Origin of the sequence: Bauldia sp. (assembly GCF_020442045.1) — a bacterium.
In the GTDB taxonomy this organism is placed as follows: Bacteria; Pseudomonadota; Alphaproteobacteria; order Rhizobiales; family Kaistiaceae; genus Bauldia.
Window position 1 is genome coordinate 1 of record NZ_JAGRLA010000025.1, and the last position, 105,965, is coordinate 105,965.

Below are 105,965 nucleotides of genomic sequence, written 5' to 3' on the forward strand. Positions count from 1 at the left end.
ACGCTCTCGGTGAACCCGAGCTCCTCGAGCGTCATGCCGGCCATGACCTTCGCGCCGATCATGGCGAGCGGAACGCCGATTGCCTTGCTGACGAAGGGGATGGTCCGCGACGCGCGCGGGTTCACCTCGAGGAGGTAGACCTTCCCGTCCTTGATCGCGAACCGGATGTTCATGAGCCCGCGGACCTTCAGCGCCTTGCCGAGGGCGCGGGTCTGCTCGCGGAGCTGGCCGATCAGGTCCTTGGAGAGGGTGTACGGCGGGAGCACGCAGGTCGAGTCGCCGGAGTGGACGCCGGCCTCCTCGATGTGCTCCATGATGCCGCCGATGACGCAGCGCTCCCCGTCGCAGACCGCGTCGACGTCGACCTCGATCGCGTTCTCGAGGAACTTGTCGATGAGGATCGGGGCCTCCGGCGCGACCTCGGCCGCGATCTCCGCGAAGCGCTCGACCGACTGCCGGTTGTAGGCGATCTCCATCGCGCGCCCGCCGAGCACGTACGACGGCCGCACCACGACCGGGTAGCCGATCCGCGAGGCGATGCGCACCGCGTCCGTCGCCGACGTGGCGGTGTCGTTGTCCGGCTGGCGCAGCCCGAGGCGCTTCAGCACCTTCTGGAACTGGTCGCGGTCCTCCGCGAGGTCGATCGACTCGGGCGAGGTGCCGATGATCGGGACGCCGTTCTGCTCGAGCGCGCGCGCGAGGTTGAGCGGGGTCTGGCCGCCGAGCTGGACGATGCAGCCGTCGATCTTCTGGCTGCGGAACACCCCGAGCACGTCCTCGAGGGTGAGCGGCTCGAAGAAGAGCTGATCCGCGGTGTCGAAGTCGGTGGACACCGTCTCGGGGTTCGAGTTGACCATGATGGTCTCGAAGCCCATCTCCTTCAGCCCGATCACCGCCTGGACGCAGCAGTAGTCGAACTCGATGCCCTGCCCGATCCGGTTCGGGCCGCCGCCCAGGATCATGATCTTCTTCTGGCCGGAGTCCTTCACCTCCGAGATGCGCTCGTAGGTGGAATAGAAGTACGGCGTCGAGGAGTCGAACTCCGCCGCGCAGGTGTCCACCTTCTTGAACACAGGCTCCAGGCCGATCGCCTGCCGCCGCGCCCGGACCTCCGCCTCCGTGCCGCCGGTGAGGGTCGCGATCTGGACGTCGGAGAAGCCGAGCCGCTTGGCCCGCCGCAGCACGTCGTCGGGCACCGCCGACGGGCCGGCGTAGCGCGACAGGTCGTCCTCGAAGTCGACGAGCTCCCGCATGTTCTCGAGGAACCAGGGGTCGATCTTGCACAGGTCGTGGATCTGGGCGGTGGTCATGCCGGCCCGCATCGCGTGGCGGATCGAGAAGATGCGCTCGCAGTTCGGGCGCGCGAGCGACCGACGGACCTCCTCGATGTCGGGCACGCCCTGGCGGCGGTCGACGGGGTCGGCGCCGAAGCCGAAGCGCTTGGTCTCGAGGCCGCGCAGCGCCTTCTGGAACGCCTCCTTGAAGGTCCGGCCCATGGCCATGGTCTCGCCGACCGACTTCATGGAAGTGGTGAGGGTCGAGTTGGCGGCGGGGAACTTCTCGAACGCGAACCTCGGGATCTTCACCACGGTGTAGTCGATCGTCGGCTCGAAGCAGGCCGGCGTCTTCTCCGTGATGTCGTTCGCGATCTCGTCGAGCGTGTAGCCGATCGCCAGCTTGGCCGCGATCTTCGCGATCGGGAAGCCGGTCGCCTTCGACGCCAGCGCGGACGAGCGCGACACGCGCGGGTTCATCTCGATGACGACCAAGCGCCCGTCGGCCGGGTTGACGGCGAACTGCACGTTCGAGCCGCCGGTCTCCACCCCAATCTCGCGCAACACCGCGATCGAGGCGTCGCGCATGATCTGGAATTCCTTGTCGGTCAGGGTCAAGGCCGGCGCGACGGTGATCGAGTCGCCGGTATGGATGCCCATCGGATCGACGTTCTCGATCGAGCAGACGATGATGCAGTTGTCCGCCCTGTCGCGGACGACCTCCATCTCGAATTCCTTCCAGCCGATGACCGATTCCTCGATCAGCACCTCGGTGGTCGGGGAGGCGTCGAGGCCGCGCTCGACGATCTCGAGGAATTCCTCGCGGTTATAGGCGATGCCGCCGCCGGTGCCGCCGAGGGTGAAGGAGGGGCGGATGATCGCCGGCAGGCCGACGACGTCCATCGCCTTCAGCGCATCGACCAGCGAATGGGCGAGCTCCGAGCGGGGCGTCTCCAGCCCGATCCGCTGCATCGCCTCGCGGAAGCGCTCGCGGTCCTCGGCCTTGTCGATCGCATCGGCGGTGGCGCCGATCAGCTCGACGTCGAACCTGTCCAACACACCTTCCCGCCGCAGCGACAGGGCGCAGTTGAGCGCCGTCTGTCCGCCCATGGTGGGAAGCAGCACCAGCTTCTCCTCCGGCCGCTCGGTGCGCTCCTTCTCGATGATCTTGGCGACGAGCTCCGGGGTGATCGGCTCGATATAGGTGGCGTCGGCGATCTCCGGGTCGGTCATGATCGTCGCCGGATTCGAGTTGACCAGGACGACGCGGTAGCCTTCCTCCTTCAGCGCCTTGACGGCCTGGGTTCCCGAATAGTCGAATTCGCAGGCCTGACCGATAACGATCGGGCCCGCGCCGATGATGAGGATGGAGTCGATGTCGGTGCGTTTCGGCATGGGTTCCGGCGCGAACGAAACCCCGGCGCGGCGATTCCGACCGGGGCGGATCATGGATGTTGCAGGCTAGGCGCGGCTTATAGGGGAATTGGCCGGTCGGGGGAAGGGCGACGACGATGGCTACGGGATATTCCGGGGTTCACGCGCCGGTCGCGGACGTCCTGCGAACGGCGAGCAGAACAGGCCGGCAGGAACCAGGTCGATGGCCGATCTTGCCGGTGTCGGCAATAACGGCCATTTCGCGCCGTTCGCCTGGTGGCCTGACCATGCCGGCCCGGACCGCCGCGATCGCGGGTGATTGACGTATCGGCCGGCACCACCGCAAATAGCGATGGAATCAGACCGAGGAGGGTGGCCGTGCAGTGGCGTGGGCGACGGCAGAGCAGCAATATCGAGGACCGTCGCGGCAGCAGCGGCGGTTTCGGCGGCTACGGGCGAAGCACCGGCCCCCGGATCGGGGTTCCCGGCGGCAGGGTCGGGCGGGGTGGCGGCATCGGGATCGGCGCCATCGTGGTGATCCTGGTCATCGGCTGGCTGACCGGCATCAACCCGCTCGCGTTGCTCGGCGGGGGTGGCACGGGTGGCGGACCGGTGATCACCTCGGGCAGCCAGCCATCCGGCCAGACCGGAACGCCGGATGACGAGGGCGGCCAGTTCGTCGCGGTGGTCCTCGCCGATACCGAAAGCACCTGGCAGCGGATTTTCAGGGAAGGCGGCAAGACCTATCGCGAACCCGTTCTGGTGCTCTTTTCGGGCTCGACATCCTCGCCCTGCGGCATGGCCAGCGCGGCGACCGGGCCGTTTTATTGTCCCGGCGACCAGAAGGTCTATATCGACCTCGCCTTCTATCGGGAACTCAGGACGCGCTTCAAGGCGCCGGGCGACTTTGCCCAGGCCTACGTGGTCGCCCACGAGATCGGCCACCATGTCCAGAACCTGCTCGGCATCCTGCCGAAGGTGAATGCCGCCCGCCAGCAGGTGAGCCAGGTCGAATCCAACGAATTGTCCGTCCGCCTGGAGTTGCAGGCGGATTGCCTGGCCGGCATCTGGGCGCATGACGCGGAATCGCGAAATGTCCTCGACGTCGGCGATATCGACGAGGCTCTGAACGCCGCCGCCCAGATCGGCGACGACGCCATCCAGCGCCGGACCCAGGGTTATGTGGTACCGGACAGCTTCAACCACGGTTCGTCGGCGCAGCGCAGCCGCTGGTTCAAGATCGGCTATCAGGAAGGCAGGCTCGACGCCTGCGATACCTTCGGCCAGGCGAATATCTGACCGTCCAGGCCGGAGCGGCTCGACACGGGGAGGATGCCATGCGCAAAGCGACAGGGGCCGCGCTTCTCTTGTCGGCGGGACTCGCGCTTCCCGCGGTGGCGCAGACCGCCCCGCCCGACCTGACCGGGGACTGGGTTTGCGAGCCGGCCGCAATGCTGATCCGGGATGAATGGACGACGCTGACCTACACCTTCGCCGTCTCGGAGCAACGCGACGCGCTGTTCAGGGCGGTGATGCACTGGTCGCTGCCGCCCGAAGCCGGGGCGGAGGGCAACCAGGGCGGCGCGGACTCCTATAGCGGTACGGTCAAGGTGCTCGGCGTGATCGACTTCGACAATCGCGGCATCGAGATGGTCGCCTATGGCGACGGGCATCGGCACCGCGGCACGCTGATCCATCCGGACACGATCGCGTTCGTGCACAGCGAGACCGGCGACAATGCCTGGGTCAGCCGTTCGACCTGCCGTCGGAGCAGGTAGCCGCCGCAGTCCCGTCCCATGTCTCGTTGGGCCAGAACACAGGGTTAGACCATGTCCGCCGACACGATCCTCGATCTCGCCAGCCGGCTGCTCGAACTCGACAAGGGCGACCTGACGGCGCGGGAGAAGTCGGTGATCGAGCGGGCGGCAAGGCGCCTCGCTGTCTCGCGCAACGTCAATGTCGAGTTCCAGCAGAGCGCCACCTTCGGCCAGCGGATCGCCGACCGCGTCGCCGCAATCGGCGGCTCCTGGCGTTTCATCATCGGCTTCGCGGCGGTCGTCGTCGTCTGGGTGGCCGTCAATTCGGCGATGATGGTGGCCCATCCCTTCGACCCCTATCCCTATATCCTGCTCAACCTCTTCCTGTCGCTGCTCGCGGCGATCCAGGCGCCGATCATCCTGATGTCGCAGAACCGGGCGGCGGCGCGTGACCGGCTGGAGGCGGCGCACGACTACGAGGTCAACCTCAAGGCCGAGATCGAGATCGCGGCACTGCATGCCAAGATCGACGAGATCAGGACGAACGAGCTGGCGACGCTGCTTGACAGGACGCCCGCGGACCGGTGAGGCAAGGAAGGACGGGCCGCGGCCGGCTCAGCCCCTGGCGTCCATCATCTCGACGAAGCGCTGGAAGAGGTAGCGCGAGTCGCGTGGGCCGGGAGAGGCTTCCGGGTGATACTGGACGGAGAAGACCGGCCGGTCGCCAAGCCGCAGCCCGCAATTCGAGCCGTCGAAGAGCGATACATGGGTCTCCTCGACGCCCTCGGGGAGCGTTCCGGTGTCGACCGCGAAGCCATGGTTCATCGAGGTGATCTCGACCTTGCCGGTGGTCAGGTCCTTGACCGGATGGTTCGCGCCGTGATGGCCCTGATGCATCTTGACCGTCTTCGCGCCGAGGGCGAGGCCGAGCATCTGGTGGCCGAGGCAGATGCCGAAGGTCGGCGTGCCGGAGTCGATGACCTGGCGGATCGCCGGCACCGCATATTCGCCGGTGGCGGCCGGGTCGCCGGGACCATTCGACAGGAAGACGCCGTCCGGCTCGTGGGCGAGGATCTCGTCGCCGGTCGCGGTCGCCGGCAGAACGGTGACCCGGCAGCCGTGGTCGGCGAGCAGCCGGAGGATGTTCCGCTTGATGCCGTAGTCGATGGCGACGACGTGATGGCGCGGCGATTCCAGCCGTCCGTAACCCTTGTCCCATTGCCAGGAGGTCTCGTCCCAGGTGTAGGTCTGGGCGGTGGTGACGTCCTTCGCGAGGTCCATGCCGACAAGGCCGGGCCAGCCCCGCGCCTCGGCCTTGAGGCGGGCCAGGTCGAAGGCGCCACCGCGGTCGTGGATGATGATCGCGTCGACGGCACCCCTGGTGCGGATCAGCGTGGTGAGCGCCCGGGTGTCGACGCCGGCCATGCCGACGATGCCGCGCGACTTCAGCCATTTGTCGAGGTCGCGCGCCGCGCGGTAGTTCGACGGATCGGTGATGTCGGTCTTGAGCACGCAGCCGCGGACGCCCGAAGCGGCCGCCATGTTGACCGTCTCGATGTCCTCGTCATTGACGCCGACATTGCCGACATGGGGGAAGGTGAAGGTGATGATCTGCCCGGCATAGGAGGGATCGGTGAGGATTTCCTGATAGCCAGTCATCGCCGTGTTGAAGCAGACCTCGCCGGTCGCCTCGCCTTCGGCCCCGATCCCATGGGCCTCGATCACCGTGCCGTCGGCCAGCACGAGCAAGGCAGTCGGGCGTGACTCATTCCAGCCGGAAGCGACCATCTTGATTTCCGCGATCAAAGGGACCATATGACTGCGCCGGTGAGCAACCGGCGCGATGCGCTGGAAGCGCGCGGCGAAGTTAGGTTAGCCGCATCATCGCGTCAACTGTGGACCAAAAAAATAAGTCCAGTTGAATCAGTCAGTTACAGAATAGCGAAAAGTTGCACGCGGCGCGGCGTGACGGTATCCTCGCGCGTCGCGTCCTCAGGAGGCTCGGAATGCGTGAGCGGATCAATGCGGCTCTTAAACAGGCGACCCTCGACCAGAACAAGAGGCAGATTTCGACACTACGCCTGATAAATGCGGCAATTCTGGACCGCGACATCGCGGCCCGCGCGGCGGGCAAGGACCCGGTCAGCGACGAGGACATCCTCGAAATCCTGACCAAGATGATTCGCCAGCGACTCGAATCGGCCAAGACCTACGAGGAGGGCAACCGCCTCGACCTCGCCGAGCAGGAGCGCGAGGAGATCGCAATCATCAAGAAATTCATGCCGGACCAGCTCAGCGACGAGCAGGTGCGCAGCGCCTGCGCGCAACTGGTCAAGGAGACCAACGCGCACGGACTGCGCGACATCGGCCGCTGCATGCAGGAACTGAAGTCGAAATATCAGGGCCGGATGGATTTCGGCAAGGCGAGCACGGTCGTCAAGGGCCTGCTCTCCTAGCCTAGCGGACCGCGTGCCGGGCGCGGGCGCCGCGCTCGATCGCCGCCACCACCAGCTTCTCGAGGTCGAGACGGTCCCTCAGCAGCTGCAGGAAGCGCAGCTCTTCCTGTTCGACATGGAGATCCGCCGCCGCGACATCGACGGCCAGGGCATAGGCGGTCTCGTAGAGCTTGGGCGGCAGCGAGGCGGCGATGACGTTGAGCACGGTGCGCAAGCCATCGTCGCCCTGCATCAGGCTCCCGCAGGCCTCCGCGGTCTCGACCAGCCTCTCCTTGTCGAAATCAACGAAGATCGGCAACGTCTGGACGATATCGCCGATCGTCTTGAGCTCGCGGTCGGTCATCGTCCGGTCGGCCGCCGATATCGTGACCATGGCATAGATCAACGCATCGTGGTGCGGAACGGTCTTGACCTGCTGATTCATGGTATTGCCTCGGTATCCGGGTGTTGCCCGGAACGTATGGCCTTGGCCGCCCCGAAGCAAGCGCGCCGCAACCGCGGCCTTGAGCCCCTCATATAGATTTCGGAGAGCCCGTTCCAATACCCGGCCGGCCGACCTCCATGACACAATCGGGGCTTGATCGCCGGCAGGTTTGTTCTAGGGTCCGCCCGCTCCTGACAACCGGTGACGACAGATGCCTTCGTTCAACCCTCCGCCGATACAAATCACGCCTGACATCGCGGCTTCGGCGCAGCAGTCGAAGGCCTGGCCCTTCGAGGAAGCGCGAAAGATCGTCACGCGGATCGACGGCGCGGGCGGCAAGCCTTCGGAGGTCATATTCGAGACCGGCTACGGCCCGTCGGGACTGCCGCATATCGGCACCTTCGGCGAGGTGGCCCGTACAACGATGGTGCGAAACGCCTTCCGCCTGCTTACCGGCGACGCGATCCCGACGCGCCTGATCTGTTTCTCGGACGATATGGACGGACTGCGGAAGGTCCCCGACAACGTCCCGAACCGGGAGATGATGGCGGGCTACCTGAACCAGCCGCTGACAAGCGTGCCCGATCCCTTCGGCGAATATGAAAGCTTCGGCGCCCACAACAACGCCCGGCTCCGCCGCTTCCTCGACCGCTTCGGCTTTGCCTACGAATTCCAGAGCGCGACCGAGACGTACCGGTCGGGCGGCTTCGACGCCATGCTCCTCAAGATGCTCGAAGCCTATGACGAGGTCATGGCGATCATGCTGCCGAGCCTCGGTGAAGAGCGGCGCGAGACCTATTCTCCCTTCCTTCCCGTCAGTCCCGAAACCGGCGCGGTGCTCCAGGTCGCCATCCTCGAGCGCAAGCTCGACGCCGGCACCATCGTCTATCGCGATCCCGAGACGGAGAACCTGGTCGAGCAGCCGGTGACCGGCGGCCAGGTCAAGTGCCAATGGAAGGCCGATTGGGCCTTGCGCTGGGCGGCGCTCGGCATCGACTACGAGATGTCGGGCAAGGACCTGATCGACTCCGTGCGCCTGTCGAACCGTATCTGCAAGCTGCTCGGCGGCCGGCCTCCGGAGGGCTTCAACTATGAACTCTTCCTCGACGAGACCGGCCAGAAGATCTCCAAGTCCAAGGGCAATGGCCTGACGATCGAGGAGTGGCTGACCTATGCCTCGCCGGAAAGCCTGTCGCTCTTCATGTACCAGAAGCCGAAGGCGGCGAAGCGGCTGTATTTCGATGTCATCCCGCGGGCAGTCGACGACTATTTCTCGTTTCTCGGCGCTTTCGACGGCCAGGAGGCCGACAAGCGGCTCGGCAATCCCGTCTGGCACATCCATTCCGGTGCGCCGCCGTCGATCGACATGCCGATCAGCTTCGTCATGCTGCTCAACCTCGCGGCCGCCTCCAATGCCCATGAGAAGGACGTCCTCTGGGGCTTCATCACCCGCCACGTCGAAGGGGTGACGCCGGAGACGCATCCGAAGCTCGACGAACTGGTCGGCTACGCGGTTCGCTACTACGACGACTTCGTCGCCCCGACGAAAAGGTTCCGCGAGCCGGATTCGGAAGAGCGCGACGCCTTGCTTGCCCTCGACGAGGCGCTTGCCGGGCTCCCGCTCGATGCCGAAAGCGGCGACATCCAGAATGCGGTCTACGAGGTTGGCCGTTCCTTCGCCCGTTTCCAGGACGCCAGGAAGACCGGGCCCGACGGTCGTCCGGGTGTCGCGTTGACCTGGTTCGCGACCCTTTACGAAATTCTGCTCGGCATGGAGCGCGGCCCGCGGTTCGGGTCCTTCGTGGCGATCTACGGCATTCCGGAGACCCGGACGCTGATCGCCCGGGCGGTCGCCGGCGAGCTGGTCACCTAGGCCGGATCACGAGGGCGGGGGATCGTCCGCCGGTTTGCCGGGACAGCCGGGGTCGGCCTCGCTTCCCCGCCACATCCCGACCCGATCGCAGCGCGCGTCGTGGGCGGCGGTCCGGTATTCGTCCGTCGCGTTCTCGTCCGGCGTCGCCCAGCCCTGACGGAGCAGCCAGCGCCCTACGTCGATGCTGCCGACGCGGCACGGGGCGACGGCGCGGTCGATGCCGTCGGGATTGGGAAGCAGGCACTCGACCGCCCGGCCACGCAGGAACATGCGGAGCGAGAAGAGAGCGGTGCGGCCGCACGGCCATTCTTCGCCATCCATCCGCCGGCAGATCTGGTCGAGCGGTGGCGGCGTCACGCCAAAGACCTTGATGACCAGGTGGTTCCTGGTGACGAAGGTTGCGCCGTCGGTCGTCTTCGGCAGGAAGAAGCGCCGCCAGCGGGGCGGCGCCGGCGGCGGTGGCGGCGTCGGCTCGCGATAGAGCGGGCCGTCGACCTGGGGGCCCGGCAGGATACCGGGAGGCGTGACGTTGCGGGCGGGTGGCGGCACCACCTCGAGCTCCTCGGCCGAGAGCCCGCCGCAGCCCGCCGCCAGGATCGCATTGGCGAGGATCAAGAGAAGCGCCAGGGGTCCGCCGGACCGACGCCCCGCCTTTGCTCCGCTGTCGGCCGCAGCGCCGAGGCGGAGCGTCACTGGCTCGCCCAGACGATGCGCGCCATCCATTCGATATCCGCCGGCGACAGGGTGCGATCGGCATGGGCGGGATTGAACGAGGCAAGCTCGACGACCTTGGTCGTCTTGCGTTGCAGGATCTTGGCCATGACCTCGCCTTCCGTCGTCTTGACGACGACGCGATCGCCGCGCCGGCACTCGGCCGAGGGCGATACGATGATGATGTCGCCGTCCCGGTAGAGCGGCGTCATCGAGTCGCCGGTGACCTCAAGGGCGTAGGCGCCGTCGCCATTCGGCCCCGGATAGCTGATCTGGTCCCAGCCCTGGCCGGCGGGGAAGCCGCCATCGTCGAAGAAACCGCCGGCGCCGGCCTGCGCAAGCCCGAGCAACGGCACCTGCCTGAGCGACGCCTCGCGTCGCGCGCGTCGCGGCCTTTCGCCGACGAGGCCGAGGAAGTCGCCGAGCGAGGTCCCGGTCGCATGCAGGATCTTGGCGATGCTCTCGGTGGAGGGCCAGCGCTCGCGGCCGTCCGCCGCCACCCGCTTGGAGCGATTGAATGTCGTTGGATCGAGCCCGGCGCGCCGCGCCAGCCCCGAGGCGGTCAGTTTCTTGCGCTCGGCGAGCCGGTCGATGGCTCCCCAAATCTGTCCGTGTGACAGCACGAGACCCCTCCGTGCCGTGGTCCCCTGCAAGGCAGGAATAAATACCTTTTTGGTTTATCCCCGCTTGGCCGCTTTGTCGAGTCCCCGGTGAAAATAGCCGCGTGCCGGTGGACAGCCATCGATTTTCCCGGCGCGGTCGAGGGCATTTCCGGTTCAGTGGAATGCCGATTGTCCCCGCAATCAAGCGTTGAGGCTTGTTACCGGAGTTTTGCGCCCCGGCCGAAAGGTTAACCCCGTGTTTACCATGTTGGGAGAAGGCTTGGGGCGTCGGAACGGGCGCCGAATCCCTTCTGCGCCCTGCGGCGAATGGTCTGGATTCGCTGTGTTTTCCGGCTTCGGGGGTGCCGCGGGCGCGGCGGGGCATGGATCGATGAAGTCGGGTATGTCGTGGAGCATAAAGGTCGACGAGGACGCGCGCGCCGCAGCGCAGGAAGCCGCTCGTCAGGCCGGCATGTCGCTCGATGAATGGCTCCGCGATGCCATTGCCGCGCGGGCGGCCGAGACCGGGTCTTCCGAAGCGATGTGGTCCGTGCGTGACGCCGCCGCCGGGCTCGAAACGCTCACCGAGGCCACGGCCGTTCTGGCGCGCAGGATCAGGGCGATGGAGCGCGGTGGTGGATCGCCGGTATCCGGACTTGTCGATCGGCTCGTTGAAATCGAAGCCGCCCTCGGCCGGGCCAGCGACACGGTCACTATCGCGAGTGCACGGACGCGCGGCGAAACAATCGGGGAACTTGCCGGGATGATCGATCGCCTTGCCCGGGATCTCGACGATACCGACGAGTCGGCCCGAACGACGATCGAAGGCCTGCGAACGGCGCGAAGGGGCGGACAGATGGATTCGACGAGCGGGGTCGCCGATGCGATTCGCAGGCTGGACGAAAGGATCGCGCGCATGACGGAGCGCCGCCCGCTCCCGCCGTCCGGCAACGATTCCCTCCACGAATTGCGGACGCAGCTCGAGGGGTTGCTGGCCGCCAGTCCGAAGCCGGCGAGCGAGCCGCGGGCTTCGGCGGCAAGCCTCGACAGGACGCTCCGGGATCTGGAGGCGCGAATCCGGGAGGCCGGCGAGCGCTCCGAGCGGAATCAGCGGGGCAGGGCGACCGACAGGATGGAGCAGGATCGCATCCGGCGCATCGAGGAAAAGCTCTCGGAAATCGCCAGACGGCTCGTTTCGGAAACGCACGCCCGGCCTGCCGCGACCGCCCGGGGCGACGACAGCCTGAGAGCGGAGATCGCCGAAATCGTCGACCGCCAGGGTGGACGGGCCCGCTCGGGCCCCGCGCCTGATGCGATCGCTCCGGGCGCCCTTCGCGCCCTGCGCGATGACATCGCCCGGCTTGAGCAGCGGATCGTCGAATCCGCCGCCGGCCCCATGGAAGACGGATATTCAGGCCTGGTCAGACGGATCGAGGCGCTTGCCGCCGAGGGCCCGGTCGATCGCGGCCTGCTGAACGAAATCCGCGACGAACTCGGCACACTCGGCGCGGCGGCGCGGGGCACCGCCCGCGAAGCGACCCTGCTCGACCGCTTTGACGATCTGGTCCGGCGTCTGTCGGATGGCGGAGCGGTTCCCGCCGGGCTCGCCCGTGAGGATACGATGCTCGACCGGTTCGCCGAACTGGCGCGGCGGCTTCCCGACCGGGGCAAGCTCGATGCGTTGGGCGAGGAGGTCGCGTCGCTGCGCTGGTCGCTGGAAAGCGACGACAGCCCCCAGGCCGTCTCGCGGCTTGAGATGCGCGTCAACGAACTCGCCCGGACCATCGAGACGACGCTGACCGCCAGGCAGGCCAAGTCCGAGGCGATCGCGGTTGGAATGGCGTCCTCCCTTGCCGATATCCGCGGCGCGCTCGAGGATCTCGTGGCCTCCCGCGGCGCCGGCCCGGACATGGCGGCGATTCCGGGGCTCGCCGCCAGCCTCTCGGAAATCCGCAGCACGCTCGAGGACGTGACCTCCCGCCGGATGATGTCGCCGGACGGTGCGACGATCGCCGACCTGGCCGCGGAGGTGGCTGAAATCCGCGACATGCTGGACGCCCGCGAGCGCACCGCCGCCGAGCGCGAGACGGCCGCCTTCGGTCGTCTCGAAAACCGCTTCGACGACATATCCGCCCGCCTCGACAATGCCTTCGCCCAGCTTCCTCCGCCGGGCCTGATCGATGGTCTCCAGGATCGTCTCGAGCGGCTCGCCGAGGCGATCGAGGCCCTCAACCTGCACGCGGCCGATCCGGCGGTGCTTGAAGAGCTCCGCGAGGAGATCGCGACCATCCGCCGCGAGATCGCCGAGCGCGAGCCGCCGCGTCTCGACGATCTGGAAAGCCAGATCCAGGACCTTGCCACCCGGATGGAACAGGCTTCGCGGCCGGAAGCGGATGCCGGCCAGCTCGGCGAGCTCGAGGCGCGGATCACGGCGATTGCCGCCGAGCTCGATCGGGCCACGCCGCGCACCGAAGCGCTGGTGACGCTGGAGGAGAACCTGCTTCGCCTCCAGGCGGGGCTCGCCGATGGCCGCGAGGAATCGCTCGAGGCGGCTCGGTTGGCGGCCCGCGACGCGGTCCGCGATTTCGCCGAGAAAGGCGCCGACCACGAACTCCTCGAGGCCTTGCGTGGCGATCTCGACCAGATCAGCAAGGCGGTCGAAGATACGGGCGAGCGGACGAACGAAACCATCGGATCGCTGCAGGGGTCGCTTGCGTCGATCGTCGAACGTCTCGGACGGCTGGAGGCGGAACCCGCGGCGGAGGACGCACAGGCCACCATCTCCGCGACGGCAGCATATGGAGCAGTCCCGGAGGTCCGCGACGCCGGAGTGCCGTCGGCCGGGCCGGTGGTCAAACCGCCCGAAGAGGCCCGTGTCGACGCTCCGCGCCAGGAGGTGCGATCGGTCCGGGCCGATCTCGCCGCGTTGCGCGAGCTGACGGCGGGCTCTGCCGATCCGGAGCGCAAATCGGCCGACCGGCGGGCGGATTTCATCGCCGCGGCGCGGCGCGCGGCACAGGCCGCGGTGGCGGAAGCCGACATCGAGGCACAGGTCGAGGAGACCGAAGCCGAGCCGAAAGCCAGCCCCTTCGCCCGCATCGGGCATGCGATCCGCAACCGCAAGAAGCCGCTGTTGCTGGCGGCGGCGGCGATCGTGCTGGCATTGGGTGCCTTCCAGGTCTTTGGTCCGCATGGCAGCGGCGCCAGGAATACGGCAGCGGTGAAGCCGACCGCCGTCGAGCGCCCGGCGGACACGCCGAAGACGGTGGCGCGCGCCGCCGATCGCGCCAGCGCCCCGACCGTGCCGCAGGTCGACGAGCCCGCCCTGGTGGCGCCTCCGCCAAATGCCAGGGCCGCGATGGAGCTCGCCAATGTCGCGACGATCGATGATCGGTTCAGCGGCGCCTTCCAGGGTGGCGAGACGCTGGGCGCCGAAGCGGCACCGGTGCCGGCGCACGCCGTATCCGCCACCATCCCCCAGGATCCGAAGCTGCCGATGGTCGGGTCGGATCGCCTGCGAGCCGCCGCCACCGAGGGGGACCCGGCCGCGGCCTTCGAGATCGCCAACCGCTTCGCCGAGGGGCGCGATGTCGCCAGGGACCTCGCCGCCGCCGCCAGGTGGTACCGGCGTGCCGCCGAAGCGAATCTTGCCGTCGCCGAATACCGGCTTGGCAGCCTCTATGAACGCGGCCAGGGGGTCGACAAGAATATCGACGAGGCGGTGAAGTGGTACCAGCGCGCCGCCGATCAGGGCAATGTCGGTGCGATGCACAACCTCGCCGTCATGCTGAGCGAGGGGGTCGGCGACGGTCCCGACCATGCCAAGGCGGTCGAGTGGTTCCTTGCCGCAGCCAATTACGGCGTCAAGGACAGCCAGTATAATCTCGGCGTCATCTACGCGCGGGGGCTCGGGCTCGATCAGGATTTCGCCGAATCCTACAAGTGGTTCGCGGTTGCCGCCGCGGCCGGCGACGGCGACGCGGCGGCCCGCAGGGACGAGGTTGCCGGCCTGCTTTCGCCCGACGAACTCGCCACCGCGCGCGCCGCGGTGCAGGCGTGGCGGGCGAAGCCGCCGCTCGCCACCGCCAACACCGTGGCCGTGCCGGAAGGCGGCTGGGGCGACGGGGGCAAGACCGTCACCGCCGAGGACCAGAAGGCGCTGGTCATGAAGATCCAGGCGCTGCTGGCCGAGCAGGGCTACGATCCCGGTCCCGCCGACGGGATCGAGGGACCGAAGACCCGTGAGGCGGTACGCGCCTTTCAACGCAGGATCGGCGTTGCCGATACCGGCGTCATCGATGGCAGCCTGGTCGTCGCGCTCGATGGCGGAGCAAACGGGTAGGACCCGGGCCTTCCCGCCCCGTCCCGCGTTGACAGGGCGGCGGTTGCGGCGCTTTATCGATTTCGTGTCCGTGCGTGACCGCCCACGCTTCGAATCCCTTGCTCCGACTGGCGTTTCACCGTGCTGATCTATCTTCCCATTGCCGGGCTTTCGGTGAACATGTTCATCATCTTCGGCATGGGGGGAGCGGTCGGCTTCCTCTCCGGCCTGTTCGGCGTCGGGGGCGGATTTCTGCTGACGCCACTGCTGATCTTCTCCGGTATCCCGCCGGTGGTATCGATCGCCACCGTCGCCTCCCAGATCGTGGCCTCGTCGTCCTCGGCGGCGCTCAGCTATTGGCGCCGTCGCATGGTCGACATGAAGCTCGCCGCCGTGCTGATGCTGTCCGGCGCGGTCGGCACGCTGATCGGCGTCGTCGTCTTCAACGCCCTGCGCAAGCTCGGCCAGCTCGACCTGATCATCGGCATCAGCTACGTCACCTTCCTCGGCCTGATCGGCATCCTGATGCTGCGCGAGTCGGTCCGCGCGATGATAAACGCCCGCAAGGGCCGGCCCGCCCCGCTCCGCCGCGCCGCCCAGCATAACTGGGTGCATCGGCTTCCTTTCAAGATGCGCTTCAAGCGCTCGAAGCTCTATGTCAGCGCGATTCCGGTCGTCGCCCTCGGCCTTGGCATCGGCTTCCTTGGCGCGCTGCTCGGCATCGGCGGCGGCTTCATCCTCGTGCCGGCCTTGATCTATCTTCTCAGGGTACCGACCAATGTCGTGATCGGTACGTCGCTGATCCAGATCGTCGCCACGATGGCGATCGCGACGCTGCTCCACGCCTTTTCCAGCCAGACCGTCGATATCGTCCTTGCCATCATCCTGATGGTCGGCGGCGTCATCGGCGCGCAATTCGGCGTGAGGGTCGGCCAGAACCTTCGAGGCGACCACCTCCGCGCCCTGCTCGCGCTGCTGGTGCTGGCGGTCGGCGCACGCTTCTTCATCGGCATGGTCACGCCACCAGCGGAACGCTACTCGCTGACCATCGTGACCGGTGGTGCGCTATGAGACCCGCCGCCGCGCTCTTCTGCTGGTGCCTGTTCGCCGGAAGTGCCGAGGCGGAGCAACTGACGATCGCCCTGTCGACCGGCGAGATCAACGTCGATTCCACCTTCAGCGGCGATACGGTCACGCTGTTCGGCGTGATCGAGCGGGATGCCGCTACGGTGTCGCGCAATACCGACTATGAAATTGCCGTCGTATTGCGGGGACCGCCCGAGACGGTCGTGGCGCGCCGCAAGGACCGTATCGCCTTCATCTGGGTCAACAGCGCTTCGGAAACGATCGGCGACGCGCCAGCCTTCTATGCGCTCGACACCTCGAGTGAGCTCGGCGAGATCGCGACGCCCGCGCTTCTCGAACGGCACCAGATCGGCTTCGACGCCATCCAGTTCACCTATGACGGCCGCGCCGCCGCCAATGACCCGGCCGCGGCGGAATTCCGCGATGCCTTCATTCGCCTCAAGCAGAATGCCGGGCTCTATTCGGAGCAGCCGGCGGGCGTTTCCTTCATTGGCGCGACAGACAACGTCTTCCAGTCCGCCATGTGGATTCCGGCCAACGCCCCTGACGGCCACTACAAGGTCGACGTCTATCTCTTTTCGGGAAATGCGCTGCTCGCCCACGAGGAGGGCAAGCTCGACATCACCAAGGTCGGCTTCGAGCAGTTCATGTACGCCGCCGCCCACCAGCATGTGCTGCTCTACGGGCTCGCCTGCGTCCTGCTGGCGCTTTCTACCGGCTGGCTCGCCGGCGTCATCTTCCGGCGCGACTGAGCGCGCCCGGTCTCGCTCAGTCGGGGCGCAGCGCCTTCCGGCCAACCGCGTAGACACGATCCTCGCCGAGCACGAAGGCCCGGAAGCCTGGGGCCGCGAACAGCCCGGCGAAGGCCCGGTCGAGAACATTGAGGCCGCCGGCATAGGCGCCGAAGGCCGGCATTATCAACCGGTTGCCGTCGCCGGCAAAACACCGCCGCCGGACCCACTTGCCACGGCCCGCAACGCGCGCGGCGGGATGCAGGTGGCCGGCGATCTCGCCCGCGGCATCCTCACCGGTCGCCGGGTCGTGGCGGAAGACCAGCGGTCCGATCGCCAGCGTGTCGGCATGCATGCCCGCGAGGTCCGCCGGCATCTCGCGGTCGTGGTTGCCGGCGATCCAGATCCATTCCCGGCCGGACTGGAGCGTGGCAAGGGCCGCCCGATCCCGCGGCAGGAGCCGTGCCGCTCCGCCATCGTCGTGGAAGCTGTCGCCGAGTGCGATGACCGCCGCCGGATCGAGCCGTGCCATCAGGCGCGAGAGCCTCGCAAGCGTCTCCGCCGTGTCGTAGGGCGGCAGCATCTGGCCGCGGCGCGCGAAGGAGGAGCCTTTCTCGAAATGGAGGTCGGCGACCACGAGCAACCGCCTGTCGGCCCACCATAGACCACCATCGGCGAACGCCTCGAGCACGACGCCGGCCACCGCGACGAGCGTCGGTCCGGGCTCGTTCTCACTCTGTCGCGCCGTCCCAGCGATCATCCGTCGCCCATCGCCTCGTTGATCAAATCCTCCGCCGCCTCGCGCAGGACGTCTTCCTGCGCCTCGCCGGCGATCACCTCCCGCCCGATCTCGAGCATCACCGGCAGCGCCAGCGGCGAGATGCGATCAAGCTGTTTATGCACGATCTTGCCCTTGATTCGCGACAGCATCTCGCCGAGCCGCGCGACGTCGAGCTGGCCGGTCGCGGCATCCGCCCAGGTCGCCTGCATCAGGATATGGTCGGGCTCATGGGCGCGCAGCACATCGTAGATCAGGTCCGAAGAGACGGTCATCTGCCGGCCGGTCTTTTCCTTTCCCGGATGGCGCTTCTCGATCAGCCCGGAAATCAACGCACAGCTCCGGAAGGTGCGCTTGAGCAGGTAGCTGTCGGCCATCCAGGCATCGAGGTCGTCGCCGAGCATGTCCTCGTCGAAGAGCTCGGCGAGGCTCGGCTTCCCGCGCGCGAAGGCGAGGCCGAGATTGCCGAGCCCCCAGACGGCCAGCGAATAGTCGGTCGCGACGAATCCGGTCGGCCTGAGGCGCGCCCGCTCGAGCCGGCGGGTGAGCAGCATGCCGAGCGTCTGATGGGCGAGACGCCCCTCGAAGGGGTAGGAGACGAGGTAGAAGCGGTTGCCGCGCGGGAAGGTCTCGACGAGCAGCTGGTTCCGCTTCGGCAGGATCGAACGCCGCCGCTGGATCTTCAGCCAGTCCGAGACCTGGACCGGCAGGTTGGCCCATGTCTTCGGGTCGGCAAGCATCGCGCGGACGCCGGTCGCGAGATAGGTGGTGAGCGGAAACTTGCCGCCGGCATACATCGGGATTTTCGGCGTATCGTCGGCGGTGCGGGTGGCGATCGCCTCGTTCTCGCGGATACCCTCGAAGCGCAGCACCTGGCCGGCGAAGAGGAAGGTCTCGCCGGGAGAAAGCTGCTCGATGAAATATTCCTCGATCTTGCCGAGCGTCCGCCCGCCGCGCCCGGCGAAGCCGGCTCGCGCTGAGCGGCCGACCCTGACGTTGAGCATCGGCGCCTCGATGATGGTGCCGACATTCAGCCGGTATTGCTGCGCGAAGCGCGGATGGGAGACCCGCCACAAACCGTCCGGACCCTGGCGGATCTTGGCGTAGCGCTCGTAGGTCTTGAGCGCGTAGCCGCCGGTGGCGACGAAGGCGACGACGCGGTCGAAGGTGTCGCGGGCGAGGTTGCGATAGGGATAGGCGGAGGTGACTTCACGGTAGGCGTCGCCGGCGTCGAAAGGCGCGGCGCAGGCCATGCCGAGGACATGCTGGGCGAGGACGTCTAAGCCGCCGTCGCGGATCGGCGGCGTATCCTGCGCGCCGAGATAATTGGCGTCGAGCGCCGCCCGGCATTCGAGCACCTCGAAGCGATTGGCCGGCACCAGCAGGGCCTTCGACGGCTCGTCGAGGCGATGGTTGGCGCGGCCGATGCGTTGGGCGAGGCGGCTCGCGCCCTTCGGCGCGCCGACATGGATGACGAGGTCGACATCGCCCCAGTCGATGCCGAGGTCGAGCGTCGAGGTTGCGACGACGGCGCGGAGCTTGCCGGCCGCCATCGCCGCCTCGACCTTGCGGCGCTGGGTCGGGTCGAGGGAGCCGTGGTGGAGGGCGATCGGCAGGGCGTCGGCATTGATGCGCCACAGCTCCTGGAAGATCATCTCAGCCTGGCTGCGGGTGTTGACGAAGATCAGCACCATCCTGTGGGCCGCGATCGTCGCGTAGATGTCGGCGAGCGCATAGCGGGCGGCGTGGCCGGACCATGGCACGCGTTCCTGCGAATCGAGGATGGTGATCTCCGGCTTGGCGCCGCCGGCGACGGTGATCAGGTCGGCGCGGGAAAGCCGGCGAGGGCGCGACTTGCGCCCCGCGGTGGGGGGCTTCCCCTCCGGCCGCTCATCCCCGCGCAAGCGGGGACCCAGCGGCTTGCCCTCTGATGCAAGGCTCGGCACCTCTGGGTTCCCGCTTTCGCGGGGATGAGCGGGGGAGAGGGACTGCCCGACAAGCCAGCCGCGAAGCTGGTCCGGCTCGGCGACGGTCGCCGAGAGCCCGATCGCCTTGAGCCCGGGAGCCAGGGTTCGCAGCCGCGCGAGGCCGAGGGACAGCAGGTCGCCGCGCTTGCTGACCACCAGCGAATGGAGCTCGTCGAGGATCACCGTATCGACGTCGGCGAAGAAGCGCCCGGCGTCGGTCGCCGAGATCAGCAGCGCCAGCTGTTCCGGCGTCGTCAGGAGGATGTCCGGCGGCTTGAGCTTCTGGCGCTGGCGCTTGTGGAGGGGCGTGTCGCCGGTGCGGGTCTCCATCGTGACCGGCAAGCCCATCTCGGCAACCGGCTGCTCGAGGTTACGGGCGATGTCGACGGCAAGGGCCTTCAGCGGCGAGATGTAGACGGTGTGCGGTCCGCGCCCGCCGACCGGCGCTTCCTTCGGTCGTTCATGCAGGGAGACCAGCGTCGGCAGGAAGCCGGCAAGCGTCTTGCCGGCGCCGGTCGGCGCAATCAGCAGGACGGAACGTCCGGCGCGGGCCTTCGCCAGCAATTCGACCTGATGCGGCCGGGGCGTCCAGCCGCGCGACGCGAACCATCCGGCGAACGGAGGGGGGAGGAGCGTCACAGCATCTTTGACGTCGGCACGCGCGGTCATGGTCCCAAGAGGTAACGCCGCGACGGACCGAGGTCCACGTTTCGTTCTTGTCGGGGGACCGATGAGGCCCCACACTGCCTTGATGCGCGCCGAAGACCTCCTCTGTCCGACCCCGGCCGGCCTCTATTCGAAGGCCGGAGACTTCCATGTCGACCCGACCCGGCCGGTGCCGAGGGCGCTGATCACCCACGGCCATGCCGACCACGCGCGGCCGGGGCACGGAGCGGTGCTTGCCACTCGCGAAACGCTGCGAATCATGGAGTCGCGCTATGGCGAAGGCTTTGCCGGGACGACGGAGGCCGCGAGGCTTGGCGAGACCATGGCGATCGGCGACGCGGCGGTGACCTTCCAGCCGGCCGGCCACGTGCTCGGCTCTGCCCAGATCCTCGTCGAGGCGGACGGGCTGAGGATCGTCGCCTCGGGCGACTACAAGCGCAGCGCCGACCCGACCTGTCGGGCCTTCGTGCCGGTTCCCTGCGACATCTTCATCACCGAGGCGACCTTCGCGCTGCCGGTCTTCCGCCATCCCGACCCGGAGGCCGAGATCGCCAAGCTCCTCTCGTCGCTCGCCCGTTTCCCCGAGCGCGCCCACCTCGTCGGCGCCTATTCGCTCGGCAAGGCGCAGCGGGTCATCCGCATGCTGCGCGACGCCGGCTACGAGCGGACCATCTACCTCCATGGGGCGATGGAGAAGCTCTGCCGCCTCTATGAAGAGGAAGGCGTCGCGCTCGGCGATCTCGCCCCCGCCACCGTCGCGACCGGCAGGAAGGGCGATTTCGCCGGCGCCGTGGTGATCTGCCCGCCGGCCCAGATCGCCGAGCGCTGGGCGCGGCGCTTTCCCGATCCCGTCGCCTGCTTCGCGTCGGGTTGGATGCGAATCCGCCAACGCGCCAAGGCCTCCGGCGTCGAGCTGCCGCTGATCCTCTCCGATCATGCCGACTGGGACGAGCTGACCGCCACGATCACCGAGCTCGCGCCCCGCGAGGTCTGGGTCACCCACGGCCGCGAGGAGGCGCTCGTCCGCTGGTGCGAATTGCAGGGCATCGCCGCGCGGCCGCTGCATATGGTGGGCTACGAGGACGAGGCGGAGTGAGGAGCGAGTGGGCATGGCCGAGTGCAAGATCATTCACGGCGGGACCGGTTTCCATGGCAAGCAGGGGCTCGACTATTTCTCCGGGATCTCCGCGGAATCTGTGGGGGCGAAGGCGATCTGCATGCATCTCCTTGAAATGCCGCCCGGCGCCATGGCCAAGCCCCACTATCACGAGGCCCACGAGACCGCGATCTACGTCCTGGAGGGCTCGGCCGAGATGCGCCATGGCCCGAACCTGGAGCATGTCATGCGCGTCGAGGCGGGCGACTACCTCTACATTCCCGCCGGCGTCCCGCACCAGCCGTATAACCCGACCGACAAGCCGGTTCGTGCCGTGATCGCGCGCACCGACCCCAACGAGCAGGAAAGCGTCGTCCTGCTCGAAGGCTGACCGCGAATGCCTAACGCCCCTCCGCCCAGTAGCGGATCAGCCCATGGGCGATGGCGATCGGCGGCGGGCATTTGATGCTCGCATGGGTGCCGGCGAGGATCGATCTGACCTCGCCGCGGGGGAACCACCGCGCGTCCTCCAGCTCCACCTCGTCGCGGGTGATGTCGGTGGTCAGCGCCTCGCCGTGGCAACCGATCATCAGCGAGCACGGGAAGGGCCAGGGCTGGCTCGAGTGATAGCGGACCCGGCCGAGCTCGATGCCGGCTTCTTCCGCCGTCTCGCGACGGACCGCGTCCTCGATCGTCTCGCCCGGCTCGACGAAGCCGGCGAGGCAGGAATACATGCCTTCCGCGAAGCGGGACTGGCGGCCGAGCAGGCAGCGTTCCTCGTCGCCTGACATATCGATGGCGAGCATGATGACGACCGGGTCGGTGCGGGGAAAATGCGGCGCGCCACAGGCGGGGCACTCCCTCCGGTAGCCACCGGCCTTCATGTCCGTTTCGGCGCCGCAGACACCGCAAAACCGATGGCGGATGTTCCAGTAGCAGAGGCTGCGCGCCTGGGCGAGGGCGCCGAGGTCCTCCGCGCCGACCCCGCCATCGACCGCCAGGGCGCGAAGGTCGGTGAGCTGGATCCGGTCGTCTTCGACCACGGCCTCCGCCGGCAGGGTAACCGCGAGGCGCGGGCCGCCACCGGTCCAGCCGAGGAGCACGACCTCGCTGCGGGCCGCCCCGAAACCGTCGGCTTCAGCCACGGTGAACAGGGGATCGAGCGCGCTGCCATGCTTCAGCACCGCCTGATCGTCGCACATCAGGTAGAGCCGCGCGGCCGGGTCGGCGAGCGCCGCCGGAACGGCATCCTCTTCGCGATTCTCGCTGCGCCGGTCGATGCGGTTGCCGGAGAAGCCGTGGAGCTTGCTCGGGTCCTCCAAAGGGAGGCCGTCGAAGAAATTCGCCATGGTCCTGCAGACTTATTGTGTGTCGGGAAGGAGGTCGCGGAGTCGTTCCACCAGTCTATCCCGCACCGGCGGCTCGTATGCAACCGCCTCGCCGTGGCCCCAGATCGGCCCCGGCCATGCCTGATCGCCGACGAAACGGGCGATGACATGGACATGGAGCTGGCTGACCTGGTTGCCGAGGGCCGCGACGTTGAGCTTGTCGCAGTTGGTTTCCGCCTTCAAAGCCTCGGACGCCGAGACGATCTCGTCGAGCAGGAGATCGCGATCTTCGGGGCCGAGATCGATGATCTCGGTCGCGCCGGCCCGGCGCGGAACCAGGATCAGCCAGGGGAAGCGGCTGTCCTTCGCAAGCAGGACCTCGCAGAGCGGAAGGCTCGCAACCGCCCATGTGTCTTCCACCAGACGCTTGTCGAGCGAGAATCCTGTCTCCATAAGCCTTCCGCCAATTGTCGTGTGAGACGATCGCAACCTGGCCAGGTCGATTCTCAGCCGCGCGACGGGCGCGGAATCAGTGATTTCAGGTCGAAACCTTCGTCGGCGCAGAGCTCCGGCGCCGGCGACGATCCTGCCGCGAGCAGCTTGCGGCCGACCATGTGGTCGGCGGCGCGGTTGACCGAATCGATCGCCACGAGGCGGTCACCATCGAAATGGAAGACCGAGAAGGCGCCGTCGCCGGGCGCGCCGCGCGTCACGCTGTGCGTCGCGTTCATCGACAGCCCGACCATCTGCAACTTGACGTCGCCCTGGTCCGACCAGAACCAGGGTACCTCGCGGAAGGGCGCCGGCCGGCCGACGATGGTCCGCGCGGCGGTCTTGGCCTGATCGACGGCGTTCTGCACCGATTCGAGCCGGACCCGCCGGCCGAGCTCCCAGTGGTCGAAGGCGGCGCAGTCGCCGAGGGCGAGAATCTCCGGGGCGCCGGTTTCCATCAACGCGTTGACGACGATGCCGTTGTCGGTCGCGAGGCCGGCGTCCTGGCCAAGTTCGACATTCGGCAGGACGCCGATGCCGATCACCACCATGTCGGCGGCGATGCGGTCGCCGGACGCCGTCTCGACGGCGGCGACGCTTCTGCCTTCGCCGATGACCCGGCCGATCGGCGTGTCGAGCCGGATGTCGCTTCCCCAGCCACGATGCAGCGACAGGAAATGCGCCGAAATCTCCGGGGCGACGACGCGGCCCATCAGCCTGTCGGCCGCCTCGAGGACCGTGACGGTCTTGCCGAGCAGGCGAGCGGTGGCGGCGATCTCGAGGCCGATGAATCCGCCGCCGACCACGACCACGTCGCCTGCCTTGTCGAGCCGGTCGCGGATCTGGCGCGCGTCGCCGGCATTGCGGAGGGAAAGCACGCCATCGTGGTCGATGCCATCGATCGGCGGCATCCGCGCCCGCGAACCGGGGGCGAGCACCAGCCGGTCAAAGGGAAGGAGGCGATCGCCCGCAAGCCGCAGCTGGCGCGCCGCCCGGTCGATCGCAAGGGCCTTCGTGTCGAGCATCAGCGTGACGTCGTTCTTTTCGTAGAAGGAGGCCGGCCTGAGCGGAAGGAGCTCGTGTCCGGCTTCCTTGAGGAACGCCTTGGACAGGGGCGGGCGCTGATAGGGGATGTCGGATTCCGCGCTGACCAGGGTCAGCGGTCCCTCGTAGCCTTCGGCGCGCAGACTTGCCACAGCCTGCGACCCGCCGTGACCTCCGCCGACGACGACAATCCCGTTCTCGAACAATTCCGCTACTCCCATGCCAGCGCGCAGGCCGCCCGAAGCAGTCCCGTGCGGTTTGCTAGCAGACCGGCGGGCGGGCCGTCTTGGAAAAAGATTTCACGGATTGGCGGCGGAAGAGGCGGATCGTGCCGAAGCGTGTTTTTACCGGCCATTAACCATAAACCGCCGATAGTCGGGCCAGCCGACGCGCAGGGGCCGTTCGAAGATGCGTTTCAGAATATTGATCAAGATCGTGGCCGCGCTGGCGCTGCTCTCCGGCTGCGCGACCTATGACCCCGCGCTGATCACCAACAGCACCGAGCTGACCGCGCCCTATCGCCTCGATGCCGGCGACCAGATGCGGATCGTGGTCTTCGGCCAGGACAACCTTTCGAATACCTATACGGTCGACAAGGCCGGCGCGATCTCCTTCCCGCTGATCGGATCGGTGTCCGTCAGGGGCAAGACGCCGACGGAGGTCGAGCGGACGATCGCCGGCCGGCTGCAAAGGGGCTTCGTCAAGGATCCCAATGTCTCGGTCGAGGTCGTCCGCTATCGTCCCTTCTTCGCGATGGGTGAGGTCAACGCCGCCGGCCAGTACAGCTACGCGCCCGGAATGACCGTGCAGAGCGCGATCGCCACCGCCGGCGGCTTCACGCCGCGCGCCGACAAGCGCTTCGCGACCGTCAGCCGGCGCACCGGCGGCGAGGTCGAGACGATCACGCTCGAAATGACCGACCCGATCCGGGCGGGCGACACGATCTACATCCAGGAGCGCGCCTTCTAGGCGGGCAAGGCTTGCCGAGGCGGGATTCGTCCCGCGGGTCCTGCCGGTCCGGTCCAGGCGAGGAGCGCCAATGACACGCGCGGCCACATCCGGTCACGGATCGATCGACTGGTACATCAAGCGACTGCGCAGCATGGGGCCGCGGGAGATCCTTCACCGCGTCTCCGAGCGGGCGAAGAAATCCGCGTCGCGCCGTCGTCACCAGGGCTGGGCGCCCTTTGTCGACGTGGCGACGACGCTGCCGGTCCTGCCGTCGATCCGCGAGGCCGCCTCGTCCGCCGACAACGAGACCCGGGAGGCGATCCGCAGGGCCGCGGGAGCGGTCCTCGATGGCCGCTTCGAGGCGCTCGGCGCGGCGTGGCCGAAACGCGCGCCGGAGGCACTCTTTCCCGCCGACATCTGGCGGCTCGACCCGGTGACCGGCGGCCTTTGGCCGGGCAAGGACGTCTACACCTTCGATATCGGCTACCGGCGCGAGCGAACCCTCGGCGACGTCAAGTATGTCTGGGAATTCCAGCGGCTCCAGTTCCTGCAGCCACTGGCCGCGTCCGTCTGCCTGACCGGCGACGCGACGGCGCTCGCGGCGATCGAAGAGGCGATCGCGAGCTGGTATGAAGCCAATCCGCCATTCATGGGTATCGCCTGGAATTCCGGAATCGAGCTGGCGCTTCGCGCGATCAGCCTGCTCCTGGTCACCTCGCTTTGCGGCGAGGCCCTGTCGGCGGAGACCGTCACCAGGGTCCGTACCATCCTCGGCGCGCACGCCTATTGGCTCGCCCGCTTCCCCTCGCGCTTCTCATCCGCCAACAACCACCTGATCGCGGAGCTTGCCGGCGAATTCCTGATCGCGGTGGCGATGCCCGGCCTGGCGAAGCCGGCGGCAAGCGCGCGGGCTGCAGGCGCCGGCCTGGCGCGGGAGATACTCGACCAGATACTGCCCGACGGGGTCGGCGCGGAGCAGTCGCCGACCTATGCCGCGTTCAGCGTCGAGCTTGTGCTGCTCGCCGCCAAGGTCGGTCGCGCGGCGGGCCACCCGTTGCCGCGGGAGGCCGATGAGCGGCTCGCGCGCTTCATTGATTTCGTCGCGTGGATCGCCAATCCGGACGGCACGCTGCCGGCGATCGGCGACGACGACGAGGGGCGGGTGATCGCGCTCGGCGGCCCCGAACCGGGATATGCCACCTCGGTCGCCTCGGGCGCAGCGGGCTATCTCGGCGTGCCTGGCCCCGTCGCGAAGGACGCGACCCTGCGTGGCGCCGTGTTCGGCCCGCCCGCGGCCGTGCTCGCCGCGCCGTCCGGCCTGCACACGTTCGACACAGGCGGCTATTCCGTCTTTCGTGGAGAGCAGGGGGCAAAGGAGATCCTGCTGGTCCTCGATCACGGGCCGCTCGGCTACCTGTCGATCGCGGCCCATGGTCATGCCGACGCGCTATCGGTGATCCTGTCGATCGATGGCGAGCCGGTGCTCGTCGATCCGGGCACCTTCGCCTATCACGCCGGCGGCGCCTGGCGGGACTGGTTCCGGGGCACGCGGGCGCATAACACGCTGGCGGTCGGCGACGCCGACCAGAGCATCATTGCCGGGGCGTTCAACTGGTCCCACAAGGCCAGGGCGAAGCTCGACGAGCGCATCGAGGGAGCCGAATGGCGGCTTCGGGCGTCCCATGACGGTTATCAGGGGCGTTTCGGCAAGCGCCACGAGCGGATGCTGGCGGCGGCGGCCGACGGCATTCACATCGTCGACCGGCTGATCGGGCCGGGCGGGGCGGCCGACGCCGAGGTCACTTTCCAGCTTGCGGCGGAGCTCAAAGCCAAGGTCGACGGGAAGGCCGTCTCGGTCACCGGGGCGCGCGGGACGGTCTTGCGGATCGTCTGCCCGGACGATGCCGTCTCGATCGCGCGGGGTGGCGAGGAGGCGTCCGGCGGCGGCTGGGTGTCGCCATCCTTCGGAACCAGGCAGCCGGCCGACCGAATCTCATGGCGCGGGCGCGTCGGCGAAGAAGGCGTTCGCTTCCTGCTGGAGATATGACCTCCGGCCGCGGGTGTCGAGCCTAGTGGGCGTTCCGCCGCGCGGTCGGGGAGAAGATCGTCAGGATGACGATCCACACGTCGAGGAACAGCGACCAGTTGTCGATGTAATAGAGATCATGCGCGGTGCGGCCCTCGATCATCTCCTGGGTGGAGGTTTCGCCGCGGAAGCCGTTGACCTGGGCCCAGCCGGTGATGCCCGGCTTGATCCGCTGGCGGTGGGCATAGGTGGCCAGCCGGCTCGACAGCTCGTTGTCGTGCGACACCGCGTGCGGCCGCGGTCCGACGAGGCTCATCTCCCCGACGAAGACGTTGAAGAGCTGTGGCAGTTCGTCGATGCTGAAGGCGCGCAGGTAGCGGCCGACGCGGGTGACGCGCGCATCGCCACGGGTCGCCTGGCGGATGTCCCAGCCGCTTTCCATCACGCTCATGGTACGGAACTTCCAGATCATGAAGATGTCGCCGTTGAAGCCGCGCCGCGCCTGCCGGTAGAAGACCGGACCGTCGCTGTCGAGACGGATGATCGCGGCGATGATCAGGAAGAAGGGCGCGAGCACGAGCAAGCCCAGGCCCGACAGGACGAGGTCCATCGTCCGCTTGGCGAAGACGCCGGCGTCGCTCAGCGGCTTGCGCATGAAGCGCAGGGCGTTGTTCGGGCCGATGGCGACCACGTCGACGAAGTTCAGCGGTGTCTGGGGGGTCACCGGGGCATAGGCGAAGTTGAGCGCGAAGCGGCGAAGCGCGGCGAAGAGCGGCTGCATCCCGCTGACGCTGAAATTGTCGCCGACGAAGATGACGTAGCTCGCGCCGAGCCGCATGGCGTCGGCGGCGAAGTCGGCCAGCGGTTCCTCACGGGGAATGCCGTGCCCGTCAAGGGTGTCGTCGAGGTAAAGGACGTTGGTCAGCCGGTAGCCATAGTGGGACAGATGCCCATTCAGCAGGAAGCCGACGACATCAATCCGCCTGCCGACGACGGCGACTCTCTGGAAGGTCAGCTCGCCGCTTCGCATGCGGCTGGTCGAGACCGAACGGATGAGGTTCCGCATGCCGATCAGGACCGGGATGCCGATCAGGTATCCGGATGTCAGAGAGACGCGTGACAGGTCGCCGATATAGCCGCCGAGGAAGGTGAGAAACAGCACGGTGGCGAAGGCACCGGTCCAGCTTACCAGGCTGCTCGGCAGCGTGGCGCCGGTCTGCTGTCCGAAGTCGAGGAACCGGCTGCAGGCCGCGGCGGCGAAGCCGCCGTAGATGATGCCCACCGTGGCGGCGAAGACCAGATAGGTCGACCATGAAAACGATGCCGGCTGCACGTCGAGGATAATGTAGTGGTACAGGAACGCAGTCGATATCACGCATATCGCCGAAGTTGATCCTTCGATTAACGATACAATTGAGCAATACAGCAAACGACCTGCATTGGTGCCATGTAACGCTGCCTCGATGAAGGGGCGATGTTCGATTCTTTTGCTATTCTGCGTGGTGGACATCGGATGTATTCCGAGAAATTCCTATCCGATGAATACGCTGTTTAAATCAAATCTTAAAGATTTTTTCGCGGTTTGGGTTAACCGGGGAAGGCGGTCCGATCGCGGCCCGGAGGCGCGGAAAACCGGCCTGGAATACCTGGCCACCAACGCCCTTCGCGGCGACGCCAAGGCTGCATTCAGGTGACGGGGAGATCGACCGACGACCCCTTTTGCGGGGTGGAGAGAAGCTCGTCGTAGAGCGCCAGCAGCTTCGGCGCCTCGTGCGACCAGGCGAGCACCGTCTCGACCCGCTCGCGGCCGATCTGGCCCATCCGCGCCCGCTGCTCGGGATCGTCGAGCAGCGCGACGACCTTGTCGCCGAAGTCGTCGGGGTCGGTGGCGTAGAGCGAGGACTCGCCGGCCGAGAAGCGTCCTTCCGCCAGGTCGTACTGGACCTGCGGCTTGCCGAGGGCCATGTACTCCATCACCTTGTTCATGGTTGATTTGTCGTTCATCGCGCAGGGCCGATCCGGATTGACACAGACCTCCGCCGTCGAGAGGGCCGAGAAGAGGTCGTCGTCGGAGCACCTGCCGGTGAAGGTGACGAACGCCTCCAGCCCGCGCTGCCCGGCATTCGACCTGATTTCCGCCAGCGCCGGACCATCGCCGCAGACGACGAACTGGATGTCGGAGCGCTCGAGGCGACGGACCACGTGCTCGACGGAATCGAGCAAGAGGTCGAGTCCTTCCTGGTGGCCGATCACGCCGACATAGCCGACGAGGAAGCGGCGGCCTTGCTTCCAACGGCCATCGTCGGGCGGTACGGTCCTGACGCGCTTCAGGTTCGGGCCGGAGCGGACCACGTGAACCCTGTCCGGCGCCATGCCGCCGCGCTCAATGGCGATCCGCCGGTAGCTCTCGTTCGTGGCTATCGAACGGTCGGCGGTGCGGAAGGAGAGGCGTTCCAGCCAGATCATCATCCGCCAGAAGAAGTCTCGCCGGCCGAATTTCGCTTCATAGAGCTCGGGATTGATGTCGTGCTGATCGAAGACGAAGCGCTTGCCGAACAGCTTGTAGAAGCCGCCGATCAGGAAGATGGTGTCCGGCGGGTTGCATGCCTGGAGGACGTCGAAGCCGCGCTGCCAAAGCACCTTCAGCGACAGGACGAATTCGAAGAAGAGCGCGGTTGCATATTCAAGCGCATAGCCGAGCGCGCCATTGGCCTCGATCGGCAGGGGATGGCGGTAGATGTGAATGCCGTCGATTACCTCGTGTGAGGCGGCGGCATCCTTCCGCTTCGGACAGATCACCGAGACCTCGTAGCCGGCGGCGCGCAGCGTGGTCGCCTCGGACCAGACGCGGCGATCGAAGGGAACCGGAAGGTTCTCGACGATGATCAGGATGCGGCCCTGGCTACCACGCGATGCCATCGTAGTCCCGCTCCCCGGCTTTGGCGGTCGGCAGGCGCGCCATATCCAGTAGAATTTGTCCAGGCTTCATGGCGGTGGCGATCGCGTCATATTCCGGCGCGCGATTGGTCGCGACGATGATCTGCGAATGCGCGACGATCTCCTGGATGCTCGGTACGATCAGCTCCGCGACATGGGGAATGGCGTTCATCAGATAGGCGCGATTGGCGCCGACCAGCCGCGCCAGCGAGACGTTGCGATCGAAGACGCGGATGTCGCAGCCCTTGCCGATCAGCCGCTCGACGAGCTCCAGATAGGGGCTCTCGCGAAGATCGTCGGTTCCGGCCTTGAAGGAGAAGCCGAGGAATCCGATCTTCTTCTTGTGATGCGCCAGAACCCAGTCGAGGGCCCTTTCGACCTGGAGCTTGTTGGAGGGGATGAGTGAGCGCAGGAGCGGCGCCTCGACGTTGTTCTCCGAGGCGAAGGCATTGATCGCCCTGACGTCCTTGGGCAGGCAGGAGCCGCCAAAGGCGAAACCCGGCAGCAGGTAGGCGGGCGAGATGTTGAGCTTCCGGTCCGAGAAGAAGATATTCATGAGCTCGTGGCTGTCGACGCCGGCGGCCTTGCCGATGTTGCCGATCTCGTTGCCGAAAGCGACCTTCACCGCGTGCCAGGCATTGTCGGTATATTTGACCAGCTCGGCGATCCTCGGCGCGGTGACGAAGCGCTCGCCCGGCAAGCCGTCATAGAGCTCGAGAAGCCGCTCGCGGGTCGTCTCGTCGAGGGCGCCGATCACGGTCTTGGCGGGATCGTTGAAATCCGCGACCGCTGTACCTTCGCGCATGAATTCCGGGTTGGAGGCGGCGCCGAAGCCGACACCGAGCTTCTTGCCGGATCCGGCTTCGACCGCCGGGACCACCAGCTCCTCCAACGTCCCCGGCAGGGTGGTCGAGCGGATGACGATGGAGTGATATGTGCCCTTGTTGGCTATCGCCGCGCCGATGCTGGCGGCGACTTCCCGGATCGCCGTGAGATCGAGCGAACCGTTCGGCCGCGACGGTGTGCCGACGCAGATCAGCGAGATATCGGAGTTCGCGATCGCTTCCTCGGTGGAGGTCGTCGCGCGCAGGCGCCCGGCGGCGACGTTGTCCGCCACCAGGATGTCGATATCCTTCTCGATAATCGGCGTCTTGCCGGCGGAGACCAGGGAAACCTTCGTGTCGTTGAGATCGCAGCCGATCACCTGGTTGCCCCGCTGTGCCAGGGCGGCGGAGCAGACCGTGCCGACATAGCCGAGACCGAATACGGAGATGTTCATCTGATGCCTCATTTGTCCCAACATCCGGTTCCACCGCGAGGCGGTCCGGCGTCAGTAGAAATCTCGGCCAATTCTTACTGTTCGCGTCCGGCCATGTCTCATTTTATCGAAAATTAGAGTAAATATCGGTATCTAAAATTGTATGTATTAAGCTTAATGCGTTGCTGGTTGCCTTATTTTCTTTGTCTGGAAACATATGAAGCGGGATATGGCGGGGCGGCCCGGATATCGCGTAACCGCGAATGCGCCGGATTCGCCAGGAGATCCGGAACCGTCGAAGAGGCATGGAGTGCGATGCTGACGCGTTTGTTTGCCGGCTTCTTCGCGGCGACGCTGGTCGCGGGGGCGGCGCTGGCCGGCCCGCCCAACGGCAGCGTGATCCTGGTCGGTTCCGACGACGGGCCGTCCGGCCGGCCGTTCCGGCAGGTATTCGGTGTCCAGAACGCCGACAGACCGTGGAGCCTGGAGGTTCTCGCCCCGGACGCCTTGCGGTTCGAGATCGCGCCGGGCGATCGCTGGGGCCGGGATGCCGCCGGGCCGGAGAGAAGCGAGATCGCCGGATCGGTGATCTATCCGCCGGGCCAGGAAATCCGCGTCGGCTACGACATCACGATCGAGGAGGGGGCGGCCAATACGGCGCGCTGGCTTGTGGTCGGACAGTTTCACGCCGACGACAAGCGGACATCGCCGCCCTTGGCGTTTGAAATGCGCGGCGAGAAACTCGCGGTGATGATCCGCTACCGCCGCGCCGATGGCGGGATCGAGTCGCGCTACGTCCACCAGGATGAGCAGGAGCTCGAACGCGGGCGTTCCTATTCGATCCGGGTCGAGACGCGATTCAGTATGGCCGATGGTGCGCTGAAGGTCTGGCGCGACGGCGAGCAGATCGTCGATTACGCCGGTCCGCTCGGCTATGACAACGGCGTCTACTGGAAGCAAGGCATCTACCGGTCGGCGTCCGCGGAGGTGATCGCCGTGACCTATCGCAACCTCGTCATCGAGACCGGCGAGCCGTAGCGAAAGACGCTCTCCCGCGGCTCTTTCCGGACACGGTGCGTGGCGGATTTCGCCTTGAAGAAACCGCTCGGATTTTAACCAACTTTTCAGCTTTGAGTTCAGCCGGACGGGATCCCGTATTACAGATTCCCCATCGAACCCGACCTCAAGACAGGGTTTCTCCCGGTGCACACGCTCGATAATCAAGGTCCCGTCATCGCAAAGTCCGCGACTGTGAGGACCCGACCCTATGCGGAAAGCCGATCGGGTTCCGGCCTGATCGTCGAACGGGGGAGGCTGGTCGAAAGGCGGGCGCCCGACGGCACCATCGCAATCGATATCGGGCATCTCGGCGGCTGGCTTCGCCGGGGATTGCTGCTGATCATCCTGATGATGATCATCGGGGCGGTTGGCGGCTTCGCCTTCGCAACGCTGATGAAGCCGAGCTACACGGTCTCGACGGACATCCTCGTCGACCCGAGCAATCTGCGGGTCGTGCAGGACGACCTCTTCCCGTCAAGCGGCCAGAACACATCGCAGATGTTCAATGTCGACAGCAAGGTCCGCGTCCTGACCTCGCGCAATGTCCTCGAGCGTGTCGTGTCGCGGCTCGGACTCGCGAATGACGAGGAATTCGTCGACACGACGCCGTCCTTCCTCGCGAGCCTTCTCGGCAAGACCGGGCCGACGGGCCGACCGGAGGACATTGCGGTGATGTCGCTCGCCGAGCACATCAAGGCGACCCGCGACGAGCGGTCCTTCGTCGTCACGCTCGCGGTATCCTCGGAGGATCCGCAGAAAGCCATCCGCATCTCGGACGCGATCGCCAAGGCGTTCCAGGAGGAACTGGCGCTGGCGGAATCGGAAGGCGCCGCGCGGACCGCGGAGTCGCTCAACGGCCGTCTCGCGGTCCTGCAGGAGGAAGTCCACAAGGCGGAAGAGGCGGTGGCGTCCTTCAAGAACGAGCATGGGCTCCAGTCGAGTGGCAACGAGCTGGCCAGCACCCGCGAGATGACGGACCTCAATGCGTTGAAGGTCGCGGCACAGGGGCGGCTGATCGAGGCAAGGGCCCGCTACGAGGCGCTGGTGTCGGACGCCGCCGATCCCAATGGCAACACGGCGGTGCTCCAGTCGGAGACGATCGCGGCGCTGAAGGCACAGCAGGCGCTGCTGGTGCAGCGCGGCGCCGATGTCCTGAATTACGGTCCGCGCCATCCCGAACGGCTCGCGCTGGAGCGCCAGCTCGCCGATATCAAGCAGGCGATCGACGCGGAGACCAAGCGCATCGTCGAGGCGGCGAAGACGGAGCTCGACCAGGCCGAAGCGACGCTCGCCGCACTGACGGCACGCGCCGAGGACAGCCGCTCGGTCGTCGCGACGGATACCGGCGCGGAGGTCCGGCTCCGCGCGCTGGAACGCGACGCAGCGGCCAAGGCGTCCGTCTACGAGGCCTACCTTGCCCGCGCCCGCGAGATCACCGAGCGGGAGCGGCTGGACACCACCAACATCCGCGTCATCTCGACCGCGGTGCCGCCGACGAAGCGAAGCTGGCCGCCGAGCACATCCATTTCGATCGCTGCCGGCGCCCTTTGCGGTCTCGCCCTTGGCGCGCTGTTTGTCATCCTTGGCGGGCTCGCGCGGGACATGCGGCGCGTCCAGCGCTCCGTTCCCTGAGAGACACGGCGATGCTCCCCGGAACGGATGGCGGCGGCCGACTGCCAGGATGTCCGGCCGTGCCTGAATCGACCGCCGGAGCCGATATCGCGTGGAACGCCCGCGCGGCGTCGGCATTTGTCGGGAAGGTCTGCCCCGACCATGGGAATGCGGGGACAAGGTGAAGGAACTCATCCGCTCATCCGTGGTGGTCACCGGCATCCGGGGCGCGGGCATCGTGCTCCAGAGCCTGATCCTGCTGTTCCTCGCCCGGTCGCTGCCTGTCCATGAACTCGGCATCTTCGCGCTCTTCTATGCTGGCTTCGGCATCGTCAGGATCCTCGGGCCGCTGGGCACCGACCAGGTGACGATGCGGCAGGTGGCCGTCGCCGAGGGAATACCCGACGGGGCCTTGCATCGAATCCTCAACACATCCTTCGTGCTCGTCGCCGGCGTCAATGCCGTCATCGCGGCCGCGGCATTCGGGCTCGTGTCACTCGCCTTTCCATGGGTCTTCGAAGCCACCGGCCTCTCCGTCGCGGAGCTCCTGCTCATCATCGCCTCCGCACCGGCATTCGCCCTGATCGGGCTGATGACCTATCAACTGCGCGGGTTCGGCTATAACGCGCTGGCGCAATTCCCGGACAGTGTCGCCCTGCAGCTCTTCATCGGAGGCGGGGTGGCCGGGCTAGCCTATGCCGGCAGGCTCGACCTGCCGTCGACGCTCTTCGTGCTGGTTGCCGCGGCCTGGCTCGTGGCGGCGATCTATCTGGTCATCCGACTGAGGATCGGAGTCGATACCGGCGCGAGACCGACATGGATGTCCACCCGGTGCTTGATCGGCGAGAGCAGGGAGGTCCTCTACGCGCTCAGCATCACCGCGCTCTCCGCCCGGTTGCCGCTCCTGCTTTCGGCACCGCTGCTTGGTTCCGCGGCGACCGCGATCTTCGACGTCGCGTCCCGGTTCGGCAGCGTGCCCTCGATCACCACCTCGGCCGTGGCAGTGGCGTTCTCGCCGCGGTTCGCCGCGCTGGCGCATTCGAGCGACCGAGCCGCGATGTCGCGGACACTTTCATTCGCGTCGCTGGTCGCCGTGTCACCGGCGATCGCCTATTTCGGGGTTGCGGCGGCGGCTGCGCCGTTTCTGATCGATCATGTGCTGCCGCCCGCCTATGCGCATATCTATCTGCCGATGCTGGTCGTCTGCGCGGCGCTGACCGTCAATGCCGCCTTCGGCGTGACCAGCAACTTCCTGTTCATGGCCGGCGAGAGCCGGGTCGTGCGGAACTTCTCGATCGCGCAACTGGCCGGGATCGGCATCCTGACGCCGCTGTTCGCGTGGCAGTTCGGGACATTGGGACTTGCCGTCGCGGTTCTCGCCGGATCGGTGATCCGCGACGTCGGCATGGCCGTCTGGGCGAGCCGGAGGTTCGGCGTAACGCTACCGCCTTTCGGGCTTGGACGATTGAGCCGGCCGCGCATCCAGGAGACCGGCGGTCTCGTCCAGGATGGTCCCTGAGGGGGGCGGCTCACGGCCGTCGGGACAGGACCTCTTTGTAGAGCCGGGTCATGCGGGTCGCATAGCCGCGGACGTCGAAACGTTCGAGGAAGGCCTGTCGTGCTCCGTCGGAAAGCTGCCGCCGGAGGTCCGGATCGGCGATGACGCGGCCGAGCGCATCAGCCAGGGCATCGACGTCCCGGGGCGGGACCAGCAGGCCCGATACCCCATCCTCGACCGCTTCGGGGATCGCGCCGACCGGCGTGGTGATCAACGCGAGACGATAGGCCATCCCCTCCAGAATCGACATCGGCAGGCCTTCGTGATGGGACGGCAGTACCAGCACGTCCGCCGACGCGAGCAGTTCCTTCACGGTTTCCGGGCCGACCCATCCAGGGAATTCCATGCGGTCCGCGATGGAAAGCCGCGCCGCCGCCGTCCGGTAGGGCTCCGTGTCGCCGTCGCCGGCCAGGACCGCCGTCCAGGGCAGCGATGCGATGTCGGATTTCCCCAGCGCCTCGACCAGCTCGGGCACGCCCTTTGCGGGGGAAAGCCGACCGAGAAAAAGGATATGGCAGCGGCCTTCCGGATCCGAGTCGCGGTCTATGCTCTCGGGGCCGGGCACCGCATTGTGCATGACCACGATATGTCGGGCTTCGACGCCGATCCCGTCACGGGCGAAATCACGCCATTGGTTGCCAAGCACGATGACCCGCCGGGCACGGGTGAACATCCGGCGCGTGAAGGCGCGGAAGGGGCCGCGCAGGCCGCTGAAGAACTGGTGATAGAGGCCACTGTGGACGTGCACCACATACGGTATGCGAAGCACCGACGCGACGAAGGCGACGATCGACTTGCGAACCGTGCTGGCGCGGACGGAGACGTTGACATGCAGGATGTCGGCTTTGCCGGTCGCGAATATCCAAGCGATCTGCGCGGCCGCGCGCGCCAGGTAGAATGGTGACCACAGCAGGCTGCCGGGTCCCCGCGGATCGACGATCCGTGCCTCGGGCGCGTCATCCTGGTCCCGCCAGGCGTCGACGAGATAGCCGACCGCGCGACTGATCCCGCCTTCGAAATAGCGACCGCCCGGGCAGACGATGACGACCCGGATCTTGCGTTCGTCAGGCAAAGGCTGCCCCTGCTTCATCGACATGGACATGCGGATCGAGACACGTCCGGAATGCCGGGCCACCCTAGGCGCGACGTCTAAATTTTTTGCATACCGTCCGGCGGGGACGGCAGCGGGCCACGCGCTTTCGGCCAGGGATTCCGTCGGTCCGGCGGTTAAACATGTTTGGTGAAATCCTAACCCGATCGGTAAAGGACGATTACAATATCCCCGATCCGCTGACTTTCGATCCGCCGGGCGCGATGCGAGGTGAGCGGCCGCCGCGATCGCCCATCAAGCCGCTGAAAACCGCGATGACGATCTTCTATGACGAGACAGTCGGGGAAGCCCCGCGCGAAAGGCTGGTGCTGCGCGTTTGGGGACCGGTGACGCTGCTCTTCGTCGCGAGCGCGTTTCATACGCTTGCCTTCCGCTTCACGCCGGATGCCTTCGGCCATGCCGTCGCGGGGCTGGTCGGCCTGGCGCTGATGCTCGCGGCACTTCTTCCCGCGATATCGGACGGCCGGCTCGAATTCGATGCCCGGAAAATCTACTTCCTCGTCATGGTGGTCGCCACCATGGGCGCCTATTTCTTCCAGGTCGCGCACTATGCCAGTGCCGTCGAATTCGCGACGAACCTCATCCGCGTCCAGACGGCCATCGCCGCGGTGATCTTCTTTTCGACCACGGACGGTTCGCTCTCGGTCAGGCCCGCGCTGCTCGCTTACGCGGCGATGGTGTTGCTCGCCTTCCTGATGACCGCCAAATATGGCCTCTATGAATATGGTGGAACCGCGCGCCCCTATCCCTTCACAGGGGAAGAGACCGTCCACCCCAGCGGCTATGCGCTGATGGCTGCGCTGATCGGCACGATCATCCTCAAGATGCGAGGCGCGATCGGGTGGCGGATGGCGCTGCTGATCGGCGTTCCCGTGGCCGGTCTCATCCTCGCCTACCAGGTCCGGACGACCTGGATGATGATCATCGCCTTCGTGGTGGTCCTGGCCCTCTTCTCGATACGTCGGCGATTAGGCCCGCGGGTCTTCGCCGCGAGCCTTGGAGCGGGCTTCGCCCTGGTCATGCTGGTGATCGGACTGGTCATGGCCTTCGGCCTTGGTGGATTCGACCTGTCGCAGTTCTCGAGCGGCCGGACCAGCGTCTATCTGGAGCGTATCGACCTGATTGTTCACAGGCCGGTCGCCGAAGTGCTTTTCGGCACCGGCATCGGCTCCGACAGCCTGAGAACAGCGACCTGGTGGTGGGCGGAGAAGGACTCCCACAACGACTTCCTCCGTATCGTCATCGAGCAGGGCGTGGTCTGCCTGGCGGCGCTGATATTGATCCTCGGCGCGACGCTTCGACGGCTGAGGGATCCGGTTCGTATCGCCGTCATGGCCGCGCTGGTCACCGGCTCGTTCCTCAGCAACGGCCTGCTTGATCGGCCGCTCCTGGCGGTCATGTTCCTGGCGACGATGGCCTTCAGCGCCGTGCCGGACAAGAACTTCGTCTCAGAAGGACGGTGGGTGCCGGAGGAAGGCTGACCCGGGCCGGTACCGGCATTTGCCCAGACGGCGTCTTTCCCGATATCAACGAAAGCTCAGCCGATCGCGGCGCGCACGACGTTGTCGGGCACGGCGGCACTGGCCCCGGCGGGGCTTCGCGACGGCCAGCAGCGCGACGTGTTTTCGTCGATGCCGTCGATGGTTTCCAGCCGGCCGGCCCGATTGAGCGTATGGATCATCGGATAAGGCCAATTCGTGGCGGCATCGATCGGTTGCGGCGGCGTGACTACGACCGATGTCTCGTCGAGACGGACGATTTCCGCCAGGCCGAGGCCGCCGCCATAGCGGAGCGTGCCGTCCTGGAGGGGAAGGAATATCCGGCCGTCGATCCGGATGAAGGCGCCGCCGGGGCGCCCGGCCTGGCGATTGATGGAAATCGGATTCATCGGATGAGGCTGCCACGGTCCTTCCAGGCGATCGGCATGGAAGGCGACAAGCGTGTCGGAGGCGCTGCCGCCATTGTCGCGTTGACTGGCGAAAAGCCAGAGCCGGCCGCCGTGATCGAGGAGCGTTGCGTCGAAGAGGTCCTGCTCGCCGACCATGACGCAATGCCTGATCCACCGCCGCGGAAACTCTTCGGCCTTGTAGAGCAGCAGGTTACCGCCGGCGCCCACTTCCGGCATCATCCAGATCGCGCCGTCTCTGGCGAAGACATGCGGATACGACATGTGGAATGGTTCTTCGAGCACGCAGGCCGTACCCAGCACGCCGCCTTTCGTATCCAGCTCGGCGACCGAGATAACGCCCCTGCGGGTGGCGTAGCGGTATTCCTCGACGAAGATGAAGTGGCGATCCTGCCACTCGAAGGGAAAGGGGTCCGCGAAGTAGCGCAGGCCGTCGTCAGGAAGGATCGACCACGCCGGGCCGTCGAGGGAACGCGAGTGGGCGACGCCCGGACCGTCCACAAATCGATAACCGACCCGCCAATGCTGATCCCGGTAGCGGAGCTTGTGGACGGCGCGACCGGCGAGGCGTGGCAGCGCCGAACCGAGATAGGAGCCGGCGAGCGCCAGGCCGGTCGGCGGTTCGCTTCCGGTGGCCGTCGTCGTTCCCGGTTCGTCCACCGCGGGGCGGGGCGCGAAGAAGCGATCCACCGAACATGTCACCGCGGTGATCGTACGGGCGAGGACATCCTCCAGGCCGCGCGACACCAGCACGCGACTGTCGACCATCGGCGCCGCTTCGCCGACGGTCCTGCCGTCGATGGTGACGGCGAGGCGTGGCAATCCGCCGGTGGCGAGCACCTGCGCCGCGGTGGCGAAACACGGGCTGCCGTCGAATGACAGGCGCAGGGTCGGCGCGCCGCGTTGCGCCTTCGATCCGGTCAGGTCGATGACGAGCCCGGCGGGCGAAGGCGTGCCGGCCTGCCGGGCGGTGCCGGGTTGCCGGGCCTCGGTCGCGGAGGCAAGGGTACTGCCGCGGCTCCTCAGCACATGGGCTTCGAAGGTGAGGATGATGTCCAGGGCGAGGTGATGCGATTGCGCGCTGTCATCGCGGACCACGGCGACGTCATATCCAGCATTCTCGAGCCGCTCGGCAATCGCCATCTGCCATTGCCGGGCCGGTCCCCGCGGAAGAATGACGTCAATGCGCGCCAACGATCTGACTCCCTGCCTGCGACATCGGTTATCGATCGGTATTCACTATTCTTGGATGACGCAACGCGGAGCCTTTTCGCATCGCCACGACCGGAGCGACGCGGGCAAGGCGGACCCTAGAGGCCGATAGAGTCGGAGACCATCCTCAGCGCCTTCACGATGCGACCGGGATTCTGGATCCGGAACGTCTTCCTGATGTGGTCCTCGACCACCCAGGTCGCCGACGTGCCGGCCACGAAGCGTGTGCTCTCGCCAGGATGGAGGGTGATTGTCTTGCCCATATATTCGATCTCGGCGGAGCCATCGAGGATGTAGATGTCCTCGTCGACCGTATAGTGCCACACGAATTTTCCGGGCCCGATGCATTCCCAGATACCGCTCGATGTTGCCCAGAAGGACGAACGCTCGAACACGGTCATATTGAATTCGGGATCGCCCGAGATGATCCAGGACGGATCGATCGGGGAAGGCTGGAGCTCATGCGCCTGGGCGACGCCGAGATCGGCCTTATAGCCGAAGACCGCCGGCGCCTTGAGCGCAAGACCGACGGCGCCGACGATGGCGAGCGTGGCGACGACGGTGACGATCGTCCCGCCGACCGTCCGCCGCTTCGGCGCCGCCGGGGCATCGCCTCGGGTTCGGTCGAAGGCGCCCGCGATCGCCGGGTCGGACATGGGAATACTTTGCCTATAGTCGGCCATCAGGAAACCTCTTCGGGCTCGCGTAAACGGGTGACAAGGGCGTGGATGGTCTCGATTGAACGGAAATTCTCGGGGGTGATGTCGAAAGGGGGAATGGTCACGTCGAACTCTGCCTCGACGGCCAGCATCAGGTTGACCATGTCGACCGACGTGAGGCCAATTTCGACGAGATCCCAATTGGTTGGGATTTCCGGCAGGGTGACTGTCCCGTCAGGGCGATTCCTGGTGAGGATATCCTCGACCAGCGCCACCAGCCTGGTCTGGGAACCGGGTATGCCTGTCTCGATCGGCTGCATTGACGCTTATCCTGAAGATCGTGTTCCTTCGTGTGAGCATCATTTTCGGACGAAGCTAAACTGTCAATTTGGAATCAATTTCTCTGGCGCTTCCCTTTAATTAACCTTACCCCTTAATATTAAGATGCGGACACATCGAAATTTAGGTGAAATAGCCGACATATTTCTTGAAATACTCTTCTGATTGCTGGAGCTTTGCCGGAGCGGCACAGGCTTCCTTCCACACTCGAGAAAGGAGTCGGGGGAAGCGACTGGCGCGTCGTGTCACCGGCAAGGAGACAAATCAGATCATGACCGCGCTCGACATTCTCGAAACCAGGCCCCGTCGAACCCAACCGGGAGCGAACGGAGCGACGCTCGTCCCGGACGGGCAGGATATTGACCTCAAGGCCCGCACCGACGCGGTCGCCGCGATCGCCCGCCAACATGCGGCCGACGTCGACAGCGCCGGGCGATTCCCCGAGGAGGCGATCGCGGCGGCCCGCGCCGAGCGACTTCTCGGCGTCATGGTGCCGGTCGAATTCGGCGGTGACGGAGCCAGCATCTCCGACGTCGTCGACATCTGCTACCGGCTGGGCCAGACCTGCGCTTCCGCGGCGATGATCTATGCCATGCACCAGACCAAGGTCGCGTGCCTGGTCAGGCACGGAGCGAGCGACCCCTGGCATCGCGAGCTGCTGCGGCGCATCGCGTCCGAGCAGCTTCTGCTCGCCTCGTCGACGACGGAGGGCAAGGGCGGTGGCAATGTCCGGTCGAGCGACGCGGCGATCGTTCCGCACGGTGACCGGATCAGCCTCGAGCGCGCCGCCACGGTAATTTCCTACGGCGCCTATGCCGATGGCGTGGTGACCACCGCCCGTCGATCGGTCGATGCGGACGCGTCGGACCAGGTGCTCGTCGCCTTCCTCAAGGAAGACTATACGCTGGAACCGACGGTCTCCTGGGACACGCTCGGCATGCGCGGGACCTGCAGCTCCGGTTTCGCCCTCAAGGCCGAGGGTGCCGCCAGCCAGATCCTTCCGATCAGCTACGACAAGATTCACGTCCAGACGATGACGCCGATGGCGCATCTCGCCTGGGCCGGCGTCTGGACCGGCATCGCGGCCGCGGCGGTCGAGAAGGCCCGGCTCTTCGTCCGGAACGCGGCCCGGCACGCGAAGGGACAGCTGCCGCCCGGCGCGGCGCGAGTCACCGAAGCGAGCGCCCAGCTTCTCAAGCTGCGGAGCCTGATGGAATCGGGCCTGCGCCGCTTCGAGCAGGCCGCCGGCGACGAGCGGGTGCTGGGCTCGGTCGACTTCCAGACCGCGATCAACCTGATCAAGGTCGACGCGTCCGACCTCGCGGTTTCGATCGTGATGACCGCCATGCGCGCCTGTGGCCTGTCCGGCTACCGGAACGACGGCGACTTCACCATCGGCCGGCATCTTCGCGACGTCCTCTCGTCGCCGATCATGATCAACAACGACCGCATCCTGACCAATGTCGGGCCTTCGGCGCTGATGGTCGCCATCCCCGAAACACTGCAGAGCTGAACGGCAAGCGGAGCCAAGAGACCATGACCGTAGCGATCAGAACGCCCGTCGCCGAGGCGCCGAGCAAGCCCGACGGCATCGCCGATGCGCTTTTTCATCCGACGGGCGTCGATGGCGTCTATGCCCGAACCCATCTCTATGAAGATGTCATCGAGCGGCTGACCTCGTGGATTTCGTCCAAGCGGGAGCCGGGGACCGAGGTCCTCCGCTTTCCGCCGGTGATGAGCCGCAAGGATCTCGAGCGGCACGGCTACCTCAAGAGCTTTCCCAACCTTCTCGGCTGCGTCTGCGCGCTGCACGGAACCGAGTCGGAAATCCGGTCGGCGGCCGACAGCCACGAAAGCGGGGGAGACTGGACCGCGTCCTTGTCGGCGGCCGACCTCGTGCTCAGCCCGGCTGCCTGCTACCCGGTCTATCCGATCGCCGCGAGCCGTGGACCGGTGGCGCCCGGCGGGCTTGTCTTCGATGTCGCGTCCGACTGCTTCCGCCACGAGCCGTCGAAGGATCTCGACCGTTTCCAATCCTTCCGGATGCGCGAATATGTCTGCATCGGTACCGGGGAGGAGGTCACCGCCTTCCGCGATCGCTGGCTCGACCAGGCCGCGTCGCTCGCCGGCGAGCTCGGGCTGACCTTTGACGTCAAGCCGGCCAGCGACCCCTTCTTCGGCCGGACCGGCCAGGTCATGGCGGTCAGCCAGCTCCAGCAGGCGCTGAAGTTCGAGATGCTGATCCCGCTTCATTCGACCGAGAAGCCGACGGCCTGCATGAGCTTCAACTATCACCGCGAGCATTTCGGCGAGACCTGGGACATCATCGACCAGACCGGCGCGCCGGCGCATACCGCCTGCGTGGCCTTCGGCATGGACCGGCTTGCGGTCGCCCTGTTCTGGACCCACGGCCTCGATGTCGACAGGTGGCCGGCCGCCGTCCGCGACGTGCTGAAGTTCTGAAACGCCGACGGCCCGCGGATCGACGCGGGCCGCCGGATGTCGCGTGAAGAGACGATCAGGGCGGGCCCATGCGGCGCGCCTTTTTCTATGTGGTGCTGCCGGCGTCGATAGTGATCAGGGTGCCGGTGATGTTGCGGCCGGCGTCGCCGAGCAGGTATTCGACGCTCTGGGCGACGTCGTCGACCTCGGCCAGGCGGCGAAGCGCGCTGCGGCGGACCAGGCGGGTATGCTGCGTGTCGTCCATGCCGTGGGTCATGTCGGTTTCCATGAAGCCCGGGGCGATCGCATTGACGGTTACCCCGACCTTGCCGACCTCGCGGGCGAGCGAGCGGGTGAAGCCGACCAGGCTCGCCTTGGTGGCGCTGTAGACCGACAGGCCGCTATAGCCGTTGGACGCGACGATCGAGGCGATGTTGACGATCCGGCCCTCGCCCTCGGCCATCATCGAGCGGACGAGATATTTGGTGAGGACGATCGGCGCCAGCGTGTTGAGGCGGATCAGGCTCTCGATCTGCGAATTGTGCATGTTCGCGAGCATTCCAGACGTTCCGATCCCGGCATTGTTGACGAGGCCGTAGACGCCGCCGAAGGATTTGCGGAGCTCCGCGGCAAAGGCGGGAATGGCGTCGGTCTCGGCGAGGTCGAAGGGCGCGAAATGCAAGGCGCCGGTTCCGGTCTTGCCGGCTTCCGCGATTGCCGCGGCAAGTCCGTCCGACTCACCACGGGCGACAGCGATGACGGAATAGCCGGCGCCGGCAAGACGTTTGGCGATACCGAGACCGAGTCCCCGGCTGCCGCCGGTGACGACGATGTTACGCATTGTTCCGCGCCAGTTTGCCGGCGGCGGTCATATCGAGGGCCGGAACGAAACGGACCGTCGCCGGAACCTTGTGCTGGGGCAGGGCGCCACGGCAGAGATGGATGATCTCGTCCTTGAGGCCATCTGTTTCCTGGCCGCCGTTGCCGGGAACCGCCACGTCGTCGTTGAGGACGACATCGGCGACGACGATCGCACCCATGATCGGGCTCTTTCGCGCCCTGACCAGCGACATGCGGACGTCGTGATGGCGGTTGATGACGGCTTCGACTTCTTCCGGATGGACCTTCAATCCGCCGACATTGATGATGCCGCCGCGCCGGCCGACGAAGTAGTAGCGATCGTCACGGCGCTCGACCATGTCGCCGGTGTCGATGAAGCCGTCATCGTCCACCAGGCGTTCGGCATTTTGGCCGAGGTAGCGGCTGGCGGCTCGCGTCGAGCGGATCCTGAGGCAATCGTCCACGACCTTCATCTCGACGCCATTGCCCGAGTGGTCGAGCAGGCTCGCCGGGAATCCTTCCAGACCATCGTCGACGGCGAAGCCGACCCCCGCTTCGGTCGAGGCATAGGCGTGGCCGATCTCCGCCTTCGGGTAAGCGTCGCGCAGCGCGTTGAGCACGGCCTGATCGGCGATCTCGCCCGAGAGGCGGATATAGCGCGGGGCGATCTCGCTCGCGGTCGTGCACATCAGCGTCTTGCGCCAGTGCGACGGGGTTCCCGAAATATGGGTGACGCCGGCGGCCGCGAGCCGATGAAGATGATCAACGGTGCTCTCGCCGGCCTGCGACAGGACCAGGGAGCTGTTGCCGAGCATGGCGCGGAAGAAAATCTGCAGCCCGCCATAGCGGCGGATGTCGTAGAAGGTCGCCCAGACAGTCGACTGGTCGTCTGGCGGCGAAGCATCGATGGCGCCGGTCAGCCCGGCGAGGGTGTGGACGACCATCTTCGGCGCGCCGGTGGTGCCCGAGGTGAGCAGCACCCATTCCGTCGTCTGTTCCGGCGCCGCATCGCCTTCATACGCGGCGGGCGGCAGTCCACAGCGCGCGATCAGGCTGACGCCGAGCCCGCCGAATTCCACCGGATCGCGATCGGAGACGATCGTATCCACCTCGGCGTCGGCAATGACGGTCGGCAGGTGTTCCGGCCGGAGGTCGGGCGGCGAGAGAACGATGCGACGGGCAAGGCCGTCGAGTTCGATCAGCGCCAGCGCCGCCGTCATCTGGTCGCTGGTGGCGACCAGTATCGACCGGCCGGCGAGACGGTCGCGATCGACCTTCAGGCTGGTACCGGCGACGACGTCGCCGAGCCGTACCTCGGCGTCGGGGGCGAGGATCTTCCGATCCGAGAGGTCGGCGCTGCGAAGGGCTCCGCCGATGGTTCCGGGGCTAGCCAGCAACATCCTCATACAACCTGACGAACTCGCCGAGCGTTACCGGGAAATTCACGTCGTCGGAGGCGGTAAACGGATCGGTGCCGAGCTTATCCTCAAGATTCGCGACAAGAAGCGCGAAACACAACGAATCCAGTCCCGAATCTGTCAAGACAAGATTGTCGTTTAGCGGAGAAAGGACTTTTTCTTGTTGCCTCGCGATTGTCTCTATTTGAGAGACTATTTCATCTCGTGTCGACATGTTAACCATCTACTCGAATTAACTTTCGCTAAGTCTATATTAAATTGCGAGAATCGGTACAAGTGTATTCACCATTCATGGTGAACGGACGCGCCGATGGCCCCAAGACCGAAGATCCGCTGCCGGCAGATAGCCGAATCCGACCTCGATTCGGTCATCGACCTGCTGGTCCGGGGCTTTCCGAGGCGGGACCGGGCCTATTGGCAACGCGGCCTCGGGCGGCAGGCGGTGCGCCCGGTGCCGGAGGGTGTTCCGCGTTTCGGCTATATGCTCGACTGTGACGGCAGGGCGGTTGGCGTGCTGCTCGTGCTTGGCGACGCGGCCCATGTCGACGGGCGGCTCGAGGCCCGCTGCAACCTCTCGAGCTGGTATGTCGATCCGGAATACAGGAGCTACGCGCCGCTGCTCGTAGCGATCCCGCTGAAGCTGAAGGATGTGACCTTCGTCAACGTCTCTCCCGCGCCCCACACCTGGCCGATCGTCGAGGCCCAGGGCTTTTCGCCGATCTGCCAGGGGCAGTTCACCGCCTTTCCGTTCCTCGCCAAACCGGTGCGCGGCGTCCGGGTGCGGGCGGTGACGGCGGAGGATGTCGCGTCTTCCTTCCCGTCAGTACCCGATTTCGACCTGCTCCGGACCCATGCCGACTATGGCTGCGTCAGCCTGGTCTGTTCGACGCCGGACGGCGACTATCCCTTCGTCTTCCGTCCGTTTCGCAGATGGCGCGACCGGCTGCCCTGCATGCGGCTGATCTATTGCCGCGAGGCGGGCGATTTCGTCCGCTTCGCCGGGCCGCTCGGCCGGCATCTGCTGCGGGGCGGCAGCCCCTGGGTCATTCTCGACTCGGACGGCCCGGTCGAGGGGCTGGTCGGCTTCTACCAGGCGAGGAGCGGCCGCAAGTATTTCAAGGGGCCGCACAAGCCGCGCCTCGGTGACCTCGCCTATACCGAATTCGCACTCTTCGGCCCCTGACCCGAAGGAGGACCAGTCATGCATGCTCCGCTGAAGACCCGCACCGCCGCCGAGGTTCTCGTCGACCACCTGATCGCCAATGGCGTCGAGCATGTCTTCTGCGTGCCGGGCGAAAGCTATCTCGGCGTGCTCGACGCGCTCTACGATCGCGACATCACCGTCACCGTCTGCCGACAGGAGGGCGGGGCGGCGATGATGGCCGACGCGGTGGGAAGGGCGACGGGGCGGCCCGGCGTCTGCTTCGTCACCCGCGGGCCGGGCGCTTCCAACGCGATGGCAGGCATCCACATCGCCGACCAGGATTCGACGCCGATGATCATGTTCGTCGGCCAGGTCGAGCGGAATTTCCGCGAGCGCGAGGCATTCCAGGAGATGGATTACCGCGCTGTCTTCGGCAGCGTGACGAAATGGACGACCGAGATCGACGACGCGACGCGCGTGCCGGAACTGGTGTCGCGCGCCTTCCATACCGCGACGAGCGGCCGGCCCGGGCCGGTCGTCATCGGGCTGCCGGCGGATATGCTGCGCGAGCGCGTCACCGTTGACACTGCGCCGTCCTTCGCGCCCGTCGAGGCGTCACCGGGGACAAGGGACATGGCGGGTTTCAGCGGGCTGCTCGATGCCGCCCAAAGGCCGGTCCTGATCCTCGGCGGCAGCCGCTGGAACGAGGAAGCCTGCGATCAGGTCCGCCAGTTCGCCGAGCGGTTCCACCTGCCGGTCGTGACCAGCTACCGGCGGCTGCCGCTCTTCGATCCGCTCCATCCCTGCTACGCCGGCGACCTCGGGATCGGCCCGAATCCGAAGCTCATCGCGCGGATCAGGGACGCGGACCTCGTCATTCTTCTCGGCGGCCGCCTGGGCGAAATCCCGTCGCAGGGCTATTCGCTGCTGGATGTGCCGACGGCGCGCAACAAGCTGGTCCACGTCTACCCGGCGGCGGAGGAACTCGGGCGGGTCTACCAGCCTGAGCTTGCCATCCAGTCGGGTCCGATCCGTTTCGCCGAGGCGCTCGCGGCGCTGCCGGCGCCGGCCGGGATTGCCTGGGGCGAGGAAACCGACGCGGCGCATGCCGACTATCTCGCGTGGACCGACGAGGTGACGGAACAGCCCGGCGGGGTCAACCTCGGCGCGGTGATGGTCTGGCTCAGGGAGAACCTGCCGACCGACACCATCCTCTGCAACGGCGCCGGCAATTACGCCGCCTGGATCCATCGTTTCTACCGGTTCCGCGGCTTCGCCACCCATATCGCGCCGACCTCGGCGTCGATGGGCTATGGCATGCCGTCGGCGGTGGCGATGAAGCGGCTGTTTCCGGAACGGACGGTACTCTCGATCAACGGCGACGGCGATTTCCTGATGAACGGCCAGGAATTCGCGACCGCCGTGCAATACGGGCTGCCGATCGTCACGATCATCTGCGACAACGGCATGTACGGCACCATCCGCATGCACCAGGAGCGGGAATATCCGACCCGTGTCTCGGCGACCGAATTGCGCAATCCGGATTTCGCGGCCTATGCGCGCGCCTTTGGCGGCTTCGGGGTGACCGTCGAAGCGACTGACGATTTCCCGGCGGCCTATCGGGCGGCGGAAGCGTCGGGCCAGCCGGCGATCATCCACCTGAAGATCGATCCGCAGGCGATCACGCCCGGCACGACGCTTGACGCCATCCGCGACCGGGCGCTGGCAAGCCGTCGGCGGTGAAAGACCGGCGGGGCGCCCGACCGGCGCCGCGTCAGCCGTGGGCGAATTCCCAGTAGAGCTTGCGCGCCCTGGCGAAGAAGGGGCCGGGCTGGAGCTCCCGGTCATCGATCCGGATGACCGGCATGGATTTCGAGAAATTGCCGGTCGAGAAGATCTCGTCGGCATCCTGGAAATCGGCATAGGTCAGCGTCTTCTCGACGACCGTTTCGCCGGCTTCGCGGAACAGGCTGATCATCCTCTGGCGGGTGATACCGTTGAGGAAGGTCCCGTTCGGGACCGGGGTGAAGACGACCCCGTCCTTGACCATGAAGACGTTGGCGTTGCCGAGCTCGGCGACATTGCCGAGCGCGTCGCGCATGATGCAGTTGGTGAAGCCCCGCGAATGGGCCTCGATCATCGCCCGCGAGTTGTTGGGATAGAGGCAGCTCGCCTTGGCCTTGAGCGGCGCGCTGTCCTCGGTCGGACGGCGGAAGGGGGAGAGCGTCACCGACATGCCCTTCGGCTCCGGCATCGGCGCCTCGTACATGGTCAGGCACCAGTTGGTCGTCTCGGGATCGAAGCGGACGCCGCCGCCCGGGCCGCCGGCTTCCGCCCAGTACATTGGCCGGATGTAGAGCGCCGCATCGCTGTCGAAATGGCGCATCCCTTCCGCGGCAAGCGCCATCCAGGTCTCCTGGTCGACGACCGGCTTCAGCGAGAGATGGGTAGCCGACCGGTTGACCCGTCTGAAATGCAGGTCGAGATCGGGAGAGACGCCCTCGAAGGCGCGCCCGCCGTCGAACACGACCGACCCGAGCCAGGTTCCGTGGGTGCGGACTCCCATGATCGGGACGTTGCCTTCATGCCAGTCATTGCCGAAGAACGTCCAGGTCTTCGACGGCGCGGCGGCTATCTTGTCGATCGTCATGACACGTTCCTTTCATCGTCCCCAGCCGGGGCGCGGCTCCCGTCGCGTCCACGGCGCAAGCTCCACGGCCGCGACCCATCCCGCGAGGCGACGCGCGCGAAAGATTCGCCTAACACTATGCCGGCTAGTATGAACCGGTCGCTTACGCAGCGCAGGTGTTCCCGCCCCGTGCCTCTCGATCCCCACGCCAGACGCCTTCTCGACATGCTCGCGCTCGCCGGGCCGGCCGATCCGGCGCGCATGCCGATCGAGGAACGCCGGGAATCCTTCCGGAAGCTGATGGCGCTGTCGCGTGGCGGCGCCGAGATCGGCAGCATCGAGGACCGGTCGATCCCCGGTCCGGGAGGCGCGATCACGGTCCGGCTCTACCGGCCGGGCGGCGAGGGCGACGCGCCGTTGCCGGCGGTCGTCTTCTTCCACGGAGGCGGATTGGTCGCCGGCGATCTCGATACGCATGATGCGCTCTGCCGGGTGCTGTGCCGTGGCAGCGGAGCGATCGTCGCCGCGGTCGACTACCGGCTGGCGCCGGAACATCCCTTCCCGGCGGCGATCGCCGACAGCATCGCCGCGACTGCGTGGATCGCCGAAAATGCCGGCGCACTCGGCATCGATCCGGAACGGATCGCGGTCGCGGGCGATTCCGGCGGCGGTACGCTGGCGACCATCGTCTGCCAGTCGGTGCGAGGTGAAAAGGGTCCGCGGATCGCGATGCAGCTCCTTCTTTGTCCGGTCCTCGATCTCGGGGCCGAGACCGTATCGCGCCAGGAATTCGCCAGTGGCTACCTTCTCGATCGCGCGATGATGGCGCGGGACCTCGCGCATTACGGGCCGGTCGATCCTCTCGATCCGCGGGTTTCGCCGCTGCGAGCGGCCGATCTCGCCGGGATGCCGCGAACGCTGATCCATTCGGCCGAGTTCGATCCGCTCCGCGACGAGGACGCAGCCTATGCCGAGCGGCTCAGGGCGGCCGGCGTCGCGGTCAGCCATACCTGCCACGCCGGGATGCCCCATCATTTCTACGGGCTGACCGGGATTATCCCCGCCGCCCGGCAAAGCCTCGATGCGATCTGCCGCGAGGCGCGGGCCGAGTTGTCGCGATAGCCGGAGTTCAGAGCCGGACCCGGCCGTCGGCGATCGCAGCGAAGAGGTTCTGGTCAAGCGTTGCATAGGCGTCTTCACGCGGGTCGTAGCAATAGAGCGGATCGTCGATGACCGATGGATCGATTCCTTCCGAAGCGAGACGGAAGGTCTTCGGCTTGAAGGTCTCGGTAACGTCCAGCTCGTCCCTGATCCGCAGGAAGATGGGACGGGCATAACCCGGCAGCCGTTGTCCGAGCCGGGCGCCGAAAGTCGCGAGATCGAAGTCGCCATCGACCTGGAGGGCGGCCATGCCGGCGCGGCCCTCGGCGCCGGGTACGGCGACGCCATAGACATGGGCGGCGACGATACCGGGGCAGGCGGCGATCGCCTCCTGTACCTCGAGGGTCGAGACGTTCTCGCCCTTCCAGCGGAATGAGCCGCCGACCCGGTCGACGAAATGGAAGAAGCCTTTCTCGTCCTGGCGCATCAGGTCGCCGGTGCGGAACCAGGCGTCACCGGGCTCGAACACGTCGCGAAGCAGTTTCCGTTCGGTCTCGGAATCGCTGGTATAGCCCTCGAAGCGGGTCTCGGAACTGATCCTGCCGATCGCCTCGCCGACCTCGTTGCGGGTGCAGCGGACGCAGCGCCCTTCCGCGTCGCGGAGCGGCGCGTCGGTCTCCGGATCGAATTTGACGATCGCGGCCGGGAAGCGATGGGCGAGGTAAGGCGGGATCCTGCCGATGGCGCCGGGTCTGCCCTCGAGGTTGTAGAGCGAGAAGGTGCCTTCGGTCGCGGCGTAGAATTCAAGGATCTGCGGAATACGGAAGCGGCTCCGGAACTCCTCCCAGACATCCGCCCTAAGGCCATTGCCGCAGCAGAGCCGGAGGCGATGCTGGCGCTCCCGTGGCGATGGGAGGGCGGCGGCGAGGTAGCGGCAAAGCTCGCCGATATACTGGAAAAGCGTGCAATCCCAGTCGACGATGTCGTTCCAGAATTGCCGGGCGGAGAAGCGCTCGCGCAGGACGACCGAGCCGCCGCTGACGAGGACGCTTGCCGGCGCAACGACGCCGCCGATGCTGTGATACATCGGCAGGCAGTCATACATCCGATCGGCCGGTGCGGTCCCCATGATCCCTGCGAACCAGTAGGCCCAGGTGACGATCCGGCGGTGGCTGACATTGGCGGCCTTCGGCAGTCCCGTCGTGCCCGAGGTGTAGATGCAGAGCGCGCGGTCCGCGAGGGTTACGTCGCGGGTCTCCATCTCTGAAAGTGGTTCTCCGCTATAGTGGTCGAAGGCGAGACGGGTGGCCGTGTCGCCCTTGTTTTCAGAGATGTCGCCGGTAACCCAGACGCGATAATCCGGGTCTTTTCCGGAGGCCTCGGCGAGAGTCTCGGCAAGCTCGGGCGCGACCACGACGTGGCGCGGCTCGACGACGGCGACGCAATGGGCGAGCGATGCCGCGGTGAGGTTGGTATTGAGCAGCGCGACCACACCGCCGACGCGGGTGACGCCCAGCCAGAAAGCAAGATAGTCGGGACAGTTCGGCATCAGCAGGCAGACGGTGTCGCCTGGCGCCACGCCCTGTTCCAGGGCCCAGCGCGCATAGCGGCGCGACCGATCGGCAAGCGCTGCGAAGGTCAGGCTTTCGCGGTCGGAGAGAAGGGCGGGGGCGTCGCCGAAACGCCCGGCCAGTTCCTCGATGACCACGGGCAGGGTGCGACGCGGCCTGTCACCGAGCTTGGCGGTCAGCTCGAGCGCGCGCAGCCAGCCGCCCGACGCGCTGGTGGCGCGGCTTGCAGACTTCGCGTCCTGCACTTCCCGACTTCTCGGAGTAGCCATGCCTTCACCGAATCCGGTCCCGCGCGCGGCGGCGGGACCTCCGGCGCATTTTGACCACCTCTCCGGCCGTTGCAATAAGACAGACGTTTGTCTCAAATCTAAACTTAACCGTTAAGGTTACCGGCGAACCGCATGAATTAAAGATTGAACGAAATATTACTTTTCCCCAAGATCGAGGCTGAGGGGTGCCAGTAGTGTTTCAAGTAAAAGCACATCCGGCATCCGGCTTCAGAGGCGAGTGATCCAACCGGATCGATGCCTTCAAAAGCGCCCCGGAAGGCCAAGACAAGCGGGCGCACCAGGGAAGTGTCGAGATGCGCAGCGAGACGATCGCGATTCACGGTGGATACGAGACCGATCCGGGGACAAAGGCCGTCACGACGCCAATCTATCAGACGGTCGCCTACGAATTCGACAGTGCCGACCATGGCGCGTCGCTTTTCAATCTCGAGGTCGAGGGCTTCCGGTACAGCCGGATCAGCAATCCGACCACCGAGGTGCTGGAGCGGCGGGTCGCCGCGATGGAAGGCGGCCTCGCGGCGCTTGCCGTCAGCACCGGACAGGCCGCGCTCCACTATGCCGTCGTCAACCTCGCCGACCATGGCGGCAATATCGTTTCCGTGCCGCAGCTCTACGGCACGACCCACACGCTGCTTGCGCATGTGCTGCCCCGGCAGGGGATCACCGTCCGCTTCGCGGAGAGCGACGATGCGGACGCCATCGCGCGGCTGATCGACGAGTATACGCGCGCCGTCTTCTGCGAGAGCGTCGGCAATCCCGCGGGCAACATCTGCGACATCGAGAAGATCGCCGCCGTCGCACATCGCGCCGGGGTTCCGCTGATCGTCGACAACACCGTCGCCACGCCGATCCTTTTGCGCCCGATCGAGCATGGCGCCGACATCGTGGTCCACTCGCTGACCAAGTTCATGGGCGGCCACGGCACGACGATGGGTGGCATCATCGTCGACAGCGGCAAGTTTCCGTGGCGGGAGCACGCCCGCCGGTTCCCGATGTTCACCGAGCCGGACCCGTCCTATCACGACCTCGTCTATGTCGAGGCCTTCGGCGACGCCGCCTATATCGGACGCTGCCGCAGCGTCTATCAGCGCACGACCGGATCGGTGCTGCCGCCGATGAGCGCCTTCCAGCTCATGCAGGGCATCGAGACCGTGGCGCTGAGGGTCGAGCGGCATGTCGAGAATGCGCGGCGCGTCGCGGAATTCCTGCGCGACGACCCGCGCACCGAATGGGTTTCCTATGCCGGCTTCCCCGAAAGCCAATATCACGACCTTGCGTGCCGCTATCTCGGCGGCCGGGTCCCGTCTCTCCTCACATTCGGGATCAAGGGCGGTTTCGAGGCCGGCAAATCCTTCTACGACGCCCTGAAACTGGTCAAGCGGTTGGTCAATATCGGCGACGCCAAGTCGCTCGCCTGCCATCCCGCGTCGACGACCCACCGGCAGATGACCGCCGAGGAACAGCGGATGGCCGGCATCTCCCCGGACACCATCCGGCTCAGCATCGGCATCGAGCATATCGACGACATCATCGAGGATCTCGACCAGGCGCTGGATGCCGCGCGCCCGTTGCGCGAGACGCCGCAGGCCGCGGAGTAGGGACGGAGAACGTCATGTTCGTGGTGCTCAACCAGGGCCTGCAAGGCAATCCGACCATCGGCGAGCGGCAGGCGGAAGCGCGCTGGCGGGCATCCGGTGGGACGGGCGCGGGCTGCCTGGAAATCGGCCTCGTCAACAACATGCCGGACGCGGCGTTGCGGGCGACGGAAAGGCAGTTCTCGAAGCTTCTCAGCGCCGCCGCCGGCGAGTGGACGCTTCGCCTGCATTTCTTCGGCCTCGACACGATCCCGCGCGGTGGCGAGGCGCGATCCTATATGCGGTCGGGCTACGGCAATATGGCCGATCTCGAAGCGGCCGACCTCGACGCGCTGATCGTCACCGGTTGCGAGCCGCATGCGGAGCGGCTGAGCGACGAACCATACTGGTCCGACCTCACGGCCATCGTCGACTGGGCGGAGGAGAATACGACTTCGACCTTCTGGTCGTGCCTCGCCGCACATGCGGCCGTGCTTCACTCGGACGGCGTCGATCGGCACCGCCTGGCGCAGAAGCAGTTCGGCGTCTTCGCCTGCGAGACGGTCTCGGACGATCCGATCCTCGAGGGCACGCGGTCGCCTTTCCATGTGTCGCACTCGCGCTGGAACGAATTGCGGGAAAACGAGCTGGCGGCGAAGGGCTTCACGATCCTGACGCGGTCGGCCGAGGCCGGCGTCGACATGTTCGTCCGCCGGCGGAAGAGCCTCTTCCTCTATCTGCAGGGGCATCCCGAATACAACGCGCATTCGTTGATGGGCGAGTATCGCCGCGACGTCGGTCGCTTCCTTCGCGGCGAGAGCCCGCGCTACCCGGCGATTCCGTCCGGCTATTTCGACACCCGCACCGAGCAGAAGCTCGCCGCCTTCAGCCAGAAGGCGATCACCGCCCGCGATCCGGCTCTGCTCGAGGATTTCCCGGGCGGCGGCGTGCTGCGCCCGAAGGCGACGCGGCGCCTCGCCGCCACCGGCATTCCTTTGGTCCGCAACTGGCTGAACCATGTTGCCGCGCGGAAGAGAGAGGGCGTTTGGACATCATGAGCACGGCCCTCGCACGCATTCCCGCGGGTCCGATTGACCCGACGCCTGATGAGTTCCGTATTGCCATGCGGAATCTGGCAGCCGGTGTTTCGGTGGTGGCGACCGGATACGGCAAGGCGAGGGCGGGCCTGACCGTGACCTCGGTGAGCTCCCTCTCGATCGATCCGCCGTGCCTGCTGGTCTGTATCGGCCGCTCCTCGGGAACCCTCGCCGCCCTCAGGGCGAACCAGGCATTCGGGGTCAGCGTCCTGGCCGAGAACCAGCAGAGCATTGCCGACCGGTTCGCGGGGCGTGGCGGCGTTCGCGGCGCCGCGCGGTTCGCTGGATCGCACTGGATCACCGGCATCACCGGGGCTCCGCTCGCCGTCGGCGCCCTGTCGGCGATCGAGTGCACACTCGAGAAGATGGTCGAGTGGCACTCCCATGCGATCGTCGTCGGCCAGGTGCGTTCGGTCCGCCTCAACGAAGCCGCCGGCCCGCTGGTCTACTGGCATGGCGACTATCGGAATATCGAGGACGCCGAAGAACCGGCCTGAGGCGGTCGCTTCGACCGTCGTCCAAGCCGCTGGTCCTCGGATCGATGTCGTTCTAGCCTGCGATCCCCATTTTCGGCGGATCGGGAAGGCCATGGAAATTGACGACTGGCCCAATCTGGTTGACATGTTCTTCCGCAAGGCCGCGGAACGTGGCGAGCGGCCGTTCCTGTGGGAGAAGCGCGACGGGGTTTATCAGGCGACAAGCTGGCGCGAGGCGGCGGTCCAGGTCTCCGCCCTGGCGGCATCGCTCAAGACCTATGGGCTGGCGCCGGGCGACCGGGTCCTGCTCCTCTCGCAAAGCTCGCCGCGCTGGGTGATCGCGGATTTCGCGATCATGGCCGCGGGCGGCGTCACCGTCCCGCTCTACACGACCAACACCGTGGCCAACCACGAGCATGTGATCGCCGACAGCGGCGCGGCGATGGCGATCATCTCGACCGCCGCGCTGGCCGGCCGGTTCCTCGAGGCCGCCGGCAAGGCCGACATTGTCAAGCGCGTCGTCGCAATGGAGGCGCCTGGCGAAGGCGTCGGCGCCGGTATCGCGGTCAGCGGCTGGGAGGAGGCGTTGTCGGCCGGGCGGGAAGGAGCGGCCGCCATTCCGGAAGTGGCGAAGGCGATCGACCGCGATGCGGTCGCGGTGGTGATCTACACCTCCGGAACCGGTGGCGAGCCGAAGGGGGTGATGCTCAGCCATCGGGCAATCATCGCCAATTGCGCCGGCGCGGTCGACATCCTCTATGAGGTCGGCCTCGACGACGAGGTGTTCCTGTCGTTCCTGCCGCTCTCCCACGCCTACGAGCATTCGGCCGGCCTAATGTTCCCGGTGTCGATCGGCGCGCAGATCTATTTCGCCGAGCGGGTCGATACCCTGACGACGAATCTCCTCGAGGCGCGGCCGACGATCATGACGGCGGTGCCACGCCTCTACGAAGTCATGCGCGAACGGATCCTCAAGGGTGTGACCCGGCAGGGCGGGCTCAATGCCTGGCTGTTCGGGACCACCGTCGACCTCGGCCGGAAGCGATACGAGAGCGAGGGGATGACAGCCTGGCAGCGGGGACTCGACCGGGTGGTGGATCGGCTCGTCCGCGACAAGGTTCGCGGGCGCTTCGGTGGGCGGCTCAAGGCGCTGGTGTCCGGTGGCGCGCCGCTGAATTACGAAGTGGGGGTGTTCTTCACCGCGCTTGGCTTGCGCCTGCTGCAGGGCTACGGCCAGACCGAGGCGGGGCCGGTGATCAGTTGCAACCGGGTCGGCAAGGCAAAGCTGCGGACCGTCGGGCCGCCGCTGAAGCATGTCGATCTCAGGATCGCGGAGGATGGCGAGATCCTGGTCCGTGGCCCGCTGCTGATGGACGGCTACCTGAACCATCCCGATCTTACCGCCGAGATCCTGCGCGACGGCTGGCTCCATACCGGCGACATCGGTGTCCTTGACGAGGACGGCTACCTGCGGATCACCGATCGAAAGAAGGACATCATCGTCAACTCGGCAGGGGAGACGATTTCGCCGCAGCGGATCGAGTCGGCCCTGGCGCTGGAACCGGAGATCGAGACGGCCATGGCGGTCGGGGACAATCGTCCGCACATGGTCGCGATCGTCGCGCCGAACCGCGCCTTCACCGCCGAGTGGGCGAAACGGAATCACGCGCAGGACGACCTCGCCGACCTCGCCGGCGATGACGCCTTCCGCGGCGCGATCGGGGAGGCGATCGATCGCGCCAACAAGACTCTCGGCCCCGCCGAACGTATCAAGCGCTTCCTCATCGCCGAGCACCCCTTCACCATCGAGAACGGGATGATGACGCCGACGATGAAGCTGAGGCGCCACGTCATCATGGAGCGCTGGAAGCCGGCGCTCGATCGCCTCTATGATGGCCGCGACTGAGCCGGCGCGACGTGACCTATCCATCCGAATTCAGGCCAGGCTTGCGGTGTGCGTCGTCAAGCCGTAGATCGATGCCTGCTTCGGCGGATACGTAACTTCCAGATCACGTTTCGGATGAGGGTTGCACATGGGAATCGAGCGGAAACAGGTCAACAAGCGGATGAGCCAGATCGTGACCAATGGCGGCGTCGTCTACCTCGCCGGACAGGTCGCGCTCGACGCGCCGGGCGCCAGCGTGGCGGAACAGACCCGCGGCACCCTGGCTCGCATCGATGCGCTTCTCGCCGAAGCGGGAACCGACAAGTCCAAGCTGCTGAGCGCCAACGTCTGGCTCTCCGACATGGCGACCTTCGACGAGATGAATGCGGTGTGGGACGCGTGGGTCGCGGAGGGCAACCCGCCCGTCCGCGCCTGCGTCGAGGCGAAGCTGGCCGACCCCGCCTATACGGTCGAGATCATGGTGACCGCCGCCGCCTGATCTCCTTTCCGCCAGGGCTTAAAAACTCCGCTGTCTTCAACGGACGCCCGATTCTTGCTATCGAGTGAGGTCGGATGGAGGTGGGATGGCGAGTGGCGAACAGGGCATGGCGCGGGCGAAGGCCGTGTCGGAGATGGCCGATCTGGCGCAGCTCCGCTCGGTCATCGCGCAGCTCGAAGCCACCATTCGCGTCTTGCGGGGCGAACTCGAACACGAACGGAACCGCGGTGAGTCCGCGGTCCGCGAAGCGCATGCCGAGCACGCGACGGAGATCGCGGCCCTCAAGGCAATGATCGACACCATGCGCGGCCGGCTGGAGCAAGGCGAGAAGGCCGGCGACGCGGCGGTCCAATCGGTTCGCGCGGCCGGCCGTAGCGAGGCCGCCGAATTGCAGGCGACGATCGTCGCGCTGAGGGCCGAACTGGAGGCCGAGCGGGAGCGGCGCAGCAACGAAGTCTCGGATCGGGAACAGGCTTTCGAACGTGAGCGTGTGGTCCTGGAAGACCAGGTCAGGGCGCTTCGTGCCAAGCTGGAAGCGGTGACATGACCGGGGCCGTCTCGTCGATGGAGCACGGGGAGGGCGGGCCGAAGCTGCCGCGCTCGGAGCAGGAGGCTTTCCGGCGCGCCCGCATCCTCCTCGAAGTCTCGCGACGATGCGCCCTGAAGCAGACACTCGACGGTCTCCTGCAGGAGCTTGTCGAGCTCACCTCGCGCGAGCTCGACTGCGATCGCGGAACTCTGTTTCTCAACGATCCGGGGACGTCGGAGCTCTATTCGCGGGTGGCGCAGGGCAACCTCACCCACGAGATCCGCATTCTGAACAACAGCGGCTTCGCCGGCTTTTCGTTCCAGACCGGCGAATCCATCCTGACATCCGACCCCTATTCCGACGACCGCTTCAATCCGAGCGTCGACGAGCGGACCGGCTACCGCACCGAGAGCATGGTCTGCGTACCGGTCAGGACGCTCGCCGGCGAGATCATCGGCGTGATGCAGTGCCTCAACAAGCGGAACGGGCATTTCACGGAAGACGATCTCGATCTGCTGTCCGACATGACGAGCCAGGCGGCCATCGCCTTGCAGAGCCATCAATATGTCGAGCAGATCGAGAAGATCAGGATCAAGGAGACTGCCTTCCTCGAACTGGTTTCCGAGATCAGCTCGGAGTTCGACCTGTCATCGATCCTGGTCAGGGTCGTGAAGGAAACGACCAGGATGCTCAACGCCGAGCGGGCGACCGTCTTCCTTCATGACTCGGCGACCGGAACCCTTTTCTCGCGGGTTTCCTCGGGCAGCGAGATCAGCGAGATCCGGTTCCCCAGCCATCTCGGCATTGCCGGGGCGGTGTTCACCTCCGGCGAGAGCATGAACATCCCCTATGCCTATGCCGATCTGCGGTTCAATCCGGCTTTCGACAGGCAGACCGGCTTCTTCACCCGTTCGATCCTGTGCGTGCCGATCGTCAACAAGGACAACAAGGTGATCGGCGTCTCGCAGATGCTCAACAAGCGCGGCGGCATCTTCACCGACGAGGACGAGCAGCGGCTGAAGGCATTCACCGCGCAGATCGCCATAGCGCTCGAGAATTCCAAGCTGTTCGATGATGTCCGCCGGATGAAGGACTACACGGACAGCATGCTGCAAAGCATGTCGAACGGCGTGATCACGCTCGATCCGAAGAACAAGGTCGTGACCTGCAATGCCTCGGGCGGCGGGATCTGGTCATGCGCGCCGGACAGCCTGGTCGGCAAGCCGCTGGAGTCGTTGATCGGCGACGACAGCAAATGGCTGCCGGGCGAGATCGGGAAGGTCATGGCGAGCCGCCAGAGCGAAATCTTTCTCGATGTCTCGCTGACGCTCGCCGGCACCGAAAGATCGGTGAATCTCACCGTCATGCCGCTGCTGACCGACGGCGGTTCGCAGGACATCGGCACGATGCTGATGTTCGACGACATCAGCTCGGAAAAGCGGATGATGTCGACCATGTCGCGCTACATGGACCCGGTCATCGCCACCCGGCTGCTCGACGGCAAGGGCACCGAGATGCTTGGCGGGCTGTCCGCCGAGGCGACGGTGATGTTCACCGACATCCGCGGCTTCACCCCGATCACCGAGGAATACGGGGCGCAAGGCACGGTCTCGTTCCTCAACGAGTATTTCACGATGATGGTCGACTGCATCGCCAGCGAAGGCGGGATGCTCGACAAGTTCATCGGCGACGCGATCATGGCCTGCTTCGGCCTGCCGATGGCGCATGACGACGATCCCGACCGGGCGGTCAGGGCGGCGATCGCCATGATCAGGCGCCTGTGGGAGTGGAATATCGAGCGACGCGCGGCAGGTCTCAGAACCGTCGACATGGGGGTCGGCATCAATACTGACCAGGTTGTTTCGGGCAATATCGGTTCGCCGCGGCGGATGGATTACACGGTGATCGGCGACGGGGTGAACCTCGCCTCGCGGCTCGAGAGCGCCTGCAAGTCCTATTCGGCCCGAATCCTGATCTCGGAAACGACGGCGCGGCAGCTCCGCGGCACCTACCGGATGCGCGACATCGACCTGGTGGTGGTCAAGGGCCAGTCGCGGCCGGTGCGGGTCTTCGAAGTGCTTGACTACCACTCGCCGGAATCGTTCCCGAACCTGATGGACGTGGTCAACTACTTCAACGAGGGCATCGGGCACTATCGCAGCGCGAATTGGGACAAGGCCTCGGATCGCTTCGCCAGGTGCCTGGAGTCCAATCCAGGAGACGCGCTGTCGGCGACCTACATCGATCGCTGTCGCGTCCTCGCGGCCGATCCGCCGGCCGGCGATTGGGACGGTGTCTGGGTGATGACCCGGAAGTAGCGTGCACCGCTCAATCGAGCGCCGCGATCCGTTCCCGTATGACCGCCAGGTTCCGCTCGATCGAGGCGAGATAGGGATTTTCGCCGGTCACTGGATTCCTGAAGTGTCGCCAGATGCCGCCGCATTCTTCGTTCAGCTTGTGCTGCACGAAGGTGTCCCAGAAGGCGGGCGTACCACGCAGCAGCGCCTCGTAGCTCGCAAACGGCCATTCGTCCCGGGGTATTCCCTGATAGCGGTAGCTTTCGGCGAACTCGTTGAACAGGGGTTCGAGACGATCCGGGTATCGCGGATCGCTGATCTGGCCGATGTAATCCGCCGTGCAAACGGCTTGGCCGAGCAGGCGCTCGATGTCGCTGCGGAAGGTGAGTTCGACGAGGTTCACGCGTGGTCCGGTCGAACTGATCAGATGCTCGACGAACTGGATGTCATCATCCGACCAGCCGCGTCCTTCCAGGAAGCGGCGCGCGAAGTCGCAGGAGCGGCCCTCGTGAAGATGGGTGTATTTGGCTCCACTGCCGTCGAGATCGCCGGCCTTCTTGAGAAAACCGATATCGTGAAACAACACCGCGACCAGGGCCCGGCGAAAGTCATTCGCTTCGATGGAGGGGGAGGCATTGTCCTCCTGCCGGCGATGCATCAGCTCAGCAAGGCACAGCGTGGCCTGCAAGGTGTGCGTTATGTCGTGATAGGCCGTGTCCATGGCCTGGTATTCGGGATAATCGCCGTTGAACAGGTTCTCGACGGCATCCATGTATTCGTCGATATACCCGTCGTCGGGAGCGCCAAACATGTGCTCCTGGCGCTCCTTGACCAGGCGGCGAATCGCGGCGGGGCAGGAAAAGTCGATTTCCGACAAATCCGGCAGCGCAACGTAGTCGATCGTGTCTCTCATGCGCTGCCCTTAGAAAACGGGCAGGCTTCGGTCAATTGAATTATCCCCACGACCTTCCCTCAGGTCACCGGCTCCAGCCCTCCACTCCGCACGGAAAGCCGTCGTCATTATAGCAACGATCGTCTCGACCATTTATGACCTAGGTCACAGACTTGGCGGGGGCGTCATGTAGCATTGCCCGCTTTTCCCCGAACTTGGTGATCTTCCGTGCCTGGCCGTGCGTTTCGGCCGGATTCCGCCATTGACGGTGCCAGATGCCGACGACGGCGCAGGTTCGTCAGGGCCGGTTATCCCCGGATCACCGATCCGGCGCGCATAGCCGGATCAGTCAAGGGGGTATCTGATCCGACGGCGGACCGGAAACAACTCGATGCCGAAGCGGTCCTGGACGAATCCCCACAGGCCGCGCGGCGCCTTCAGCATGACGACGATGGCGACCAGGCCGAGGATCATCAGGTAGATCGAACCGAGATCAGCCAGCGTCTCGCGGAGCAGGAAAAAGACGATCACTCCGACGATCGGTCCCTCGATGGTGCCGATCCCGCCAATGACGGTGATGAAGATGACGTAGGCCGTCCAGTCGTTGACGTTGAAAGCGGCATCCGGGGAGATGCGGAGCTTCTGGAGGAAGATCAGCGCCCCGACCATGGCGGTCGCCCCGGCGGAAACGACGTAGATCATCAGCTTGGTGCGCCAGATGCGCACGCCGAGACTCTCCGAGGCGACCTCGCTGTCGCGAATGGCGGCGAGCGCCAGCCCGCGTCGGGTCGACAGAAGCCAGTAGGTGCCGCCGAGCACCACGACCACCAGCAAGAAGGCCGCCCAGTAGACGATCCACTCGCGCATGTCCCGCCCTTCGGCGATGTCCTTGACGACCGCCACCGGCAGGCTGGTGCCGGAGCCGCCACCGAGCGCGGAGACCTGCGCGAAGACGAGGCGGAACACCTCGGCCATCACCCAGGTGCCGATGGCGAAATAGGCGCCGGAGAGACGAAAGATCAGGACCGCGACGGGTACCGCGATCAGCGCGCCCAGAATGCCGGCAATCGGGATGGTGAGGAGCGGATTGACGCCGAGCAGGATGGCGAAGGCGAAGAGCATGTAGCCGCCGAAGCCGACATAGGCCTGCTGGCCGACCGAAACGAGGCCGGCAAACCCGGCAAGCAGGTTCCAGAGGCAGGCAAGGGCCAGATAAGTGAATATCTCCGAGAGAAGCCGCATGTCGGCACGGCCGGCCCAGGCCGGCGCCGCCGCAAGTGCGATCAGGGCGACGATCGCGACGACGGCGGCAAGGCGGCTTGTCGCGGTCGCCCGCTCGACCCGCCAGTCGGGTGTGACGGCGCTCATCCGGCGATCCTCGGGAAGAGGCCGGTCGGCCGGAACGCCAGCACCAGCAAAAAGACGAGGTGGCCGGCCAGGAGTTGCCAGCCGGGATTGATCTGTGCGCCGATCGCCTGGGTGACGCCGAGGATGACGCCACCGGCGAGCGTTCCCCAAAGGTTGCCGAGCCCGCCGATGATCACGGCCTCAAATCCGAAGATCAGCCGCGCCGGGCCGCTCGCCGGATCGAAGTTGGTGCGGACGGCGAGGAACACCCCGGCGATGGCGACCACCGCCAGCGACAGCGCCATGGCGAGGCCGAAGATGTGCCGGTTGTCGAGCCCCATCATCCGGGCTACGTCGGCGTCGTCTGACGTGGCGCGGAAGGCCCTGCCGAGGGCGGTCCGGTAGAAGATGAACTGGAGCACGCCGATTACCGCCACCGCCGCCAGGAACATGACGAGCGGCAGTACCCCGATGTCGATGCCGGCGAGATTGAAGGTCGCCACCTCGAGAGCGCCGGCATTGAGTCGTCGGCTGTCGGCTGTGAAGACCTGCAGCAGCCCGTTCTGGATGATGACCGACAGGCCGAAGGTGACGAGGAGCGGCGGCAGGATGTCGGAGCCGAGAGTCAGGTTGAGGAGGCCACGCTGGAGCACGTAGCCGAGGAGGGCCATCAATGGAATGACGACGACAAGCGATTCCAGCGCGCCGAGTCCGAGCGTCTGCATCACCACCAGGGCGAGGAAGGCAGCGAGCACGATCAGGTCGCCATGGGCGATGTTGACCAGCCGCATGACGCCGAAGATCAGCGAGAGACCGGCGGCGAACAGCGCATAGAGGCCGCCGACGAGGACTCCCTGGACGATGGCGTTGATCCACTGCATGAGGCCTCAGGTCCCGAAATAGGCGGCGGAGATCGCCGCGCGGTCGAGATCGGCCGGTCGGCCCTGCAGCGACACCCGCCCCTCCTGCAGGCAGACGACGCGGGTGGCGACCGACAGCGCGCGGGTGATATCCTGTTCGACAATGACGGCGCCGGCGCCGCCGGCGACGATCCCCGGCAGCGCCGCGTAGATGTCCTTGATGATCACCGGAGCGAGGCCGAGGCTGATCTCGTCGAAGAGGATGAAGTCGGGATTTGCCATCAGCGCCCTGCCGATGGCGCACATCTGCTGCTGCCCGCCGGAGAGCGACGTGGAGGCCTGATTCCGCCGTTCGCCGAGGACAGGAAAGAGCGCGTAGACCGTTTCCAGCGACCAGCGTCCCTTGCGGCCGAGCTGGCCGCCGATCATCAGGTTCTCCTCCACCGACAGTGACGGGAAAAGGCGCCGGCCCTCCGGGACGAGGGCGATGCCGCGCTTCAGAATCCGGTCGGCCGAAAGCCCGCCGATTGACTCGCCGCGAAAGCGGATCGCTTCGCGCTTCGCCGGGATCACGCCGGCCACCGCCTTGAGAAAGGTGCTCTTGCCCGCGCCGTTGGCACCAATCATCGCCAGCACCTCGCCGGGCTCGACGGCGACCGAGACGGCGAACAGCGCCTGGAAGTCACCATAGAAGGCGTCAAGTTCAGTCACGGCGAGGATCGGTTCAGGCATCGGCTTCGATGCCCAGATAGATTTCGGAGACTTCCCGGCTCGCCATCACCGTCTTCGGATCCCCCTCCGCAACGATGCGGCCGAAGTCGATCACCAGCAGCCGATCGACGATGGCGAGAAGGGCGTGCACCACATGCTCGATCCACACGATGGAGATGCCGGTCTTGCGAAGCCCGGTGATCGCGGCGACCAGCTCGCGGCATTCGTGCTCGCTGAGCCCGCCGGCGATCTCGTCGAGGAGCAGGAGCTCGGGCCCGGTGGCGAGCGCCCGTGCCATCTCCAGTCGCTTGCGCTCCAGGAGGGTCAACGAATCGGCCATGGCATTGGCCTTCGCCTTGAGGCCGGTGAGCTCCAGTACCTCGACCGCCTTGGCGTAGGCTTCGCGCTCGCTCATATCGCCACCGAAGGCGGCCCCGACCACGACGTTCTCGAACACGGTCATGCCGGAGAAGGGATGCGGAATCTGAAAGGAACGCGACACGCCGAGACGGCAGCGCGCCGCCGCGTTGAGGCTGGTGATGTCGCGGTTGCGATAAGCGATCGTCCCGGAATCCGCCTTGACCGTTCCGGCGACCAGATTGAACAGGCTCGTCTTGCCCGCGCCATTCGGCCCGATGATACCGAGCGCCTCGCCGCCCGCGACCTCGATATCGATCGCGTCCGCGACGACGATGGCGCCGTAGCGCTTGCAGACCTTGCTCAGTCGGATGATGGGCGCCGCCATCACGGCGCATCCCGTGCCTGGAGGCATCGAACGCGCTGGCCACGAGGGCGCCTCCTCTCCCGGAGGGGGAGGGGATAGCGAGACCCGCCCGGCGAAACCGGGCCCGGTCGAGCTTGGTCAGGGGTTGCGAAGCCCTCAATCAGGGAGCGAGCCCGTGAGGAGCCAGCCCGCTCGCGCTCTGTTCTGACCGCTCCCATGAACCCTCGCCAGCTTCGCCTGTGCCCGCCTGTCGCGGGCAAGGCTTCGTATCCTCTCCCTCCGGGAGAGGAAGTGCTACCCTCGGCGCGCCGAATCTCGAACCAGCCACCTCGCCATCCTGAGGTGCCCGGCCGCAAGGCGGCCGGGCCCCGAAGGACGCACCGTCCGGTGACGTTCCCTACCCGATCAGCTTCAGTTCGCCGCCGACCGGAATCTCCGGCGCTGTCTCGTTTTCGCAGATGACGAGATCGAAACCGTCGGTACCCTTCTGCCACTGTCCAGCCACCAGCGGGGTCTTGGTGACGTTCCTGACAGGCGTGCCGGTCCACTCGACCGGCCCGACAATGGTCTTCAAGTTGGTGGAGGCGATCGCGTCGATGATCGCGCTCGAATCGTCGAGGTCGTCGGCTCGCTTCACCACGTCGGCAACCACCTCGAAGAGGGCGTGCTTGAAGCCGATCGGCTGCGTCCACGGGCGGCCGGTGGCCTCCGTATAGGCGTTGGTCAGCTCGCGAGCCGACTGGCCGGTAAGGCTGGACGAGAAGGGATGGTTGGGCGTCCACCAGATTTCCGACGAGAGACCGTTGGCACGGTCGCCGAGCGAATCCACCACCGACGGGAAGAGCAGTGCCTTGCCGATGGTGACGATCTTCGGATTGAAGCCCTGCTGCGCCGCCTGGCCCCAGAAGGTGGCGAAATCCGGCGGGATCATGTTGCCGGTGACGATTTCGCAGCCGGCATCCTTGAAGGCGCTGATCTGGGCGGTGAAGTCGCTGTTGAGCGGCTGGTAGCGGCCGGGATCGACCAGCTTGAAGCCGGCCTTGTCGAGGGCCGGCGGGAAGCCGACCTGGGCGTCGCCCCAGGCATTGCCATCGGCATCGTTGGGAAAGAGCCCGCCGACCGTCTTGGCGACGCCCTGCTGGTCCCAGAGCGCGAGGAACGCGGCGATGACGTCTTCCAGTCCCCAGAAAAAGTGATAGGTCCAGTCGAAGCCGGTCGCCGGATCGCCGTTGCGCCCGAAGAAGTAGGGCTGCCACGGGCAGTCGGTGGTCACGCACGGCACCTCGTTGACCTCGGCCTGGTCGGCCACCGGGTTGGTGGTATCCGGCGTCGAGGCGGCCGTGATGATATCCACCTCGTCCTGGAGGATCAGCTCGGCGGCGACCTCCGCGGCCCGGTTGGGGTTCGACTGGCTGTCCTTGGCGATGATCTCGACCTTGACCAGCTTGCCGTTGTTGTCGATGCCGCCGGCGAAGACCTTCTCGATCTCGCCGAGAATATAGGGGTCGGCCTCGCCGAAGCCGGCAAGCGGTCCCGTCCGCGGGCTCACGTGGCCAACCTTGATGACCATGTCCTCGGCATAGGCGCGGGTGTTGCGCAGGATCGCCGGCATGGCCAGCGTCGCCGCCGAGGCGGTCAGGAACGTCCGGCGCGATATGCGTCCGCCGGCGACGGTCGTCTTGGTCATGGTCTCTTTCCTCCCGATTCCGGCCGATCGAGCTCGGCCGCCAATTTTGCCAGGTGTGAAGTGACCCGGGCGCGCAGTTCCTCCTGTTCGGCGGGCGTCCATTTGCGGAACCCCTCGCCGGTCTTGAAGCCGAGCCTGCCCTCGCTCACGAGTTTCCTGAGATAGGGCAGGGGCTCGGTGGAGCGGTTCAGGTCGAACAACAGGTTTTCGTGGCAATCGAGGGCGAGATCGGTGCCGACGAGATCGGCGCTCTCCAGCGGACCGATGACGGCAAGCCTCCGGCCGAAGCTCGATTTCACCACCATGTCGACGGTTGGCGCGTCGCAGACGCCCTCCTGCACCAGCGCCATCGCCTCCCGCCAAAGCGCGTGTTGCAGGCGGTTGCCGATAAAGCCGGGAACGTCCTTCCTGACATGCACCGGCGCCTTCCCGATCGAGGCGAGCAGCGCCATCATCGTCGCGACCGACTCGTCCGCGGTGCCCTCGGCCTGGACGACCTCGACCAGCGGAATGAGGTAGGGCGGCATCCACCAGTGTGTCCCGAGCACGCGATCGCGGGTCTTCACATCCCTTGCGATCCTGCCGATCGGGATGACCGAGGTGTTGCTGGCGAGCAGTGCCGCGGGCGGCGCCAGCCGCTCGAGCTCGGCGAAGATCGCCTGCTTCAGCTCGACCTTCTCGGGCGCCGCCTCGAAGACGACGTCCGCATCCACGACAGCCGCTCGAAGCGTCTCCTCAGGCGTGACCCTTTCCGCGGCCTCGGGATCACGACCGAGATCGGCCAGGACCTTCGCGACGCGCTCGCGAAGCGATGCCAGCGCTTCGGCCGAAGGATCGTGGACCTTGACCTCGTGGCCGGCCGCCGCGAACTCCTCGGCAATGCCGTGACCCATGAGCCCGGCACCGACGACCGCGATCCGGGTCTTCGCGGTCATGGCGAGCCTCCTTCGAGGCTCGGGCTTCGCCCTCGCACCTCAGGATGGCGGAGGGAGGCGGCGGTTGCATCGACGTGACTGGAATCGAGCTCACGGGCAAACAACCCCGCCATCCTGAGGTGCCCGGGCGCGGAGCGACCGGGCCTCGAAGGACGCAGGGACATCGCCGCGCACTCCATCCCGCATCACCCCGCCGTGTAGCCGCCGTCGGCGTAGAGGATGTGTCCCGTGTAGAAATCGGAGGCTTTCGAGGCGAGGAAGAGGAGCGGGCCGGCGAGGTCCTCCGGCTCGCCGAGCCGTCCCTTCGGGACCCGGGCCAGGAAGCCCTTCCGTACCGCCTCGGCCTTCTCGTCTTCGGCGAACATCCAGGCGGTCAGCGGCGAACGGAAAACGGTGGGCGCGATGGCGTTGACGGTGATGCCGGTCGGGCCCCATTCGCAGCCGAGTGCCTTTGTGATGCCGTCGATCGCCGACTTGGAGGCGCAATAGGCGGTATAGCCGGCGGGATGGCCGAGGAGACCGCGCGCCGACGACATCAGGACCACCTTGCCGCCGTCGCCCTGTTCCAGCATCCGGCGTCCGGCCGCCCGGGCCATCAGCCAGCTCTGGGTGACGTTGACGTCCATGATGCCCTCGAACTGCCCCGGCTTCATGTCGACGATCTTGGCGACCTCGTTCTTGCCCGAGGCGACGACCAGGATGTCGATCCGGCCGAAGCGGGAGACCGTGGCCGCGACGATCGCCTCGCAGGCTTCCTCGTTGTCGCCGCGGCGGTTGACCGCTTCGACCTCGGCGCCAAGCGCTCGGCATTCCGAGGCGATGTCTTCGAGCGTCGCGGCGTTGCCGGCCGAAACCGCCACCCTGGCGCCGGCCCCGGCGAGCACCTTGGCGGCCAGCGCCCCGAAGGAGCCGGAAGCGCCGACAACGAGGGCGACCTTGTCGCGAACGTCGAACAGCGAGAGCGGATTCTTGAGGAAATCGCTCATGGGTTCGTCCCCGGCGGGTAGGGGATCACCACCAGCATCGTACAAACGGTGTTCCGGCGATTGATCAGTTCGCGCACCTCGTCCGGCGGTATGGTGCAGGAGTCGAGCCTGCCGAGCACGGTCTCCTCACCATCGACGATCACGGTCATCTCCCCGTCGAGGACGACATAGACCTTCTCGAAGGGGGTCGAGTCCGGCCCGGCGCCTCCGCCCGGCAGGTATTGCGAAAGCCCGACCCACTGGTTCTTCGGACCACCCTCCTCGAAGCCCTGGAGCCGCAGGCCCCTGACGTCGCGGTGGTTAGGCGCCTCGTAGGGCTGGGCGTCGTCGAAGCGCTTGAGATGCATCAGAACGCCTCGCCCTTCTCGATCCGGTAGGTCTGCGAGGGATCGGTGATCGCCACCAGCCGGATGATGCAGCCGTCGCCGCGGTCCCAGTTCCACGGGAAGAAGGCGAAGGTGCAGCGCTTGCCGGTCACCGCGTCGAGGTCGCCGCCGACATTCTCGATGCCGAGGATGCCGGCCCTGAAGAGCATGTTGTGGACCGGCTCCCAGTCGGGGAAGTCGTCCTTCCAGTCGCGTCCGCCCGACCACTCGCGGTATTCGTCAGCGAGATGAGGGAGGAGGGGGCCGTTTCGCTGCGGGCCGATCGCCGTCGCGAGCGGGTGGTCGTTGGCCTGGGTGTCGTGACCGACGACCTTGATCTTCCTGTCGATCATCCACTCCGCCGCCGAGGGAACCAGACCGGGGCAATAGGGAAAATAGTCGCCGTCCTCGTAGACCTTGTGCCAGCCGGTATTGATGATCAGCACGTCGTGGGGGCGGATCGCCTTGCCGCAGGCCTGTTCAAGATCGTCGGCAGTGATCGACTCCCATTTCTTCTTCGGGATCGAGACGACGATACCGGAGCCGAAGAAATGCGGAAGCGGCACTTCATCGATGAACGGTGTGCCCTGTACCACATGCGCCGGCGCGTCGATGTGGGTGGTCGAATGCATCGACGTCGTGATGCGTTGTGACAGCACCCCGGACTTCGCCATGTAGTGGATGCGCTCGATCTTGACGTCCTGGAAATAGGGCCAGTTCGGGCACTGGAAGCCCCAGCGATGGGAGAGGTTGTGGAACTGGAGTCCCATCGAATTGTCGAGATTGGACTCAAACTCGATGCCACGAATCTTGACCATGCGATATCCTCCCTGTCGGGCGATCGCCTTCTTTCCTTCTGAAGCGAATTGCCCGTATCGTGGTTTGAATGTATCGTAATGCAATACACTGGTCAACGCCGCATCCAATCGGCGGGCCGGGCAGGAAGGCGGTGGTGACGGACATGCTGGATCGGAAGAGCGATGCGACGCGGCAACCTGCGAATGGCATCCAGGTGATCAATCGCGCCGCTCGAATCCTGCGCTCGCTCCGCGACGAGCCGGCGGGCCTTAGTCTCGGCCAGATCGCCGGGCGGGTCGATCTCCCGCGTTCGACCGTCCAGCGTATCGTCAATGCGCTTGTCGCCGAGGGGCTGCTGATGACCACCGCACCGGGGGGGCACGTGCGCCTGGGTCTGGAGATCCTGGCCCTCGCGGCAAGCTCGCGGATCGACGTCGTCGAGATCGCCCATCCGTATCTGAAAAGCCTGTCCGAGGAATGTGCCGAGACCGTCGACCTCTCCGTGCTGCGCAAGGACCATCTCGTCTTTGTCGATCAGGTCGTCGGGCCGCATCGGCTGCGTGCGGTGTCGGCGGTGGGAGAGGTCTTCCCGCTACACTCGACCGCCAACGGCAAGGCTTGCCTTGCCCTGCTCTCCGATACCGAGATCGGAGCACGCTGTGCGGACGCATTCTCCGATCCCTCAGAGGCAATCGGCAAGACGCTCGAAACGCTGCTGGGGGAGCTGGGCGAAGTGCGACGGACGGGAATCGCCTTCGATCAGGACGAACACACCAGCGGCATTTCCGCGGTCGGGACAGCCTTCATCGACCCAGGCGGAAATCTCTATGCGATATCGGTTCCGATCCCGACCCAGCGGTTCACGCAGAAGTCGGCGCGCGTCGCGGAGCTGCTCCTCGCCACCCGGGCAACCCTCTCCCAGGCCCTGGGCACGTGAGCAATTGCTGGCGCCTCCTGGTACGGGGCGGATTTTCAGGCCCCCACAATCGCTTGCACGATTGGCTCGGCCGGTAGGGGCGATTTTGCGTAACCCGCAGGCAGTCGTGTCAGGACCTGCCTAAACCTGTCTATCCAAGCGGGTAGCGGTCGCCGGAAGGCGCGTTGGACCAGCTTTGCATGGTCTGGCCGCCATCGATGAGCCAGCCAACCCCGGTGACGTGGGCCGCGTCACCTGACGCCAGGAAGGCGACCACCGCCGCGACATCCTCCGTCTGGCCAATCCGCCGCAGCGGGATGCGGTTGGCGAAGTGCTCCGTGCCCGACCGATAGCCCTCGTCATCGGTGGCGGGGACACCGAGATGGGTCTCGATGACGCCGGGGCAGACCGCGTTGACCCTGATCCCGTAGCGCGCAACATCGAGGGCCGCGATCCGTGTCAGCCCGAGAACGGCGTGCTTGGTGGCGGCGTAGCCGGAGGCGCCCGAAAGCACGTCGAAGCCGGCCATGGACGATGACATGTTGACGATCGACCCGGCGATCTTCGACGCGATCATCGCCTTCAGCGCTTCCCGCTGGATCAGGAATATCCCGCGGAGATTGATACGGACGATTTCGTCCCAGTCGGCGACATCGAGCGCGTAGACCGGCGCCACCGTCCCGGCGATGCCCGCATTGTTGAAGAGGATATCGAGACGGCCGAAGCGCGTCACCGTCTCCGCCACCGCACGAACCGCATCTTCCTCCGAGGCGGTGTCGGCGACGATACCGAGGGCCTCGGCGCCGCTGTCTTCGAGCTCGGCCACGATGGCCGCGGTGCGGTCGGCGTCGAGATCGACCACGGCGATCCGCGCACCTTCCGCGGCGAAGCGGCGCGCCGCGGCGGCGCCGATGGCGCCGGCGCCCCCGGTGATGAGGGCGGTCTTGCCTTCGAAGCGTGCGTTGCTCATGTGGATTCCCTTCCCGCCGGTACAGGATATGACCGCCAGGAATATCGTGGCGCGAAGCCCAGCGCGTCCAGCGTCTCGTCGAGATCGAAGACGCAATCCGTCCCGGTGATCGGGCGCTTCATCGCGGTGCCGGGATAGGCGGCCGCGATCAGCGCCTCGGTGGGCTCTTCCATGAATGTGTCGGCGGCGCTGACATAGAGGCGAAGATGGCCCTCGACCGGCTTCTCGATCGCTGCCCGGAATGCCTCGCCGGCGTCGCGACCGTCGATGTAGCTCCACAGGCTCTGTGCCGCCTTGCCGGGATCGCTGCGGATCGGCTCGACCTGCGGGTAGAAGGTCTCCGCCGTCTGGATCCAGGGCAGGCGCAGGCTGAGGGCGACCATTTCGCTCCGCCGCACGGCGGCGGCGACGATCTCCTCGCCGAGCCATTTCGACAGGGCATAGGCGTCCTGTGGCGCGGTCGGATGAGCGGCGTCAAGCGGCAGGTAGACCGGTGCTATCGGCTTGACGTTGAAGGGATAGCCGGTGACGCTGAACGACGAGGCGTAGACCAGCCGCGATACGCCGCCGAGCACCGCGGCCTCGGTCACGTTGTAGGCCGCCGCGACGTTGGTGGCGAAGACATCGCGCGCCGTGCGGCCGGTAGGCCGAGGGATCGCGGCGACGTGGACCACGGCCTCTGCATCCCTGATGAGCTCGACCGCGCTGCCGAGGTCGGTGAGGTCGGCCGAGATGTGGCGCCATGCATTCGGGACCGGCGGCGGTGCCGTATCGACGCCCGTGACGTCGTGGCCTGCCTCGATCAGCGCCGCCGCGACGTGGCGGCCAAGCAGGCCGCTGGATCCTGTAACGACGATCGTCACCCGCTCACCTTCTTCGTCGTGGCCGGCATGGCCTTTATGATATCGCGTGCAAGCTCGAGGTCAGCCAGGCCGTCCGCCAGAGGCGTGCGCGGCGGCCGGCCGGTCCGGATACAGTCCAGGAAATGCATCCATTCGCGTCGAAAGGCCGTATCGGGTGAACCGCGGAGGACCCGGTCGGACGGTCCCTCGCCGAATGCCTCACGCACATGGACGGCCGCCGACGCATGGCGCAGGTACGGATTGGCGAAAGCGATCCTCACCTCCTCGGAAACCCCGTAGACCGCCAGCCACTCGTCCCACCATTCGTACTGGGTGCCGAAACCGACCTCGAGCGTGCAAGGGACGCCGTCGGGATATTCGAGAACGGCGTGGAGCTGGTAGGGGCCGACCTGCCGCGCATAGGCGACAGCGGCCGGCACACCAAATGCCCCGCGCAGAACGGCGAGGTCGTGGCTGCCGAGCATGAGGAGCGTGAGGTAGAGTCCCGCGTAGCCGGCGTGGTCCGGTCCCAGCATCGTGGCGATGCGGTCGTCGACCGCCTGTCGCCCCGCTGCCAGTGTTTCCACCGGGATGTCGTCCGGGCGGACCTGCGAGTAGAGGGCGCCGTAGCGGTCGAAGCGGCCGGCGAAATCGTGCATGTGGATCGACCACGGCTTTCCGAGCTGGCGGATCCGCTCGACACCGATCTCGTAGCCGGGGTCGTAGAGCTTCATGTAGCCGACCATCGCGACGATGCCGGCGTCATCGGCGGCAGAGACCAGCGGACCGGCCTCCTCGGAGGTGAAGGCGAGAGGCTTTTCGACCAGCACGTGCTTGCCGGTGGCTATCGCGTCGGCGACCACGTTCGCGTGGTCATAGGTGCCGACCACGACGGCGTCGACGTCGGGACGGGACAGCAGCTCGCGATAGTCCGTCGTCCGCGTGGCGACGCCGTAGTGATCGCCGAGCGCGGCCAGCGTGCCGGGCGAGAGATCGCAAAGCCCGGCGATCCGCAGGTCCGGCAGCTCGTGGATATAGGGGAGGTGCATGAGCTGGGCGATCTCGCCGCAGCCGATGACTCCTACGCCGATTGGTTGCTTGTCCATGTCATCCCTTGACCGCTCCCGCCGTCAGTCCCGCGATGAACTGGCGCTGCATGACAACAAACACGGCGACGATGGGGAGCGTGGTCATCGCCAGCGCCGCGAAATACAGGTTCCACAGCGAGTCGTATTGCTGGAAGAAATTGACGAGGCCGAGCGGAATCGTCTGCACCGAGGGCTGGCGAAGCAGCAGGAACGCCAGGAAGAAGTCGTTCCACACCTCGATGAACTCGAAGATCAGGACAAGCGCGACGCCCGGCCGGACCAGCGGCAGCATGACCTCGAAAAGAATCGTCAGCCGGTTTGCGCCATCGATCCGCGCGGCGTCTTCCAGGTCGTCCGGCAGGGTCAGGAAGAAGCCCCTCAGGATGAAGATCGAGAGCGGCAGGCCGGTCGCGGCATAGATGAAGGAGACGCCAACCAGGCTGTTGATGAGCCCCAGGTCGCGGGCGACCATGAACAGCGGGATCGCCATCACCTGCGGGGGAATCAGCATCGCCGCAACCGCGATGGCGAGAACAACCGAGCGTCCGGGGAAACGGAGGCGCGCCACGGCATAGGCGCATGGCGTGGCGGCGATGACTACGATCACCAGCGCCAGGGCGGTGACGATGACGCTGTTGAGGATACGCGTCCCCATCTCGGCGATGGTCCACGCCTGGGCATAGTTCTCGAGATGGAGCTCGGTCGGCGGACCCCAGATGTTGTTGATCAGCCCACTCTTGTCCTTGAGCGAGCCGAACAGGACCCAGACCAGCGGATAGACGGTCTGCAGGGTGACGACGCCGAGGCCGACATAGACCGCGATGGTCACCGGCAGTGGCCTGGTCAGCCCGTGCACGATGGGCGTCGCCGTCGCCCTGCCACCGCGCGCGGGATCGCCGGGAAGGGGTTCGTTTCCGGCCATCAGACGTCGAGGCTGCGCTGGCGCATGAGAAGGACGAGGCCGGCGCTGAGCGCCCCGACGATGAGGAAAAGGGCAAAGCCCATCGCCGAGGCATAGCCCATCGACCCGCCGAGGAAGGCCTCGCGGATCATATCGGTCAGCACGACCTCCGTGGCGTGATTGGGCCCTCCGCGGGTCATGACGTAGACGAGATCGAAGTTGCGGACGAAGGCGCCGGAAAGGATCAGGATCGTGTTGATGAAGATGATCGGTGTGAGCAGGGGCAGGGTCACGTGCCAGAAGCGCTGCCAGCGGCCGGCGCCGTCGGCGATCGCCGACTCATAGAGCTCCGGCGGGATCGTCTGCAGGCCGGCGAGGTAGATGACGGCGTGGAAGCCGAGCCATTTCCACACGTCGACGAGGATGATCGCGTAGAGGGCGATCTGGGCGTCGCCAAGCCATGCCCGTGTCCACGATTCGAGACCGACGGTCTCCAGCGCGGCGTTGAGCAGGCCGAAGACCGGATTGTAGATCCAGGCCCACAGGAGGCCGACCGCGACGAACGACATGGTGACGGGGAGGAACGCGGCGGCACGGAAGAAGGCGCGCCCGCGCACCGCCTGGTCGAGGAGCAGGGCGACGCCGAGACCGAGGACGTTCTTCAGTACGACGACGCCGACGACGAAGATCGCGTTATTTTCCAGCGCGCCGAGGAAGATGTGGTCGTCGAGCAGCCTCTGGTAGTTGAGAAGCCCGATCCATGACGGGGCACCAAAGCCGTCCCAGCTGTGCAGGCTCAGCCACAGCGCGCGCAGGAAGGGCCAGAAGATAAAGAGAGCGAACAGGATGGCGGCGGGCAGGATCATGACGGCGGCCGCGCCGGCATCCCCGAGATCCGGCCGCCACTTTCCGCTGTGTGCCCGCCCGCTCACTGGCTCGTCTATTCGGTCTTCGAAGGTTCCAACGTCAGGCCGAGAGTGTCGCGGACGTAGGCGATGCTCTCCAGCGCGCTTGCCTCGGCCGTCTTTTGCGACATGTCGAGTTCGATGATGGCGAGCCCATCATACTCCGCGTCGAGAAGGACGTCGACGAGCGCGGGCAGATCGACGACGCCCGCGCCGAGTTCGCTGAATGCCGCATAGCGGTCGTAGCCCTTGAGGGAGGGATCGACCCGGGTGTCCTTGAAGTGCATGTAGCGCACCGCCTCGACATAGGTGCGCAGCGCGTCGACCGGGTCGGAGTCGGTGTGGGCCAGATGCGCCGGATCGATGCACAGGCCGACGACGCGGGTGTCGACCTCGGCCATCATCCGGTCGAGCTGGTCGCGCCGCTCGATGAACGTATCGAGATGGGGATGATAGACCGTGGCAATGCCGAGATCCGCGGTGCGGCTGCCGATGTCTTCGAGGGCGCGGGCGAAGGCCCGGTAGTCGTCGGCGCTGTGCGGATTGCCCGGCGTTTCCGCCGGGCCGCCGCCAAGCACCATCACCGGCGCGCCGAAACCCTTGAGCATCCGCGCCAGCGATTCCATGACGTCGCGCTCATAGGGCCACGCCACCGGATTGGTGAAGATGCCATTGATGTAGAAAGACGAGAGGCGGATGCCGAATTCCCGCTGTGCCTGCGACAGCAGGGCATAGCGCCGGAAGATGTCGGTATCCGTGACCACGCCCGGCGGCGGCATGTCGCCGAGCTGCATGTATTTGCGGGCATACTGATCGGAGAGACTGTTGCCTGCGAGGATCTCGAACCAGCCGAAGCCGTTCTCGGCGAGGAACTTGAGCGCGGGCTGCAAGGGCAGCCCGGCCAAGTCCCAACTGTTGAGATGATAGCCGATCGAGAAACGCTGACGATCGGCACGTGTGGCGGTCATCGCTTGCTCACTCGTCCTTCGGTGGCCAAGTGCCCTTCGCCTTCAGGTCGTCGAAGGTCTTCTGCACCGATGCCGCCGCTTCTTCCGGCGTCATCTCACCCCCGACCACACCGGCGATGGCAGATGCCGTCGCGCTGCTCACCTCCGCCGGCCAGATCCAGTCCAGGAACTTGATCGTGTTGGGGAAGGCGTCGGCGCGCAGCTCCTTCGCGTAGTCATCCTCGATCGACGGAACGCCCTTGATCGAGGCTGCGATCGGCTGCTCGGGTGCGAGGTAGAGACTGGCCACCTCGGGCCGGGTCAGGTACTCGATGAAGCTGATCGCGGCGGGCAGACGGTCGGACGCGATGCTGCTCGAGACGCAGATGCCGTTGTCGGCGCCGCCGCCATGCTTGGGCGAGCCGGGAGTGCCCGGCATCTTGGGGAAGGCGAAGACACCCCACTGGAAATCCTTCACCGTCTGCTGCAGTGACGGGATTTCCCAGGTACCGCCGTAGTACATGGCGCTCTTGCCGCTGGCGAAGGCGGCCCGCATGCCGTCCTGGTCAACCGACAGCGAATCCTTGCTGAGGATGCCGTCGTCAACCCATTGCTTGATCAGCGCAAAGGCCTCGACGTCGGCCGGGTCAGCGAAAGTTGCGTCACCGGCGAGAATCGCCTGGGTCGCGCCGATCGGATCCCCGCTCGCCTGGGAGAAGGTTTCAAAATACCACATCGGCCACATCGGCGAGTTGGCGCCCTGATGCAGCAACGGGATGATGCCGGCTTCCTCGAATTTTGGAACCGCCGCCTTGAGGTCGTCGTAGGTCGGCGGGATCGGGATGTCGAGCTTCTTGAACAGGTCGACATTATAGAAGATCGTCGAGGTCGACAGCGTCGAGATCGGCACGCCGTAGACCTTGCCGTTGATCGTGAAGGCGCCGAGCGCGGCGGCGTCGATCCGGTCCTGGAACGGCTTGATCTCGTCGGTGATCGGCTTCACCAGACCGCGCCGCACGTAGGCGCCGTTGGTGTAGAAGGCCGGGCAGGCGATCAGGTCCATCTCCTGCTCGGCGAGGCGTGCCGTCATCAGCCGCTCGATCGCGTTGGCCTGCGGACCCTGGGCGTCCCATTCGATCGCATCGACGTCGGGATTGTCGGCGATGAAACCGTCGAACACCTGCTTCTGGATGCGCGCCTGATCCTCGGGAGCCTGTCGGGGAGCGAGCTGGTCAAGCGAGGAGCCGCCGAAGACCTTGAGCGTCGTTCCTTCGGCGTGAACGGGGACCGAAAGCGTGGCCAGTCCGAGAGCCGCGACGGTCACTGCCAGGCACCGGCCGGCTCGAGTTTTCACTGGTGATGTCAATTGCATTTCCACCCTCCATCCTGGGCATCGATGGCCCGAAAGAATTCGTTGATGGTCATACAATCTGCCGCCGCTCCCGCCCTTTTGTCAATCGCCTACTTGCCGAGTTCGCGGCGGACGGTCACCGCAAGCGCCGGCAAATGAGGTGCTGCCACGGGATTGACAGCTTCGGGGAAGTGCGCGCAAGATTGTATGACCATCAACGGTTTCGCGGTGCGTGCCCGAGAGGCAATATCGAAGGATGCGAGCGGCCGTTTGATGGGCAGACAGTTCGCGGGTCTCGTTCCACAACGTTGCTGGGGTTCAGTCATCATGCTCAAGATCAAGAGTCGAATTGCCGCCTTCTGCGGCGCATCGCTTCTCATGGCAGGAACTGCATTGGCCGCCGACGTGAAGGTCGCCGCAATCTCCGGCTATTTCGCGCAAGGATTTGGTCAGTCGATTGTCGCCGGCCTCAACAAGGCGAAGGACGATTTCGGCGTCGAGGTCAAGCTGATCGACACCGGAAATCGCGCCCTCGACTATGAGGAGCAGTTCAACAACGTCGCCAAGGACGGCGAGTATGACCTCGTCTTCGTGATGGGCTGGGAGCTCGTCGACGCGCTGACCAAGGCGGCCGAAGCCTATCCCGACCAGCGCTTCATCTTCATCGACGGCGTGCTCGACAGCGACAAGATCGTCTATGCCGATTTCTCCGAGGAGGAGGGCTCGTTCGTCACCGGCGCCTTCGCGTCGCTGATGGCCGCAAAGGGCAGCGCGATCGACGGGCTCGGCGACGGCAAGTCGATCGGTTTCGTCGGCGGACGCGACATTCCGGTTATCCGCAACTTCCTGCGCGGCTACGAGCAGGGCGCCAAGGCGGCGGCCCCGGACGTCGCCGTCGATGCCGTGTTTGCCGGCACCTTCGACGATCCGGCCAAGGGCAGCGAGCTGACCATGGCGCTTTACGGCGAAGGCAACGACATCGTCTACAACGTGGCCGGCCCGACCGGCGAGGGCGTGCTGCAGGCGAGCGCGGCCGCCGACAAATACTCGATTGGCGTCGATATCGATCAATGTGACGTGGCGCCCGGCCACGTGATGGCGAGCATGCTGAAGCGCGGCGACATCGCCGTCTATTCGCTGATCAAGGACGAGGTCGAGGGACGCACGGTGAAGCCGGGTACCTACAGCTTCGACCTGAAATCCGGCGGCGTCGAGCTCCTGATGTGCCCGCAGACGATCGATATGGTGCCGGAAGACGTCAAGTCGAAGGTCTCCGAGCTTCGTGACGCCGTCATCAACGGTGATATCAAGATCACCGAGTAGTACGATCCTCCCGGACCGGACGCGCGGCGGTTCGCTGCCGCGCGTCCCCTCCGCATATGTCAACGAGACGGTAGGCGGGGCACACTCTTGAGCCATGCGGTCGAGCTGAGGGGAATCGTCAAGCGCTTCGGCACCTTTGTCGCCAACGACTGTGTCGACCTGGTGGTCAAGGCCGGGGAGATCCATGCCATCGTCGGTGAGAATGGCGCCGGCAAGACGACCCTGATGAACGTCCTTTTCGGGCTTTTGCAGCCCGACGGAGGGGAGATACTGATCGACGGCAAGCCGATCGTCGTTGCCAATCCGCGCGCGGCGATCGCCGCCGGTCTCGGCATGGTGCATCAGCATTTCAAGCTGGTGCCGTCATTGACGGTGGCCGAAAACGTCTTCCTCGGCATGGAGCGGGGTCGAGCCGGATTCGTCGACCACAAGGCTCAGATCGCCGAGACCGAGCGCCTGTCCCGCGACTTCGGCCTGAAGGTCGATCCGACCGAGCAGGTCGGCCTGCTCTCGGTCGGCATCGAGCAGCGGATCGAGATCCTCAAGGTCCTGGCCCGCGGCGCGCGCATCATCATCCTCGACGAGCCGACGGCGGTGCTCACGCCCCAGGAAAGCCGCGAGCTGTTCCAGACCCTTCGCGGTTTCGTCGCACAGGGCATGACCGTCATCTTCATCACCCATCACCTCGAGGAGGTGATGGCCGTGTCCGACACCGTCACGGTGCTGCGTCTCGGGCGGAAGGTCGACACGCGGCCAACGGCGGATGTGACCAAGAACGATCTCGTCCAGATGATGGTGGGCCGGTCGGTCAGCTTCGACAGGCGTCAGCGCGAGCCGTCGACCGGCGGGACGGTGTTGTCGGTCAAGGATCTGTGGTGCCGCGACGATCGCGGCCTGCCCGCCGTCCGCGGCGTATCCTTCGACGTGCGCGCCGGCGAGGTGGTCGGCATCGCCGGCGTCGCCGGCAATGGCCAGACCGAGCTCGCCGAGGTGCTGTCCGGGCTGCGGCCGGCGAGTCACGGGACGTTCCGGATTCACGGCGAGGACCTGACCGCCGCTTCGCCCCGGCGTATCCGCGATACCGGTGTCGCGCATGTCCCCGGCGACCGCGTCGTGCGCGGCGTCGACCGGCAGTCGTCGATCGCCGCCAATATTCTGATGGGACGGCAGGATACGCCGCCCTGGGCGCGGGGCAGCCTGATCGACTGGGCTGTCGTGCGGGAGCGCTCGAGCGAGATGATGGAGCGCTTCGACGTCCGGGCTTCCGGTCCGGATGCCCTGGTGAAGAGCCTCTCCGGCGGCAACATGCAGAAGGTGGTGCTGGCGCGCGAATTCTCCCACGACGCCGACTTCCTGCTGGTCGACCAGCCGACTCGCGGCGTCGATATCGGCGCCACGGAATCGATTCACAACGAGATCATGCGCCAGCGGGCCGACGGCCGCGCGATCCTTCTGATCTCGGTTCAGCTCGACGAATTGATCGCGCTCGCCGACCGTATCCTGGTCATGTTCAACGGCTTGATCATGGGCGAGCTGCCGGGAGACAGCGTCAGCGAGGAGGCCCTCGGCCTGCTGATGGCGGGCGTTCAGACCGGGCCGGATCGGGCGGCGGTGGCATGAGCGAAACCCTGCGCCCGGTCATCGGTCAGGCGATCGCGATCTTCATCGCGCTCGCCCTCGGCACTGTCGTCATCATGGTCGTCGGCGAGAGCCCGATCCTCGTCTTCGCGACGCTGCTCGAAGGCGCCTTTGGCAGCACGGAGCGGATCGCCGGGACGCTGCTCCAGACGACGCCGATCCTTGTCTGTGGCATCGCCGCCTGCATCTCCTTCCGCGGCGGCCTCTTCAATATCGGCGTCGAGGGGCAGTTGTTCATGGGCGGCTTCGCGGCGGTGATCGTCGGCATCTATCTGCCGCTGCCCGCCGGCCTCCACATGCTGGTCGGCATTCTCGTCGCGATGCTCGCAGGCATGGCCTGGATTGCCATTCCCGCCTTCTTCCGGGCCCGCTACAACGCCAACGAGGTGGTCTCGACCATCCTGTCCAACTATGTCGCGGTACTGCTGACCTCCTATTTCACCATCTTCCTGTTCAAGCGCCCCGGTGGCTGGTCGGAGACCGCGCCGATCCTGCCCTCCGCCTACCTGCCGGAGCTGTTCTCCTTCTCGCGTCTGAACTGGGGGCTGATCATCGGACTGGCGCTGGCGGTTGCCGTGCAACTTTATTTCCGCCATACGTCGCGCGGCTATTCCGTCTCGATCATGGGGCAGAACCTCAAGTTTGCCGAATATGGCGGCGTCGACATCAAGCGGCATATCTTCCTCGTTCTGCTCGCCTCGGGCGCGGTGGGCGGTCTTGCCGGCGGCATCGAGGCGCTTGGCGTTCACCACCGCTTCATGGAGGGCTTCGCGCCGGGTTTCGGGTTCGATGGCGTCATCGCCGCGCTGCTGGCCAACGGAAATCCGATCGGTACCATCGGCGCGGCGCTGTTTTTCGGCGCGCTGCGTAGCGGCTCGCTGCTGCTCGAGGTCGATACCAACGCCTCGCGCGAGATCATCACCGTCATCCAGGCGCTGATCATCCTCAGCGTTTCCGCCCAGATCCTCATGCGCCGGCGTGGCGACAGCACGGCAGCGGAGCGGCGATGGAAGTTCTAGAGCGCCTTATCAACGTCGCCATGCTGGTCGCGACGATCCGGACGACGGCGCCAATCCTGCTCGTCGCCCTTGGCGGGTCGTTCACCACCAAGGCCGGCATCTTCAACATCGGCCTCGAAGGCCAGATGCTGGTTGGTGCCTTCTTCGCCGTGATCGGCTCGATCTTCACCGGCTCGGCCTGGCTCGGCGTGCTTTGCGGCGTCACCGCGGCGGTGACCTTTGCGCTGATCTTCGTCGTTCTGGTCGTTTCGTTCCGCGCCAATGAGGTGGTCGTCGGCCTGGCGCTCAACATCCTCGCCGGCGGCATGACGATCTCGCTGATGAAGGCGATCTTCGGCACGCGCGGGTCGATCGTCGGCCACGGCATCGTCGGTCTGAAGCCGGTGCATATCCCGGGCGCGAGCGATCTCGGCGTCTTCGGGCAACTGGTCTCCGGCTATACGCCGCTGGTCTATGTCGCCTTCGCCATGGTACCGATCCTGATCGTCTTCTATCAGCGGACGCGGCTCGGACTGCATATCCGTGTCGTCGGCGAAAAGCCGGAAGCGGCAGAGGCGCAGGGCCTCTCCATTACCCGGATTCGCTATATTGCATCGCTGCTTTGCGGCGTCCTCGCCGGATTGGCCGGTGCGCATCTGTCGCTCGGCTACATCACGATGTTCACCGAGAACATGTCCTCCGGTCGCGGCTTCATGGCGGTGGCGATCCTGATCTTCTCCAACGGCGACCCGCTGAAGGTGCTGGCCGGATGTCTGCTCTTCGGATTCTCCGACGCGCTGGCGCTCAGGCTGCAGACCTTCGGTTTCCCGTCCTATCTGGTCCTGACGGTTCCCTACCTGGTGGCGCTTGCCGCCCTGTTCGCGCTCGCCTACCGGTCCCGGCCACGGATCGTCCGGGAGACGGTGGATTCGATGAAGAGGCTGATGCGGATCGAGGGGCCACCGGACGCCGGCGCCGGACGCAGGAACGAGAGTTGAGGCAGGTCGAATGGAACGGTTGATTCTCGACGTCGATTCGGCGGGCGACGATATCCTGGCGGTCCTGTTCGCGGCAGCGGCGCCGGGAATGAAGCTCGAGGGCGTGACCACCGTGACCGGTGCTGCCGGCCCCATCGAGCAGGTGACCAATGTCGTCCTCAACACGTTGAGCCTTGCCGGCCGCGACGACATCCCCGTGGCGGCTGGTGCCTGGCGGCCGATCGTCGGCAATTCCAAGGCCGACATGGAGGCGCCGGTCAATGTCGAGAAGCAACTCATCGCCCGCTATGGCGACCGGCTGAGGACGTTCAATCCCAAGGCGCCGGAGCCGCGCCGCCCGGCGGATTCGAGACACGCCGTCGACTTTCTCATCGAGACGGTGCTTGCCTCGCCGGGCGAGGTCACCGTCGCCGCGACGGGGCCGATGACCAATCTGGCGCTTGCCATCCTCCAGGAACCGCGCTTTGCGAGATCGGTGAAGCGGCTCCTCCTTCTTGGAGGCTGTTTCGCCACGCCGGGCAATATGACGCCGGTCAGCGAATACAACATCTGGGCCGATCCGGAGGCGGCGCGTGTCGTGCTGAATGCCGGGGCCGACGCGATCCTGGTGCCGCTCGACGTCTGCGAGGACAACCGCGCGGCGACCGGCATGATGACCCGGGACGACCTCTATGACCTCGATGAGGCGGCAACCGACAATCCTGTCGCGGCGATGATCACCGACGTCTTTCCGATCTATATCGACATCTGGCGCGAATTCTTCGCCCTGATGGGCTTTCCGATGGACGACGTCATCACCGTCGCGCTCGCCATCGATCCGGATATCTGCACGATGACCGAACCGCGCTTCGTCGACGTCGTGCTCGATGGCCGGATAGCGCGTGGCCAGACGGTCGCCTATCACGGCCGGCAAATCCTCCCCGGGGGAGGGCCGCCGGCCACCCGGATCTGTTCCGGCATCGACGGGCGGCGGTTCATGCGGCTCTTCAAGGATACCATCGGGCGCTACGAGCGGGGGAGCCTCGAAGCATGAGCGGCGAACCGATCCTCTACGATTGCGACCCCGGCCATGACGATGCGATAGCCCTCGTCATGGCACAGCGTTCGCCGGCGATCGATCTCCTGGGCGTGACAACCACCTGCGGCAACGCAACGATAGAGCGGACTACCGAGAACTGCCTGCGCATCCTGGAATTCATCGGCGCCGCGTCGGTACCGGTCGCGAGGGGCTGTTATCGGCCGCTCGCCCGTCCGCTGGTGCTTGGTACCGCTGACGGCCCGAGCGGACTCGAGGGATCGCCCTACCTGCCGCCGGCGACCAAGGCGCTGGAACCGGTTCATGCGGTCGACTTCCTCGCCCGAAAGCTCTTGGAGGCACCGGAGCCGATCCGTGTTGTCGCGACCGGGCCGCTTTCCAATATCGGTCTTCTCATCCTCAAGCATCGCGAGGTGCTGCCGAAGATCCGCGAATTGATCTGGATGGGCGGGGTGTTCTATCGGAAAAGCGAGTTCATCACGCCGACCGAGTTCAATGCGTTCTGCGATCCCGAGGCCGTCCGCATCGTTCTCGACAGCGGCCTGCCGATGAAGATGGTCGGCCTCGACGTGACGATGCAGGTGCTGGTCGAGGCCCCGCAATACGAAGCGCTCGGCAAGATCGACACGCCCCTCGGGAGGGTTGTGGTCGACTGGCTGAGGTTCTACGAGAAGCTTCACCGCAACAGCATGGGGGTCGGTGGCGCGTTGCACGATCCGTTGGCCCTGGCGCTGGTCATCGACCCGACGCTGGTGCGTTTTCGGCCTGCCCATATCGGTGTCGATCTGTCCGGCACCTTCGCTTTCGGCGCCACGGTGGCCGATTTCTGGAACGAACGCGGCGAGCCGCCGAATGCCGAGATCGCCCACGAGGTCGACGCCGACCGTTTCTTCGACCTTCTCTACACCCTACTCAGCGACTGACCGAAGCAGAGGAGAAATGCCATGACCGTCGACGTCTTCTCCGCGCACAAGAGTGACCGCGAGATCCAGCTCGAGCCGAAGCGCGCCGCCGTCATCGTTGTCGACATGATCAACGACTTCTGCGTCTCGGGAGGGCGAATGGTCCTGCCGGGCTACGAGGCGCTCGTTCCCCACCAGCTGTCGGTCATCGCCGCGGCGCGTAGCGCCGATGTGCCGGTCATCTGGGTTCGCGACAGCCACCGGCGGCACCTGCGTCGCGACCGCGAGATGCTGAAGCGCACACCGCACGCCGAGGAGGGCAGCTGGGGCACGGAGGTGATCAAGGAGCTTGGCGCACGCGACGACGAGTTCGTGGTCCTCAAGGCCCGCTATTCCTCGTTCTTCCAGACCGACCTCGACCTTATCCTCAAGGACATGATGGTCGATCAGGTCATCGTCTTCGGTGTGGTCACCAACATCTGCGTCCGCTCGACCGTTCACGACGCCTTCTTTCTCGGCTACGAGATCGTCGTGCCGCGCGACTGTTGCGCGGCGACCGGACCGCGGGAGCAGGAAAGCAGCCTGTATGACATTGCCACGCATTTCGGCATCGTCAGTGACGCCGCGACCGTGGTGGCTGCCCTCTCGTCGGGTGGTGTCATCGAGAATATGGAAGTCGCGGCGTAGACAGGCGGGTGGAGATTAGAGGCGCGGTTGAATGCGGACAGCGACGAAGAAGAAGCGGACAGGGGCCGGCGACGACGAGGTGGCGGAGGGTGGTTCCCTCGGCCTCAAGCAGGTGCAGCGCCGGTTCACGGCGTCGGGCTACGACCTCTCCGCCCATCCCGCCCATGTCATCCGCCGCGCCCACCAGCGAGCGACCATGTGCTTCCAGGAAGTGGTCAGCGAGAGAAACCTCACCCCGACCCAGATGGCGGCGCTCGCGACGATCATGAAATATGGCGAGCTGTCCCAGAACCGGCTGGGGCGGCTGACCGCGATGGATCCGTCGACGATCAGCATCGTCGTCCGCAAGCTGCTGAAGCTCGGCCTCGTGGTGCGCTCCAATGCCGCTCACGACCAGCGCCTGTCGATGGTCAGGCTCACCCGGAAGGGCGTCCGCTACACCCTGCCTTTGCTCACCCAGAGCGTCGAGGTCGGGCGCCGGGTCCTGTCGCCGCTGACTCCCGACGAGCAGGAGATCTTCCTCGAATTGCTGAACAAGGTCGCCGGGACTCCCGTCGCCGAGCCCGAGACCGACGACTAGCCTGCCCGCGGGGCTTCTCCGCGGGCATTCAACTGGAGACTGGAAAGATGGCCCATGACGCCCCGCAGACAGAGTCGTCCGGCAAGCTGGTGATCCGCAATATCGGGTTGCTGCTGTCGGGCGACCTGGCAAATCCCATTCTCGATGCCGATACGATCGTGGCGGTCGACGGGCGCATCGCGGCGATCGGGCGGGAAAAGGATGTCGATACCGGTGATGCCGCCACCATTGTCGATGCCAATGGTGTCGTGCTGGCCCCGGGGCTGATCGACAGCCACATGCATCCGGTCGCCGGAGACTGGACTCCGCGCCAGAACCAGATCGGGTGGATCGACTCGTGCCTGCACGGCGGGGTTACGACGATGATCTCTGCCGGCGAGGTCCACACGCCCGGCAGGCCGACCGATATCGTCGGGCTGAAGGCGCTCGCGGTCGCCGCGCAGCGCACCTTTTCCGCGTTCCGGCCGTCGGGCGTCAAGGTCCATGCCGGGGCGCCCGTGATCGAGCACGGCATGGTCGAGGATGATTTCCGCGACCTCGCGCAGTCGGGGGTCAAGCTCCTCGGCGAGGTGGGGCTCGGTTCGGTCAAGGACGGCGACACCGCACGGCAGATGGTGGCCTGGGCCCGCAAATACGGCATCAAGAGCACCATTCACACCGGCGGCCCATCCATTCCGGGGTCGGGTCTGATCGACAAGGACGTGGTCCTTGCCGCCGATACGGACGTGATCGGGCACGTGAACGGGGGGCATACCGCACTTCCCAACGACCAGATCACCTGCCTCTGCGAGCAGTGCGGGCGCGGGCTGGAGATCGTCCACAATGGCAACGAACGTGCCGCTCTCCACGCTTTGCGGACGGCAAAGGAGCTGGGCCAGCTCGATCGGATCCTGCTCGGCACCGATGCGCCGGCCGGATCCGGCGTTCAGCCGCTCGGCATCGTCCGGACGGTCGCCTTCCTGTCGTCCCTCGGGGACGTTCCGCCGGAGGTCGCATTCTGCTTTGCCACCGGCAACACGGCGCGGATACGCGATCTCGATTGCGGCCTGATCGAGGTCGGGCGCACGGCCGATTTCGTCCTGATGGACACCGCCCAGCATTCGGCGGGCCGGTCATTTCTCGACAGCATCGCGCTTGGCGACCTGCCGGGGATCGGCATGACGGTGATCGACGGTGTGATCCGGACCGGGCGTTCGCGCAACACGCCGCCGGCGACGCGGTTCCCGATCGTCGTTCGGCAGGCGCAAACGGTCAGCTAAGGCCGTCCTCGCCGATCACGTCCTCCCGCTTCAGTCCGCCGACCCGTGGATGTGGCCGGCCGGAATCCGTCACCGCGACCGCGACCATGATCTCGTTCGCCCGCGGCGCGTCGGCGATCCGGACTTCCATCCCGTCGAAGTGGCTGCGAACCTTGGCGGCGTCCTTGTGGCCGAGCGGAATGTCGAGTGCGACGCCCGGTCCGCCGCGCTTCTTCGAGGAGGGGATGAGCGCGGCGCCCTTGCCGAGGACCTTGCGGAAAGGCGCCCCGAGTTTCGGATGAAGGATCGCCGCGGCGTGCTCTAGTTCGCCGTCGGCGCCAACCGCCGCCGCCTTGCCGAAGCTCTCCACCTCGGGCCCCGCTATGCCGAGCGCGGCAACCGCCCGCTCGGCGAGCAGGCCGCCAAGCTCCTCGCCAACATCCATCAGTCCGGACAGGTCTTCGACGAAACGGCCGGTGAAGGGGTTTTCGATGACCGCAACGGCTGCGACCCGCCGCGTCGGTGGATCGACCCGCTTGTCGCCCTCGACCAGCGTCTCTTCCAGGACGGTGGTGATCTTGCGGATGCGCGCCTTCATCTGAGGCCGTCCTCGCCCTTGATGTCGGCAGCGGCGAGGCCGCCGACGCGGGCGTGGACTCGCGGCCCGGTGGTCATGACCAGGGCGAGGACAATTTCACCGGATCGGGGCGCATCGACTATGCCGATTTCGAATGCATCGAAATGACTGCGAACATACGAGGCGTCGATGTGGGTGATCGGGATGTCGAGTCGCGCCCCGAGACCGCCGACCTTCTTGGCCGAGGGGACGATCGCCTTGGCTCCCCCGAGAAGCTCCCGCATCGCATAGCCGCCGGGTACATGCCAAAGCGCGGCGTGCTCCAGTTCGCCCGCTTCGCCGACGATGGCGCCCTTGCCATAGCCCTCGATCGCTTTCGGGTCGCCGCCAAGCGCGGCGACGAGCCGGCCCGCCATGTCGAGACCCAGCGGCTTCAGGGTATCCATGAAGCCCGCAATGTCCTCGACGTATTGTCCGGCGAAGGGATTGGCGATCACCGCGAGGATCGCGCCGCGCTTGTGCGGCCTTGCCGGCGGCGGTCCGCCTTCATGAAAGATTTCATCGACTTGCGTGACGAATTTACGCACCACCACGTCGGCCACGGTTCTTCCTCCCAACTCGTGCGTCCCGGAGAGATTGTTAGATCATCAACAATCGTCGCCTCCATGACGGTTGTCAACCGGACTCGCCCGAGCGCTGTCAGACACGACCCTTCGATCTTCGCACTCATGTCCAGAGAGATGAATTGGATGGCTCGACCGGCGAGAGTTTCGGTGCTCGTCGATGCCGATCCTCATACTCGGTGGAGATCATGACAGCCGCGCGCGCCTGGACGATCTTCATTTCTCGCGACGCTCACCGTCTTGCGAAGACCGGTATGCGCTTCTCCTTGAACGCAACCCGGCCCTCGGCGGCATCATTCGTGGCGAAGCAGATCGTCTGGAGGTCGCGCTCGTATTCGATCGCCTTCTCGACGGGCATGGTGAAAGCCGCCCTTAGGTTGAGCTTCGCGGTTTCCACGGCGATCGGGGCGCGCGAGGCAATCGTTGCCGCGATCGCCGACGCCCGCGACACCAGCGTCTCTGGATCCACGACCTCGGTGATGAGCCCCCAGGCGAGGGCGGTGGCCGCGTCGATCGGATCGCCGGTCATGATCATCAGCGCGGCATTCGAAGGGCCGATGGAGTGGGCGAGGAAGGTGCTCATGCCGCCGCCGCCGATCCAGCCGAGCTTGACCTCTGGCGCGGCGAAGCTGGCTTTCCGCGACGCGATGCGGATATCGCAGCTCATCGCAAGCTCGAGACCGCCGCCGAAGGCATAGCCGTTCACGGCGGCGATCGTCGGCTTGAGGAGCTTGCGGATGGCGTCGCAGTAGTCTGGCCGATTCCGGAAATTCCACGGCGTGTCGTAACGGTCGAGTTCCCTGATGTCCGAGCCGGCGCAGAACGCCTTTTCTCCGGCCCCGGTCAGGACGACGCAGCGGATGCCGTCGTCGTCGTTGCAGACGGCGACATGGCGAAGGATTGCGTCGGTCATCTCCGGTGTCACCGCATTCAGTTTCTGCGGGCGGTCAAGCGTGATCGTGGCGACGGCATTGTCGACGGCAAAGGCGACTTCTTCGGTCATGGCTCGTGATTCTCTCCCTGTGGGCGGACGAGGGCCCGTTCGGATCTATTCTTCTTCTTTCTCGGCGGCGACGACGGCACCCGAGGCGATCAGCCGGTCAATCCTCTCTTCGTCGTAGCCGGCCTCGCGCAGCACGTCGCGACTGTCCTGGCCGGTCAGCGGCGCGCCGCGATAGACCTTCGCGGGAGTCTTTTCGAAATGGATCGGGAAGCCGGGGGTCTTGACGTGTCCTTCGGTTGGATGATCGTACTCGACGAAGGTACCGTTGTGGATGATCTGCGGGTCGTCGAGGAGGTCGGCGAAGCCGTAGACCGGGCCCGACCAGATGTCGTTCTCGCGGAAGAGATCGAGCCATTCGGCAGTGGTTCGCGTCACGAGGCGATCCCGGGTGCGCGCGAATATCTCGTCGCGTCGGGTCCATGAATCGGCCTCGTCGTCCATCGACAGGAAGGCCGGTTCGCCGATCAGCCCGCCAAATTTCCGCAGCGGAGGGAACGCGACAACGATGAAGCCGTCGCTCGTCGCGAAGGTGCCGTAGGGCGCGCGGATATAGACGTGGGCATGCGGCTCGGCGGACCGCTCCTGTGGCTTGCCGGCGACCGTGAAAACCGAAAGCTCCTGCATCTGCAGTGTGGTGATCGCGTCGAGCATGTTGACCTCAACGAGCTGGCTTTCGCCGGTCCGTTCGCGGTGGAGCAGCGCGGCGAGGGCACCTTCGAATGCGGTATAGGCGGTCACCGCGTCGACGATGTACTGACCGGCCGGGTTGGGTGGCTCGGTGGCGCGGCCGGCCGAGAGCATCGCGCCCGACATGCCTTGCAAAACCAGATCCTGGCCGGGGCGATTCACATAGGGGCCGCTCTCGCCGTAGCCCGAGATCGAAACATAGACGAGCCTCGGGTTGATGGCCGACAGGGCCGGGTAATCGACGCCGAGGCGACGGGCGACTCCGGGACGATAATTCTGCAGGAAGAGGTCCGCGCCGCGGACCAGATCGAGGAGGACAGCCTTGCCTTCCTTAGACTTCAGGTCGATTGCCAGCGAGCGCTTGTTGCGATTGAGCGAAAGGAAGGAGACGTTGACCTTGTTGCCCTGGGCGCCGCCGGCCGCGACGTGCCTTTGCCATTCGCCGGTGACCGGTTCGACCTTGACGACGTCTGCGCCGAGATCACCGAGGCGCTGGGCGGCGAAAGGACCTGCCATGGCGATGGTGCAGTCCAGAACCCGATAGCCCGAAAGGATTCCCATGATGATCAACCTCCCGTAGCTTCGGCGGCGGTCAGCACGCGATCTTCGCCGAAGATTTCCTCTGCCGCCGCGGCGATCCGGTCCAGCGTCGCGCTCTTGCCAATGTCGCGACGGCAACAGGCTTCGATCAGGTCGCCGGCTTTAGCCTGAAATCGGATGTAGGAAGGTCGCCGGGGCCGGGTCCAGGCCGTCTCGATCGACCGGCGGATGCTTGAGTAATAGCCGCCGAACCGGGCGTCATTCGCGGCGTCTTCCCATGCCGTGACAAGAGCCGGTTGGCCGTGATGCTCGGGGATGATCCGATCCTGGGCGTCGCGCGACAGGCAGAACCGCACGAAGTTCAGCGCAATGTCGCGATGCTGGGTCGCGGCGGACACCGCAAGCCCGGTGCCGCCGAGCATCGAACCAGCTTCATAAGGGGCGCGAAGTCCGCAGAAATCGGCGAATCGAAGCGGCGCGCGCATGTCGGCTTCGGCGTAGGTCGCGTAGCCATAGACCGACGGCGTGAAGACGATGTCGTTGCGGTCGACCATCGCCTCTTCGATCGCAATCGCGTTCCATTCAAGGGTTTCGGGTGGGGAAAGCGCCAGTAGCTCGTCGAGGGCATCCAGCGCCGTGGACATCGTTTCACGATCGAATGTGAAGGGCTCGTCCGGGTCGGTGGCGATTGGCCGGCCGAGATTGGCCATCAGGCTGGCGACCGTGGCGAAGGCATGCGGCGATTTCACCGGCGTGGCTAGCCAGAAGCCTTTGTCGCGAATCCGCTTGCCGAGGGCGATGGTTTCGCGCCAGCTCTTCGGGACGCGTTCGCCGCAGCGGTCGAGGAGGTCGGGGCGATAAGCGGCATGCGGCGTCGCCGCATCGATCGGTGCCGCCCAGACATGGCCCCGGTAGCGGTAGCTTGGCAGTGAATCGCCGACATAGAATCCGTCGGCCTGCGGCCCGAGGAGATCGGGAATCGCCTCCTCCAGCGGCAGGAAAGCGCTCGCCGCAGCGATATCGCCACAGAATGGATGGTCGATGATCAGGAAATCGTACTCGCCTACGATGTCGCCGATCGGCTGGTGTTCGAAATCGCTGAGCGGCCGGATCGTCCAATCGACCGTCACGTCGGGACATTGGCCGCGGAACGCCTGCGACAGGGGCTCGAGCGGCCCGGCGGCCCGGCGATGTCCCCAGCCCAGCCCCTTCAACATCAGATTGCTCATATATGATCCTTTTCGGTAGAAGTGCTGAGACCGTCCCAGGAAGAACAATTGTCACGCTTGTCCCGCTCACCCGTTGCGACCGCTCCCTCCGTCTCCCCATCGCGGGCGAGCCTCGTCGATCTTGCCCACGAGGAGCTCCTGCGCCTGATCGCCGATCGCGAACTGACCGAAGGCGAGCGGATCATCATCGACCAGTTCGCCCGTAGCTTCGGTATCAGCCTGATACCGGTCCGCGAGGCGCTGGCGCGGCTCCATGCCGAAGGGCTGGTGACCTTCGAGCGCAACAAGGGCTACCGCGTCGCGCCACGCCCGACGATCGCGGAGCTCGAGCGGCTGTTTGAGGCACGTTGGGTGATCGAGCTCGGGGCGGCCGAGCTCGCGATCGACAGCTGCACATCGGCGGCGCTGGACGACCTGAAAGCGATCAACCGCCTGATCGCAAAGGGGTCCTACGGAACCACCTTCCGCGGCTTCCGTGACTTCGTCACGCTCAACGAACGGTTCCATGTCGAGCTTGTGGCCCTCGCGGACAACCCGCCCCTCGCGGAAGCCTATCGCCGGCTCGGCTACCACCAGAAGATCACGCGTCCGACCTCTGGCCGCGGTCCCGGCGACGTCAAGCGTTTCGTTCGGGAGCATGATTTGATCATCCGCGCACTCGAGAGACGGGACCGCGCGGCACTGCGGGAAGCGGTGACCAAACACATTGCCAGCGGCCTCGAACGCTTTGAAGACGATGCGTCGGTCACGGGGGCTGATGAAGAGAGCGGACATGGCAGCGTCAGCCGCGTTCGCGCTTCCCAAAGGCGTCCGGTCCTGAACGTTGCGCCCCGAGTGCGAAAGCAAGGGCCATGAGCTCGCGCTCCATAGCCAGGCCGTTTGCGAGACCACCTTCCATCGCGGCACGAATCCCGGCTTTGACGGTGACCGTCGCGATCTCGGCATGGCTTCCGATCACGGCCGCCAGACGCCGCGCTTCCTCGAGCTCGCCGCCTTCTTCGACCAAGAATTCGACGATGCCGATGCGGTAGGCCTCTTCGGCCCCGATCGGGTCGCCGGTGAGGAGGATGCGACTGGTCTGGCCGAAGCCGACGAGCCGGGCAAGGCGCTGCGAGAACCCCCCGGCACCGAGCCAGCCGTGCTTGACCTCGGGCGCGGCAAAGCGGGCGGTGCGGGACGCGACGCGGATGTCGCAGTTGAGGGCGATCTCGAATCCGCCGCCATAGACCCAGCCCTTGAGGGCGGCGATCAGCGGTTTGCGGAAGGCGCCGAATTCCAGAGCATAGTTGACGCCGTTCCGCCATGCCCAGGCATCGGCGTATTCGTCGAGGGTGTGGAGGTCGGTTCCGGCGCAGAAGGCACGCTCGCCCGCGCCGCGCACAAGGACCGCATGCACCTCCGCATCGGTTTCCAGGCTCGCAAGCGCCTCGCGGATCGACGCCGCCATGCCGGGGGTGATGGCATTGTGCTTGGCCGCGCGGTTAAGGACAAGTTCGGCCGTCCCGTTGCCCGGCTTCTCGACCAGGATCTCGTTGATCATGCAGCGGCTCCCGATCTGACGAGCTCATCCCGTTCGGCCGGCGAATAGCCGAGATCGCTCAGAATCTCCGGCGTGTGCTGGCCGAGATGGGGCGCGCCGGTAATCGTCGGCGCGGGATCCGTCGAAAAGCGGATTGCCGGCGCGGTCGTCGTCATAAGGCCGGCGCGCGGGTGCTCATAGCTAACGAAATAGGAACTGAACTGGGGGTGATCGCGGACCGCGGCATAGTCGTTGACGGGCCCCGACCAGACACCGGCGGCGAACAAGGCTTCAACCGCATCGTTGGTGTGCCACCCGGCGATCGCCTCCGCGACGACAGGGTAGATGCGGTCCCGCCAGGCATTGATGCCGTCGCGGTCTTCGGGGTCGGACGGTTTCTCTTTCGCGAGCCGGGCGAGCTCCTCCGACCCGACCACCTCGGCGATCGCGGTGAGGCTTGACTGGGCAATCGCAAGCCAGCCGTCGCTGGTCCGGTAGATGCCGTAGGGCGGCTCCATCCACGTCGAGGCGTAGGGCTGGCTGCCCCGCGGCGCGTGACGACCGGTGGTGAGGTAGGTGGACAATTCCTGGATCTGGACCTCGAGCGCCGCGCCGAGAAGCGAGACCTTCACCTCGCAGCCCCTGCCGGTGCGCAGCCGCTGGAGGATGCCGGCAAGGACGCCTTCGCTGGCGAGGTGCGAGGCCATCACGTCGATCATGTAGACGGGCGAGGGGTGGGGCAGGGCGTCCTCTGCGCCGGCATTCCAGGTGAGACCGGAAAATGCCTGCACCAGCAGGTCTTGGCCGGGTCTGGCGACCATCGGTCCCTCGTCGCCGTAGCCGGAGATCGATACATAGACGAGGTCCGGCTTGATCCCGGCAAGGGTCTCGTGGTCGATGCCGAGGCGGCCGGCGACGCCAGGCCGGAAGTTCTGGACGACCGCATCGGCCGTCCGAACGAGCCGGTAAAGGACCTCGCGTCCGGTATCGCTCTTGAGATCGAGCGCGAGCGACTTCTTGTTGCGATTGAGGGTGAGATAAGGGATCGCCTCGCCACCGAGATAGATGTCCGCCATCGGCGAATTTCGGGTGAAGTCCGGTCGCTCCGGCCCCTCGATCTTGATGACTTCGGCGCCCATGTCGGCAAGCCGCTGGGTCGAGAGCGGTCCGGCCATGGCCAGCGTGAGGTCGACGATCCGCAGGCCTGCCAACGGTCCCGTCGCCATGGCCGCTTCCGGCTCACGGGTGCCGGTGGTCGTCTCTGTCATCATTCCCTCCCTTCGGTCGGACACGCATTTCATCCAAAATCATATATGATTAAGGGATGCAAAAACAGGCTTCTCGGGTAACAACTCCATTCCTCATCGAACCGTCGTGGCTTCGTGCAGTTCGCTGATCGCGGCCCGCTCGCGCCGTCGCCGACGAGAATTGACCGCCCCATTAATCGCCAGGGCGAGCACCAGGATGAGCCCGTAGGTGAACTGGGCGTAGAAGGCGGACACGTGGGCGAGGCTCAGCAGGTTCTGCATGAGGAAGAGGACGGATCCACCTGCCGCCGCGCCGAGCAGGCCGCCGCGACCGCCGGCAAGGCTGGTACCGCCGAGCACCGCACCGGCGATACCTATCAATGTGTAGGGGCCCGCCGCAGTCGGGTCACCCGAGCCGAGAGATACCGTGAAGGCGAAGCCGGTCATGGCCGCAACGACGCCACCGAACACGTAGACCAGGAAACGCACGGCGGTGACGTTGATCCCGCTGGCGAAGGCCGACCGCTGGTCGCCCCCGGTAGCGAGCAGATTGCGTCCGAATGCGGACTGGCGGACCGGCAGCCAGAGAAGGGCGACGACCGCCAGGATGAGGAGCGGCATCGGGAAGCCGCCGAAGCCCTGGCCGAGGGCGATGATCCAGTCGGGCGCGCGTCCCCCCGCCATCGGCAGGACCACCAGCGTTGCGCCGGTAAGAACGAGATAGGTGCCGAGCGTGGCGATGATCGGCGGCACACGGACGACGGAGACGAGGAAGCCATTTGCGGTGCCGACGCCGGCGCCGATGAGGAGCGTCGCCGGGATGACGAGGAGGGGCGTTGTGATCCCGGCCGGGAAGAGCGAGCCGATGAGCACAGCGTTGACGAAGCCGGCAAGCGGCCCGATCGACAGGTCGATCCCGCCGCCGCCCGAGACGATCGCGGGGGCCGCCGCCATGGCGATCAGTATGAAGGGCATCGCGACGGCGAGGATCGACGGCCAGTTGGTCGGGTCGAGGAAGGAAGGGTCGAGGAGGATATTGATGGCAAGGAGCACCAGAGCCGTGGCGATTGCGGGCCCGGCATAGGCGAAGCGACGGCGGAAACGATCGATCGCGTTCATCCGATGGCCCCTTGCGTCTTGCCGTCGTCCTGCTGACCGAACATCGCCGCGACGACCGCTTCGCGCGACATCGACTCCCCTTCGAGGACGCGGGATATCTCGGACTCGCGAAACACCACGATACGGTCGCAGGCGATCAGCAGTTCCTCGATCTCGGTCGACAGGAAGAGCAGCGTCACGCCCTGCGCGGCCAGATCCTGGAACACCTGGTAGACCTCGACCTTGGTGGCGGCGTCCACACCCCGCAGCGGGTCGTCGAGGATCATCAACTCGGGGCCGACGGCAAGCCAGCGCGCGAGGAGGACCTTCTGCTGGTTGCCGCCCGACAGCCGCCCGACCGGCGCCTTGAGCCCCGGGTAGCGCGTCCGCATGACGTTGAGGTCCTGCTCGGCCTTCTTGCCGAGGCCCTTGCGGTCGATGAAGGTCAGCCGCGCCCAGCGTGGCAGGGTCGGCAGGCTGTAGTTGTCGAGTACCGACAGGCCGCCGAACAGGCCCTCGTTCTTCCGGTCGCGGGGGACGTAGCAGATGCCGTGCCGCACCGCGTCGCGCATCGACTCGACCGGATGCCAAGAACCGTCCCGCCGGTCCTCGACCGATCCGCTTTCGGCTTTGCGGACCCGGGCGAGGACGGCGAGGAAGTCTGCCTGACCATGACCGTCGAGGCCACTGAAGCCGAGAATCTCGCCCGGCCGGATATCGAGGTCGATCGGTCTGGAGCCGGGATGAAGGACGACGTCGCGCGCCCGGTATCTCGGTTCATCCGCGGCCGCCGCCGTCGCATCCCGGACACGAGGTTCGATCGACACGCCACCCTCGCCGCGCGACTTCGAGATCATGTTGATCAGGAGCTCGGCCGGCGCATCGCCAATGGGCAGGGTGGCAGTGGTCTCGCCGGACTGGAGAAGCGTCACCGCGTCGGCAAGGCTCGCGATCTCGTCCATACGGTGCGAGATGAACAGAACCGCCGACCCTTCCGGGCGGTGGTGCCTGAGATAGTTGAACAGGGCGTCGCGGCCGCCGATGTCGAGTGCCGAGGTCGCCTCGTCGAGGATCAACAGACGCCACGGGCGGACCAGTGCCCGTGCCAGGGTGACGATCTGCCTGCGGTGCAGCGGCAGCGCCTCGAGGCTGGTATCGAGCCCGATGGACGCGGCGTCGAGACCGGCGAGCGCCTCGGCCGCTATCCGCCGTTGTTCGGCGCGGGTCAACTTCCACTGGAACAGTCCGTCGGTACCGAGGAAGATGTTCTCGACGACCGACATTTCCGGGACGATCAGGGTTTCCTGGAAGACGGTGACGACACCCCCGGCCTGGGCTTGCCGCGGCGAGCGGAAGGTAACGGGCGCGCCATCGATCGCGATCGTGCCGCTATCGGCCGGAAGGACGCCGCCCAGGATCTTGACCAGGGTACTCTTGCCGGAGCCGTTTTCGCCGAGCAGCGCGCGGATTTCGCCGACCGCGATGTCGAGGCTGCAATCGACAAGCGCCTTGGTGGCGCCGAATGACTTGCGCACGTCGGTGATCCGGACGAGGCATCGGCGATCCGCGACGTTTGCTGCCTCTCCGCCCGTCACAGCCGGCTCCTGATCCATTCCCGTTCTGTCCCCGCTGGAGGCACCGACCGCGGGGCCGTCAAATCTGGCTTCGAACATGCGATTCACGGCCATAGAGCGCAACCAGAAGAATGATCAGCAGGCCGAGCATCATCTGCTGGATGCGTTCGCTGAACCCCAGACCGATCAGGAAGGTTGTCAGTTCGGTGATCAGCAGCGTTCCGGCGAAGGTGCGTCCGTAGCTGCCCGAACCGCCGAGGAGGGCCGTGCCGCCGACCACGACCGCGGCGACCGTCTGGAAGAGGTAGGGCTGTCCGACATTGGCATCGGCGCCGCCGCTGAAGCCGGCGAGCAGGATGCCGGCTATCGCGGCACAGCCGGCGCTGACGGCGAAGGTCGCGGCCCAGACCAGCGTTACCGGCACGAGGGCGAGGCGGGCGCTGCGTTCGTTCGCGCCGGTGGCGAAGAGGTAGCGACCGAGCAGGGATCGCTGTTCGATCGCGACGACGAGAAGCGTCAGCGCGAACCACACGACCACAATCGGGGGAAACGGAATCGGGCCGGTGCGGCCCGCCGGCGATACGGCTGCCATCAGATAGTCGGGCACCGTGCCGATGGTCTGGCCTTCGGTGTAGACGAGGACCGCGCCGAGGATCATGAAGCTGGCGGCAAGCGTGACGAGGAGGGGATGGGCGTTGAGAACGCGCGATAGGATGCCGCTTGTCGCGCCGATCGCCATCGAAACCGCGATGACCATGAGCACCACCAGCGGGAAGGGGATTCCGGCGCCGTACCAGCGGACGGTGAGCACGTTGGCGAGGCCGATGATCGCGGGGATCGAAAGGTCGATGCCGCCAAGCAGGACGGTCAGCGTCTGGCCGATGCTGGCGATTCCAAGAAAGCTGGCGATGACCAGCAGCGAGACGATGCTGGGCCATGAGCCGAATCCGGGGATCATGACCATGCTCAGGATAAACAGCAGCGGGACCATCGCGTAAGCAACGAGAACGCTCTTCGACATCGACCACCACCGCTCCGGTATGGGGCTGCCGCTCATGAGCGACAGCCCGTTTCAGGTAACCCGGGATCAGCCCTTGGTGAAGTACTGGTCCAGGAATTCCGGCGAGACGCGGCGGCCGTCCGGCGGATCGGCGAAGCACGACGACTGCACGGTCATGTCCGGGGTGTACCAGTCATCGACATTTTCCGGAGTGATCTCCGGCAGCGGCATCAAAAGGGTGCTGACGACCGGCTTCTCGCCGTTGAGCATGCGGGTCGCGACATCGAAGCCGGTCCACACCGCGGCGGCGCCGCCCTGCGAGGTCGAATAGACCGGGATGTCCTTCTCCTTGACGTAGGCGAGATAGGAGCACTCGCCGACGAAGCCGTTGATCTTCGGCAGCGGACGGCCGGACTGCTCGAAGGCCTGCCAGGCCGAAACGGCGCCGAGGCCACTGTCGACCACGCCATCGATCTGCTGCGGATGGGTGGCGAGGAACTTCAGCGTGTTGGTCTTGACCGTCGACGGGGTCCACTGGCCCTCGACTTCGCCGACCACGTTGATGTCCGGGAAATTGCCGAGGACGTCGAGCGCGGCCTGGTGGCGGGCAAGCGTCGGGGCAAGGCCGGGAATGCCGTTGATCAGGAAGACATTGCCCTTGCCGCCGATCGCGTCGGCGACCCACTTGGCTGTCTTGGCGGCGACGAAATATTCGTTGAAGCCGACGTTGATCGCCTCGGGGCAGGTCACCGGGGACTCCACGGTGACGACGAGGACGCCCTTGTCGTGCGCGTCCTTGATGCCGGAGCACAGGCCGGTTGGCGACGACGGGATCGACAGGATCACGTTGCAGCCTTCGCGGACCAGGTTGTTCAGCTGCGAAAGCTGGACGTTGATGTCGTTATTGGAGTTGGTGACGACGAGGTCCTCGGAGGCGAGCCCCTTCTCCTTGTAGTCGGCAACCAGCGCCTTGTACTTGTCGAGCGCGGCCTGGCGCCAGGAATTGCCCTGGTAGGAATCGTTGTAGCAGAACTTCCAGGGACCCTCCGGCGGCGTCCAGCCGGCGTAGGGATTCTTGCCGATCTCGGCGAGGAGCCAGTAGCCGACATAGTAGGGCTGCAGGCTTTCCGGCAGGAGGTTCAGCGCCTCCGCCTGCTCGGCGGTCGGCTTGGCGAGCTCGATGCCCTCGAGGCTGACGGCCGACTTCTCCGCGGCCGCCGACGGCAAGGCCGTCGTAACCAGGGCAGTGGCGAATGCCCCTGCCAGCGTCAATAGTCTCCAACTCATCTTGTATTCCTCCATTGCAAGCCGGCGACGACCGGCGACGATCAATGCGGCGAAGTCCTCATTCACCGCTCGAAATGCCGGGAAGGTGCTCGAACGGCGCGACCGGTCGGCACCCATCGGTGGTGATTTCGATCATCCATTCGGTGCGAACCCCGCCGATCGCCGGGTCGTAGGCACCCGGCTCGACCATCAGGAACATGCCGGGCTCGAGGGTCGCGTTTTCGAACGGAACGAGTCGCGGCCATTCATGGACCGAAGTTCCGAGCGAATGACCCGAATGATGGGGATAGGCGTAGCCGGCGCGGGCGACGTGCGCGCGCAGCTGGGCATCGAGATCGGCGATGACAACGCCGGGGCGCATGATCTCGACCGCCCGGTCCAGCGCCTCCTTCGCGGCGGTGAAGAGCTTGAGGTAGCCCTCGTTCGGCACACCGAGGACGGATGCGGCGCAAGAGTCGCCCCAGTAGCCGGCCACCCGTGGCGCAAGGTCCGAGATCAGCGGGTCGCCGTCGTTGACGACCCTGTCGATCGGCCATCCGGTGAAGCCGGCGGTGCGTTCCTTCCCCGACAGGAAGTCGCCGGTGATCGCGACACGCTCGCCTGCGAAATTCTCGATCGCGGCCCGGATGTCAGCAAAGATGTCGAGTTCGGTGCGACCATCGCGGGTCGCCGTGCGGAATCGCCGCTGGCCGGCGGCGGCCGCCTCCGCGGCGCGCTTCATCAGCACTTTCTCGGCATCGGTTTTTGTCGCACGCGCACGCTGAAAGGGATGTGTGAGGTCCACGGTCCGGTCGAACGTTCCGGTGAGTTGCGCCGGGAAGCTGGCGGGCTCGATTCCCGCGACGCCGCCGATGCCGAGTTCGTGGACGACATTCGTGACGGCCTCGGCGTAGTTGGAACCGAGGTCGGCGGGATGGTCGAAGGTGAAGCCTTCATAGAGGACGATCTTGTCGGCCCAACTTGCATTGGCCGCGCCGCCTTCGACATTCGCTGCGACGAGCCCGCAGGTTCCGTCGGCGCCGACGAAAGCCGTCGTCGGGCCGCCCGCGAATGGAGAGGTGCCGGCTTCGATCGGGACGACGTGTCCGGCCGCGTAGCAAACTGAATCGAAATTCGTGAGCACCGCCCAGTCGGCGGCCACGGATTTCGCCGCAGCGGCGGTCCGCTGAAGTCTTTCGTCCACTTGGATTTCCTCCCCGGTGGCAATAATCATATATGATTTTGGACGAACTGCAACATAGCAGGGACACGCCGAAGATGCCGGCCCTCAACGGAAGAGCGTGTCCGGGCGTGATGGTGTCGAGGAGGCGTACCGGTTGATGAAACCAACGGTGAGGTGACGATCCCGATGGCTCGGGCAGTCACGTGGCGTCTCGCCGCGACACGGGGCAGGTAGGGATCCGTCTTCTCGGGTGTCCATGCGCCGATCGAGGCGTCTTCCAGCTTTCTCGGCCAAGCTTCGCCAGACCCGGTCTCGCCCATCTCCACATCGGCCGCCGTTTCCATGACGATCCGATCGCGTCACGCCAGCGCGTCCAGGGGGGGAGAAGCGGTCCGCAGGTTCTTCGGCTTCGACGGCTGGGACGACCTCACGGCGGTCAGGCCGTCGTCCTCGACCTGCCACAGCCGGGCCTGGGAGAGTTCGACCGAAATCGTGGAACCGCCAAGATCGAAGTGAATCCGACCGTCATCGTCGGAGGCCGACGCAAACTCCTCGCTGCATTCGCTCCATTCCGCCGTCAGGGGGAGGACGCGGCACAATCCGAGTTTGACCATGGTCCGGTCCCGTTCGACCGGGATCAGCAACGCCGCGATTTGGGGCGCATCAGCGGAACCGGGAGCCGCTGTTCCCCGGCAGCGTACCGGCCTTCCGGTTGGCAACCTGAGACGATCTGGCGTCTCGCGGGTGGTGAAGGCGTTTTTGGCGTCGGCCTCGCCAGGACAAGAGCCGCAACCTGCGGAGATGTCGGGCTATCCCCGCTCGCGCTCTGAGTCCGGGGATCATCCCCGGGCTTGATGGTGGGCCCGGCAGGACTCGAACCTGCAACCAGACCGTTATGAGCGGCCGGCTCTAACCATTGAGCTACAGGCCCTGTAGCGACGTGCGGTATAGGTGGAATCGCGGCGGCCAGCAATTCCTTCGCCGCAATGCGGTCAGAATAAGTTGCGAGCTTCGCGCCCGGTATGACGAAGGAGTATCGTCCGTGAGACAATTCGCAGCCGCTGCCACCGTCCTGATCGCGCTCGCGATGCCCGCCATCGCCGAAGAGCCCCGGATCGCCACCCTCAGCGCAGCCGGAGCGGGCTCGGTGTCGGTCATACCCGACATCGCGATCGTCACCATCGGCGTCGTGTCGCGGGCCGAGACGGCGCGCGAGGCGCTCGATGCCAACAACGCGGAACTCGGCAAGGTGATCGCCACGATCCTCGGCGGGGGGATCAAGGAGCGCGATGTCGGTACCAGCGGCTTTTCCGTCAATCCGATCTACAAGGGGAAGCCGTACCGTTCGTCGACCAGCGATTCCGACGAGCTGCCGCGCGTCGTCGGTTACCAGGTTTCCAACGAGGTGCGGGTTACGATCCGCGACATCGCAGAGTCCGGCGCGGTGCTCGACAAGGTGGTGACCGCCGGCGCCAATCGCATCAGCGGGATCCAGTTCGATATTTCCGATGCCAAGGCGCCATCCGACGAGGCGTTGAAGCAGGCCATCGCCGAAGCGAGAAGCAAGGCCGAGCTGATGGCCGAGGCCGCCGGTGTGCGGCTGGTCCGCATCCTCGACATCAATGCCTCCAGCGGCGTGCCGGCCTTTGCCCGCGCCGAAATGCGGGCTGCGTCGGATTCGGTGCCGGTCATGCCCGGCGAGCGGCAGGTGACGGCCAACGCCAACATCTCGTGGGAGATCGCGCCGGAATAGGACCCGGCGCCCGACATGTCTTGGCAAGAATGGAGCCGGACACGCATAATCCGCCGCCGACGGGCCGTTGGCTTGGCTGAGGACAGGCGCAGATGATGCTGACGAGACCTCTTCGTTCCCTTTTCGCCCTGGCGCTGGGCGCCGGGCTGTGCGGCCATGCGTCGGCCGGCTTCGCCGCCGGGGAGCGCATCGCGCTGATCATCGGCAACAGCAGCTATTCCGCCGCGCCGGTGCTCGACCAGCCGGTCAATGACGCGGAAGACCTGGCGAATGCCTTCGCGGAGATCGGTTTCGAGGTCATCAGCCTGAAAGACGCCGGGGCGCGGGGCATGCGGCGCGCGCTGCGGGATTTCGACGAACGGGCGGATGCCGCGTCGGTGGCGGTCATCTATTTCGCCGGCCATGCGCTCTCGGTGGATGGGGTGAATTATCTGGTGCCGGTCGATGCGCGCCTCGCGCGCGACACCTACGTGGACGACGAGGCGGTACCGCTGTCGCGGTTCGTTGCCGCCGTCGATGGCGCCAAGAACATCCGGCTGGTGATGCTTGCCGCCGTGGACGACGATCCATTGCTCACCACGATGAAGCGGTCGTTGCGGATGCGGGTGGTCAAGCCGGGCCTGGTTCCGCTCGACCCGCCGGGCCGGACGGTCGTCGCCTACGCGACCGGGAAGACCGCGGACGGCCGTAACAGCCCTTATGCCGCGGCGATACTCGCGCGGCTCGGGACGCCGGCGCTGGCCTTCGGGACATTCCTGGATGATTTGCGCAGCGACGTCGCCGGTGCAACCGGCAACCGCCAGCGCCCGGTCGTCGTCGGTGCGGCGACCGCGACAGTTCCGATCGTGCCGGATGCGACAACAATCGCACGCCTGCGCGAGGAACTGGCGAGCTCGCGGGAGACCGAACTGGCGGACGCCTTCCGCAGGGCCGAGCAGTTGAGCACGGTCGAGGCGTGGGACGCCTTCCTGCAATTCTGTCCGGCCGAGGGCGGCGGCGAGGCCTATTGCGAGGCGGCGGCGGCAAGCCGGCTGCGACTGGTGGCGAGCGGCAGGGGATCCGGCGACGGGCCGGCGGCCGTCGGCGACGGCTCGGCGGTTGGCGCGCCGATGGCCCGTGCCGACCGCGCGGCGGTTCCGGCCAACGAGGATGCCGGCCAGACCTGCGACCGGCTGGCGGCGCATTCCTACGACGCGGACAAGCCGGCCGAGGTGGACGGGACGGCGCTGTCGCTGCTTGGCGGGGCGGCGGACAAGGCAATTGCCGCGTGTCTGGCGGCAATCGAGGTCGCACCCGACGAGCGACGCTACGTCTTCGAGCTCGGGCGCGCCTACCACGCCGCTGGGCGTTTCGACGAGGCGCTGGCGCGCTACGAGCAGGCGGCCGAGGCAGGCAGCGCGATCGCGATGAGCAACCTCGGCCTCATCTATGACACCGGCGCCGGCGTGCCGGTCGATTTCGCGGCGGCTGCGGATTGGTTCCGCAAGGGGGCCGAGGCCGGTAACGTGACGGCGATGGCGAACCTAGCCGGGCTCTATTACAGCGGCGATGGCGTCGATCGGGACTTCGCCGAGGCGCGGAACTGGTACGCCAAGGCGGCCGACGGCGGCAACGTGCTGGCGATGAACGCGCTGGCGCTGCTCTACCAGGACGGCGCCGGCGGCCCGCAGGACATCGACGCGGCGCGCTCGCTCTTCGAGAAGGCGGCCGACAGGGGCTTCGCCTCGGCGATCAACAACCTCGCCCGGCTCTTCAATTTCGGCCGCGGGGTCGAGGTCGACTATGTCAGGGCGCGGCAGCTCTACGAGCAGGCGGCCGAGCTCGGCGACAGCCCGGCGATGGTCAATCTCGGCCTGATGTACGAGGGCGGGCAGGGGGTGCGCCGCGACTTCCGCGAGGCGCGCGGCTGGTACGACAAGGCGGCGCAGCTCGGCAACGCGGCGGCGATGACCAACCTCGGCATCCTCTACCAGTATGGCCGCGGGGTGACGGAGAATTTCGAGGAGGCGCGCCAGTGGTACGAGAAGGCGGCGAATCTCGGCAACGCCGCGGCGATGGCCAACCTTGCCTACATGTATGACGGCGGTCGCGGCGTGCCGGTCGACAAGGTCAAGGCGCGCGAGTGGTACCTGAAGGGGGCGCAAGCCGGCAACGGCCCGGCGATGGCCTCGGTCGGCTATCTCTACGCCAACGGCGAGGGCGGGCCCCGCGATCTCGACGCGGCGATCGCCTGGTATCGCAAGGGCGCCGAGATCGGCAATGCCGGGGCGATGACCAACCTCGGCTTCATGTACGAGAACGGCTGGGGCGTGCCGCAGAGCTACGAGGATGCGATCGCCTGGTACGAGAAGGGTGCCGCCGCCGGCAACGCCATCTCGATGGCCAATATGGGCCTGATGTACGAGAAGGGCCGCGGCGTCGAGGCCGACCTCGACAAGGCCTTCGCGTGGTACGGGAAGGGCGCGGAAGCCGGCAACGCCCAGGCGATGGCGTCGCTCGCCTATTTCTACGCCAACGGCACCGCCACCGAGGTCGACGCCGCCGCCGCGCTCGACTGGTACACCAAGGCGGCGAATCTCGGCAACACGGTCGCCATGCACAATCTCGGCGTCGCCTACAAGGATGGCAACGGCACCGAGAAGAACCTCCGCCGCGCCGCCGACCTCTTCATCCAGGCGATGCAGGCGCGGAACAGCTGGACCTTCGACCAGTTCCGCGACCACCCGGAGAATTATCCGGTCGAGGTGCTGACCGAGATCGAGCGCTACCTGATCGGCCACGGGCTGATGGGCGGCGAGCCGGACGGCGAAGTCGACGACGAGACCCGCGCCGCGCTGACCAGGCTGCAGCAGCAGGTCGGCGGGTAGGGGGGCCTCGCTCGCCTGACCGCCTTGCTCTCGCCCTTCCCGGGCCGCTGCTCCGTCCAACCGCCCCTCGAAGGGAGTCGAAGCAGGCGCATAGCGCATGCTTCGGAAGGGGGTGAACACCGCGGGTGCAATACCCCCTCCCGGAATTTCGCTCGCCATTCGGCTCGCAAATTCCGACCTCCCCTCAAGGGGGAGGTTGGGCGGTTGCGCGAGGCCCTTATGTCGTGCGTCCTTCGAGGCTCGGGCTTGCGCCCTCGCACCTCAGGATGGCGGGGTCGGCGTTCCGGCCGGCTGACTCGCGCCACGGGCTGTTTGCCCACTGTCTCGCAAACCCACCGCCATCCTGAGGTGCTTCGCGGAGCGAAGCCTCGAAGGACGCAAGGCCGGGTAGCCGCAGGCACGCGCCATCGTTTCCGCGCCCGCATCCGGGCCGGATTGTTGCCTGGTCTTCCGCGTCCCTCTTTCTTTGCCTCCCGGTCCGGCCTCCGGCCGTCCTCGCCTCTTGTTTCCTCCCGGTCGGACCTTCGGTCCTCCTCGCCTCTTGTTTCCTCCCGGTCCGGCCTCCGGCCGTCCTCGCCTCTTGTTTCCTCCCGGTCCGGCCTCCGGCCGTCCTCGCCGGGATTCTTTCTTCCCGGTCGCTTCGCTCCTCGCCTCTTGGGCGAGGGGGTGGCGGGCGCATGAGAAACGCCATGCCAGTGAGTGCTAACGGGGCGCTTGTCCTGCGCCCGCCGCGGCGGTTTCGGGCTCTCCGCCCCACCCCGGATGCGGATACCGG

General features: G+C 66.1%; 94 protein-coding genes and 1 tRNA gene. 42 read left to right on the forward strand and 53 right to left on the reverse strand.

Going from position 1 to position 105,965, the window contains the following annotated elements; translation table 11 throughout:
• A partial coding sequence (gene carB / locus KDJ86_RS02765; RefSeq protein WP_291742590.1) for a carbamoyl-phosphate synthase large subunit occupies positions 1 to 2,669 on the reverse strand: 2,669 nt, incomplete at its 3' end.
• Positions 2,670 to 3,026: 357 nt separating this feature from the next.
• Between carB and ypfJ the strand changes: the two genes are divergently transcribed.
• From ypfJ to KDJ86_RS02780, 3 genes are read left to right on the forward strand one after another with little or no spacing between them, the layout of a single operon-like run.
• Entirely contained in the window at positions 3,027 to 3,947 is a 921-nt protein-coding gene (gene ypfJ / locus KDJ86_RS02770; protein WP_291742593.1) for a KPN_02809 family neutral zinc metallopeptidase, read from the forward strand.
• Between the two features lie 38 nt (positions 3,948 to 3,985).
• Positions 3,986 to 4,426, forward strand: a complete 441-nt coding sequence (locus KDJ86_RS02775; RefSeq protein ID WP_291742596.1) for a hypothetical protein — start codon at positions 3,986 to 3,988, stop codon at positions 4,424 to 4,426.
• Between the two features lie 51 nt (positions 4,427 to 4,477).
• Positions 4,478 to 4,993, forward strand: a complete 516-nt coding sequence (locus tag KDJ86_RS02780) for a DUF1003 domain-containing protein (protein ID WP_291742600.1) — start codon at positions 4,478 to 4,480, stop codon at positions 4,991 to 4,993.
• 27 nt (positions 4,994 to 5,020) lie between these two features.
• Here the strand turns inward: KDJ86_RS02780 and carA are convergent, their stop codons facing one another.
• Positions 5,021 to 6,193 (reverse strand): glutamine-hydrolyzing carbamoyl-phosphate synthase small subunit, encoded by a 1,173-nt coding sequence (carA, locus tag KDJ86_RS02785; protein WP_291742603.1) that lies wholly within the window; start codon positions 6,191 to 6,193, stop codon positions 5,021 to 5,023.
• Positions 6,194 to 6,411: 218 nt separating this feature from the next.
• On the opposite strand from carA, the gene KDJ86_RS02790 reads away from it, so the two are divergent.
• Positions 6,412 to 6,861, forward strand: coding sequence for a GatB/YqeY domain-containing protein (locus KDJ86_RS02790; RefSeq protein WP_291742605.1), 450 nt, complete (start codon positions 6,412 to 6,414; stop codon positions 6,859 to 6,861).
• A 1-nt stretch (position 6,862) separates the two neighbouring features.
• On the opposite strand, the gene KDJ86_RS02795 is transcribed toward KDJ86_RS02790, so the two are convergent.
• Positions 6,863 to 7,285: a tellurite resistance TerB family protein gene (locus KDJ86_RS02795; protein ID WP_291742608.1), complete on the reverse strand. Its 423-nt coding sequence runs from the start codon at positions 7,283 to 7,285 to the stop codon at positions 6,863 to 6,865.
• A gap of 211 nt (positions 7,286 to 7,496) precedes the next feature.
• Here KDJ86_RS02795 and KDJ86_RS02800 point away from each other — a divergent pair, with 211 nt between their 5' ends.
• Positions 7,497 to 9,158 carry a lysine--tRNA ligase gene (locus KDJ86_RS02800; protein ID WP_291742610.1) on the forward strand — a complete coding sequence of 554 codons (1,662 nt, stop codon included), beginning with the start codon at positions 7,497 to 7,499 and terminating at the stop codon, positions 9,156 to 9,158.
• Positions 9,159 to 9,164: 6 nt separating this feature from the next.
• Here KDJ86_RS02800 and KDJ86_RS02805 read toward each other — a convergent pair whose 3' ends face one another.
• Together KDJ86_RS02805 and KDJ86_RS02810 are read right to left on the reverse strand one after the other, a co-directional pair.
• Complete coding sequence (locus KDJ86_RS02805; RefSeq protein ID WP_291742614.1) at positions 9,165 to 9,881, reverse strand: thermonuclease family protein; 717 nt, start codon at positions 9,879 to 9,881, stop codon at positions 9,165 to 9,167.
• Complete coding sequence (locus tag KDJ86_RS02810) at positions 9,848 to 10,492, reverse strand: S24 family peptidase (RefSeq protein WP_291742617.1); 645 nt, start codon at positions 10,490 to 10,492, stop codon at positions 9,848 to 9,850. Before KDJ86_RS02810 ends, KDJ86_RS02805 begins: the two co-directional genes overlap by 34 nt.
• A 382-nt stretch (positions 10,493 to 10,874) precedes the next feature.
• Between KDJ86_RS02810 and KDJ86_RS02815 the strand changes: the two genes are divergently transcribed.
• The 3 genes from KDJ86_RS02815 to KDJ86_RS02825 all read left to right on the forward strand — a co-directional run bounded on the left by KDJ86_RS02815 (position 10,875) and on the right by KDJ86_RS02825 (position 16,630).
• Positions 10,875 to 14,813: a peptidoglycan-binding protein gene (locus tag KDJ86_RS02815; RefSeq protein WP_291742620.1), complete on the forward strand. Its 3,939-nt coding sequence runs from the start codon at positions 10,875 to 10,877 to the stop codon at positions 14,811 to 14,813.
• A gap of 120 nt (positions 14,814 to 14,933) precedes the next feature.
• Positions 14,934 to 15,863 carry a sulfite exporter TauE/SafE family protein gene (locus tag KDJ86_RS02820; protein ID WP_291742622.1) on the forward strand — a complete coding sequence of 310 codons (930 nt, stop codon included), beginning with the start codon at positions 14,934 to 14,936 and terminating at the stop codon, positions 15,861 to 15,863.
• Positions 15,860 to 16,630, forward strand: coding sequence for a TIGR02186 family protein (locus KDJ86_RS02825; RefSeq protein ID WP_291742625.1), 771 nt, complete (start codon positions 15,860 to 15,862; stop codon positions 16,628 to 16,630). Before KDJ86_RS02820 ends, KDJ86_RS02825 begins: the two co-directional genes overlap by 4 nt.
• Positions 16,631 to 16,646: 16 nt before the next feature.
• On the opposite strand, the gene pdeM is transcribed toward KDJ86_RS02825, so the two are convergent.
• Positions 16,647 to 17,369, reverse strand: coding sequence for a ligase-associated DNA damage response endonuclease PdeM (pdeM, locus tag KDJ86_RS02830; RefSeq protein WP_291742627.1), 723 nt, complete (start codon positions 17,367 to 17,369; stop codon positions 16,647 to 16,649).
• Positions 17,366 to 20,023 carry a ligase-associated DNA damage response DEXH box helicase gene (locus tag KDJ86_RS02835; protein WP_291742630.1) on the reverse strand — a complete coding sequence of 886 codons (2,658 nt, stop codon included), beginning with the start codon at positions 20,021 to 20,023 and terminating at the stop codon, positions 17,366 to 17,368. The genes pdeM and KDJ86_RS02835 overlap by 4 nt, the downstream gene beginning before the upstream one ends.
• A gap of 82 nt (positions 20,024 to 20,105) precedes the next feature.
• Between KDJ86_RS02835 and KDJ86_RS02840 the strand changes: the two genes are divergently transcribed.
• Both KDJ86_RS02840 and KDJ86_RS02845 read left to right on the forward strand, forming a co-directional pair.
• Complete coding sequence (locus KDJ86_RS02840; protein ID WP_291742842.1) at positions 20,106 to 21,116, forward strand: ligase-associated DNA damage response exonuclease; 1,011 nt, start codon at positions 20,106 to 20,108, stop codon at positions 21,114 to 21,116.
• Positions 21,117 to 21,129: 13 nt separating this feature from the next.
• Positions 21,130 to 21,507: a cupin domain-containing protein gene (locus KDJ86_RS02845; protein WP_291742632.1), complete on the forward strand. Its 378-nt coding sequence runs from the start codon at positions 21,130 to 21,132 to the stop codon at positions 21,505 to 21,507.
• Between the two features lie 10 nt (positions 21,508 to 21,517).
• Here the strand turns inward: KDJ86_RS02845 and nudC are convergent, their stop codons facing one another.
• From nudC to KDJ86_RS02860, 3 genes are read right to left on the reverse strand one after another with little or no spacing between them, the layout of a single operon-like run.
• Entirely contained in the window at positions 21,518 to 22,465 is a 948-nt protein-coding gene (gene nudC / locus KDJ86_RS02850) for an NAD(+) diphosphatase (protein ID WP_291742634.1), read from the reverse strand.
• Between the two features lie 12 nt (positions 22,466 to 22,477).
• Positions 22,478 to 22,897, reverse strand: coding sequence for an HIT domain-containing protein (locus tag KDJ86_RS02855; protein ID WP_291742637.1), 420 nt, complete (start codon positions 22,895 to 22,897; stop codon positions 22,478 to 22,480).
• Positions 22,898 to 22,950: 53 nt separating this feature from the next.
• The gene (locus KDJ86_RS02860; protein ID WP_291742640.1) at positions 22,951 to 24,186 is read right to left on the reverse strand and encodes an NAD(P)/FAD-dependent oxidoreductase; all 1,236 of its coding nucleotides are present in this window, start codon (positions 24,184 to 24,186) and stop codon (positions 22,951 to 22,953) included.
• A 202-nt stretch (positions 24,187 to 24,388) separates the two neighbouring features.
• On the opposite strand from KDJ86_RS02860, the gene KDJ86_RS02865 reads away from it, so the two are divergent.
• Together KDJ86_RS02865 and KDJ86_RS02870 are read left to right on the forward strand one after the other, a co-directional pair.
• Complete coding sequence (locus KDJ86_RS02865; protein WP_291742644.1) at positions 24,389 to 24,949, forward strand: polysaccharide biosynthesis/export family protein; 561 nt, start codon at positions 24,389 to 24,391, stop codon at positions 24,947 to 24,949.
• Positions 24,950 to 25,019: 70 nt separating this feature from the next.
• The gene (locus tag KDJ86_RS02870; RefSeq protein WP_291742648.1) at positions 25,020 to 26,978 is read left to right on the forward strand and encodes an alginate lyase family protein; all 1,959 of its coding nucleotides are present in this window, start codon (positions 25,020 to 25,022) and stop codon (positions 26,976 to 26,978) included.
• Positions 26,979 to 27,000: 22 nt separating this feature from the next.
• Here the strand turns inward: KDJ86_RS02870 and KDJ86_RS02875 are convergent, their stop codons facing one another.
• Positions 27,001 to 28,332: an exopolysaccharide biosynthesis polyprenyl glycosylphosphotransferase gene (locus KDJ86_RS02875; protein ID WP_291742651.1), complete on the reverse strand. Its 1,332-nt coding sequence runs from the start codon at positions 28,330 to 28,332 to the stop codon at positions 27,001 to 27,003.
• 163 nt (positions 28,333 to 28,495) lie between these two features.
• Here KDJ86_RS02875 and KDJ86_RS02880 point away from each other — a divergent pair, with 163 nt between their 5' ends.
• A complete protein-coding gene (locus tag KDJ86_RS02880) occupies positions 28,496 to 28,651 on the forward strand; it encodes a hypothetical protein (RefSeq protein ID WP_291742654.1) in 156 nt (51 codons plus the stop codon).
• On the opposite strand, the gene KDJ86_RS02885 is transcribed toward KDJ86_RS02880, so the two are convergent.
• Positions 28,644 to 29,876 carry a glycosyltransferase family 4 protein gene (locus tag KDJ86_RS02885; RefSeq protein ID WP_291742656.1) on the reverse strand — a complete coding sequence of 411 codons (1,233 nt, stop codon included), beginning with the start codon at positions 29,874 to 29,876 and terminating at the stop codon, positions 28,644 to 28,646. The genes KDJ86_RS02880 and KDJ86_RS02885 overlap by 8 nt on opposite strands.
• Positions 29,860 to 31,173, reverse strand: a complete 1,314-nt coding sequence (locus KDJ86_RS02890; RefSeq protein WP_291742659.1) for a nucleotide sugar dehydrogenase — start codon at positions 31,171 to 31,173, stop codon at positions 29,860 to 29,862. The genes KDJ86_RS02885 and KDJ86_RS02890 overlap by 17 nt, the downstream gene beginning before the upstream one ends.
• A 294-nt stretch (positions 31,174 to 31,467) precedes the next feature.
• Here KDJ86_RS02890 and KDJ86_RS02895 point away from each other — a divergent pair, with 294 nt between their 5' ends.
• The 3 genes from KDJ86_RS02895 to KDJ86_RS02905 all read left to right on the forward strand — a co-directional run bounded on the left by KDJ86_RS02895 (position 31,468) and on the right by KDJ86_RS02905 (position 35,341).
• Positions 31,468 to 32,190, forward strand: coding sequence for a heparin lyase I family protein (locus tag KDJ86_RS02895; protein ID WP_291742661.1), 723 nt, complete (start codon positions 31,468 to 31,470; stop codon positions 32,188 to 32,190).
• Between the two features lie 213 nt (positions 32,191 to 32,403).
• Positions 32,404 to 33,843 carry a GumC family protein gene (locus KDJ86_RS02900; RefSeq protein ID WP_291742664.1) on the forward strand — a complete coding sequence of 480 codons (1,440 nt, stop codon included), beginning with the start codon at positions 32,404 to 32,406 and terminating at the stop codon, positions 33,841 to 33,843.
• A gap of 160 nt (positions 33,844 to 34,003) precedes the next feature.
• Positions 34,004 to 35,341, forward strand: a complete 1,338-nt coding sequence (locus tag KDJ86_RS02905; RefSeq protein WP_291742667.1) for a lipopolysaccharide biosynthesis protein — start codon at positions 34,004 to 34,006, stop codon at positions 35,339 to 35,341.
• 10 nt (positions 35,342 to 35,351) lie between these two features.
• Here KDJ86_RS02905 and KDJ86_RS02910 read toward each other — a convergent pair whose 3' ends face one another.
• Positions 35,352 to 36,452: a glycosyltransferase family 4 protein gene (locus tag KDJ86_RS02910; RefSeq protein ID WP_291742669.1), complete on the reverse strand. Its 1,101-nt coding sequence runs from the start codon at positions 36,450 to 36,452 to the stop codon at positions 35,352 to 35,354.
• A 293-nt stretch (positions 36,453 to 36,745) separates the two neighbouring features.
• Here KDJ86_RS02910 and KDJ86_RS02915 point away from each other — a divergent pair, with 293 nt between their 5' ends.
• Positions 36,746 to 37,972: an O-antigen ligase family protein gene (locus KDJ86_RS02915; protein ID WP_291742672.1), complete on the forward strand. Its 1,227-nt coding sequence runs from the start codon at positions 36,746 to 36,748 to the stop codon at positions 37,970 to 37,972.
• 56 nt (positions 37,973 to 38,028) lie between these two features.
• Here the strand turns inward: KDJ86_RS02915 and KDJ86_RS02920 are convergent, their stop codons facing one another.
• The 3 genes from KDJ86_RS02920 to KDJ86_RS02930 form a co-directional block, all read right to left on the reverse strand.
• The gene (locus KDJ86_RS02920) at positions 38,029 to 39,591 is read right to left on the reverse strand and encodes a glucosamine inositolphosphorylceramide transferase family protein (protein WP_291742675.1); all 1,563 of its coding nucleotides are present in this window, start codon (positions 39,589 to 39,591) and stop codon (positions 38,029 to 38,031) included.
• Positions 39,592 to 39,707: 116 nt separating this feature from the next.
• Positions 39,708 to 40,292: a cupin domain-containing protein gene (locus KDJ86_RS02925; protein ID WP_291742677.1), complete on the reverse strand. Its 585-nt coding sequence runs from the start codon at positions 40,290 to 40,292 to the stop codon at positions 39,708 to 39,710.
• A complete protein-coding gene (locus KDJ86_RS02930; protein WP_291742679.1) occupies positions 40,292 to 40,588 on the reverse strand; it encodes a phosphopantetheine-binding protein in 297 nt (98 codons plus the stop codon). The genes KDJ86_RS02925 and KDJ86_RS02930 overlap by 1 nt, the downstream gene beginning before the upstream one ends.
• 290 nt (positions 40,589 to 40,878) lie before the next feature.
• Between KDJ86_RS02930 and KDJ86_RS02935 the strand changes: the two genes are divergently transcribed.
• Both KDJ86_RS02935 and KDJ86_RS02940 read left to right on the forward strand, forming a co-directional pair.
• Positions 40,879 to 42,120: an acyl-CoA dehydrogenase family protein gene (locus KDJ86_RS02935; protein ID WP_291742683.1), complete on the forward strand. Its 1,242-nt coding sequence runs from the start codon at positions 40,879 to 40,881 to the stop codon at positions 42,118 to 42,120.
• 23 nt (positions 42,121 to 42,143) lie between these two features.
• Positions 42,144 to 43,070, forward strand: a complete 927-nt coding sequence (locus KDJ86_RS02940; protein WP_291742686.1) for an amino acid--[acyl-carrier-protein] ligase — start codon at positions 42,144 to 42,146, stop codon at positions 43,068 to 43,070.
• 85 nt (positions 43,071 to 43,155) lie between these two features.
• On the opposite strand, the gene KDJ86_RS02945 is transcribed toward KDJ86_RS02940, so the two are convergent.
• From KDJ86_RS02945 to KDJ86_RS02955, 3 genes are read right to left on the reverse strand one after another with little or no spacing between them, the layout of a single operon-like run.
• A complete protein-coding gene (locus tag KDJ86_RS02945) occupies positions 43,156 to 43,890 on the reverse strand; it encodes an SDR family NAD(P)-dependent oxidoreductase (protein WP_291742689.1) in 735 nt (244 codons plus the stop codon).
• Positions 43,883 to 45,289 (reverse strand): long-chain fatty acid--CoA ligase, encoded by a 1,407-nt coding sequence (locus KDJ86_RS02950; protein ID WP_291742691.1) that lies wholly within the window; start codon positions 45,287 to 45,289, stop codon positions 43,883 to 43,885. The genes KDJ86_RS02945 and KDJ86_RS02950 overlap by 8 nt, the downstream gene beginning before the upstream one ends.
• Positions 45,276 to 45,521 carry an acyl carrier protein gene (locus KDJ86_RS02955; protein ID WP_291742692.1) on the reverse strand — a complete coding sequence of 82 codons (246 nt, stop codon included), beginning with the start codon at positions 45,519 to 45,521 and terminating at the stop codon, positions 45,276 to 45,278. The genes KDJ86_RS02950 and KDJ86_RS02955 overlap by 14 nt, the downstream gene beginning before the upstream one ends.
• A gap of 96 nt (positions 45,522 to 45,617) precedes the next feature.
• Between KDJ86_RS02955 and KDJ86_RS02960 the strand changes: the two genes are divergently transcribed.
• Positions 45,618 to 46,490 (forward strand): acyl-CoA acyltransferase, encoded by an 873-nt coding sequence (locus KDJ86_RS02960; RefSeq protein ID WP_291742693.1) that lies wholly within the window; start codon positions 45,618 to 45,620, stop codon positions 46,488 to 46,490.
• Between the two features lie 18 nt (positions 46,491 to 46,508).
• Positions 46,509 to 48,194, forward strand: coding sequence for a thiamine pyrophosphate-binding protein (locus tag KDJ86_RS02965; RefSeq protein WP_291742697.1), 1,686 nt, complete (start codon positions 46,509 to 46,511; stop codon positions 48,192 to 48,194).
• Between the two features lie 31 nt (positions 48,195 to 48,225).
• Here the strand turns inward: KDJ86_RS02965 and KDJ86_RS02970 are convergent, their stop codons facing one another.
• Positions 48,226 to 49,101 (reverse strand): branched-chain amino acid aminotransferase, encoded by an 876-nt coding sequence (locus KDJ86_RS02970; RefSeq protein ID WP_291742699.1) that lies wholly within the window; start codon positions 49,099 to 49,101, stop codon positions 48,226 to 48,228.
• A 168-nt stretch (positions 49,102 to 49,269) separates the two neighbouring features.
• On the opposite strand from KDJ86_RS02970, the gene KDJ86_RS02975 reads away from it, so the two are divergent.
• Positions 49,270 to 50,202, forward strand: coding sequence for an alpha/beta hydrolase (locus KDJ86_RS02975; protein ID WP_291742701.1), 933 nt, complete (start codon positions 49,270 to 49,272; stop codon positions 50,200 to 50,202).
• Between the two features lie 7 nt (positions 50,203 to 50,209).
• On the opposite strand, the gene KDJ86_RS02980 is transcribed toward KDJ86_RS02975, so the two are convergent.
• Positions 50,210 to 52,021, reverse strand: coding sequence for a long-chain-acyl-CoA synthetase (locus tag KDJ86_RS02980; RefSeq protein WP_521085248.1), 1,812 nt, complete (start codon positions 52,019 to 52,021; stop codon positions 50,210 to 50,212).
• A gap of 314 nt (positions 52,022 to 52,335) precedes the next feature.
• Between KDJ86_RS02980 and KDJ86_RS02985 the strand changes: the two genes are divergently transcribed.
• The 7 genes from KDJ86_RS02985 (at position 52,336) to KDJ86_RS03015 (ending at position 60,420) form a co-directional block, all read left to right on the forward strand.
• Positions 52,336 to 53,640: an O-acetylhomoserine aminocarboxypropyltransferase/cysteine synthase family protein gene (locus tag KDJ86_RS02985; RefSeq protein WP_291742707.1), complete on the forward strand. Its 1,305-nt coding sequence runs from the start codon at positions 52,336 to 52,338 to the stop codon at positions 53,638 to 53,640.
• 14 nt (positions 53,641 to 53,654) lie between these two features.
• A complete protein-coding gene (metA, locus tag KDJ86_RS02990) occupies positions 53,655 to 54,674 on the forward strand; it encodes a homoserine O-succinyltransferase MetA (protein ID WP_291742710.1) in 1,020 nt (339 codons plus the stop codon).
• 65 nt (positions 54,675 to 54,739) lie between these two features.
• Positions 54,740 to 55,210 (forward strand): flavin reductase family protein, encoded by a 471-nt coding sequence (locus KDJ86_RS02995; RefSeq protein ID WP_291742713.1) that lies wholly within the window; start codon positions 54,740 to 54,742, stop codon positions 55,208 to 55,210.
• A gap of 91 nt (positions 55,211 to 55,301) precedes the next feature.
• Complete coding sequence (locus KDJ86_RS03000) at positions 55,302 to 57,095, forward strand: AMP-dependent synthetase/ligase (protein ID WP_291742716.1); 1,794 nt, start codon at positions 55,302 to 55,304, stop codon at positions 57,093 to 57,095.
• Positions 57,096 to 57,222: 127 nt separating this feature from the next.
• Positions 57,223 to 57,573 (forward strand): RidA family protein, encoded by a 351-nt coding sequence (locus tag KDJ86_RS03005; RefSeq protein WP_291742719.1) that lies wholly within the window; start codon positions 57,223 to 57,225, stop codon positions 57,571 to 57,573.
• 133 nt (positions 57,574 to 57,706) lie between these two features.
• A complete protein-coding gene (locus KDJ86_RS03010; protein WP_291742721.1) occupies positions 57,707 to 58,120 on the forward strand; it encodes a hypothetical protein in 414 nt (137 codons plus the stop codon).
• Complete coding sequence (locus KDJ86_RS03015; RefSeq protein ID WP_291742723.1) at positions 58,117 to 60,420, forward strand: adenylate/guanylate cyclase domain-containing protein; 2,304 nt, start codon at positions 58,117 to 58,119, stop codon at positions 60,418 to 60,420. Before KDJ86_RS03010 ends, KDJ86_RS03015 begins: the two co-directional genes overlap by 4 nt.
• 10 nt (positions 60,421 to 60,430) lie before the next feature.
• On the opposite strand, the gene KDJ86_RS03020 is transcribed toward KDJ86_RS03015, so the two are convergent.
• From KDJ86_RS03020 to KDJ86_RS03065, 10 genes are all read right to left on the reverse strand, one after another.
• Positions 60,431 to 61,312, reverse strand: a complete 882-nt coding sequence (locus tag KDJ86_RS03020) for an HD domain-containing protein (protein ID WP_291742726.1) — start codon at positions 61,310 to 61,312, stop codon at positions 60,431 to 60,433.
• A gap of 324 nt (positions 61,313 to 61,636) precedes the next feature.
• The gene (locus KDJ86_RS03025) at positions 61,637 to 62,659 is read right to left on the reverse strand and encodes a branched-chain amino acid ABC transporter permease (protein WP_291742729.1); all 1,023 of its coding nucleotides are present in this window, start codon (positions 62,657 to 62,659) and stop codon (positions 61,637 to 61,639) included.
• Positions 62,656 to 63,519 (reverse strand): branched-chain amino acid ABC transporter permease, encoded by an 864-nt coding sequence (locus tag KDJ86_RS03030; RefSeq protein WP_291742732.1) that lies wholly within the window; start codon positions 63,517 to 63,519, stop codon positions 62,656 to 62,658. The genes KDJ86_RS03025 and KDJ86_RS03030 overlap by 4 nt, the downstream gene beginning before the upstream one ends.
• Positions 63,520 to 63,525: 6 nt before the next feature.
• Positions 63,526 to 64,230 (reverse strand): ABC transporter ATP-binding protein, encoded by a 705-nt coding sequence (locus KDJ86_RS03035; RefSeq protein ID WP_291742734.1) that lies wholly within the window; start codon positions 64,228 to 64,230, stop codon positions 63,526 to 63,528.
• Positions 64,223 to 64,954 carry an ABC transporter ATP-binding protein gene (locus tag KDJ86_RS03040; protein WP_291742738.1) on the reverse strand — a complete coding sequence of 244 codons (732 nt, stop codon included), beginning with the start codon at positions 64,952 to 64,954 and terminating at the stop codon, positions 64,223 to 64,225. Before KDJ86_RS03040 ends, KDJ86_RS03035 begins: the two co-directional genes overlap by 8 nt.
• A gap of 376 nt (positions 64,955 to 65,330) precedes the next feature.
• Positions 65,331 to 66,620, reverse strand: a complete 1,290-nt coding sequence (locus KDJ86_RS03045) for an ABC transporter substrate-binding protein (protein WP_291742740.1) — start codon at positions 66,618 to 66,620, stop codon at positions 65,331 to 65,333.
• Positions 66,617 to 67,555 carry a 3-hydroxyacyl-CoA dehydrogenase family protein gene (locus tag KDJ86_RS03050; RefSeq protein ID WP_291742743.1) on the reverse strand — a complete coding sequence of 313 codons (939 nt, stop codon included), beginning with the start codon at positions 67,553 to 67,555 and terminating at the stop codon, positions 66,617 to 66,619. The genes KDJ86_RS03045 and KDJ86_RS03050 overlap by 4 nt, the downstream gene beginning before the upstream one ends.
• Before the next feature lie 185 nt (positions 67,556 to 67,740).
• Positions 67,741 to 68,541 carry an SDR family NAD(P)-dependent oxidoreductase gene (locus KDJ86_RS03055; RefSeq protein WP_291742745.1) on the reverse strand — a complete coding sequence of 267 codons (801 nt, stop codon included), beginning with the start codon at positions 68,539 to 68,541 and terminating at the stop codon, positions 67,741 to 67,743.
• Positions 68,538 to 68,888 (reverse strand): cupin domain-containing protein, encoded by a 351-nt coding sequence (locus tag KDJ86_RS03060; protein ID WP_291742747.1) that lies wholly within the window; start codon positions 68,886 to 68,888, stop codon positions 68,538 to 68,540. The genes KDJ86_RS03055 and KDJ86_RS03060 overlap by 4 nt, the downstream gene beginning before the upstream one ends.
• Positions 68,888 to 69,724, reverse strand: a complete 837-nt coding sequence (locus tag KDJ86_RS03065; RefSeq protein WP_291742750.1) for a cyclase family protein — start codon at positions 69,722 to 69,724, stop codon at positions 68,888 to 68,890. Before KDJ86_RS03065 ends, KDJ86_RS03060 begins: the two co-directional genes overlap by 1 nt.
• Positions 69,725 to 69,867: 143 nt before the next feature.
• Between KDJ86_RS03065 and KDJ86_RS03070 the strand changes: the two genes are divergently transcribed.
• Entirely contained in the window at positions 69,868 to 70,641 is a 774-nt protein-coding gene (locus KDJ86_RS03070; RefSeq protein ID WP_291742845.1) for an IclR family transcriptional regulator, read from the forward strand.
• A 130-nt stretch (positions 70,642 to 70,771) separates the two neighbouring features.
• Here KDJ86_RS03070 and KDJ86_RS03075 read toward each other — a convergent pair whose 3' ends face one another.
• Genes KDJ86_RS03075 through KDJ86_RS03105 form a run of 7 tightly spaced genes read right to left on the reverse strand, consistent with a single transcriptional unit; the run spans position 70,772 to position 77,597 of the window.
• A complete protein-coding gene (locus tag KDJ86_RS03075; RefSeq protein WP_291742752.1) occupies positions 70,772 to 71,590 on the reverse strand; it encodes an SDR family NAD(P)-dependent oxidoreductase in 819 nt (272 codons plus the stop codon).
• Positions 71,587 to 72,453: an NAD-dependent epimerase/dehydratase family protein gene (locus KDJ86_RS03080; protein ID WP_291742755.1), complete on the reverse strand. Its 867-nt coding sequence runs from the start codon at positions 72,451 to 72,453 to the stop codon at positions 71,587 to 71,589. Before KDJ86_RS03080 ends, KDJ86_RS03075 begins: the two co-directional genes overlap by 4 nt.
• Positions 72,450 to 73,538 (reverse strand): Gfo/Idh/MocA family protein, encoded by a 1,089-nt coding sequence (locus tag KDJ86_RS03085; protein WP_291742759.1) that lies wholly within the window; start codon positions 73,536 to 73,538, stop codon positions 72,450 to 72,452. Before KDJ86_RS03085 ends, KDJ86_RS03080 begins: the two co-directional genes overlap by 4 nt.
• 1 nt (position 73,539) lies before the next feature.
• Entirely contained in the window at positions 73,540 to 74,442 is a 903-nt protein-coding gene (locus tag KDJ86_RS03090; RefSeq protein ID WP_291742763.1) for a carbohydrate ABC transporter permease, read from the reverse strand.
• Positions 74,442 to 75,353, reverse strand: coding sequence for a carbohydrate ABC transporter permease (locus KDJ86_RS03095; RefSeq protein ID WP_291742766.1), 912 nt, complete (start codon positions 75,351 to 75,353; stop codon positions 74,442 to 74,444). Before KDJ86_RS03095 ends, KDJ86_RS03090 begins: the two co-directional genes overlap by 1 nt.
• 8 nt (positions 75,354 to 75,361) lie before the next feature.
• Complete coding sequence (locus KDJ86_RS03100) at positions 75,362 to 76,294, reverse strand: sugar phosphate isomerase/epimerase family protein (RefSeq protein ID WP_291742769.1); 933 nt, start codon at positions 76,292 to 76,294, stop codon at positions 75,362 to 75,364.
• Positions 76,295 to 76,301: 7 nt separating this feature from the next.
• On the reverse strand, positions 76,302 to 77,597 hold the full coding sequence (locus tag KDJ86_RS03105) for an ABC transporter substrate-binding protein (RefSeq protein WP_291742771.1): 1,296 nt from the start codon (positions 77,595 to 77,597) through the stop codon (positions 76,302 to 76,304).
• A 354-nt stretch (positions 77,598 to 77,951) separates the two neighbouring features.
• Here KDJ86_RS03105 and KDJ86_RS03110 point away from each other — a divergent pair, with 354 nt between their 5' ends.
• The 9 genes from KDJ86_RS03110 (at position 77,952) to KDJ86_RS03150 (ending at position 87,045) form a co-directional block, all read left to right on the forward strand.
• On the forward strand, positions 77,952 to 78,947 hold the full coding sequence (locus KDJ86_RS03110) for a BMP family lipoprotein (RefSeq protein WP_291742774.1): 996 nt from the start codon (positions 77,952 to 77,954) through the stop codon (positions 78,945 to 78,947).
• Between the two features lie 87 nt (positions 78,948 to 79,034).
• A complete protein-coding gene (locus tag KDJ86_RS03115; protein WP_291742775.1) occupies positions 79,035 to 80,567 on the forward strand; it encodes an ABC transporter ATP-binding protein in 1,533 nt (510 codons plus the stop codon).
• Entirely contained in the window at positions 80,564 to 81,604 is a 1,041-nt protein-coding gene (locus KDJ86_RS03120; protein WP_291742779.1) for an ABC transporter permease, read from the forward strand. Before KDJ86_RS03115 ends, KDJ86_RS03120 begins: the two co-directional genes overlap by 4 nt.
• Positions 81,592 to 82,581, forward strand: coding sequence for an ABC transporter permease (locus KDJ86_RS03125; RefSeq protein WP_291742782.1), 990 nt, complete (start codon positions 81,592 to 81,594; stop codon positions 82,579 to 82,581). The genes KDJ86_RS03120 and KDJ86_RS03125 overlap by 13 nt, the downstream gene beginning before the upstream one ends.
• A 10-nt stretch (positions 82,582 to 82,591) precedes the next feature.
• Complete coding sequence (locus KDJ86_RS03130) at positions 82,592 to 83,614, forward strand: nucleoside hydrolase (RefSeq protein ID WP_291742784.1); 1,023 nt, start codon at positions 82,592 to 82,594, stop codon at positions 83,612 to 83,614.
• Positions 83,611 to 84,540 carry a nucleoside hydrolase gene (locus KDJ86_RS03135; protein ID WP_291742787.1) on the forward strand — a complete coding sequence of 310 codons (930 nt, stop codon included), beginning with the start codon at positions 83,611 to 83,613 and terminating at the stop codon, positions 84,538 to 84,540. Before KDJ86_RS03130 ends, KDJ86_RS03135 begins: the two co-directional genes overlap by 4 nt.
• A 21-nt stretch (positions 84,541 to 84,561) precedes the next feature.
• Complete coding sequence (locus tag KDJ86_RS03140; RefSeq protein ID WP_291742790.1) at positions 84,562 to 85,206, forward strand: cysteine hydrolase family protein; 645 nt, start codon at positions 84,562 to 84,564, stop codon at positions 85,204 to 85,206.
• A gap of 31 nt (positions 85,207 to 85,237) precedes the next feature.
• Positions 85,238 to 85,786 (forward strand): MarR family winged helix-turn-helix transcriptional regulator, encoded by a 549-nt coding sequence (locus tag KDJ86_RS03145; RefSeq protein WP_291742793.1) that lies wholly within the window; start codon positions 85,238 to 85,240, stop codon positions 85,784 to 85,786.
• Positions 85,787 to 85,833: 47 nt separating this feature from the next.
• A complete protein-coding gene (locus KDJ86_RS03150) occupies positions 85,834 to 87,045 on the forward strand; it encodes an amidohydrolase family protein (protein WP_291742796.1) in 1,212 nt (403 codons plus the stop codon).
• On the opposite strand, the gene KDJ86_RS03155 is transcribed toward KDJ86_RS03150, so the two are convergent.
• The 5 genes from KDJ86_RS03155 to KDJ86_RS03175 all read right to left on the reverse strand — a co-directional run bounded on the left by KDJ86_RS03155 (position 87,038) and on the right by KDJ86_RS03175 (position 91,683).
• Complete coding sequence (locus tag KDJ86_RS03155) at positions 87,038 to 87,622, reverse strand: amino acid synthesis family protein (RefSeq protein ID WP_291742798.1); 585 nt, start codon at positions 87,620 to 87,622, stop codon at positions 87,038 to 87,040. The genes KDJ86_RS03150 and KDJ86_RS03155 overlap by 8 nt on opposite strands.
• Positions 87,619 to 88,203, reverse strand: a complete 585-nt coding sequence (locus KDJ86_RS03160; RefSeq protein ID WP_291742801.1) for an amino acid synthesis family protein — start codon at positions 88,201 to 88,203, stop codon at positions 87,619 to 87,621. Before KDJ86_RS03160 ends, KDJ86_RS03155 begins: the two co-directional genes overlap by 4 nt.
• Positions 88,204 to 88,456: 253 nt before the next feature.
• The gene (locus KDJ86_RS03165; RefSeq protein WP_291742803.1) at positions 88,457 to 89,227 is read right to left on the reverse strand and encodes an enoyl-CoA hydratase/isomerase family protein; all 771 of its coding nucleotides are present in this window, start codon (positions 89,225 to 89,227) and stop codon (positions 88,457 to 88,459) included.
• A 45-nt stretch (positions 89,228 to 89,272) separates the two neighbouring features.
• A complete protein-coding gene (locus tag KDJ86_RS03170) occupies positions 89,273 to 90,475 on the reverse strand; it encodes a CaiB/BaiF CoA transferase family protein (protein WP_291742805.1) in 1,203 nt (400 codons plus the stop codon).
• A gap of 5 nt (positions 90,476 to 90,480) precedes the next feature.
• Positions 90,481 to 91,683: an ABC transporter substrate-binding protein gene (locus KDJ86_RS03175; RefSeq protein ID WP_291742807.1), complete on the reverse strand. Its 1,203-nt coding sequence runs from the start codon at positions 91,681 to 91,683 to the stop codon at positions 90,481 to 90,483.
• A gap of 21 nt (positions 91,684 to 91,704) precedes the next feature.
• Here KDJ86_RS03175 and KDJ86_RS03180 point away from each other — a divergent pair, with 21 nt between their 5' ends.
• On the forward strand, positions 91,705 to 92,538 hold the full coding sequence (locus KDJ86_RS03180; protein ID WP_291742812.1) for a GntR family transcriptional regulator: 834 nt from the start codon (positions 91,705 to 91,707) through the stop codon (positions 92,536 to 92,538).
• Here the strand turns inward: KDJ86_RS03180 and KDJ86_RS03185 are convergent.
• From KDJ86_RS03185 to KDJ86_RS03225, 9 genes are all read right to left on the reverse strand, one after another.
• Positions 92,465 to 93,223: an enoyl-CoA hydratase/isomerase family protein gene (locus KDJ86_RS03185; protein ID WP_291742815.1), complete on the reverse strand. Its 759-nt coding sequence runs from the start codon at positions 93,221 to 93,223 to the stop codon at positions 92,465 to 92,467. The genes KDJ86_RS03180 and KDJ86_RS03185 overlap by 74 nt on opposite strands.
• Positions 93,220 to 94,470, reverse strand: coding sequence for a CaiB/BaiF CoA transferase family protein (locus KDJ86_RS03190; protein WP_291742818.1), 1,251 nt, complete (start codon positions 94,468 to 94,470; stop codon positions 93,220 to 93,222). Before KDJ86_RS03190 ends, KDJ86_RS03185 begins: the two co-directional genes overlap by 4 nt.
• A gap of 93 nt (positions 94,471 to 94,563) precedes the next feature.
• On the reverse strand, positions 94,564 to 95,568 hold the full coding sequence (locus KDJ86_RS03195) for an ABC transporter permease (RefSeq protein ID WP_291742821.1): 1,005 nt from the start codon (positions 95,566 to 95,568) through the stop codon (positions 94,564 to 94,566).
• On the reverse strand, positions 95,565 to 97,082 hold the full coding sequence (locus tag KDJ86_RS03200) for a sugar ABC transporter ATP-binding protein (RefSeq protein WP_291742824.1): 1,518 nt from the start codon (positions 97,080 to 97,082) through the stop codon (positions 95,565 to 95,567). Before KDJ86_RS03200 ends, KDJ86_RS03195 begins: the two co-directional genes overlap by 4 nt.
• 118 nt (positions 97,083 to 97,200) lie before the next feature.
• Entirely contained in the window at positions 97,201 to 98,178 is a 978-nt protein-coding gene (locus tag KDJ86_RS03205; RefSeq protein WP_291742825.1) for an ABC transporter permease, read from the reverse strand.
• A 30-nt stretch (positions 98,179 to 98,208) separates the two neighbouring features.
• Positions 98,209 to 99,408, reverse strand: coding sequence for a substrate-binding domain-containing protein (locus KDJ86_RS03210; RefSeq protein ID WP_291742827.1), 1,200 nt, complete (start codon positions 99,406 to 99,408; stop codon positions 98,209 to 98,211).
• A gap of 58 nt (positions 99,409 to 99,466) precedes the next feature.
• Positions 99,467 to 100,591, reverse strand: coding sequence for a M24 family metallopeptidase (locus KDJ86_RS03215; RefSeq protein ID WP_291742830.1), 1,125 nt, complete (start codon positions 100,589 to 100,591; stop codon positions 99,467 to 99,469).
• A 338-nt stretch (positions 100,592 to 100,929) separates the two neighbouring features.
• Positions 100,930 to 101,184 (reverse strand): hypothetical protein, encoded by a 255-nt coding sequence (locus tag KDJ86_RS03220; RefSeq protein WP_291742833.1) that lies wholly within the window; start codon positions 101,182 to 101,184, stop codon positions 100,930 to 100,932.
• Positions 101,185 to 101,425: 241 nt separating this feature from the next.
• Positions 101,426 to 101,501, reverse strand: a tRNA-Ile gene (locus tag KDJ86_RS03225).
• A gap of 111 nt (positions 101,502 to 101,612) precedes the next feature.
• On the opposite strand from KDJ86_RS03225, the gene KDJ86_RS03230 reads away from it, so the two are divergent.
• Together KDJ86_RS03230 and KDJ86_RS03235 are read left to right on the forward strand one after the other, a co-directional pair.
• Complete coding sequence (locus KDJ86_RS03230) at positions 101,613 to 102,323, forward strand: SIMPL domain-containing protein (protein ID WP_291742836.1); 711 nt, start codon at positions 101,613 to 101,615, stop codon at positions 102,321 to 102,323.
• Between the two features lie 95 nt (positions 102,324 to 102,418).
• Complete coding sequence (locus KDJ86_RS03235; RefSeq protein ID WP_291742839.1) at positions 102,419 to 105,190, forward strand: caspase family protein; 2,772 nt, start codon at positions 102,419 to 102,421, stop codon at positions 105,188 to 105,190.
• Positions 105,191 to 105,965: the final 775 nt, after the last annotated feature.

Coding starts and splice junctions, on each gene's coding strand:
- KDJ86_RS03195 (WP_291742821.1), bottom strand. CDS start 95,568: ATGAACGCGATCGATCGTTTCCGCCGTCGCTTCGCCTATGCCGGGCCC.
- KDJ86_RS03130 (WP_291742784.1), top strand. CDS start 82,592: ATGGAACGGTTGATTCTCGACGTCGATTCGGCGGGCGACGATATCCTG.
- KDJ86_RS03170 (WP_291742805.1), bottom strand. CDS start 90,475: ATGGGAATCCTTTCGGGCTATCGGGTTCTGGACTGCACCATCGCCATG.
- KDJ86_RS02925 (WP_291742677.1), bottom strand. CDS start 40,292: ATGGCCGACTATAGGCAAAGTATTCCCATGTCCGACCCGGCGATCGCG.
- KDJ86_RS03060 (WP_291742747.1), bottom strand. CDS start 68,888: ATGCATCTCAAGCGCTTCGACGACGCCCAGCCCTACGAGGCGCCTAAC.
- KDJ86_RS03030 (WP_291742732.1), bottom strand. CDS start 63,519: ATGCAGTGGATCAACGCCATCGTCCAGGGAGTCCTCGTCGGCGGCCTC.
- metA (WP_291742710.1), top strand. CDS start 53,655: ATGTTCGTGGTGCTCAACCAGGGCCTGCAAGGCAATCCGACCATCGGC.
- KDJ86_RS03135 (WP_291742787.1), top strand. CDS start 83,611: ATGAGCGGCGAACCGATCCTCTACGATTGCGACCCCGGCCATGACGAT.
- KDJ86_RS02805 (WP_291742614.1), bottom strand. CDS start 9,881: ATGGATGGCGCGCATCGTCTGGGCGAGCCAGTGACGCTCCGCCTCGGC.
- KDJ86_RS02885 (WP_291742656.1), bottom strand. CDS start 29,876: ATGGCATCGCGTGGTAGCCAGGGCCGCATCCTGATCATCGTCGAGAAC.
- KDJ86_RS02895 (WP_291742661.1), top strand. CDS start 31,468: ATGCTGACGCGTTTGTTTGCCGGCTTCTTCGCGGCGACGCTGGTCGCG.
- KDJ86_RS03040 (WP_291742738.1), bottom strand. CDS start 64,954: ATGGCGGCGCCCATCATCCGACTGAGCAAGGTCTGCAAGCGCTACGGC.
- KDJ86_RS03150 (WP_291742796.1), top strand. CDS start 85,834: ATGGCCCATGACGCCCCGCAGACAGAGTCGTCCGGCAAGCTGGTGATC.
- KDJ86_RS03035 (WP_291742734.1), bottom strand. CDS start 64,230: ATGCCTGAACCGATCCTCGCCGTGACTGAACTTGACGCCTTCTATGGT.
- KDJ86_RS02915 (WP_291742672.1), top strand. CDS start 36,746: ATGACGATCTTCTATGACGAGACAGTCGGGGAAGCCCCGCGCGAAAGG.
- KDJ86_RS02865 (WP_291742644.1), top strand. CDS start 24,389: ATGCGTTTCAGAATATTGATCAAGATCGTGGCCGCGCTGGCGCTGCTC.
- KDJ86_RS03005 (WP_291742719.1), top strand. CDS start 57,223: ATGGGAATCGAGCGGAAACAGGTCAACAAGCGGATGAGCCAGATCGTG.
- KDJ86_RS02935 (WP_291742683.1), top strand. CDS start 40,879: ATGACCGCGCTCGACATTCTCGAAACCAGGCCCCGTCGAACCCAACCG.
- KDJ86_RS03175 (WP_291742807.1), bottom strand. CDS start 91,683: ATGAGCAATCTGATGTTGAAGGGGCTGGGCTGGGGACATCGCCGGGCC.
- KDJ86_RS02965 (WP_291742697.1), top strand. CDS start 46,509: ATGCATGCTCCGCTGAAGACCCGCACCGCCGCCGAGGTTCTCGTCGAC.
- KDJ86_RS03025 (WP_291742729.1), bottom strand. CDS start 62,659: ATGAGCGCCGTCACACCCGACTGGCGGGTCGAGCGGGCGACCGCGACA.
- KDJ86_RS03145 (WP_291742793.1), top strand. CDS start 85,238: ATGCGGACAGCGACGAAGAAGAAGCGGACAGGGGCCGGCGACGACGAG.
- KDJ86_RS03235 (WP_291742839.1), top strand. CDS start 102,419: ATGCTGACGAGACCTCTTCGTTCCCTTTTCGCCCTGGCGCTGGGCGCC.
- KDJ86_RS03120 (WP_291742779.1), top strand. CDS start 80,564: ATGAGCGAAACCCTGCGCCCGGTCATCGGTCAGGCGATCGCGATCTTC.
- KDJ86_RS02960 (WP_291742693.1), top strand. CDS start 45,618: ATGGCCCCAAGACCGAAGATCCGCTGCCGGCAGATAGCCGAATCCGAC.
- KDJ86_RS03010 (WP_291742721.1), top strand. CDS start 57,707: ATGGCCGATCTGGCGCAGCTCCGCTCGGTCATCGCGCAGCTCGAAGCC.
- KDJ86_RS02955 (WP_291742692.1), bottom strand. CDS start 45,521: ATGTCGACACGAGATGAAATAGTCTCTCAAATAGAGACAATCGCGAGG.
- pdeM (WP_291742627.1), bottom strand. CDS start 17,369: ATGATCGCTGGGACGGCGCGACAGAGTGAGAACGAGCCCGGACCGACG.
- KDJ86_RS03155 (WP_291742798.1), bottom strand. CDS start 87,622: ATGAAGGCGCGCATCCGCAAGATCACCACCGTCCTGGAAGAGACGCTG.
- KDJ86_RS03125 (WP_291742782.1), top strand. CDS start 81,592: ATGGAAGTTCTAGAGCGCCTTATCAACGTCGCCATGCTGGTCGCGACG.
- KDJ86_RS03090 (WP_291742763.1), bottom strand. CDS start 74,442: ATGGCCGGAAACGAACCCCTTCCCGGCGATCCCGCGCGCGGTGGCAGG.
- KDJ86_RS03015 (WP_291742723.1), top strand. CDS start 58,117: ATGACCGGGGCCGTCTCGTCGATGGAGCACGGGGAGGGCGGGCCGAAG.
- KDJ86_RS03055 (WP_291742745.1), bottom strand. CDS start 68,541: ATGAGCGATTTCCTCAAGAATCCGCTCTCGCTGTTCGACGTTCGCGAC.
- KDJ86_RS03020 (WP_291742726.1), bottom strand. CDS start 61,312: ATGAGAGACACGATCGACTACGTTGCGCTGCCGGATTTGTCGGAAATC.
- KDJ86_RS02870 (WP_291742648.1), top strand. CDS start 25,020: ATGACACGCGCGGCCACATCCGGTCACGGATCGATCGACTGGTACATC.
- KDJ86_RS03110 (WP_291742774.1), top strand. CDS start 77,952: ATGCTCAAGATCAAGAGTCGAATTGCCGCCTTCTGCGGCGCATCGCTT.
- KDJ86_RS02950 (WP_291742691.1), bottom strand. CDS start 45,289: ATGTTGCTGGCTAGCCCCGGAACCATCGGCGGAGCCCTTCGCAGCGCC.
- KDJ86_RS02835 (WP_291742630.1), bottom strand. CDS start 20,023: ATGACCGCGCGTGCCGACGTCAAAGATGCTGTGACGCTCCTCCCCCCT.
- KDJ86_RS03000 (WP_291742716.1), top strand. CDS start 55,302: ATGGAAATTGACGACTGGCCCAATCTGGTTGACATGTTCTTCCGCAAG.
- carA (WP_291742603.1), bottom strand. CDS start 6,193: ATGGTCGCTTCCGGCTGGAATGAGTCACGCCCGACTGCCTTGCTCGTG.
- KDJ86_RS02855 (WP_291742637.1), bottom strand. CDS start 22,897: ATGGAGACAGGATTCTCGCTCGACAAGCGTCTGGTGGAAGACACATGG.
- KDJ86_RS03085 (WP_291742759.1), bottom strand. CDS start 73,538: ATGGACAAGCAACCAATCGGCGTAGGAGTCATCGGCTGCGGCGAGATC.
- KDJ86_RS02800 (WP_291742610.1), top strand. CDS start 7,497: ATGCCTTCGTTCAACCCTCCGCCGATACAAATCACGCCTGACATCGCG.
- KDJ86_RS02985 (WP_291742707.1), top strand. CDS start 52,336: ATGCGCAGCGAGACGATCGCGATTCACGGTGGATACGAGACCGATCCG.
- KDJ86_RS02840 (WP_291742842.1), top strand. CDS start 20,106: ATGCGCGCCGAAGACCTCCTCTGTCCGACCCCGGCCGGCCTCTATTCG.
- KDJ86_RS03165 (WP_291742803.1), bottom strand. CDS start 89,227: ATGACCGAAGAAGTCGCCTTTGCCGTCGACAATGCCGTCGCCACGATC.
- KDJ86_RS03065 (WP_291742750.1), bottom strand. CDS start 69,724: ATGGTCAAGATTCGTGGCATCGAGTTTGAGTCCAATCTCGACAATTCG.
- KDJ86_RS03070 (WP_291742845.1), top strand. CDS start 69,868: ATGCTGGATCGGAAGAGCGATGCGACGCGGCAACCTGCGAATGGCATC.
- KDJ86_RS02825 (WP_291742625.1), top strand. CDS start 15,860: ATGAGACCCGCCGCCGCGCTCTTCTGCTGGTGCCTGTTCGCCGGAAGT.
- KDJ86_RS02890 (WP_291742659.1), bottom strand. CDS start 31,173: ATGAACATCTCCGTATTCGGTCTCGGCTATGTCGGCACGGTCTGCTCC.
- KDJ86_RS02775 (WP_291742596.1), top strand. CDS start 3,986: ATGCGCAAAGCGACAGGGGCCGCGCTTCTCTTGTCGGCGGGACTCGCG.
- KDJ86_RS02995 (WP_291742713.1), top strand. CDS start 54,740: ATGCGGAATCTGGCAGCCGGTGTTTCGGTGGTGGCGACCGGATACGGC.
- KDJ86_RS02940 (WP_291742686.1), top strand. CDS start 42,144: ATGACCGTAGCGATCAGAACGCCCGTCGCCGAGGCGCCGAGCAAGCCC.
- KDJ86_RS03050 (WP_291742743.1), bottom strand. CDS start 67,555: ATGACCGCGAAGACCCGGATCGCGGTCGTCGGTGCCGGGCTCATGGGT.
- KDJ86_RS02930 (WP_291742679.1), bottom strand. CDS start 40,588: ATGCAGCCGATCGAGACAGGCATACCCGGTTCCCAGACCAGGCTGGTG.
- KDJ86_RS02795 (WP_291742608.1), bottom strand. CDS start 7,285: ATGAATCAGCAGGTCAAGACCGTTCCGCACCACGATGCGTTGATCTAT.
- KDJ86_RS02880 (WP_291742654.1), top strand. CDS start 28,496: ATGAATACGCTGTTTAAATCAAATCTTAAAGATTTTTTCGCGGTTTGG.
- KDJ86_RS03190 (WP_291742818.1), bottom strand. CDS start 94,470: ATGACAGAGACGACCACCGGCACCCGTGAGCCGGAAGCGGCCATGGCG.
- KDJ86_RS03220 (WP_291742833.1), bottom strand. CDS start 101,184: ATGGTCAAACTCGGATTGTGCCGCGTCCTCCCCCTGACGGCGGAATGG.
- KDJ86_RS02970 (WP_291742699.1), bottom strand. CDS start 49,101: ATGACGATCGACAAGATAGCCGCCGCGCCGTCGAAGACCTGGACGTTC.
- KDJ86_RS03045 (WP_291742740.1), bottom strand. CDS start 66,620: ATGACCAAGACGACCGTCGCCGGCGGACGCATATCGCGCCGGACGTTC.
- KDJ86_RS03205 (WP_291742825.1), bottom strand. CDS start 98,178: ATGAGCGGCAGCCCCATACCGGAGCGGTGGTGGTCGATGTCGAAGAGC.
- KDJ86_RS03075 (WP_291742752.1), bottom strand. CDS start 71,590: ATGAGCAACGCACGCTTCGAAGGCAAGACCGCCCTCATCACCGGGGGC.
- KDJ86_RS02945 (WP_291742689.1), bottom strand. CDS start 43,890: ATGCGTAACATCGTCGTCACCGGCGGCAGCCGGGGACTCGGTCTCGGT.
- KDJ86_RS02815 (WP_291742620.1), top strand. CDS start 10,875: ATGTCGTGGAGCATAAAGGTCGACGAGGACGCGCGCGCCGCAGCGCAG.
- KDJ86_RS02780 (WP_291742600.1), top strand. CDS start 4,478: ATGTCCGCCGACACGATCCTCGATCTCGCCAGCCGGCTGCTCGAACTC.
- KDJ86_RS03140 (WP_291742790.1), top strand. CDS start 84,562: ATGACCGTCGACGTCTTCTCCGCGCACAAGAGTGACCGCGAGATCCAG.
- KDJ86_RS02845 (WP_291742632.1), top strand. CDS start 21,130: ATGGCCGAGTGCAAGATCATTCACGGCGGGACCGGTTTCCATGGCAAG.
- KDJ86_RS03210 (WP_291742827.1), bottom strand. CDS start 99,408: ATGAGTTGGAGACTATTGACGCTGGCAGGGGCATTCGCCACTGCCCTG.
- nudC (WP_291742634.1), bottom strand. CDS start 22,465: ATGGCGAATTTCTTCGACGGCCTCCCTTTGGAGGACCCGAGCAAGCTC.
- KDJ86_RS03100 (WP_291742769.1), bottom strand. CDS start 76,294: ATGACCGCCACACGTGCCGATCGTCAGCGTTTCTCGATCGGCTATCAT.
- KDJ86_RS02790 (WP_291742605.1), top strand. CDS start 6,412: ATGCGTGAGCGGATCAATGCGGCTCTTAAACAGGCGACCCTCGACCAG.
- KDJ86_RS03185 (WP_291742815.1), bottom strand. CDS start 93,223: ATGATCAACGAGATCCTGGTCGAGAAGCCGGGCAACGGGACGGCCGAA.
- KDJ86_RS02980 (WP_521085248.1), bottom strand. CDS start 52,021: ATGGCTACTCCGAGAAGTCGGGAAGTGCAGGACGCGAAGTCTGCAAGC.